Annotated in this window: 111 protein-coding genes and 1 tRNA gene (1 of these 112 only partly in view); 40 read left to right on the top strand and 72 right to left on the bottom strand. The window is 66.2% G+C overall.

The annotated features are described in order from the left end of the window. The 5 genes in view from AC4LGL_RS24745 to AC4LGL_RS24725 are tightly spaced (at most 52 nt apart) and all read right to left on the bottom strand, a layout consistent with a single transcriptional unit that may run on beyond the window. On the bottom strand, window positions 1-448 hold the 5' end (the start) of the coding sequence (locus AC4LGL_RS24745) for a thiolase family protein (protein ID WP_491841075.1). Its footprint begins 710 nt before the window's first position; only the first 448 of its 1,158 coding nucleotides appear in the window; its start codon is at window positions 446-448; its stop codon lies beyond the left edge, outside the window. 21 nt (window positions 449-469) lie between these two features. Continuing rightward, a complete protein-coding gene (locus tag AC4LGL_RS24740) occupies window positions 470-1,693 on the bottom strand; it encodes a CaiB/BaiF CoA transferase family protein (RefSeq protein ID WP_491841074.1) in 1,224 nt (407 codons plus the stop codon). Between the two features lie 31 nt (window positions 1,694-1,724). Beyond that, window positions 1,725-2,483 carry an SDR family oxidoreductase gene (locus tag AC4LGL_RS24735; protein ID WP_491841073.1) on the bottom strand — a complete coding sequence of 253 codons (759 nt, stop codon included), beginning with the start codon at window positions 2,481-2,483 and terminating at the stop codon, window positions 1,725-1,727. Window positions 2,484-2,498: 15 nt separating this feature from the next. Beyond that, complete coding sequence (locus tag AC4LGL_RS24730; protein WP_491841072.1) at window positions 2,499-3,677, bottom strand: acyl-CoA dehydrogenase family protein; 1,179 nt, start codon at window positions 3,675-3,677, stop codon at window positions 2,499-2,501. Between the two features lie 52 nt (window positions 3,678-3,729). After that, entirely contained in the window at window positions 3,730-5,025 is a 1,296-nt protein-coding gene (locus AC4LGL_RS24725; RefSeq protein WP_491841390.1) for an amidohydrolase family protein, read from the bottom strand. A gap of 236 nt (window positions 5,026-5,261) precedes the next feature. Here AC4LGL_RS24725 and AC4LGL_RS24720 point away from each other — a divergent pair, with 236 nt between their 5' ends. The 7 genes from AC4LGL_RS24720 to AC4LGL_RS24690 are packed head-to-tail and all read left to right on the top strand — an operon-like array spanning window position 5,262 to window position 11,104. Continuing rightward, window positions 5,262-5,792, top strand: coding sequence for a carboxymuconolactone decarboxylase family protein (locus AC4LGL_RS24720; RefSeq protein ID WP_491841071.1), 531 nt, complete (start codon window positions 5,262-5,264; stop codon window positions 5,790-5,792). Between the two features lie 25 nt (window positions 5,793-5,817). Next, window positions 5,818-7,194, top strand: a complete 1,377-nt coding sequence (locus tag AC4LGL_RS24715; RefSeq protein WP_491841389.1) for an aromatic ring-hydroxylating oxygenase subunit alpha — start codon at window positions 5,818-5,820, stop codon at window positions 7,192-7,194. Beyond that, window positions 7,187-7,516: a hypothetical protein gene (locus AC4LGL_RS24710; protein ID WP_077741545.1), complete on the top strand. Its 330-nt coding sequence runs from the start codon at window positions 7,187-7,189 to the stop codon at window positions 7,514-7,516. The genes AC4LGL_RS24715 and AC4LGL_RS24710 overlap by 8 nt, the downstream gene beginning before the upstream one ends. A 3-nt stretch (window positions 7,517-7,519) precedes the next feature. After that, entirely contained in the window at window positions 7,520-8,746 is a 1,227-nt protein-coding gene (locus AC4LGL_RS24705) for a metal-dependent hydrolase family protein (RefSeq protein WP_491841070.1), read from the top strand. Continuing rightward, window positions 8,730-9,176 (top strand): nuclear transport factor 2 family protein, encoded by a 447-nt coding sequence (locus AC4LGL_RS24700; RefSeq protein WP_491841069.1) that lies wholly within the window; start codon window positions 8,730-8,732, stop codon window positions 9,174-9,176. Before AC4LGL_RS24705 ends, AC4LGL_RS24700 begins: the two co-directional genes overlap by 17 nt. Then, entirely contained in the window at window positions 9,173-10,294 is a 1,122-nt protein-coding gene (locus AC4LGL_RS24695) for an acyl-CoA dehydrogenase family protein (protein WP_491841068.1), read from the top strand. The genes AC4LGL_RS24700 and AC4LGL_RS24695 overlap by 4 nt, the downstream gene beginning before the upstream one ends. A gap of 60 nt (window positions 10,295-10,354) precedes the next feature. Then, window positions 10,355-11,104 (top strand): acyl-CoA dehydrogenase family protein, encoded by a 750-nt coding sequence (locus tag AC4LGL_RS24690; RefSeq protein ID WP_491841388.1) that lies wholly within the window; start codon window positions 10,355-10,357, stop codon window positions 11,102-11,104. 20 nt (window positions 11,105-11,124) lie between these two features. Here the strand turns inward: AC4LGL_RS24690 and AC4LGL_RS24685 are convergent, their stop codons facing one another. Both AC4LGL_RS24685 and AC4LGL_RS24680 read right to left on the bottom strand, forming a co-directional pair. Then, entirely contained in the window at window positions 11,125-12,603 is a 1,479-nt protein-coding gene (locus tag AC4LGL_RS24685) for an adenylate/guanylate cyclase domain-containing protein (protein ID WP_491841067.1), read from the bottom strand. 16 nt (window positions 12,604-12,619) lie between these two features. Further along, window positions 12,620-13,402, bottom strand: a complete 783-nt coding sequence (locus AC4LGL_RS24680; protein ID WP_491841387.1) for an enoyl-CoA hydratase — start codon at window positions 13,400-13,402, stop codon at window positions 12,620-12,622. Window positions 13,403-13,608: 206 nt separating this feature from the next. Between AC4LGL_RS24680 and AC4LGL_RS24675 the strand changes: the two genes are divergently transcribed. The 3 genes from AC4LGL_RS24675 to AC4LGL_RS24665 all read left to right on the top strand — a co-directional run bounded on the left by AC4LGL_RS24675 (window position 13,609) and on the right by AC4LGL_RS24665 (window position 16,419). Beyond that, window positions 13,609-14,328 carry a TetR/AcrR family transcriptional regulator gene (locus tag AC4LGL_RS24675; RefSeq protein ID WP_082449040.1) on the top strand — a complete coding sequence of 240 codons (720 nt, stop codon included), beginning with the start codon at window positions 13,609-13,611 and terminating at the stop codon, window positions 14,326-14,328. Between the two features lie 49 nt (window positions 14,329-14,377). Next, window positions 14,378-15,427 (top strand): NAD(P)H-dependent amine dehydrogenase family protein, encoded by a 1,050-nt coding sequence (locus AC4LGL_RS24670; protein ID WP_491841066.1) that lies wholly within the window; start codon window positions 14,378-14,380, stop codon window positions 15,425-15,427. Window positions 15,428-15,573: 146 nt separating this feature from the next. Then, entirely contained in the window at window positions 15,574-16,419 is an 846-nt protein-coding gene (locus tag AC4LGL_RS24665) for a mycofactocin-coupled SDR family oxidoreductase (RefSeq protein ID WP_064938217.1), read from the top strand. A gap of 10 nt (window positions 16,420-16,429) precedes the next feature. Here AC4LGL_RS24665 and AC4LGL_RS24660 read toward each other — a convergent pair whose 3' ends face one another. Beyond that, window positions 16,430-17,236 carry an SDR family NAD(P)-dependent oxidoreductase gene (locus tag AC4LGL_RS24660; protein WP_491841065.1) on the bottom strand — a complete coding sequence of 269 codons (807 nt, stop codon included), beginning with the start codon at window positions 17,234-17,236 and terminating at the stop codon, window positions 16,430-16,432. 39 nt (window positions 17,237-17,275) lie between these two features. On the opposite strand from AC4LGL_RS24660, the gene AC4LGL_RS24655 reads away from it, so the two are divergent. Beyond that, the gene (locus AC4LGL_RS24655) at window positions 17,276-18,568 is read left to right on the top strand and encodes a hypothetical protein (protein ID WP_491841064.1); all 1,293 of its coding nucleotides are present in this window, start codon (window positions 17,276-17,278) and stop codon (window positions 18,566-18,568) included. Window positions 18,569-18,575: 7 nt separating this feature from the next. Here AC4LGL_RS24655 and AC4LGL_RS24650 read toward each other — a convergent pair whose 3' ends face one another. The 18 genes from AC4LGL_RS24650 to AC4LGL_RS24565 all read right to left on the bottom strand — a co-directional run bounded on the left by AC4LGL_RS24650 (window position 18,576) and on the right by AC4LGL_RS24565 (window position 38,500). Beyond that, window positions 18,576-21,002 carry a CaiB/BaiF CoA transferase family protein gene (locus tag AC4LGL_RS24650; RefSeq protein WP_491841063.1) on the bottom strand — a complete coding sequence of 809 codons (2,427 nt, stop codon included), beginning with the start codon at window positions 21,000-21,002 and terminating at the stop codon, window positions 18,576-18,578. A gap of 4 nt (window positions 21,003-21,006) precedes the next feature. Next, window positions 21,007-21,966, bottom strand: coding sequence for an enoyl-CoA hydratase/isomerase family protein (locus AC4LGL_RS24645; RefSeq protein ID WP_055115995.1), 960 nt, complete (start codon window positions 21,964-21,966; stop codon window positions 21,007-21,009). Next, on the bottom strand, window positions 21,959-23,092 hold the full coding sequence (locus tag AC4LGL_RS24640; protein ID WP_491841062.1) for a M24 family metallopeptidase: 1,134 nt from the start codon (window positions 23,090-23,092) through the stop codon (window positions 21,959-21,961). Before AC4LGL_RS24640 ends, AC4LGL_RS24645 begins: the two co-directional genes overlap by 8 nt. Further along, window positions 23,082-24,350: a M24 family metallopeptidase gene (locus tag AC4LGL_RS24635; protein WP_491841061.1), complete on the bottom strand. Its 1,269-nt coding sequence runs from the start codon at window positions 24,348-24,350 to the stop codon at window positions 23,082-23,084. The genes AC4LGL_RS24640 and AC4LGL_RS24635 overlap by 11 nt, the downstream gene beginning before the upstream one ends. Then, window positions 24,347-25,510, bottom strand: a complete 1,164-nt coding sequence (locus AC4LGL_RS24630) for an amidohydrolase family protein (RefSeq protein ID WP_491841060.1) — start codon at window positions 25,508-25,510, stop codon at window positions 24,347-24,349. Before AC4LGL_RS24630 ends, AC4LGL_RS24635 begins: the two co-directional genes overlap by 4 nt. Before the next feature lie 50 nt (window positions 25,511-25,560). After that, window positions 25,561-26,778, bottom strand: coding sequence for a cytochrome P450 (locus AC4LGL_RS24625; RefSeq protein ID WP_491841059.1), 1,218 nt, complete (start codon window positions 26,776-26,778; stop codon window positions 25,561-25,563). A 21-nt stretch (window positions 26,779-26,799) separates the two neighbouring features. Further along, window positions 26,800-26,994 carry a ferredoxin gene (locus tag AC4LGL_RS24620; protein ID WP_491841058.1) on the bottom strand — a complete coding sequence of 65 codons (195 nt, stop codon included), beginning with the start codon at window positions 26,992-26,994 and terminating at the stop codon, window positions 26,800-26,802. Next, on the bottom strand, window positions 26,991-27,656 hold the full coding sequence (locus AC4LGL_RS24615; protein WP_491841057.1) for a TetR/AcrR family transcriptional regulator: 666 nt from the start codon (window positions 27,654-27,656) through the stop codon (window positions 26,991-26,993). The genes AC4LGL_RS24620 and AC4LGL_RS24615 overlap by 4 nt, the downstream gene beginning before the upstream one ends. A 176-nt stretch (window positions 27,657-27,832) precedes the next feature. Further along, a complete protein-coding gene (locus tag AC4LGL_RS24610; protein WP_491841056.1) occupies window positions 27,833-28,639 on the bottom strand; it encodes an SDR family NAD(P)-dependent oxidoreductase in 807 nt (268 codons plus the stop codon). A 30-nt stretch (window positions 28,640-28,669) separates the two neighbouring features. Continuing rightward, complete coding sequence (locus AC4LGL_RS24605; protein WP_491841055.1) at window positions 28,670-29,506, bottom strand: alpha/beta fold hydrolase; 837 nt, start codon at window positions 29,504-29,506, stop codon at window positions 28,670-28,672. Then, window positions 29,503-30,084, bottom strand: a complete 582-nt coding sequence (locus tag AC4LGL_RS24600) for an NADPH-dependent FMN reductase (protein ID WP_491841054.1) — start codon at window positions 30,082-30,084, stop codon at window positions 29,503-29,505. The genes AC4LGL_RS24605 and AC4LGL_RS24600 overlap by 4 nt, the downstream gene beginning before the upstream one ends. 6 nt (window positions 30,085-30,090) lie before the next feature. Next, window positions 30,091-31,077 carry a cyclase family protein gene (locus AC4LGL_RS24595; protein WP_491841386.1) on the bottom strand — a complete coding sequence of 329 codons (987 nt, stop codon included), beginning with the start codon at window positions 31,075-31,077 and terminating at the stop codon, window positions 30,091-30,093. 14 nt (window positions 31,078-31,091) lie between these two features. After that, window positions 31,092-31,934, bottom strand: coding sequence for a coniferyl-alcohol dehydrogenase (locus AC4LGL_RS24590; RefSeq protein ID WP_491841385.1), 843 nt, complete (start codon window positions 31,932-31,934; stop codon window positions 31,092-31,094). Window positions 31,935-31,936: 2 nt separating this feature from the next. Continuing rightward, window positions 31,937-33,244, bottom strand: a complete 1,308-nt coding sequence (locus AC4LGL_RS24585; RefSeq protein WP_491841053.1) for an LLM class flavin-dependent oxidoreductase — start codon at window positions 33,242-33,244, stop codon at window positions 31,937-31,939. Continuing rightward, a complete protein-coding gene (locus AC4LGL_RS24580; RefSeq protein ID WP_491841052.1) occupies window positions 33,241-35,037 on the bottom strand; it encodes an FAD-binding protein in 1,797 nt (598 codons plus the stop codon). The genes AC4LGL_RS24585 and AC4LGL_RS24580 overlap by 4 nt, the downstream gene beginning before the upstream one ends. After that, window positions 35,034-35,957, bottom strand: coding sequence for a 3-carboxyethylcatechol 2,3-dioxygenase (locus tag AC4LGL_RS24575; protein ID WP_491841051.1), 924 nt, complete (start codon window positions 35,955-35,957; stop codon window positions 35,034-35,036). Before AC4LGL_RS24575 ends, AC4LGL_RS24580 begins: the two co-directional genes overlap by 4 nt. Continuing rightward, window positions 35,914-37,593, bottom strand: coding sequence for a bifunctional 3-(3-hydroxy-phenyl)propionate/3-hydroxycinnamic acid hydroxylase (locus tag AC4LGL_RS24570; RefSeq protein ID WP_491841050.1), 1,680 nt, complete (start codon window positions 37,591-37,593; stop codon window positions 35,914-35,916). The genes AC4LGL_RS24575 and AC4LGL_RS24570 overlap by 44 nt, the downstream gene beginning before the upstream one ends. After that, the gene (locus AC4LGL_RS24565; RefSeq protein ID WP_491841049.1) at window positions 37,586-38,500 is read right to left on the bottom strand and encodes an alpha/beta fold hydrolase; all 915 of its coding nucleotides are present in this window, start codon (window positions 38,498-38,500) and stop codon (window positions 37,586-37,588) included. Before AC4LGL_RS24565 ends, AC4LGL_RS24570 begins: the two co-directional genes overlap by 8 nt. A 130-nt stretch (window positions 38,501-38,630) precedes the next feature. Between AC4LGL_RS24565 and AC4LGL_RS24560 the strand changes: the two genes are divergently transcribed. The 3 genes from AC4LGL_RS24560 to AC4LGL_RS24550 are packed head-to-tail and all read left to right on the top strand — an operon-like array spanning window position 38,631 to window position 41,587. Then, window positions 38,631-39,356: an IclR family transcriptional regulator gene (locus tag AC4LGL_RS24560; protein WP_491841048.1), complete on the top strand. Its 726-nt coding sequence runs from the start codon at window positions 38,631-38,633 to the stop codon at window positions 39,354-39,356. 12 nt (window positions 39,357-39,368) lie between these two features. After that, entirely contained in the window at window positions 39,369-41,003 is a 1,635-nt protein-coding gene (locus tag AC4LGL_RS24555; RefSeq protein ID WP_491841047.1) for an FAD-dependent oxidoreductase, read from the top strand. A 17-nt stretch (window positions 41,004-41,020) separates the two neighbouring features. Beyond that, window positions 41,021-41,587, top strand: a complete 567-nt coding sequence (locus AC4LGL_RS24550; protein ID WP_448447908.1) for a TetR family transcriptional regulator — start codon at window positions 41,021-41,023, stop codon at window positions 41,585-41,587. On the opposite strand, the gene meaB is transcribed toward AC4LGL_RS24550, so the two are convergent. Both meaB and AC4LGL_RS24540 read right to left on the bottom strand, forming a co-directional pair. Next, window positions 41,576-42,454, bottom strand: a complete 879-nt coding sequence (gene meaB / locus AC4LGL_RS24545) for a methylmalonyl Co-A mutase-associated GTPase MeaB (RefSeq protein WP_491841046.1) — start codon at window positions 42,452-42,454, stop codon at window positions 41,576-41,578. The genes AC4LGL_RS24550 and meaB overlap by 12 nt on opposite strands. Before the next feature lie 11 nt (window positions 42,455-42,465). Further along, entirely contained in the window at window positions 42,466-43,626 is a 1,161-nt protein-coding gene (locus AC4LGL_RS24540) for a thiolase family protein (protein ID WP_491841045.1), read from the bottom strand. An 80-nt stretch (window positions 43,627-43,706) separates the two neighbouring features. On the opposite strand from AC4LGL_RS24540, the gene AC4LGL_RS24535 reads away from it, so the two are divergent. Together AC4LGL_RS24535 and AC4LGL_RS24530 are read left to right on the top strand one after the other, a co-directional pair. Continuing rightward, window positions 43,707-44,471, top strand: coding sequence for an SDR family NAD(P)-dependent oxidoreductase (locus tag AC4LGL_RS24535; RefSeq protein ID WP_491841044.1), 765 nt, complete (start codon window positions 43,707-43,709; stop codon window positions 44,469-44,471). Between the two features lie 12 nt (window positions 44,472-44,483). Beyond that, entirely contained in the window at window positions 44,484-45,224 is a 741-nt protein-coding gene (locus AC4LGL_RS24530) for an SDR family NAD(P)-dependent oxidoreductase (RefSeq protein ID WP_491841043.1), read from the top strand. Window positions 45,225-45,317: 93 nt separating this feature from the next. On the opposite strand, the gene AC4LGL_RS24525 is transcribed toward AC4LGL_RS24530, so the two are convergent. Genes AC4LGL_RS24525 through AC4LGL_RS24510 form a run of 4 tightly spaced genes read right to left on the bottom strand, consistent with a single transcriptional unit; the run spans window position 45,318 to window position 49,355 of the window. Then, window positions 45,318-46,082, bottom strand: a complete 765-nt coding sequence (locus AC4LGL_RS24525) for an enoyl-CoA hydratase/isomerase family protein (protein ID WP_491841042.1) — start codon at window positions 46,080-46,082, stop codon at window positions 45,318-45,320. 4 nt (window positions 46,083-46,086) lie between these two features. Next, on the bottom strand, window positions 46,087-47,175 hold the full coding sequence (locus AC4LGL_RS24520; protein WP_491841041.1) for an acyl-CoA dehydrogenase family protein: 1,089 nt from the start codon (window positions 47,173-47,175) through the stop codon (window positions 46,087-46,089). Continuing rightward, complete coding sequence (locus AC4LGL_RS24515; RefSeq protein WP_491841040.1) at window positions 47,162-48,007, bottom strand: acyl-CoA dehydrogenase family protein; 846 nt, start codon at window positions 48,005-48,007, stop codon at window positions 47,162-47,164. Before AC4LGL_RS24515 ends, AC4LGL_RS24520 begins: the two co-directional genes overlap by 14 nt. Further along, window positions 47,985-49,355: a class I adenylate-forming enzyme family protein gene (locus AC4LGL_RS24510; protein ID WP_491841384.1), complete on the bottom strand. Its 1,371-nt coding sequence runs from the start codon at window positions 49,353-49,355 to the stop codon at window positions 47,985-47,987. Before AC4LGL_RS24510 ends, AC4LGL_RS24515 begins: the two co-directional genes overlap by 23 nt. 145 nt (window positions 49,356-49,500) lie before the next feature. Here AC4LGL_RS24510 and AC4LGL_RS24505 point away from each other — a divergent pair, with 145 nt between their 5' ends. Beyond that, the gene (locus tag AC4LGL_RS24505) at window positions 49,501-49,812 is read left to right on the top strand and encodes a 2Fe-2S iron-sulfur cluster-binding protein (protein WP_491841039.1); all 312 of its coding nucleotides are present in this window, start codon (window positions 49,501-49,503) and stop codon (window positions 49,810-49,812) included. A gap of 70 nt (window positions 49,813-49,882) precedes the next feature. Here AC4LGL_RS24505 and AC4LGL_RS24500 read toward each other — a convergent pair whose 3' ends face one another. Genes AC4LGL_RS24500 through AC4LGL_RS24485 form a run of 4 tightly spaced genes read right to left on the bottom strand, consistent with a single transcriptional unit; the run spans window position 49,883 to window position 53,942 of the window. Further along, window positions 49,883-50,953 carry a CaiB/BaiF CoA transferase family protein gene (locus AC4LGL_RS24500; RefSeq protein ID WP_491841038.1) on the bottom strand — a complete coding sequence of 357 codons (1,071 nt, stop codon included), beginning with the start codon at window positions 50,951-50,953 and terminating at the stop codon, window positions 49,883-49,885. Window positions 50,954-50,984: 31 nt separating this feature from the next. Continuing rightward, window positions 50,985-51,941, bottom strand: a complete 957-nt coding sequence (locus tag AC4LGL_RS24495) for an LLM class F420-dependent oxidoreductase (protein ID WP_491841037.1) — start codon at window positions 51,939-51,941, stop codon at window positions 50,985-50,987. Between the two features lies 1 nt (window position 51,942). Beyond that, on the bottom strand, window positions 51,943-52,338 hold the full coding sequence (locus AC4LGL_RS24490; protein ID WP_491841036.1) for a cobalamin B12-binding domain-containing protein: 396 nt from the start codon (window positions 52,336-52,338) through the stop codon (window positions 51,943-51,945). Window positions 52,339-52,340: 2 nt separating this feature from the next. Then, a complete protein-coding gene (locus AC4LGL_RS24485; RefSeq protein ID WP_491841035.1) occupies window positions 52,341-53,942 on the bottom strand; it encodes a methylmalonyl-CoA mutase family protein in 1,602 nt (533 codons plus the stop codon). Between the two features lie 255 nt (window positions 53,943-54,197). On the opposite strand from AC4LGL_RS24485, the gene AC4LGL_RS24480 reads away from it, so the two are divergent. The 3 genes from AC4LGL_RS24480 to AC4LGL_RS24470 are packed head-to-tail and all read left to right on the top strand — an operon-like array spanning window position 54,198 to window position 56,844. After that, on the top strand, window positions 54,198-55,046 hold the full coding sequence (locus AC4LGL_RS24480) for an SDR family oxidoreductase (protein ID WP_064886248.1): 849 nt from the start codon (window positions 54,198-54,200) through the stop codon (window positions 55,044-55,046). Then, the gene (locus AC4LGL_RS24475; RefSeq protein ID WP_491841034.1) at window positions 55,043-56,545 is read left to right on the top strand and encodes a class I adenylate-forming enzyme family protein; all 1,503 of its coding nucleotides are present in this window, start codon (window positions 55,043-55,045) and stop codon (window positions 56,543-56,545) included. Before AC4LGL_RS24480 ends, AC4LGL_RS24475 begins: the two co-directional genes overlap by 4 nt. Beyond that, window positions 56,542-56,844 (top strand): hypothetical protein, encoded by a 303-nt coding sequence (locus tag AC4LGL_RS24470; protein WP_491841033.1) that lies wholly within the window; start codon window positions 56,542-56,544, stop codon window positions 56,842-56,844. The genes AC4LGL_RS24475 and AC4LGL_RS24470 overlap by 4 nt, the downstream gene beginning before the upstream one ends. Window positions 56,845-56,934: 90 nt before the next feature. Here AC4LGL_RS24470 and AC4LGL_RS24465 read toward each other — a convergent pair whose 3' ends face one another. The 8 genes from AC4LGL_RS24465 to AC4LGL_RS24430 form a co-directional block, all read right to left on the bottom strand. Then, entirely contained in the window at window positions 56,935-57,672 is a 738-nt protein-coding gene (locus AC4LGL_RS24465) for an SDR family NAD(P)-dependent oxidoreductase (protein ID WP_491841032.1), read from the bottom strand. Window positions 57,673-57,742: 70 nt separating this feature from the next. Beyond that, window positions 57,743-58,819, bottom strand: coding sequence for a phosphotransferase (locus AC4LGL_RS24460; protein ID WP_491841031.1), 1,077 nt, complete (start codon window positions 58,817-58,819; stop codon window positions 57,743-57,745). Between the two features lie 61 nt (window positions 58,820-58,880). After that, window positions 58,881-60,083, bottom strand: coding sequence for a cytochrome P450 (locus AC4LGL_RS24455; protein WP_491841030.1), 1,203 nt, complete (start codon window positions 60,081-60,083; stop codon window positions 58,881-58,883). Window positions 60,084-60,197: 114 nt separating this feature from the next. After that, window positions 60,198-61,169: a LacI family DNA-binding transcriptional regulator gene (locus AC4LGL_RS24450; protein WP_491841383.1), complete on the bottom strand. Its 972-nt coding sequence runs from the start codon at window positions 61,167-61,169 to the stop codon at window positions 60,198-60,200. 62 nt (window positions 61,170-61,231) lie between these two features. Next, window positions 61,232-62,578, bottom strand: coding sequence for an MFS transporter (locus tag AC4LGL_RS24445; protein WP_491841029.1), 1,347 nt, complete (start codon window positions 62,576-62,578; stop codon window positions 61,232-61,234). Between the two features lie 83 nt (window positions 62,579-62,661). Next, the gene (gene ahpD, locus AC4LGL_RS24440) at window positions 62,662-63,195 is read right to left on the bottom strand and encodes an alkyl hydroperoxide reductase AhpD (RefSeq protein ID WP_135359092.1); all 534 of its coding nucleotides are present in this window, start codon (window positions 63,193-63,195) and stop codon (window positions 62,662-62,664) included. A 2-nt stretch (window positions 63,196-63,197) separates the two neighbouring features. Continuing rightward, window positions 63,198-63,785 carry a peroxiredoxin gene (locus AC4LGL_RS24435; RefSeq protein ID WP_491841028.1) on the bottom strand — a complete coding sequence of 196 codons (588 nt, stop codon included), beginning with the start codon at window positions 63,783-63,785 and terminating at the stop codon, window positions 63,198-63,200. 119 nt (window positions 63,786-63,904) lie between these two features. Further along, complete coding sequence (locus AC4LGL_RS24430; protein ID WP_491841027.1) at window positions 63,905-64,555, bottom strand: nucleoside/nucleotide kinase family protein; 651 nt, start codon at window positions 64,553-64,555, stop codon at window positions 63,905-63,907. 98 nt (window positions 64,556-64,653) lie between these two features. On the opposite strand from AC4LGL_RS24430, the gene AC4LGL_RS24425 reads away from it, so the two are divergent. The 3 genes from AC4LGL_RS24425 (at window position 64,654) to AC4LGL_RS24415 (ending at window position 68,594) form a co-directional block, all read left to right on the top strand. Beyond that, a complete protein-coding gene (locus tag AC4LGL_RS24425) occupies window positions 64,654-66,087 on the top strand; it encodes a neutral zinc metallopeptidase (RefSeq protein ID WP_491841026.1) in 1,434 nt (477 codons plus the stop codon). Between the two features lie 27 nt (window positions 66,088-66,114). Further along, window positions 66,115-66,669 carry a DUF4333 domain-containing protein gene (locus AC4LGL_RS24420; RefSeq protein WP_491841025.1) on the top strand — a complete coding sequence of 185 codons (555 nt, stop codon included), beginning with the start codon at window positions 66,115-66,117 and terminating at the stop codon, window positions 66,667-66,669. Between the two features lie 92 nt (window positions 66,670-66,761). After that, the gene (locus tag AC4LGL_RS24415) at window positions 66,762-68,594 is read left to right on the top strand and encodes a fatty acyl-AMP ligase (protein WP_491841024.1); all 1,833 of its coding nucleotides are present in this window, start codon (window positions 66,762-66,764) and stop codon (window positions 68,592-68,594) included. An 81-nt stretch (window positions 68,595-68,675) separates the two neighbouring features. On the opposite strand, the gene AC4LGL_RS24410 is transcribed toward AC4LGL_RS24415, so the two are convergent. After that, window positions 68,676-69,569, bottom strand: a complete 894-nt coding sequence (locus AC4LGL_RS24410; protein WP_491841023.1) for a hypothetical protein — start codon at window positions 69,567-69,569, stop codon at window positions 68,676-68,678. Between the two features lie 149 nt (window positions 69,570-69,718). Here AC4LGL_RS24410 and AC4LGL_RS24405 point away from each other — a divergent pair, with 149 nt between their 5' ends. Beyond that, window positions 69,719-71,500 carry an ATP-binding protein gene (locus AC4LGL_RS24405; protein ID WP_491841022.1) on the top strand — a complete coding sequence of 594 codons (1,782 nt, stop codon included), beginning with the start codon at window positions 69,719-69,721 and terminating at the stop codon, window positions 71,498-71,500. Next, the gene (locus AC4LGL_RS24400; RefSeq protein WP_491841021.1) at window positions 71,497-72,387 is read left to right on the top strand and encodes a hypothetical protein; all 891 of its coding nucleotides are present in this window, start codon (window positions 71,497-71,499) and stop codon (window positions 72,385-72,387) included. The genes AC4LGL_RS24405 and AC4LGL_RS24400 overlap by 4 nt, the downstream gene beginning before the upstream one ends. A gap of 38 nt (window positions 72,388-72,425) precedes the next feature. Here the strand turns inward: AC4LGL_RS24400 and AC4LGL_RS24395 are convergent, their stop codons facing one another. The 4 genes from AC4LGL_RS24395 to AC4LGL_RS24380 all read right to left on the bottom strand — a co-directional run bounded on the left by AC4LGL_RS24395 (window position 72,426) and on the right by AC4LGL_RS24380 (window position 74,830). After that, complete coding sequence (locus AC4LGL_RS24395) at window positions 72,426-73,172, bottom strand: alpha/beta fold hydrolase (protein WP_491841020.1); 747 nt, start codon at window positions 73,170-73,172, stop codon at window positions 72,426-72,428. Between the two features lie 30 nt (window positions 73,173-73,202). Continuing rightward, window positions 73,203-73,571, bottom strand: a complete 369-nt coding sequence (locus AC4LGL_RS24390; protein ID WP_491841019.1) for a SpoIIAA family protein — start codon at window positions 73,569-73,571, stop codon at window positions 73,203-73,205. Between the two features lie 54 nt (window positions 73,572-73,625). Further along, entirely contained in the window at window positions 73,626-74,042 is a 417-nt protein-coding gene (locus AC4LGL_RS24385; RefSeq protein ID WP_491841018.1) for a hypothetical protein, read from the bottom strand. Between the two features lie 107 nt (window positions 74,043-74,149). Continuing rightward, entirely contained in the window at window positions 74,150-74,830 is a 681-nt protein-coding gene (locus tag AC4LGL_RS24380) for a TetR/AcrR family transcriptional regulator C-terminal domain-containing protein (RefSeq protein ID WP_491841017.1), read from the bottom strand. 255 nt (window positions 74,831-75,085) lie between these two features. Here AC4LGL_RS24380 and AC4LGL_RS24375 point away from each other — a divergent pair, with 255 nt between their 5' ends. From AC4LGL_RS24375 to AC4LGL_RS24365, 3 genes are read left to right on the top strand one after another with little or no spacing between them, the layout of a single operon-like run. Then, entirely contained in the window at window positions 75,086-76,291 is a 1,206-nt protein-coding gene (locus tag AC4LGL_RS24375; RefSeq protein ID WP_491841016.1) for a Fic family protein, read from the top strand. Next, entirely contained in the window at window positions 76,288-79,704 is a 3,417-nt protein-coding gene (locus AC4LGL_RS24370) for a DEAD/DEAH box helicase family protein (RefSeq protein WP_491841015.1), read from the top strand. Before AC4LGL_RS24375 ends, AC4LGL_RS24370 begins: the two co-directional genes overlap by 4 nt. Window positions 79,705-79,737: 33 nt before the next feature. Continuing rightward, complete coding sequence (locus AC4LGL_RS24365; RefSeq protein WP_491841014.1) at window positions 79,738-80,490, top strand: potassium channel family protein; 753 nt, start codon at window positions 79,738-79,740, stop codon at window positions 80,488-80,490. Window positions 80,491-80,535: 45 nt separating this feature from the next. On the opposite strand, the gene AC4LGL_RS24360 is transcribed toward AC4LGL_RS24365, so the two are convergent. Next, a tRNA-Leu gene (locus tag AC4LGL_RS24360) sits at window positions 80,536-80,619 on the bottom strand. Window positions 80,620-81,195: 576 nt separating this feature from the next. Here AC4LGL_RS24360 and AC4LGL_RS24355 point away from each other — a divergent pair. Next, window positions 81,196-81,447 (top strand): LAGLIDADG family homing endonuclease, encoded by a 252-nt coding sequence (locus tag AC4LGL_RS24355; RefSeq protein ID WP_491841013.1) that lies wholly within the window; start codon window positions 81,196-81,198, stop codon window positions 81,445-81,447. Here AC4LGL_RS24355 and AC4LGL_RS24350 read toward each other — a convergent pair. Further along, the gene (locus AC4LGL_RS24350; protein ID WP_491841012.1) at window positions 81,444-81,644 is read right to left on the bottom strand and encodes a hypothetical protein; all 201 of its coding nucleotides are present in this window, start codon (window positions 81,642-81,644) and stop codon (window positions 81,444-81,446) included. The two genes, AC4LGL_RS24355 and AC4LGL_RS24350, sit on opposite strands and share 4 nt — an antisense overlap. Continuing rightward, window positions 81,644-82,141 (bottom strand): DUF6882 domain-containing protein, encoded by a 498-nt coding sequence (locus AC4LGL_RS24345; protein WP_491841011.1) that lies wholly within the window; start codon window positions 82,139-82,141, stop codon window positions 81,644-81,646. The genes AC4LGL_RS24350 and AC4LGL_RS24345 overlap by 1 nt, the downstream gene beginning before the upstream one ends. A 79-nt stretch (window positions 82,142-82,220) precedes the next feature. Between AC4LGL_RS24345 and AC4LGL_RS24340 the strand changes: the two genes are divergently transcribed. Further along, the gene (locus AC4LGL_RS24340) at window positions 82,221-82,601 is read left to right on the top strand and encodes a hypothetical protein (protein ID WP_055116095.1); all 381 of its coding nucleotides are present in this window, start codon (window positions 82,221-82,223) and stop codon (window positions 82,599-82,601) included. Continuing rightward, window positions 82,598-82,960 carry a DUF3817 domain-containing protein gene (locus tag AC4LGL_RS24335; protein ID WP_491841010.1) on the top strand — a complete coding sequence of 121 codons (363 nt, stop codon included), beginning with the start codon at window positions 82,598-82,600 and terminating at the stop codon, window positions 82,958-82,960. Before AC4LGL_RS24340 ends, AC4LGL_RS24335 begins: the two co-directional genes overlap by 4 nt. 165 nt (window positions 82,961-83,125) lie before the next feature. Here the strand turns inward: AC4LGL_RS24335 and rdgB are convergent, their stop codons facing one another. The 11 genes from rdgB to clpS all read right to left on the bottom strand — a co-directional run bounded on the left by rdgB (window position 83,126) and on the right by clpS (window position 90,503). Next, window positions 83,126-83,731 carry an RdgB/HAM1 family non-canonical purine NTP pyrophosphatase gene (gene rdgB / locus AC4LGL_RS24330; protein WP_491841009.1) on the bottom strand — a complete coding sequence of 202 codons (606 nt, stop codon included), beginning with the start codon at window positions 83,729-83,731 and terminating at the stop codon, window positions 83,126-83,128. Then, the gene (rph, locus tag AC4LGL_RS24325) at window positions 83,732-84,511 is read right to left on the bottom strand and encodes a ribonuclease PH (protein WP_055116103.1); all 780 of its coding nucleotides are present in this window, start codon (window positions 84,509-84,511) and stop codon (window positions 83,732-83,734) included. Window positions 84,512-84,528: 17 nt separating this feature from the next. After that, complete coding sequence (locus AC4LGL_RS24320) at window positions 84,529-85,296, bottom strand: cyclic nucleotide-degrading phosphodiesterase (protein WP_055116105.1); 768 nt, start codon at window positions 85,294-85,296, stop codon at window positions 84,529-84,531. Window positions 85,297-85,360: 64 nt separating this feature from the next. Beyond that, window positions 85,361-86,185, bottom strand: coding sequence for a glutamate racemase (gene murI, locus AC4LGL_RS24315; RefSeq protein ID WP_055116107.1), 825 nt, complete (start codon window positions 86,183-86,185; stop codon window positions 85,361-85,363). Window positions 86,186-86,189: 4 nt separating this feature from the next. After that, window positions 86,190-86,864 (bottom strand): rhomboid family intramembrane serine protease, encoded by a 675-nt coding sequence (locus tag AC4LGL_RS24310; protein WP_463794406.1) that lies wholly within the window; start codon window positions 86,862-86,864, stop codon window positions 86,190-86,192. A 10-nt stretch (window positions 86,865-86,874) separates the two neighbouring features. Next, window positions 86,875-87,846 carry a cysteine synthase gene (locus AC4LGL_RS24305; RefSeq protein ID WP_491841008.1) on the bottom strand — a complete coding sequence of 324 codons (972 nt, stop codon included), beginning with the start codon at window positions 87,844-87,846 and terminating at the stop codon, window positions 86,875-86,877. A 3-nt stretch (window positions 87,847-87,849) separates the two neighbouring features. Then, window positions 87,850-88,122: a MoaD/ThiS family protein gene (locus AC4LGL_RS24300; protein WP_463794375.1), complete on the bottom strand. Its 273-nt coding sequence runs from the start codon at window positions 88,120-88,122 to the stop codon at window positions 87,850-87,852. Between the two features lie 19 nt (window positions 88,123-88,141). Beyond that, window positions 88,142-88,558 carry a M67 family metallopeptidase gene (locus tag AC4LGL_RS24295; RefSeq protein ID WP_463794376.1) on the bottom strand — a complete coding sequence of 139 codons (417 nt, stop codon included), beginning with the start codon at window positions 88,556-88,558 and terminating at the stop codon, window positions 88,142-88,144. Window positions 88,559-88,562: 4 nt separating this feature from the next. After that, the gene (locus AC4LGL_RS24290) at window positions 88,563-89,597 is read right to left on the bottom strand and encodes a P1 family peptidase (protein ID WP_463794378.1); all 1,035 of its coding nucleotides are present in this window, start codon (window positions 89,595-89,597) and stop codon (window positions 88,563-88,565) included. A 6-nt stretch (window positions 89,598-89,603) separates the two neighbouring features. Further along, entirely contained in the window at window positions 89,604-90,182 is a 579-nt protein-coding gene (gene aosR / locus AC4LGL_RS24285; RefSeq protein WP_491841007.1) for an oxidative stress transcriptional regulator AosR, read from the bottom strand. 6 nt (window positions 90,183-90,188) lie between these two features. Beyond that, window positions 90,189-90,503: an ATP-dependent Clp protease adapter ClpS gene (clpS, locus tag AC4LGL_RS24280; RefSeq protein ID WP_463794381.1), complete on the bottom strand. Its 315-nt coding sequence runs from the start codon at window positions 90,501-90,503 to the stop codon at window positions 90,189-90,191. Window positions 90,504-90,568: 65 nt separating this feature from the next. Between clpS and AC4LGL_RS24275 the strand changes: the two genes are divergently transcribed. The 3 genes from AC4LGL_RS24275 to AC4LGL_RS24265 all read left to right on the top strand — a co-directional run bounded on the left by AC4LGL_RS24275 (window position 90,569) and on the right by AC4LGL_RS24265 (window position 95,457). Further along, window positions 90,569-91,882, top strand: a complete 1,314-nt coding sequence (locus tag AC4LGL_RS24275) for a nicotinate phosphoribosyltransferase (RefSeq protein ID WP_491841006.1) — start codon at window positions 90,569-90,571, stop codon at window positions 91,880-91,882. Beyond that, complete coding sequence (locus tag AC4LGL_RS24270; protein ID WP_491841005.1) at window positions 91,879-93,921, top strand: ATP-dependent DNA helicase; 2,043 nt, start codon at window positions 91,879-91,881, stop codon at window positions 93,919-93,921. The genes AC4LGL_RS24275 and AC4LGL_RS24270 overlap by 4 nt, the downstream gene beginning before the upstream one ends. A 93-nt stretch (window positions 93,922-94,014) precedes the next feature. Beyond that, on the top strand, window positions 94,015-95,457 hold the full coding sequence (locus AC4LGL_RS24265; RefSeq protein WP_463794385.1) for a neutral zinc metallopeptidase: 1,443 nt from the start codon (window positions 94,015-94,017) through the stop codon (window positions 95,455-95,457). A 4-nt stretch (window positions 95,458-95,461) separates the two neighbouring features. Here the strand turns inward: AC4LGL_RS24265 and AC4LGL_RS24260 are convergent, their stop codons facing one another. From AC4LGL_RS24260 to AC4LGL_RS24250, 3 genes are all read right to left on the bottom strand, one after another. Further along, the gene (locus AC4LGL_RS24260; protein ID WP_491841004.1) at window positions 95,462-96,190 is read right to left on the bottom strand and encodes an MspA family porin; all 729 of its coding nucleotides are present in this window, start codon (window positions 96,188-96,190) and stop codon (window positions 95,462-95,464) included. A gap of 98 nt (window positions 96,191-96,288) precedes the next feature. Next, window positions 96,289-97,137 (bottom strand): Vgb family protein, encoded by an 849-nt coding sequence (locus AC4LGL_RS24255; protein WP_491841003.1) that lies wholly within the window; start codon window positions 97,135-97,137, stop codon window positions 96,289-96,291. Beyond that, window positions 97,134-99,725 (bottom strand): glycosyltransferase family 1 protein, encoded by a 2,592-nt coding sequence (locus AC4LGL_RS24250; RefSeq protein WP_491841002.1) that lies wholly within the window; start codon window positions 99,723-99,725, stop codon window positions 97,134-97,136. Before AC4LGL_RS24250 ends, AC4LGL_RS24255 begins: the two co-directional genes overlap by 4 nt. 200 nt (window positions 99,726-99,925) lie before the next feature. Between AC4LGL_RS24250 and AC4LGL_RS24245 the strand changes: the two genes are divergently transcribed. Both AC4LGL_RS24245 and glgB read left to right on the top strand, forming a co-directional pair. Beyond that, a complete protein-coding gene (locus tag AC4LGL_RS24245; RefSeq protein WP_491841001.1) occupies window positions 99,926-102,022 on the top strand; it encodes an alpha-1,4-glucan--maltose-1-phosphate maltosyltransferase in 2,097 nt (698 codons plus the stop codon). Between the two features lie 7 nt (window positions 102,023-102,029). Next, window positions 102,030-104,237 carry a 1,4-alpha-glucan branching protein GlgB gene (gene glgB / locus AC4LGL_RS24240; protein ID WP_491841000.1) on the top strand — a complete coding sequence of 736 codons (2,208 nt, stop codon included), beginning with the start codon at window positions 102,030-102,032 and terminating at the stop codon, window positions 104,235-104,237. 99 nt (window positions 104,238-104,336) lie between these two features. Here glgB and AC4LGL_RS24235 read toward each other — a convergent pair whose 3' ends face one another. Genes AC4LGL_RS24235 through AC4LGL_RS24225 form a run of 3 tightly spaced genes read right to left on the bottom strand, consistent with a single transcriptional unit; the run spans window position 104,337 to window position 106,879 of the window. Beyond that, entirely contained in the window at window positions 104,337-105,245 is a 909-nt protein-coding gene (locus tag AC4LGL_RS24235) for a tetratricopeptide repeat protein (protein ID WP_491840999.1), read from the bottom strand. Window positions 105,246-105,258: 13 nt separating this feature from the next. Then, window positions 105,259-105,642 (bottom strand): DUF3817 domain-containing protein, encoded by a 384-nt coding sequence (locus tag AC4LGL_RS24230; protein ID WP_491840998.1) that lies wholly within the window; start codon window positions 105,640-105,642, stop codon window positions 105,259-105,261. 55 nt (window positions 105,643-105,697) lie between these two features. Next, window positions 105,698-106,879, bottom strand: coding sequence for an acetyl-CoA C-acetyltransferase (locus tag AC4LGL_RS24225; RefSeq protein WP_055116141.1), 1,182 nt, complete (start codon window positions 106,877-106,879; stop codon window positions 105,698-105,700). Window positions 106,880-106,961: 82 nt separating this feature from the next. On the opposite strand from AC4LGL_RS24225, the gene mce reads away from it, so the two are divergent. Continuing rightward, window positions 106,962-107,438 carry a methylmalonyl-CoA epimerase gene (gene mce, locus AC4LGL_RS24220; protein WP_491840997.1) on the top strand — a complete coding sequence of 159 codons (477 nt, stop codon included), beginning with the start codon at window positions 106,962-106,964 and terminating at the stop codon, window positions 107,436-107,438. Here mce and AC4LGL_RS24215 read toward each other — a convergent pair. Both AC4LGL_RS24215 and nucS read right to left on the bottom strand, forming a co-directional pair. Beyond that, window positions 107,435-107,716: an Rv1322 family protein gene (locus AC4LGL_RS24215; RefSeq protein ID WP_055116145.1), complete on the bottom strand. Its 282-nt coding sequence runs from the start codon at window positions 107,714-107,716 to the stop codon at window positions 107,435-107,437. The two genes, mce and AC4LGL_RS24215, sit on opposite strands and share 4 nt — an antisense overlap. Then, window positions 107,716-108,402 (bottom strand): endonuclease NucS, encoded by a 687-nt coding sequence (nucS, locus tag AC4LGL_RS24210; RefSeq protein ID WP_491840996.1) that lies wholly within the window; start codon window positions 108,400-108,402, stop codon window positions 107,716-107,718. Before nucS ends, AC4LGL_RS24215 begins: the two co-directional genes overlap by 1 nt. 46 nt (window positions 108,403-108,448) lie before the next feature. On the opposite strand from nucS, the gene AC4LGL_RS24205 reads away from it, so the two are divergent. Next, the gene (locus tag AC4LGL_RS24205; RefSeq protein WP_491840995.1) at window positions 108,449-110,053 is read left to right on the top strand and encodes an adenylate/guanylate cyclase domain-containing protein; all 1,605 of its coding nucleotides are present in this window, start codon (window positions 108,449-108,451) and stop codon (window positions 110,051-110,053) included. Here AC4LGL_RS24205 and glsA read toward each other — a convergent pair. Then, a complete protein-coding gene (glsA, locus tag AC4LGL_RS24200) occupies window positions 110,050-111,333 on the bottom strand; it encodes a glutaminase A (RefSeq protein ID WP_491840994.1) in 1,284 nt (427 codons plus the stop codon). The genes AC4LGL_RS24205 and glsA overlap by 4 nt on opposite strands. A gap of 87 nt (window positions 111,334-111,420) precedes the next feature. Here glsA and AC4LGL_RS24195 point away from each other — a divergent pair, with 87 nt between their 5' ends. Beyond that, window positions 111,421-112,914 (top strand): DNA-3-methyladenine glycosylase 2 family protein, encoded by a 1,494-nt coding sequence (locus AC4LGL_RS24195; RefSeq protein ID WP_491840993.1) that lies wholly within the window; start codon window positions 111,421-111,423, stop codon window positions 112,912-112,914. Continuing rightward, complete coding sequence (locus tag AC4LGL_RS24190) at window positions 112,911-113,408, top strand: methylated-DNA--[protein]-cysteine S-methyltransferase (protein WP_491840992.1); 498 nt, start codon at window positions 112,911-112,913, stop codon at window positions 113,406-113,408. The genes AC4LGL_RS24195 and AC4LGL_RS24190 overlap by 4 nt, the downstream gene beginning before the upstream one ends. Window positions 113,409-113,589 lie beyond the last annotated feature (181 nt).

The raw sequence follows: 113,589 nt of genomic DNA, 5'->3' as shown, positions 1-113,589 counted from the left end.
CCTGGTTGAACGAAAAATCCTGGTACCGCTCGAACACTTTCGGCCCATATGGCTGACCGGTGGCCCGGGCCGCTCCCAGCGGCACCTTGCTCATCACCTCGACCCCGCCTGCGACGACGACGTCCTGCTGGCCCGACATGACGGCCTGAACCGCGAAATCCAGCGCCTGCTGGCTGGATCCGCAGGCGCGGTTGACCGTGGTGCCCGGGATGTGTTCGGGCCAGCCGGCGGCCAGCACCGAGTACCGGCCGATGTTGCTGGACTGATCGCCGACCTGGGAGACGCAGCCCCAGACCACGTCGTCGATGATGTCGGGGCTGATGCCCGCCCGCTCCACCAGCGCGTTGAGCACCAGTGCCGACAGGTCGGCGGCATGGAATCCCGACAGGCCGCCGTTGCGCTTGCCGACCGGGGTACGGACGGCCTCGACGATGACGGTTTCGCGCATTGGATTCTCCGTTCTTCTTGACTAGGACTGCGGGTAGGCGGGGCCGATCGCGCCCTGCTCGCGCAGCACGGCGATCTGCTCGGCGCTCAGGCCGGTCCCGCTCAGGATGGCATCGGTGTGCTCGCCGAGTCCCGGCACTGCGCCCATCCCCAGTTCCATCCCGCTGATGACCGGCGGCGGCAACAGCGCCGCGATCTCCCCGTTGGGGGTGCCGACCTGACGCCAACGGTCTCGCGCTTTCAGGTGCGGGTGGTCGATGACCTCGCTGGGCAGGTTGTACCGCGAATTGCCGATCCCGGCGTCATCGGCGGTCCGCTGGATGTCGTCGAGATCGTGCTGGGCACACCAGGATTCGATCGCCTTGTTGAGCTCGTCGCGATGCGCACAGCGGTCGGAGTTGGTGGCGAAGCGCGCATCGTCGGCGAGATCGGGCCGCTCGATGATCTCGCGCGCCAACCGCTGCCACTCCCGGTCGTTGGTGGTCCCCAGCACCACGGTCTGCCCGTCGCGGGTATCGAACGCCCCGTAGGGCGCCACCGCCGGCGAACTCATCCCCAGCGGAACCTGGTCGATCCCGGAGTGCTGGGTGTAGGCCAGCTGGTACCCCATGATGTCGGTCATGGTGTCGAACAGGCTGACCGCCACGGCCGGCGCGGCACCGGTGTCGCCCGAGCGGGCCCGACCGACCAGCAGCGCCATGACGGACAACGCCGAATACAGCCCGGTGGTGATATCGGCAACCGCCGCACCGGGTTTGGCCGGCATGCCCGCATAGCCGGTCGACGCGCACGAACCGGATTCGGCCTGCACCAACAGGTCGTAGGCGCGCTTGTGCGACAGCGGCCCGCCGGGGCCGTAACCGTCGATCTCCACCGGGATCACCTGAGGATGACGCAGCTTGAGGTCCTCGGGCCCCAACCCCAGGCGCGCGGTGGCACCCGGAGCGAGATTGGACACGAAGGCGTCGGCGCCGTCGAGCAACCGGTGCAGCACCTCCATGCCCTCGGGTGACTTCAGATTGAGGGTCACCGATTCCTTGCCGCGGTTGGCCCACACGAAATGGGCCGCCTGACCGAGCACGACATCGTCGTAGTCGCGGGCGAAGTCACCGCCCTTGGGGTTCTCGATCTTGATCACCCTGGCACCGAAATCAGCGAGCACCCGGGTGCACATCGGGGCGGAGACCGCCTGCTCCATCGCTATGACGGTGATACCGGCCAGCGGCAGGGAGGAACAGTCCGTCATCTGTGGTTCGCTCGTAAACTCGCTCACAAAGTCACATAACCATGCCGCCATCGACCGGCAATACCTGCCCGGTGATGTACGACGCGGCGTCGGAGGCCAGGAACACGAACGCGCCCGCGACCTCGTCGGCCTCGGCCCACCGTTTGAGCGGGATCCGGTTCATCATGTTGGCCGCGAACTTCTCATTGGTGCGGATGGTTTCCGTCATCGGCGTCGCCGCCAGCGGCGCCAGGGCGTTGACCATGATGTTCTTCGTCGCCAGCTCACGAGCCAGTGACTTGGTGAACCCGATCAGGCCGGCTTTGGCCGCCGAGTAGTTGACCTGCCCGAGCGTGCCGGTGAGGCCGGCCGCCGAGGTGACGTTGATGACACGGCCGGTCCCGTCGGTCGGCATGTGCGGCAGTGCGGCCTGCGTGACGTGGAACGTACCCATCACGTGGATGTCGAAGGTGACGCGGAAGGTCTCGTCAGTCAGCTTGGGGAACATCGCCGGCGACGTGACGCCCGCGTTGTTGACCACGATGTGCAGGTTGCCCTCGCCGAGTGCGGCGGCCTGCGCGGCGGCGGCCACTGCCGCGTCGCGGTCACTGACGTCCAGCGCGGCACTGTCGGCCTTGCCGCCCGCGGTGTTGATTCGGTCCGCGACCGCAGCCGCCGCCTGACCGCTGATGTCGGTGACGAGCACCGCGGCACCGGCCGCCGCGAGCGCCTCGGAAACCGCCGCGCCGATCCCGGCACCGGCCCCGGTCACCAGCGCCGAACGTCCGGTCAGGTCGAAATAGGTCCTCATAGATCTGGATATCTCCTAGTAGCTCTTGGGCAGGCCGAGCACGTTCGCGCTGAGGAAGTTCAGGATCATCTCCTGGCTCACCGGGGCGATCTTCATCAGTCGGGACTCCCGGAAGAACCGGGAGATGTTGTACTCCTCGGAGTAACCCATCCCGCCATGGGTCTGCAGCGCACGGTCGGCCGCACCGAACCCGGCGTCGGCACAAAGGTATTTGGCCATGTTGGCCTCGCGACCGCACGACTTACCGTTGTCGTAGAGCCAGGTGGCCTTGCGCAGGATCAGTTCGGCCGCATCCAAGCGGGCCAGTGAATCCGCCAGCGGGAACTGGATGCCCTGGTTCATGCCGATCGGGCGATCGAACACCACCCGCTCGTTGGCGTACTTGACCGCACGGTCCAGGGCCACGCGACCGATGCCGAGGGCCTCGGCGGCGATCAGCATCCGCTCCGGGTTGAGCCCGTGCAAGATGTACTTGAACCCCTTGCCCTCCTCGCCGATCAGGTGCTCGGCAGGCACCCGGAGATCGTCGATGAACAACTCGTTGGAGCTCACCGCATTCCGGCCCATCTTGTTGATGGGACGGATCTCGACGTGATCCCGGTCGAGGTCGGTCAGGAACAACGACAGCCCGTCGGTCGGCTTCCCGCCACGTTTCTCCACGTCCTCGCGGGACTCGGTGCGGGTGAGCAGCAGGATCTTCTCTGACTCAAGCGCTTTGGAGATCCACACCTTACGGCCGTTCACCACATAACTGTCGCCATCCTTCCTGGCGAACGTGGTGATACGTGAGGTGTCCAGGCCCGCACCGGGTTCGGTGACGCCGAAGCACACATGCAGATCGCCGTTGACGATGCGCGGCAGCGTCTCTTTCTTCATCTCCTCGGAGCCGAACACAACTACCGGCTGCATCCCGAAGATCGACATGTGAATCGCGCTGGCGGCGTTCATGGCTCCGCCGGACCGGGCCACCTCCTCGGCCAGGATGGTGGCCTCGGTGATACCGAGGCCGTGCCCGCCGTACTCCTCGGGGATGGTCATCCCCAGCCAGCCTCCGCCGGCGATGGCGTCGTAGAACTCCTGTGGGAACTCGTGACCCTGGTCCTTGGTCATCCAATAGTGATCGTCGAACTTGCCCGCCAGCTCCGCAACGGACTTGCGGATCAGCTGCTGGTCTTCGGTCAACTCGAAGTTCATACCGCCCGACACTGTGTGTTCTCCTATTTTTCTCAGCCGTTCGTGTTGGCGTTCAGTCGCGTGCGCCGGCAACAGCTTTCGCATTGACCTGGAAGTCGGCGAAGCTGGCGCCGGCCTTCTCCTTCTTGCTCAGTGCCTGAATCGACACGTCGTGGCCTTCGGCGGCCTTTCGCAAGGCACCGACGGTCGCCTGGTCCTTGGGCACATGGGCGAACGGGTCGAAGTGGTACAGCCGCATGGCGTTCTCGTGGGTGATCTTGTTGATCTCGTCGTCCGGGACGTCGTAGGTTTCGAACACCGCATGCAGTTCCTCGGGGGCACCGGGCCACATCGAGTCACTGTGTGGGTAGTCCATCTCCCAGCAGATGTTGTCCACACCGATCTCGTGGCGGTTCTTCACCCCGACCGGATCCGAGATGAAACAGGTCATGAAGTGCTCCCGGAACACCTCTGAGGGCAACTTGCCGCCGAAGTCCTGGTGCGTCCACGTCGAGTGCATGTCGTAGGTACGGTCCACCCGGTCCAGGAAGTACGGAATCCAGCCGGTACCGCCCTCGGACAGTGCGATCTTGAGTCCCGGATACGCCTTGATCGGCGCCGACCACAGCAGATCAGCCGCGGCCTGCACGATGTTCATCGGCTGCAGGGTGATCATGACGTCCATCGGGGCGTCCGGGGCCGTGATCGCCAGCTTGCCCGACGATCCGATGTGCACGTTCATCACGGTGTCGGTGTCGACCAGGGCCTCCCACAACGGCTTCCAGTACTCCAGGTCGTGGAAGGACGGGTAGCCCAACGTCGACGGGTTCTCGGTGAATGTCAGAGAGTGCACACCCTTCTTCGACACCCGACGAACCTCGTCGGCACACAACTGCGGATTCCAGATCGCCGGGATGGCCATCGGGATGAACCGACCCGGGTTCGACCCGCACCATTCGTCGATGTGCCAGTCGTTGTAGGCCTGCACCAACGCCAACGAGAACTCGTCGTCGTCGGTGGCGAACAGCCGGGCGGCGAAACCCGGGAACGACGGGAAGTTCATGGTGGCCAGCACACCGCCGGCGTTCATATCCTTGACCCGTTCGTCGGGGTCGTAGCAGCCCTTGCGGATCTCATCGAGCCCCTGTGGCTCCAGCCCGTACTCCTCCTTGGGCCGGCCGGCCACCGCGTTGAGCGCCACGTTCGGGATCACCGTGTCGCGGAACTGCCAGGTGTCACTGCCGTCGGGGTTGTGCACCAGACGTGGTGCCTCGTCGCGGTACTTCTCCGGGAGATGGTTCTTGAACATGTTCGGCGGTTCGATGATGTGGTCGTCGACGCTGATCAAGATCATGTCGTCTTTGTGCACTGCCTCGCTCCGTTCCATGGCCGTCACATTGGTTCTCTATGGGAGAAAACTAGCTTCTCGTCTAGAGAGAATCAATGTCTGATGCCGCTGACGAGCAGATTTAGCCAGGTCACCACGCAATCTCGCGCGTTCTTGTTGACCATCGACACAAAAGGTGGAAACCTGTTAGTCGGAAATGAGAACCTGATTCTCGTCATCGAGAGTCACCAACGGGTCACCGAGAGGAGAACCGCCCCGTGCGCTTGGCCCCCTTGCCCGCCGAGGAGTGGGACGACGACGTGCGACGAGCACTGTCGGTCATGCTTCCCGAGGAGCGGCTCAATCCCGAGGGAGCGGGCACCGCGCTGTCGACACTGGCTCGCCACCCCTCCCTAACCAAGGCGTTCCTGCGGTTCAGCAATCATCTGCTGTTCCGCTCGACACTGGATCCCCAGATGCGTGAGCTCGCCATCCTGCGGATCGCCCATCGCAAGAAGTGCGAATACGAGTGGACGCACCACGCATTCATCGGGAAGTCCGAGGGACTCACCGATGAGCGGATCGCGAGTAGTACCAGCGGCGAAGGTGCCACTCCCCTCGACCAGTTGGTGCTCGACTCCGTCGACGAACTCGACGGGCAGTCGGAGATCTCGGACGGCACCTGGGCCGCCCTGAGCGAGCATCTCGACGAGCGCCAGCGCATGGACCTGGTCTTCACAATCGGCGGCTATGGCCTGATGGCCATGGCCTACAACACCTTTGGAATTGCGCCGGAATCCGGCCACTAACTCAAGAAGAAAGTAGAGGTAGATGATGGCGTTCTTCCCGAAGCCGGATGCCGGCAGCTGGACCGAGAACTGGCCCGAGCTGGGCACCGGCCCCGTCAACTACGAGGATTCGATCGATCCCGAGCACTGGAAGCTGGAGCAGCAAGCCATCTTCCGCAAGACCTGGCTGCAGATGGGCCGCGTGGAGTTGATTCCCAAGAAGGGCAGATACATCACCCGCGAGTTGCCGTCGGTCGGTCCCGGCACCTCGATCATCATCGTCAACGACGGCGAGCAGATCCGCGCCTTCTACAACCTGTGCCGCCACCGCGGCAACAAGCTGGTGTGGAACGACTACCCGGGCGAAGAGGTCTCCGGCAGCTGCAGGCAGTTCGTCTGCAAGTACCACGCCTGGCGCTACGACCTCAAGGGCGATCTGACGTTCATCCAGCAGGAGCAGGAGTTCTTCGACGTCGACAAGGCCGACTACCCGCTCAAGCCCGTGCGCTGCGAGGTGTGGGAAGGCTTCATCTTCGTCAACTTCGACGACGACGCGGTGTCGCTTGAGGAGTACCTGGGCGAGTTCGCCGAGGGCCTCAAGGGATATCCGTTCCACGAGATGACCGAGCACTACAGCTACCGCTCGGAGATCAAGGCCAACTGGAAGCTGTTCATCGACGCGTTCGTCGAGTTCTACCACGCGCCGATCCTGCACATGAAGCAGGCGGAGAAGGAGGAGGCCGAGAAGCTGGCCAAGTTCGGCTTCGAGGCCCTGCACTACGACATCAAGGGCGATCACTCGATGATCTCGTCCTGGGGTGGCATGAGCCCGCCGAAGGACCTCAAGATGGTCAAGCCGATCGAGCGCATCCTGCACAGTGGCCTGTTCGGGCCGTGGGATCGCCCCGATATCAAGGGCGTCCTGCCCGACGAGCTGCCGCCTGCGATCAATCCCGGCCGGCATTCGACCTGGGGCCAGGACTCTTTCGAGTTCTTCCCGAACTTCACCCTCCTCTTCTGGGCGCCGGGCTGGTATCTGACCTACAACTACTGGCCAACCGGCGTGGACAGCCACATCTTCGAGGCCGACCTGTACTTCGTTCCGCCGAAGAACCTGCGCGAACGACTGTCTCAGGAGCTGGCCGCAGTGACGTTCAAGGAGTACGCGTTCCAGGACGCCAACACGCTCGAAGCCACCCAGACGCAGATCGGCACCCGTGCCGTACTCGACTTCCCGCTCTGCGACCAGGAAATCCTGCTGCGCCACCTGCACCACACCGCGCACAAGTACGTCGACCGGTACAAAGAAGCCAAGGCCGCCGGGGCGAGCGCAGCGACGGGGAATGATGACGGGAATGGCTCGACCAACGGCAAGCACGCCCCGAGTGAGAAGGCCGCAGAAAAGGATGCCGCAAATGTCTAAGTTGCCAGAGGAATTCGCCGACCTGGAGCGGTTCAGCGACTGGTGCCTGCCCACCGAAGAGGAGCGCTATCAGAAGCGTCTCAACTCGTCGATGGACGAGATGCAGGCACTGTACGACGCCGGCATGGAACGCCTCGAGGACATCATGGTCTACGTCGATGCCCGCTTCCCACTGGCGAGCATGCCGGACGACGCCAAGGCACTGGTCCACCTCGGACAGTCGATCGTCCAGGTCAGCTTCCCGGTCGAGGTGTGGAAGCAACCGCGGGTACTCGACAGCGGTGCGGCCTATATCAATCTCATCAAGGAGCCGGTGGTTTAACCGATGTTGACCCTCAAAGCCGCGGGTCTGGTCGACGTCGATGCCGGGACGATCATTCGTCCCGGCATCGTCCGTGTCGACGGTGACCGCATAGTTGGCATTGGTGGCCCGATTCCGGAGGACGACGAGATTATCGATCTCGGCGACTCGATCCTGCTGCCCGGCCTGATGGACATGGAGGTCAACCTGCTCATGGGTGGCCGGGGCGAGAACCCGGGCCTGTCCCAGGTGCAGGACGATCCCCCGACGCGCGTACTTCGCGCAGTGGGCAACGCCCGGCGCACCCTGCGCGCCGGGTTCACCACCGTGCGCAACCTCGGGCTGTTCGTCAAAACCGGTGGCTACCTGCTCGACGTCGCCCTGGGTAAGGCCATCGATGCCGGGTTGATCGACGGCCCCCGCATCATCCCGGCCGGACATGCCATCACCCCCACCGGCGGGCACCTGGACCCCACGATGTTCGCGGCGTTCATGCCGGGCGTGCTGGAGCTGACCATCGAGGAAGGCATCGCCAACGGGGTCGACGAGATCCGCAAGGCGGTGCGCTACCAGATCAAGCACGGTGCCCAGCTGATCAAGGTGTGCTGTTCCGGCGGTGTCATGTCACTCACCGGAGAGGCCGGGGCACAACACTATTCCGACGAGGAGCTGCGCGTCATCGTCGACGAGGCGCACCGCCGCGGACTGCGGGTCGCGGCCCACACCCACGGCGCCGAGGCCGTCAAGCACGCCGTCGACTGCGGCATCGACTGCATCGAGCACGGGTTCCTGATGGACGACGAAGCGATCCAGAAGCTCGTCGACAACGATCGGTTCCTGGTCACCACCCGTCGCCTGGCCCAGGCCATGGATGTCTCGAAGGCCCCGAAGGTGCTGCAGGACAAGGCAGCCGAGATGTTCCCGAAGGCCGAGACCTCCATCAAGGCGGCCTACGAGGCCGGGGTGAAGATCGCCGTCGGTACCGACGCACCGGCCATCCCGCACGGGAAGAACGCCGACGAACTCGTCACGCTGGTCGAGTGGGGCATGCCGCCGGCCGCGGTGCTGCGCGCTGCCACGGTGGTGGCCGCCGATCTGATCAACGTCACCGACCGGGGCCGGCTCGCCGAGGGACTGCTCGCCGACATCATCGCGGTGCCGGGCAATCCACTCAAGGACATATCCGTTACACAACGTGTGGATTTTGTAATGAAAGGCGGTAAGGTCTTCCGCAATGAGCACATCAACTGATTCCCCGACGCGGACCGAGGATCTCATCGAGATCCAACAGGTGCTCGCCAAGTACGCGGTGACCATCACCCAGGGCGACATCGACGGTCTCATCAGTGTTTTCACGCCCGACGGCACCTATAGCGCATTCGGCGAGACCTACACGCTGAATCGCTTCCCGGTGCTGGTGGACGCCGCGCCCAAGGGCCTGTTCATGACCGGAACAGCCCTGATCGATCTGGTCGAAGGATCGGATACGGCGTCTGGTACACAGCCGCTGTGCTTCATCGAGCACTCCAAGCACGACATGCGCATCGGCTATTACCGCGACACCTACGTGCGGACCCCTGAGGGCTGGCGGCTGAAGACCCGTGCGATGACCTTCATCCGACGCAGTGGTGATCACGACCACGGCCGGCCGCACGCGATCGGCAGGCCGGAAGCAGGATGACCGACCTATTCGAGCCAGCGGCTTTCCGCACGGCGCTGCAGGGTTGGCTCGCCGAGAACGACCTGGCGCCACCAGATGACCACTCGCTCGAGGGTCACATGCGCCAGTTCGCCCGCGTGCAGAAGGCCCTCTACGACGGCGGCTGGAGCCGTTACGGCTGGCCCGAGCACGCGGGTGGGCTGGGCGGACCGGCGATGCTGCGTGCGATCGTCGGCGAAGAGGTCGTGGGTCGCCGGCTGGCCGAACCCGGCCCGTACTCGATGCTCGAGGTGCTGGCGCCGACGATGATCGACTACGCGCCCAAAGAGCTGGCTGCCGAGATGGTGCCGAAACTGCTGTCCGGCGAAGAGCAGTGGTGCCAAGGGTTTTCCGAACCCGGCTCCGGCAGCGACCTGGCATCGCTCACCACCCGTGCAGTCCAGCGCGGCGACAAGTGGATCGTCAACGGCCAGAAGGTCTGGACCAGCTTCGCGCAGTACTCGCACCGGTGCATCCTGCTGACCCGCACCGGCGACGCGGACACGCCGAACCACCAGGCGATCACGGCGTTCTTCGTCGACACCGATGCCCCCGGCATCACGGTGCGGCCGTTGCACACCATGCACGATGTGGACGAGTTCTGTGAGGTGTACTTCGATGACGTCGAGGTCGACGCGAGCCGGATGCTCGGCAATCCGGGCGACGGGTGGCAACTGGCGATGGACCTGCTGCCGTACGAACGCTCGACCTGCTTCTGGCAGCGCATCGCCTACCTGTACTCACGGTTCGACGCGTTGGTGGAAGCGGTGAAACGGCAAGGGCAGGTGGTGGATCCGGACCTCGGTGACGTCTATCTGGCCCTGCACACACTGCGCTGCCGCTCGGCGGCAACTCAGCACCGGCTGGCCGAGGGACACAAGCTCGGGCCGGACACCTCGATCGACAAGGTGCTCCTTGCGAGTGCCGAACAGCTGCTCTATGACACCGCGCGCAACCTGATGCCCGGGGTGATCGAGCTCGAAGACTCCGAATGGCGCACCGAGTACCTGTATTCGCGGGCGTCGACCATCTACGGCGGCACGGCCGAAGTCCAACGCAACATCATTGCGCGCCGGCTGCTCGACCTCGGGAGGGAGTGAGACGTGACCGCTTTGGATACCGAATCGCTCGGCCTGCTCGAAGACACCCTGCGCAAGACCATGCTGTCGGCCGCGGGTGCCGAACTCGACGCCGCGCTGGCCGAACTCGGCTGGGCCGAGATGCTCTCCGACATGCCGGAGACTGCCCTGCCACTGGTGTTCCGGCTGCTGGGCGAAACAGGTTCGCACGCGTCGATTCTCAACGATGTGCTGCTCGAGACCATCGGCGGCCTGCCCGGCGGCACCCCGCCGATGCCATATGCCGGTGGCACCTGGGTGGTGTGGGAGCGCGGCGAAAATCCCGCCAGCGCAGGGGAAACCATGGGCGGACTGCCGCTACGGATGGTCCCCGACGGTCAGCTGCTGCGGATATCGGAGGCCCGCCGTGCGCTGGGCTGGTGGCTGGTCGGCTCGGCCCGGGCGATGCTCGCACTGGCCCGACAGCATGCCCTGGACCGGGTCCAGTTCGGCAAGCCGATCTCGTCCTTCCAGGCCGTGCGGCACCGGTTGGCCGAGACGCTGGTGGCAATCGAGGGCGCCGAGGCGACCCTGAGCCTGCCCGGTGCGGACAATGTCGACCTGAACTCGCTGCTGGCCAAGGCCGCCGCGGGTAGGGCCGCGCTGACCGCTGCCAAGCACTGCCAGCAGGTGCTGGGAGGTATCGGGTTCACCGAGGAGCACGAGCTGCACAACCACGTGAAGCGTGCCCTGGTGCTCGACGGGTTGCTTGGCAGCTCACGGGAACTCACTCGTAAGGCCGGTGCTGGGCTGCGCGCCCGCGGCACGGTGCCCCGCCTCGCCCAGCTGTAGCGTTCCTCCGCGAGCGGTGCTCAGGTGAGGGGCTCGGCGAAGACCGTGGCCGTCGAGCGGCCGCGCAGCACCGTCGAGCCGCGCACGGCCCAGTGCCTGCCCTCGTCGGCATCGGCATGGGCCAGTGCGCTTCCCGAACACAACACTGTCGACTCGCGGTCCTTGGCGTGGTCGGCCAGCCGTGCCGCTTCGTTGACGGCGTCACCGATCACGGTGTACTCGTAGCGGTTCTCGGCGCCGATGTTTCCCGCGAACACCGAGCCGCACGAAATGCCCACGCCGAACTCCACATCCGGCAGCTGGTGCAGCCGTGGCACCAGCGCCCGCGCGGTGGCCAGCGCCGAGGACGCCGGGTTGTCCAGCCGCAACGGGGCACCGAAGACGGCGAGCACGGCGTCGCCCTCGAACTTGTTGATCAGCCCGTGATGTCGTTCGACGGTATCCACCACGATCTTGAAGAACCCGTTGAGCAGTTGCGCCACTTCCTGGGGCGGGCGTGAGGCAGCGAGGGCTGTCGAGCCGACCAGATCGACGTAGAGGACGGCGGCCTCGCGGACGTCCCCGGTGACGGCCCCACCCTGCTGCAAGGCGTGGCGAGCCACGTCGACCCCGACGTACCGACCGAACAGATCGCGCAACCGGTTCCGCTCGGCGAGGCCGGCCAGCATTCGATTGAATCCGTACTGGAGCCGGCCGATCTCGGACGATTCGTACACCTTGACCGAGACACCGGACCAACCGCGTTCGACGGCCTTCATGGCGAGGACGACCTCCCCGACCGGGTCGGATACCGAACGCGCCACCAGGACCATCGACCGAAGTCCGAAGACCAGCGAGATGACGGCCACCACCAGCACTGCCGCTTCGACGGGCGCCGTCTTCTGCACGAACCAGCCGTTGGAGCGGGCCAATACGATCAGGGCGATGCCTGCCAGGGGCAGGCCGCTGAACAGGGTCCAGATGGTGATCAGCCGGGCCAGCACACCGGGCATGCGCACCATCGTCGACGAGGATGCGGTCAGCGACGCTGCCACGATCGGCCGCAACATGCGTTGCGTCACCAGGAATCCCATGCAGGCGGCCGCGACACCGCCGAACAGGATCGCCCCGCCCATCACGTAGGCGACGCCTCCCCCGGCACCGAGGTTCAGCAGCGTGTACACGAGCGCGCTCACGGCCCAGGTGGTGAACTGGATGATGGTCTGCCTCGGTGCGATACGCATGGCAGCGCGCTGCTGTTGCGGTGTCGGATCCGCCCCCGCGGCAAACCATTTGAACGTCGGATGGACATTGACCCAACCCACGACGGTATCGACGATTGCGGCCGCGACCATCAGCGCGATCAGCGCAACGAGGTTCGCCTGGGTCAGCAGTTCGCGCGCATCACCGACGGTGTTGCGGCTGAGCGCCAGGACCACCAGCGTCACCGCAGCCGCCGCGGTGGTCTGCGCGTAGATCTGCCTGGCCGCGTAACTCACGCTGAGCCGGATCGCCCCCATCTTCAGAGGCCCAGGCCTACTTGATGTTCTGCTTCATTCCATCGATATCCATCAGTACCGGCCATCCGCTGACGCTAAGCGCATTGCCGTGCCCGGTCTGGTGAATGTCGAACACCGATTGGATCGCGGCGTAGAAGCCCTGAACGTCGAGGGTCTGATTGACCGCGCGTTTGGCCTGGCGGAGCGCGAAGGCGGGCATCTGCGCGATCTGCGCGGCCAGCTCGGCCGTCTGGACGTCGAGTTCGTCACGAGGGACGACCCGGTTGACCATGCCGGTGCGCTCGGCCTCCTCCGCGGTCAATGCCCGGCCCGTGAACAGGATCTCCTTGGCCTTGCGGGCGCCGAGTTCCCAGGTGTGACCGTGGTACTCGACACCACCGATGCCCATCAGTGCGACCGGGTCGGAGAACAGCGCATCGTCGGCGGCCAGGATCAGATCGCACGGCCAGCAGAGCAGCAGGCCGCCTGAGATGCAGCGTCCCTGCACCGCCGCGATCGACGGTTTGGGCACATTGCGCCACCGCAGCGTGTACTCCAGATAGCGTCGCGACTCGTGCTCGATGAGGAATTCCAGGGTGATCTTGTCCGGCACCGGCCCGCCGCCACGCAGGTCATGGCCTGCCGAGAAGTGCTTTCCGTTGGCCCGCAGCACGATCACCTTCACCTCGCGGTCATCGGCGGCCCTGGTCCAGGCGGCATCGAGTTCGTCGAGGAGTTCGGGGTTCTGCGCGTTGGCGGCTTCCGGCCGGTTCAGTGTGATCGTGGCGATCGAATCGGCGACGTCATAGTCGATGTACACGTGGTTCCTTCTGCTCACCGCTGCCACCCGACAGCCGTCTTCGCGATGCGGCAGCTACCGGCGAACAGCGCCCCGGCGGCGCCGAATTTTGATGCGAAACCCTTCTTCTCAAAGGACTTCTATAATTCCCTTCATGAGAATACTATTCTCACAGTACGAAAGTTACAATCTCCGACACATTGGCCGCGAGGGGGTCTGGCACCACAATGGCAAGGCGTTCTCCGGTACAGTCAGTTCATGTTCTCCCCACTCGACAAGCGTCGGAGCAGCCAGTGACCACCGCTGGCGAAGAACCCGCGTGGAAGCAACGAGCTGTCGAGCGGTCGATCAAAACGGCCAAGTTGCGCGCCGCCCAACGCGTGCAACGGTTCCTCGACGCAGCCCAGGCGATCATCATCGAAAAGGGCAGCACCGACTTCACGGTCCAGGAGGTCGTGGACCGTTCCCGTCAATCGCTGCGCAGCTTCTACCTGCAGTTCGACGGTAAACACGAACTCCTGCTCGCGTTGTTCGAAGACGCGCTGAGCCGCTCGGCCGACCAGATCCGGGCCGCCACCTCGACGCAGGGCGAACCGATCGAACGCCTGAAGGTCGCCATTCAGCTGCTTTTCGAATCGTCGCGCCCCGATCCGGCCGCCAAGCGCCCACTGTTCACCGACTTCGCTCCGCGTTTGCTGGTGTCACATCCGTCAGAGGTCAAGGTCGCCCACGCTCCGCTGCTGGCCCTGCTCACCGAACTCATGGAGGAAGCGTCCGAGGCCGGCCAGCTGCGCTCGGGGATCAACCCCCGGCGAATGGCGGCGATGACGATGCAGACCGTGATGTTCGTCGCGCAATCCAGTGGAGGCCCCGACGAGGCATCGATCCATCCGATCAGTGCCGACGAGGTCTGGGACTTCGTGGCCAACGGATTCGCCGCCAGCTAGTTGAGAATTTCGTTCTCCTAAGGAAAGAATTCTCCTTACACTCAGGCGCGTGCCCGATCTCCGGACTCACCGCTGCCGCGTCGCGCAATGGGCGACCGGCACCATCGGAACCCACGCATTGCGCTCGATCATCGAGCATCCGCACCTCGAGTTGACCGCTGTTCATGTCTTCGGCGCCGACAAGGTCGGCATCGACGCGGGCGAACTGTGCGGCCTGGACCCCACCGGCATCTCCGCCACCGACAACGTCGAGGCCATCCTCGACGCGGACCCCGACTGCGTGCTGTACATGCCGGCGGCTCCCGACGCCGAGCAGTTGTGCCGACTACTCGCCGCGGGCATCAACGTAGTCAGCACGTGCGGCCAGTTCCACCATCCGCACTCGATCGACCCGGAGCTACACAAATCCGTCACGGAGGCTTGCGCACGCGGGAACGCCACGCTGTATGCCACCGGCAGCAGCCCAGGGTTCATCACCGAGGCGATCCCGCTCACGCTGACCTCGGTGCAGCGCCGGTTGAACCTGCTCGCCATCGACGAGTACGCCGATCTGTCCCAACGCAATTCACCGGAGCTGCTGTTCGGCGTCATGGGCTTCGGCGGTCCGGCCGGCCCGTTCGACGAGCGCCGCGCCGCCCACCTGCAGGCCAGTTTCGGTCCGTCGCTGCGACTGGTGGCCGACGCGATCGGGCTGCCGCTGGACTCGGTGCACTCCGAGGGCCAGTGGGCGCTCGCGGCCGAGGACACCGCCATCCGCGCCGGCCATCTCGCCGCCGGAACCGTGGCCGCGCAACGAATCACCGTGTCAGGCATCCACTCGGGGCGAGAGCTCCTGCGTTTCCGGGCCACCTGGTACTGCGGCACGGACCTCACCGAAGACTGGGACCTACGCCCCACCGGTTGGCGCCTGACCGTGGACGGCGATGCACCACTGGACATCGACGTCCGGATGCCGATTCCGCTCGATCGGATGGCGGCAATTTCCCCGGGCTACACCGCGAACCGAGCGGTCAACGCGGTGCCCTTCGTCTGCGCCGCCGAGCCGGGCATCCGTTCCACGCTGGACCTGCCGCAGATCGTGGCCACAATGGCCGACTGAGAATCACATTCTTTTAAGCAGAGAGTACAAATTGCCCGAAACGTATCTGTCGTTGACACGGTGGGCGGCCCGGTGACAGAGTTGCTGAGCAGGTGCACAGTATTTCACCGCTACGTGGCAAACAGAACACAGAACTGGGGTAATCAATGACTGGACGGGTGGAAGGCAAGGTCGCGTTCGTCACCGGCGCGGCCCGCGGCCAGGGGCGTAGTCACGCGGTACGGCTGGCGCAAGAGGGCGCCGACATCATCGCGATCGACATCTGTGGACCGATCCGGCCCGGCGTGGAGACCGCCATCCCGGCCTCTACCTCCGACGATCTGGCCGAGACCGCGAATCTCATCAAGGGGCTCAACCGCCGCGTCGTCACGGCCGAGGTCGACGTTCGCGACGCCGATGCGATCAAGGCGGCCGTGGACAGCGGCGTCGAGCAGCTGGGTCGCCTCGACATCATCGTGGCCAACGCCGGTATCGGCAACGGCGGCGATGTCCTGCACGAGACCAGTCAGCTGGACTGGGACGAGATGATCGACATCAACCTGTCGGGTGTGTGGAAGTCGGTCAAAGCTGCTGTGCCGCACCTGATCGAAGGTGGCCGCGGCGGATCGATCATCCTGACCAGCTCGGTCGGCGGGCTCAAGGCCTACCCGCACTGCGGTAACTACGTCGCCGCCAAGCACGGCGTCGTCGGGTTGATGCGCGGATTCGCCGTGGAGTTGGGTCAGCACAACATCCGTTGCAACACCGTGCATCCCACACATGTGGCGACCCCGATGCTCCACAACGACGGCACATTCAAGATGTTCCGGCCCGACCTGGAGAACCCGGGCCCCGACGACATGGCGCCGATCTGCCAGCTGTTCCACACCCTGCCCATCCCGTGGGTCGAGGCCGTGGACATCAGCAACGCCGTGCTGTTCCTGGCCTCCGACGAGGCGCGTTACATCACCGGTGTGACGCTGCCGGTCGATGCGGGAAGCTGCCTCAAGTAGGTCCGGATCCCTAGCCCGGACCGAGTGTTGCGGCACCGGTCTGCGGGTGGCGGTACCAGCCACCCGCAGCCCGCGTGCCACCGTCGACGTGAAGCGTCTGTCCGGTGACGTACCCGGATAGACCGGAGGCCAGATAGACCGCCGCCCCGGCGATTTCGTCGACATGGCCGGCCCGGCCCAGTGGGATGGCATCAGCGATTCCCTCCGGTGGCCCGTCCGGGGACAGGGCCATAAGCCCCTCGGTGAGGGTGAGGTCGGGGGCGATCGCGTTGACCCGGATGTTGTGCGGCGCCAGTTCGAACGACGCGGTCTGGGTGTAGTTGATGACGCCCGCCTTCGCCGCCGCGTACGCGGCATAACCGGGAGCCGCCCGCACTCCTTCGATCGATGTGAGATTGATGATGCTGCCCGGCAATTCATCGGCGACCAATCGGCGCGCCACGCGCTGTGTGCACAAGAGGACGTGGCGCAGATTGCTCCGGTACAGCGCGTCCCAACCGTTCTCGCTCGTTTCCAGCAGCGACGAGGCGAACACTCCGCCGGCGTTGTTGACCAGGATCCGGACCGGGCCCAGTTCGGCGGTCGTTCGGGCCAAGGCGGCATCCACCTGTTCGCCGTCGCGCACATCGGTGACGATGCCGAGTGCCCCGATGGAGTCGGCGGCCTCGGCACAGCTCTGCTCGTTGCGCTCCCAGATGGCCACCGAGGCACCGAACGCCGCCAATCCGGCAGCGATACCCCGGCCGATGCCGGCGCCCCCACCGGTGACCACAGCCACCTGTCCCGTGAGCAGAATGTCAGAAGGATTGATAGCCATGGTGATTGAGGCTAGCGGTGGGACAGGCGGTGAGGCTAGATGCAACGGTGGGTGACCGGCGACGGAACCGGCCTTGAATTTCCCGCTGATCCGGACACGTTGCGTGACGCCGGACCGGTGTTCCTGACCGCAGCCCTGCATGCCTTCGGCGCTCTCCCGCAGGACAACCGGATCAGCGCGATCACCCGCTTCGAGGATTGCACCGGAGGCAGCACCGGGCGCAAGGCCCTACTGAACGTTCGGTACGCGGATCCGGCCGACGGCCTGCCGACCGAACTGTTCGTGAAGTTCTCCCGCGACTTCGACAATCCCCGCCGCGATCGGGGAAAGACGCAGATGGAGCTCGAGGTGGCATTCGGGGCGTTGTCGGTCGCCGCCAAGCTACCCGTCACCGTGCCGGTGTGCCTGTTCGCCGACTATCACCACGCGTCCGGCACCGGCATGCTGCTGACCGAACGGATCTCGTTCGGCAGCGGCGGCGTCGAGCCACACCACGACAAGGGCCTGGACTTCCGGATGCCTGATCCACTCGGTCACTACCGAACCTTGCTGGCCTCGGTCGCACGGTTGGCCGGCGCCCACCAGGCCGGGGCGCTCCCCGATACGGTGGCCGATCAATTCCGTTACGACGCCGCCAAAGTGACGGTAGGCGCCCGGGTGCAGCACTCTCCGAAAGAGCTCACCGAGCAGGTTCACCGACTGGTCGCCTTCGCGACGCGGTATCCCGCGCTGCTCCCTGCCGTCGACTGCCGCCCGGAGTTCACCGCCCGCATGCTGGCCGACGTCGCCCGCATTGCCGCGGCCGAGGACGCGATCATGGCCTGGTTGCACGCCACCGAGGACCAGATCGCGCTGTGCCACTGGAATGCCAACGTCGACAACGCCTGGTTCTGGGCCGAACCCGATGGCATCCTGCGCTGCGGCTTGATGGACTGGGGTTGCGCCAGCGTGATGAACGTCGCGATGGCCCTGTGGGGTTCGCTGTGCAGCGCCGAGACCGGGCTGTGGGACCAGCATCTCGACGTCCTGCTCGCCCACTTCGCCTCCGAGTACATGGCCGCCGGCGGGCCGGTGCTCGACCTCGACAGGCTACGGACTCAGCTCATGCTGTACGCCGCGGTGATGGGCGTGGCCTGGTTGCTCGACACTCCGGCCCACCTTCAGGCCTACCTTGAGTCCACCGCGCCTGACCATCACATCGACCGCTTCGACCCGCGGATCGCCGACAACGAGCCGGTACGGGCCCAGTTACTGATGCTGAGTAATGTGCTGCACCTCTGGGACACCCAGGATTTCGGTGCGTTGCTCGACGAGTTCGCGCGCCGGCCCTGAGCCCGGCTCAGCGAGTTGCCTTGCGACGTCCACCCACGCCGGGTTCAGTGCCGATCACGCCGTCCTCGGCTAGTGCCGTGATCTCGTCGTCGGACAATCCGAGCTCAGCCAGCAGTTCGTGATTGTGCTCGCCGAGCAGCGGTGCGGGCTGCCGGTGCAGCGCCCGCGGTCCGTTGGCCAGCGAGACGGGCAGGGTGCTGTGGGGTGCGGCGTTGTTCACCGGATGCCCGACCTGCTCGAAGAAGCGCCGGAAGCGCACCTGCGGAAGCTCCAACTGACGGTGCGGCTGCATCACCTTGGCCACCGGAACCTCAGCAGGCCAGAGGATTTCGACGATCTCGTCGCCGCTGCGGGGCAGGCACCAGGCCGCGAGTTTCTCGTCGATCAGATCGTGGCGATCCCGGCGCCCGGCGGCGGTGTCCAATGCCGGATCCATCGCCCAGTCCGGTTGCCCGAGCGCCGCACGGAGCGCGGCCCACTGGGCATCGGTGCTGACCGCGATGGCCACCCAACTGTCGGCACGGCCGAACTCGTCGATCTCGGCGGTCTGGTAGATGTTCTGCGGCGCCGCGGCCGGCCCACGGTTGCCGTCGCGCTGAAGCAGCGCACCGTAGGCCGAGTATTCGATGACCTGCTCGGCGCCGATGTTGAGTGCGGCGTCGACCATCGCGGCCTCGACAAGCACCCCTTGCCCGGTGCGACGCCGGTGCTCGAGTGCGAGCATCAATCCCGACAACGCATGCACGCCGGCGTTGGGGTCACCGATCGAATACGGTTCGAACGGGGTGCGATCCGGGTAGCCGGTGAGCCAGCTCAATCCGGACGCATCCTCGATGATGTAGGCGAAAGCCGGGTTGTCCCGCCACGGCCCGTCGAGGCCGAAGCCGGGCATCCGGACCATGATGATGTCTTCGCGCAACTCTCGTAGCGACTCGAAGTCGAGCCCGATCTGTTCGATCACCCTCGGGGTGAAGTTCTCCACCACCACGTCGCAGGTGGCGATCAGCCGGCGCAGCAGATCCCGGCCCTGCTCGGTCTGGAAGTCCAGGGTCAGGCTCTTCTTGTTGGTGTTAAGCGCACTGAAGATCGGCGAGCGCTCCCACCACTGCTCTACAGAGGCCGGGATCCCGGCGATCAGCCGGGTGCCGTCCGGACGTGGGGTCGATTCGAGGTGGATCACCTCGGCCCCGAGCAGGCCCAGCGGATGGGTGCACGAAGGTCCGGCCCAGAACGTGGTCATGTCGAGCACGCGCAACCCGCTGAACGGCAACCGATCCCCGCAGGGAGTACCGGCCGGCGCGTCGCGCGGGACCAACTCGTCCGCCCTGACCTGCTCGGTGTGCTCGCCGAGCCGGGGAGCCGACGCCGCCTCCCTCAACGCCACCCCGGACAGCCGGTACGGCACGGCGGGCTGGGTGAACCCGTACTGCGGGTTCTGGACGAACGCCTGGCGCTGCACGAAATGGTCCATGGCGGTGACGTTCTCACCGTTGCCGACCGGGGAGTTCGGGATCCGGAAGGCCCCTGCAAGTTCACGAAGATCTTCCGCTTTTTGTTCGCGCACCCAGTCGTAGAGCTCCTCGGCATGAAGGTTGGCCTGCTCGGTGATGGTGAGCTCGGAGTTTTCGTCGATCCACTCGTCATGCCCCGACATCGCGCACAGATCCCACCACTGCTGGGCCGTGCCACACCCGAGCGCCACCAGCCCGTCGGCGGCCTCGGCGACCCCGGGAACCGTGGGCCTGCGCTCGGTACGCCATGGACGACCCAGCATCTCGAAATAGGTGACCGGGTAGTACGTCAGGCCCAGGATTTGCGCCTCCAGCGCCGACAGGTCCACCAGCTCCCCGTGGCCGTCACAGATCGCCCGCGCCCGAAACGCCAGCGTCATCGCCGCCGCGTAGGCGCCGGCCAACCACTCGCCCACCTGTCCGCCGATGGACACCGGCGCTCGGTCCTGCACGCCACGTCCGATGCCGATCGCGCCGCCGGACCACGCCTGCAGGGTGAATTCGGTGGCGGCCCTGCCGCTCCACGGACCATCCAACCCGAACGGTGTGATTGTGGTGACGATCAGATGTGGATGCCGCCGAAACAGATCCTCCGGCGCGACCTTCTGGGCCACAGCCGATTCCGGCGACCAGATCACGGCATCGGCCGCTGCCACCAAGCGGTCCAGCAACTCACGGTCACCGGAGGCTTCGTGGTCAACGACCACGCTGCGTTTTCCGCCGGCCAAGAATGCGAACAACGCACCGTCCCGGTCCGGACCGATGTCTGCCTCCGACGCCGACCAACGGCGCAACGGATCGCCTTCGGGTGATTCGACTTTGATCACGTCGGCGCCGCCGTCGGCAAGGATCTTCGTGGCGTACGCGCCGGCGATCCCGCTGGACAGGTCGATGACGGTGTAGCCGTCTAGTGGTGAGCTCATGCGTCTATTCGGGTTTCGCCCTGTTCTTCTTGGACAGCCGGAAATCGGGCGGGAACTTGCTGTCGTTGTCATTGACTGCGGCCGACAGCCCGGAATCGATCGACTCGAACATGTCGAGGTCGTCATCGCTGTCGTTGGCCACCCCGTTGCCCATCGACTCGAAGAACGCGGACAGCAGGCTGCCCATGTACTCACCCTGTTGCTGTTTGAAGATCTCGAAGAACATCTTCTGCTGAAAGACGGTGTCCACCGGCCGGTTCCGGGTACAGGCGAGCGCGTACTTCTGCACCTCGGCTTCCAGCTGATCGCGTGCCACCACCTTGTTCAGGAAGTTGCAGTCGTACATCTCCGCTGCGGTGAACGGCCGGCCGGTGAAGACCATCTCCTGGAACTTGCGCAGCCCCATCATCTGGACCCACGTCCACATGCGGGGTCCCCACCCGTGATACCGGAACGACGGATGCCCGAAGAGCGCATCGTCCGACGAGATCACGAGGTCGGCATCGGCGCACTGGTAGAAGTGCCAGCCATAGCAGTAGCCCTTGGCCTCGACGATGCTGATCTTCTTGAAATCCTGCAACGCACGGTTGCCTGCCTGGGAGTTGGCGTACCACGAGCTGATGGTGGCGCCGTTGCGGAAGGTGCCCTTGGGCGGGTACGTCACCTCCCCTACTCCGTCATCCTCCAGCCGCAGCTCCGCCAGCCGTACCGCCGGATTGTCGTTACCCTCCATGAACTCCGGCAGATCCGCCCCGCTGCCCAGGTTGTCCCCCACGCCGCGGATGATCACTACCTTGACGTCGTTGTCGGCGTTGGCCGCCCGCAGCACGTCGGCGTAACGCAGCCGGGCCATCGACGTCGGCGCGTTGAGGAATTCCGGCCGGTTGAAGGTGATGGTGGCGATCTTGGTCCTGGGGTCCTTCTCGTAGAGGATGATCTCCTCCGGTGTGGGCCGCTCAGACATGTGCCACCTCACTGTCGGTCGGGGCCTGGGTCAGCACCTCTGGGCCGTCGGCCCCCACGACAATGGCATCGCGGGTGAACACCGCACCGACGCCCTGCTCCCAGACATAGCCCGTCACGGCCAGGACCATGCCCTCCTCGAGGATGTCGGCCTCGGCGGTCGCCCGCAAGGTCGGCGACACCACCGGCGGGTCGAATCCCAACCCGAGCCCGTGCGCCACCGGCATCGCCGGCAGCGGTTCGCCGGCCTGTTCGTACGCATCGAGTAACCCGCTCGTCGGCTTTCCGGCGCGGCAGGCATCAACCAGCCTGTCCCACAGGTCATCCCGGCGCCGGTACAGCGCTCGAACCGCATCTGTCGGTTCGCCCACGTAAACCGTCCGCGCCACCTCCGCGACGTAACCGTCTGCGAGCACGCCCGCCGACAGAGCCACCAGGTCACCCTCGCTCACGCGCCCGTCACCTTCGGCACGACGCCACGGATGGTCTTTCGAGGTGACCCACGCAGCGTCCTGGGTGGCCGGGGTGCTCACCCCACCGGCGGCCTCGGCCTCCAATATCGCACCGGCGAGACGCTTCTCGGTGGTTCCCGGGACCAGCTCGGCAATGCCTTTCGCCAGTCCCTCCTCGGCGACGGCCAGCGCGCGGCGCAGTGCCACGATCTCCTCGGGGGTCTTGACCCGGCGTGCGGCGCGCATTGCCTGCTCACCGTCCACCAGCTCCGCGTTCGGGAAGGCCATCGGCAGCAGCTTGGCGAAGGTGGGTGTCAGAGCGTCTGTTCCGATGCGCCACGCCGAGTCGGCGCCCTTGATGCTCTGCAGCACGCCGACCAGAGTCATCGGGTTCCAGGCGAAGCCGTACAGGTTCTCGTGTGGGATCTCCTCGGGGATGCCCTCGTCCCACGTGCTGTTGAGGTGGATTTCACCGGTGGCACGGACGAAGGTGCAGATCGGCCCGAACGGCCGGGTACCCACCACCCACAGCTGCGGGGCGCCCGAGATGTATCGAACGTTGGCCTGCCTGCCCAGTACGAGCGCGTCGAGGCCATGCGCCTCCATCTGGGCGATGGCGCGCTCCCGGCGGCTGACGCGCAGTGCCAGGCCGTCGGCCTCGATTTCAGTTCCCACGGGACACCTCATAGGGGTCGTACGGATATGCGGTCAGCGGCATCCAGCCGCCCTCGGCCACCACCACGATCTCCTCGCCGCGGTAGCCGCCGGTGCCGTCCTCCCAGACCACCGGCTCGAACACCAGCAGCATGCCTTCCGGGAAGACGAAGTTGTCGTCCCATTCCTGGCCGAGATCCGTTCCGATCATCGGCATCTCAGCCGCGCTGGTACCGATGCCGTGCCCCAGGTAGAAGTGCGGGAGCCACGGCTTCTGCCCACCGCCGGCCGCGGTCGCCGCCCGGCCGAGGTCACCACAGGTGGCGCCGGCCCTGGTCACCGACAGCACGGCGTCGACGATGCGACTCCACTTGTCGAACTGCTTCTGTTGGGCCGCGGTGGGATCCTGACCGACGATCCAGGTGCGCCCGTGGTCGGAGCAGTAGCCGTGATAGGCGATGGACACGTCGGTCCACAGCACGTCGCCCTGCTGCAACTCGCGCTCGGTGGTGAGCAGCGGCAGGGCGAGATCGCCGGTGGTGGTCCAGGTGCCCTCCGCCTTCGACGCGGGCATGGCCTGCCAGATCGAGTCGAACATGTTGGTCGTGGCGCCCAGTTCGAAAGTACGGCGCACGAATTCGGCAGAGAGGTCGATCTGGCGCACACCGGGCGCCAGCGACTTGTGGATCTCCGCAACGGCCTGTTCGGTGATCTGACAGGCCCGGCGGATGCAGGCGATCTGGTCGATGGTCTTGACGATCTTGGCCGCACCGATCACCGGGCCGGCATCCACCGGCGCGCTGGGGAACAACGCGCTACCGGCGAGCCGCATCGCCCCGGTCAACTCGTCGGTCGCGATGGTCGCACCCGCCGGTAGCAGGCCGGACAGGATCTTTGCGAATTCCGCAACACCCTCGTCGAATTCGAGGTAGACCGGCCCGTGCAGGTGATCATCGGGCAGCCCGGTTTCCATGGCCGCGCCCTCACGGAACGGCAGGAACAGGTGCGGGTATTCATCACCGGCCAGCACGACCGCGATCGGCCGTTCCACGTGCGACAGTCCGGCGTCGGCCAGCGGCCAGGCGATGCCGGTGGCGTACATGACATTGCTGTTGCCGAGCAGCACGAGCGCGTCGACACCTTGGTCCGTCATCGCGGCATGCAGGCGCGCGCTGACCTCACGACGCATCCGGTCGAGGTCAGGCTCATCCGGGATGTCGAACGGAGTGAAGCCGGTTCGGGCGATCTGGGTGACGCCTGAAAGCGTCGAACTCGTCATAGGAGCCCCAGGAACTTCTGGATGTTGGTCGACACGATCTTGGTCGCGTTCTCCGGTCCGACCGCCTCCACGACGGTGGCCAGAGACTTCTCGGAGTACCCGAAAGTGCTTTCGTTGTGCGGGTAGTCGCTGGACCACATCACGTTGTCGACACCGATCTCGTCGATCAGCCGCAGGCCGAGCGGATCCACCATGAACGAGGCGGCCATGTGCTCGTTCCAGTAGTGCCGGACATCGTGTTGCAACTCGTGATTGAACATGTGGCGGTAGGAGGCCAGCATGTGCTCGGCATCCTGCAATGCGGTGGGAACCCAGGCGATTCCACCCTCGAACCAACCGACCTTGAGTGTGGGATGCCGATCGAGGATGCCGGAGAAGACGTATTTGGCGAACTGCTCACGGAAGGAGTCGACGTTGACCATCATGCCGACCACCACGCTGTTGTTCTCGCACGGCGTCTTGGGCGGCGTCTCGCCGATATGGTGGCTGACCGGGATGCCAGACGCCTCGATCTCGTCCCAGACCGCATCCATCGCGGTGCTGCCGTAGTCGTAGATGTTGCCCTCGTCGTCCTTGCCCGGATTCAGCGGCAGCAGGAAGGTCTTGAGGCCCAGCGACTTCAGCTCCTCCAGGGTGCTTCGCGTGCCCTTGGGATCCCACCAGTTGATCAGGCCGACGCCGTAGAAGTGCCCGCCTGACTGCTCCTGCAGAGCAGCGATGTGCTCGTTGTAGATCCGGAACACCCGCTCACGCAATGCCTTGTCCGGGTAGTGGAACAGGGCCAGCACCGCGTTCGGGAACGCCAGCTCCTTGTCGATGCCGTCCTCTTTCAGCTCCCTGATGCGGGCCGCGATGTTGTTCGACGCGGCCCCCGCGAGATCGTCGTACTGCATCAGCACGCGGCCGAAATCGCCTCCGGTCCAGGCCTTGCCCTTCATACCGACCATGTAGGCGCCGTCCTCGTACCAGATCCGCGGCGCGGCACCCTTGAGCTCCTCGGGGAAGCGCTCGAAGAAGATATCGTCGGCCACCGAGATGTGGTTGTCGGCCGAGAAGATCTCGGTACCTGGTGGCAGTCCGAGGTCACCGGTCGCATGTCCGCGCCGGTTCTTCGGTGCCCCAAAGCCTTCCGGCGGATAGAGGGTCGTCGAAGCAGTCATCTGTGGTACTCCAATCGGGCTGTGAGGGCTGAGGGATCGGCTTGCGGCGACTACCAGGTGACGGGGAGTTCGTAGACGCCGTAGGCGAGACGGTCGTGCTTGAACGGCACCTCGTCGAGCGGAACGGCCAAGCGCAGGGTCGGAATCCGGCGCAGCAGCGTGTGGAACACGATCTGCAGTTCGGCGCGTGCCAGCTGCTGACCGACGCATTGATGCCTGCCGTAGCCGAAGCCGAGTTGCTGGCCGGCGTCGCGGCTGAGGTCGAGCTTGTCGGGCTCCGGGTAGGCCTTCGCGTCCCAGTTGGCCGGCGACAGGTCGATGATGACGCCGTCACCGGCGCGGATGGTCTCGCCGCTGATCTCGATATCCTCCAGCGCGACCCGCCGCTGGCCGGTCTGGATGATGGACAGATAACGCATCAGTTCCTCGACCGCGTTGGCGATCACCTTCGGATCGTCGGCGGCACGCAGGAAGTCGGCCTGCTCAGGGTTCTCCAGCAGCGCCAGGATGCCGATGCCGATCATGTTGGCGGTGGTCTCATGTCCGGCGATCAGCAGACCGGTGCCCAGCTGCGCGGCCTCCTTGACGCTGATCTCCCCGGCGGTCACGCGCTCGGCCAGATCGGACACCGCGTCCTCGGACGGGTTGGCCTGCTTCTCCTCTACCAGATTGATCAGGTACTGGTGCAGGCTCATCGCGCCCTTCTGCATGGCATCGGCTGCCGCGTAGCGGGCCAGACCGGCGTTGGCATGCTCCTGGAAGAACTCGTGGTCTTCGTAAGGGACGCCGAGCATCTCGCTGATCACCACGGTGGGCACCGGCAACGCCAGCTTGGCAACCAGGTCGGCGGGCTGCGGGCCGGCCAGGATCTCGTCGATGCACTCGTCGGTAATCTTCTGGATGGCCGCGCGCAGCCCCTCGACGCGACGGAACGTGAACGGCTTGGACAGCATCCGGCGGAACCGGGTGTGCTCCTCGGCGTCGGAGGTGAACACCGAGCGCGGCCGCTTGTCGACAGTGGAGAGCATGTGCTCGTTCCAGTGCGGGAAACCCTCGATTCGGTCGTCCACACTGATCCGGGAGTCTGCGAAGAGAGTACGGGCCTCTTCGTGGCCGGTGATCAACCAGGGGGTGTCGCCGTTCCAGATCTTGACGCGGAAAAGACCTTTGGGGTTTCCCAGCATGGGCGGTGGCGGCGCGAACGGGCACCGTACATCGCGCTCCATCGGGTAGTCGGGGATGTCGACTTCGGTCAGCGTCTCAGACATATGGTGCTTCCGTTCCTCAAGTCAGTCTTGAATTTCGATGGCCAGGGCTGGGCAGGCCGCGGCGGCGCGGCGGGCGTTGTCGGTTTGATCCGGACCGGGGACGGGTTCGAGCAGCACGACGACACCGTCTTCGTCGCGCTGGTCGAATACCGCACTGGCGTTGAGTACGCACTGCCCCGAAGAGACACACTTGTCCTGGTCGACAATGACTTTCACAGGAGGTCGCTTTCTCGAGTAACCGGCGCCATCCACAGACCGACGATCGCGTCGATCAGCCCCGACGCCGCGCCCTGCCAGGACGCCCGCGGCACGGTGCCGCCCTGGGCCATCGCGCGTTCGCGATCAGCGGCACTGTGCATCAGGAGATTGCGCGCCATGATGTTGCGTTCGACCCGGATCTCATCGGGCAGATCAGGGAGGCAGTTCTTCATCCCATCGATGACCTGCACCAGCGACGCGGAGCTCAGGGCGTCACGAACCACGATGTTGTGGTAGGCCGGATCGGTCATCACCTGCGCGGCGAACCTGGCATACCAGGTCGGGTTGCCCAGCGCGGCAAGGTGATCGGTGAGTGGCTGCACAAGGCAGGCAACCCAGTCCCTCAGCTCGGCCGACGCACCGGTGTCGGCAACCATCTGCTCGCGCAGGCACTCGATCGGACCACGGTGCTTGTGCTCGATCGCGCGGACCAGATCCGTCTTGGTGCCGAAGTGGTAGCCGACCGCGGCGTTGTTGCCCTGCCCGGCCGCCTCGCTCACCTGGCGGTTGGATACCGCGAACACCCCGTGCTCGGCATAGAGGCGCTCAGCCGCCTTGAGGATCGCCTCCTGGGTACTGCTCGCCCGATCGGCGCGGGCGGTCCGGTTGGCTGCTGTCACCGTTACAGTCAACGCCCCTCCTGTAATTAAGTCAAGCACTTGATTTAATCTTCCGCGGCCGCCGTCCCCGAGCGCGCCGACACTACGGTTTTTGACGGAAAAACCTGGTTATCGCGGCAAAAACCGTACCCTCGGCGAGGCAACTTGGCGGGGCTGCGCGGGGTGGGCTACTTCGGCTACTTGGGCTTTCTCACGATGACCTTGCCCGCGACGGTGCCCCCATCGATCGGCAGGATGGTTCCCGTCACGTACCGGGACCGGTCGGTCGCGAAGTACAGCGCCGCCTCGGCCACGTCCTCGACCGTGCCCTCCCGCTTGAGCGGGCGGTCGTTGCGCATCTGGGCACGGATCCCGGCCTCGAACTCCTCGATACGCTCACGCTCCTCAGGGGAAGCCGACTTGGCCACGATCGCGGTCCGGATGTTGCCAGGAGCGATGGCGTTGACGCGGATCTCGTAGTGGGCCAACTCGATCGCCGCCGACTTCGTGAACTGGATGACCGCGGCCTTGGAGGCGCGATACGTCATCACCCCACCGCCGGCCTGGATCCCGCCGATCGAAGTCAGGTTGAGGATCGATCCGCCGCCGTGCTCGGACATGTACCTTGCGGCATCACGGGTACCGGCCATGACAGCACGGACGTTGACCCGCATCACGGTGTCGAAATCGGCGAGATCGTCGTCGAGGAAGCGGCGGTGCATCCGGCCCGAGACCCCGGCGTTGTTGACCATGACGTCCAGGCCGCCGAAGTCCTCCACCGCCGTCGAGACCAGACGTCCCACCTGCTCGACGTCAGCCACGTCCGTGAACAGGAACGCGGCGTTTTCACCGAGTTCCGCGGCCAGCGCCTTGCCGCGGTCCTCGTCGACATCGCCGATCAGCACCTTGGCGCCCTCAGCCGCGAATCGGCGCACCAACCCTTCACCGAGACCCGACGCACCGCCGGTGACGACCGCGACTTTTCCGGCCAACTCGTTAGTCATGCGCGATCCCGCTCCGCTTCTCGCTCGTGGTCATTCGACCTCTTTCAGAAAATCCAGCAGCACCTCGACGAGTGCGACAGGCTGTTCGATCTGCGGGCAGTGCCCGGCACCGGGAATCACCGCACTGCGGGCGCCGGCGATCTGGCCGGCGATCTCGGCGGCCCAGCCGGACGGCAGCAGCTTGTCACGATCCCCCTCGATGATCATGGTCGGCACACCGATGCGGCCGTATGCCCGCTGCGACGACGGCATCGCCGGCGGCTGGAGTCCGGGCCGTCGAAAACGGGCCGCCGCCAGGGATTCCCAGGCTCCCGGCGCGATGCTCGACTCGTACCGCCGCTGCACATACGCCTCGTCGGCCGGGTAGGACGGGTCGGCGAACAGTGCGGTGACGATGCGTCGCATCCCGTCCGGCGTGGCGTCGTAGTCGTACAACGCCGCCGAATGTTCGTTGCGCTGGATCTCCCCTCCCCCGCAGATCGCCGTGAGCGATCGCACCGGGAGACGCGGGGTCTCCGACGTGGTGTCGACGAGCAGGTTGATCGCCCCCATCGAGTTGCCGACGAAATGCGCTCCCGCAACACCGAGTTCGGCGCAGAACCGGGCGACGTGCCGAATCCGCATGCCCCGGCCGTCGTTGAAATCGATGACCTTGGCGCTCTCACCGAAGCCCAGCATGTCCGGAGCGAGCACCCGGTAATGCTCGGACAGCGCTCCGATGACACGCTCCCAACCCAATTCGGCACTGACGCCGAACTCGCCACCGTGAAGTAGGACGACAGGGTCGCCGGACCCAGCTTCCAGGTAACCGGTCGTCAGGCCGTCGACGTCGATGCTCTTGCGGGCGAACGTCCGCTGCGCCGTCACTGCGGGGCTCCGCCGGACCGACCGAAGTTCAGCAACTGGGTGGCCAACATGTCGAGTTGACCGCGTACGGTTCCGTCGGCCAACTCACCTGTCTCAGACCAGATCTTGTCCGCGGAGTTGATCGCCACCCCCAGTGGAGTGGGCCAGGCCCGCAGTGAGTGACCGATCGTACGCAACTGGCCCAGCGTGCCCACCGCAGCCTGCCAGCCGTAAGCGCAGCTGATGCAGCCCCACGGGGTGTTGTCCAGGTACACCCTCGGGTCCTCCCGCAGATCCTCGATGTAGTCCAATGCGTTCTTGACCAGACCGGAGATCGCGCCGTGGTACCCCGGTGAGCCCACCACCACCGCGTCGGCGTCACGCAGCGCGGACACGAAGTCGAGGGCCGCGGGCGTGCGCTCCAAAGAGTGTGGCGCGTACATCGGCAATTCGAGATCCGGTCCGGCGAACATCCGCGTCCGGCCCCCTTGCCGCTCCACGGCTGCCAGGCAGTACCGCACGGCCCGCTCGGTCGAGGAGTCGGCGCGCAGTGTGCCGCCCAGCCCGACCACGAACGGCACTTTCTCAGTTGACGTCATCTCACCTCACTTGATCGCAATGGGATTCACCGGCGAACCGACGGCACCGGTAACCCGCAGCGGCGGGGCGACGAGCTGGAACTCGTAAACGCCGTCGGCCGCGCAGTCCGCGGCCAGCGGACCGAGATCCCAGTACTCGCCGAGCATCAGGCCCATATCGCGCAGACACAACATGTGCATCGGCAGGAACGTGCCCTCGACACCGTTGGCCGGGTCCGGGTCTTCGACCATCAGATTGTCGGCGGCGACCGCCGCCACCTGATGGTCGTGTAGCCACGAGGCACAGTGCCAGTCGAGTCCGGATCCGGGCTCGGCGCCGTCGCCGTTCACCGAAAACCGTGTCCACCAACCCGTGTGGACCACCACGATGTCACCCGGGGTGATGCTCACGCCCTGCGCCCTGGCCACATCGTCGAGTTCGGCCGGGGTGATCGGGTTACCCGGCTCCAGGAACTGCTCGGCACCGCGGTGGCGGACCAGGTCGAGGAGCACCCCGCGCGACGTGATGCCCTTGCCGTCCACCTTGTCGATGCCGCAGTGGAAGGCACCGAAGCTGGTGACCGAATCCGCGGGGAACCCGTTGTAGAGCTTGTCCTCGTAGTAGACGTGCGACAGCGCATCCCACTGCGTGGCCGCCTGCAGCGGCATGACGATCATGTCGTCGTTGAAGCGGAACGGGTTGTCCACGAAGAACCCGCTGACCTCATGTGCCACCGTGTTGCGCAGCCACTGCGGTCCATACTGCGCCAGGGTGTGGGCGTCGCCACCGTCCACCGTCATCACATGCGTCGGGTTCTGCCGGAACTGGAACGCCCCCTGCGGCCCGGCCGACGAGAAGTCGACACCGAGCGCGAACACCTTGCCCTGCTTGGCCAGTGACGCACCCTCGGCCACCTTGTCGGCGGTGATCAGGTTCAGGGTGCCGAGTTCATCGGCGTCGCCCCAACGACCCCAGTTGCGCACATCGTCGGCGACCTTGCGGAAGTCGTGCATCGTCCCCGCCAAGCTCAGCTCCTCTGCTCGGTATCTGCAGTGTCATCTACAGCATCGACCAAAGCAGCCTCCCGCCGGGCGAGAATGCCACCGTCGGCCCAGATCACCTGCCCCGTCACATAACTGGCACCCGGGCCGCCGAGAAAGACCAACAGCGCGGCCTGCTCGGCCGGCTCGGAGTTGCGGCCCAGCGGAGTGGTGAACGAATCGAGGTACTGCTGCCCGTAGGCCGAACGCAGCTGATCGAGTATGGGAGTCTCGGTGACGCCGGGGGCCGTGCAGTTGATCCGGATCCCCCGGGCGCCGAGTTCGGCAACACGGCCCATCCCGTAGAGGATCATGGCCTCCTTGGACAACCGGTAGCCGCCGTCGGCCAGGGCCTCGGGGTGGTCGTCACACCATCGCACCCCCTCCTCGAACGTCCGCGTCCTGACCAATCCTGCCGTGGTGACACGGTTTTCGCGATACCCCGATGCTGCCAGAGAAGACACCGAGGTGATCGATCCACCGGCTGCGATGCGATGCTCCACCGCCTCGGTGAACTGCCGCGTACCCAGGAAGTTGATCCGAACCACCAGCAGTGCATTGCCGATGCCCGACGACACCCCGGCCACGTTGAACAGCGCGTCCACCGGACCGTCGACCGCACCGGCGGCACGGTCGACGGACTCCGGGTCCGCGAGGTCCAGTTCGATGAAGGTGTCGGGCAGGCGGTCGGGTGGCCGGATGTCCAGTCCCGTCACCCGGGCGCCGAGCTCACCCAGCGTGCGGGTGACCTCGGCGCCGATACCCGACCCGCAACCGGTCACCACAACGTGCTTGCCGTCGTAGCGCACGAGCTTGTCGAGTGCGGTCACGGTCACCCGGCGTTTTCTCGAGCGTCCTTCTCCGCCTGTGCCGCCTTGACCCGGCCCTCGTTGATCTCCGCCATCGCCTCGGGAATCTCGCCCGCGGTGAACTTGTCGCGGCCGGTGGGCAGCCCACCGAAGGCGTAGGTCTCGTCAAACAGCGGAGCCTCGGACGGACGGCGACGCGACTCGACCTTCTCGATCACCGGCTCCAGACGCTTGGCCTTGTCCGCCACCGCCTTTGCATCCCGCTCGATGAACTCGGGCAGGATCTCCTTGCCCATGATCTCGATGGACTCCATGGTGCCCTCGTGGCTGCGCGGGTTGAGCAGCAGGATGATCTCGTCGACGCCGCTCGCCTCGTAGGCGCGCAGGAACTCGCGGACGGTGTCGGGTGAACCGATGGCGCCGCGGCCGGGACCGTAGGCCAGCGTCGGATCCTCCTTGACCGCCTCCTGATAGCGTTCCCACACCTTGGTCCGACCGGGGGTGTGCATACCGGTCAGGTAGTAGTGCATGATCCCGAACGAGAAGAAGCCACCACCAGTGCCCAGGCGCTTGAGTGCCTCGTCGTCCGTCTTCGCCACCATCATCGACAGGTCGCCACCGATTGCCAGGATGTTGGGGTTGATCGCCGGGGTGACGGGTGCACCCTGCTCTTCGAATTCCTTGTAGTACCCGTCAACCCGCTCCTTCAAGGCCTCGGGACCGGTGTAGGCGAAGCTCAACGCGCCGATCGCCTTCTGGGCCGCCATCTGCACCGACGACGGGCGGGTGCAGGCCACCCAGACCGGCGGGTGCGGGTTCTGCAGCGGCTTCGGAATCACGTTGCGGGCGGGCATCTCGACATGCTCGCCCTTGAAGCCCGTGAAGGGGGCCTCGGTCATACAGCGGATCGAGACCTCGAGGGCCTCCTCCCACATCGTGCGCTTGTCGGCCGGGTCGATGTCGAAGCCGCCCAGCTCGGCCACCGAGGAGCCCTCACCGGTACCGAACTCGACGCGCCCATTCGACAGGTGGTCCAGGGTGGCGACGCGCTCGGCGATCCGGGCCGGGTGGTTGATCGGCGGCGGCAGGTGCATGACACCGAAACCCAACCGGATGTCCTTGGTGCGCTGGCTGGCCGCGGCCAGGAACATCTCCGGCGCGGTCGAGTGGCAGTACTCCTCCAGGAAGTGGTGCTCGGTGAGCCAGACGGTGGAGAAACCGGCCTTGTCGGCGGCCTCGACCTCGGTCAGTCCGTGCTGGAACAGCTGATGTTCGTCATCCTCCGACCACGGCCGGGGCAGTGGGAACTCGTAGAACAGCGAAATCTTCATCGGTTTCCTCCTGGGGTGTTGCTGACGTTGTCGTGGACTTGATGGTTGGCGGCTTGTGAAACTGGTTGTGCGGCAGCCTGTTCAGCTTGCAGCTCGGCGATGTGTCTGGCTGCCACGTACCCGAAGGTCATCGCGGGTCCGATGGTCGCGCCGGCACCGGCGTAGCTGCGGCCCATGACTGCGGCCGAGACGTTGCCCACGGCGTAGAGCCCGTCCACGGCGGAATCGTCGGCGCGCAGGACCCGCGCGTTCTCGTCGGTGCGCAGGCCGCCAGAGGTGCCGAGGTCGCCGAGGATGATCTGGAACGCGTAGTAAGGCGGTTTGCCGAGCGGTCGCAGATTCGGGTTGGGCAGCGTCGGGTCCCCGTAGTAGTTGTCGTACGCGCTGTCACCGCGGTTGAAGTCGTCATCGTGGCCGCCGTGCGCCAACTGGTTGAAGCGATCGGCGGTGGCCTGCAGATTCTCCGCGGGCACACCGATCTTGCCGGCCAGTTCCTCCCAGCTGTGTGCCTCGACGACGACACCGGAATCCAGCCAGGCCTCAGGAACCTTGCGCCCGGTGGGGACCGGGGCGAACGGGATCTTCGGGATGGGCAGGTGCCCGCCCACCACATACCGGTGGAACGAGTCGATGTCGGTGACCAGCCAACACGGGATGTGCCCCACCCCCGACTGCTGTCCTTCGATCATGGCGTGGGCGAAGTCCATGTAGGGAGCGGCCTCGTTGATGAAGCGCTTGCCCTCACCGTTGATCACGAACTGCGACGGCATCATCCGCTCGTTGAGCATGAACTGCAGTCGGCCGTCGGGCCAGCAGATGGCCGGGAACCACCACGCCTCGTCGAGCAGTTCGGTGGCGCCGCCGGCCTTCTTTCCGGCCCGGATACCGTCGCCGGTGGCAGCGGGATTGCCGAAACTCCAGTCCTTCTCGAGCACGGGTAGATGCTCCTTGCGCCACGCGATGTCGTGGTCGAAGCCGCCGGAGGCGAGGATCACTCCCCCGGTGGCCCGGACCCGCAGCGCCTTACCGTCCCGTTCGATGACGGCTCCGAGCACCGCACCGTCGTCGCCGGTGATCAGCGAGGTCATCGGCGCATCGAGCCACAGCGGGATGTCGTGTTGTTTGAGAGCCAGCCGCATGCGGGCGGCCAGCGACTGGCCGATGGCGGCCATCCGGTCACCGAACACCCGGGCCCGGACCATCCGCCAGATCAGCTTCAGCAACACGGCCTTACCGCGCCAGTTCTGCCGGATCTGGTAGAAGAGCCGAAGATCCTTGGGGGCGAACCAAATTCCCTTGGGCGCGAGGGCGAGCGGGGCGAGCAGCTCCTGCTCGTGTTCGCCGAGCTTGCGCAGGTCGATGGCAGGGACGTTGATGGTGCTGCCCTGGGCGGATCCGCCCGGCAGTTCCGGGTAGTAGTCGGCGTAGCCCGGCTTCCAGACGAACTCGAACCAGTCGCTGTTGCGCTCGAGGAAGTCCATCATCTCCGGCGCCGCCTCGACGTACTTGCGCAACCGGGCGTCGCTAACCGAGCCTTCGGTGATCTGCTTGAGGTAGTCGAACACGCCGTCCGGGGAGGGCACATGGCCGGCACGGCGCTGTGACGGTGCCCCGGGCACCCAGATGCCTCCCCCGGACAGTGCGGTGGAACCGCCGAAGTGAGAGGACTTTTCGACCACGAGAGTCTTGAGTCCGGCCGCGTCGGCCGCCAGCGCAGCCGTCATGCCACCGCCCCCGGACCCGACGACGAGCACGTCGACCGTTTCGTCGAACGTCTTGGTGTCTGAAGTCATGCTGCGATTCCTACCGCCGTCCTGATTGCGAATCCTGCGATCAATTCCGGTGCCGCCCGGTAGAAGTGGTTTTCCGTCCGGTACGGCCCGTTGGCTTTCAGCGCCGCGAACGCGGCCACCCAGGTGCGGATCTCGTGCGCCGAGTTGCCCCCTTCGGTGGCGATGAAGGCATTGGACCAGCCGTCCAGGTCGGTCAACCGGCCCTCGTCGAAGATCTCCAGCAGGCCGTGGTCCCAGTCGGGGTTCAACGGCCGTAACGCACTGTCGCCATGGGCGAAATCGTGCGCGGCCTGACTCACCGCGGTCTGCCGGGCCATCCGCTGTTCGGTGGTCATCGGGACCCCGTGCACGATTCGGTCCAGCGCCGCCGGTGGTGCGGTGGCCAAGGTCGGTACCGGTGGATCATGCGACAGTCCACCGGATCCCAGCACCAGCACCCGCTTGTCGAGGGTGGCCAGGTAGGCGCCGACGGCCGTGCCGAGGGCGCGTGACCGCGACAGCGGGCCGAGCGGCGTGGCCACGGAGTTGATGAAGATGGGCACGATGGGACGCGCGGTCGCTTCACCGAACAGTTCCTGCAGCGGCTGCACGGTGCCGTGATCGACGTCCATGCTGGTCGAGATCGCGATGTCGACCCCGGACTCCCACACCGCCTCTGCGCACTGCTGGGCGATGTCGCCTGCGACATCGAGCGCACCCTCGTACGTCCCGTAGTCCCCGACTCCGGAGGCCGCGGTGCCGATACAGAACGGCGGCATCAACCGGTAGAAGAACCCGTTGTAGTGGTCGGGCGAGAAGGTGACCACCAGCTCGGGGTCGTAGTCGGCAACAAACGCGCGAGCACTCCCGACCGCTGCGCTGATCTCGTCGAGGAGATCAGCCGACGGTCCCGGAAGATTCAGCAGCGGGCTGTGGGACATACAGCACAGGGCTACCGGCATCGTTCACTCCTCCTTCCCGCACATGCAGTACGTCGAACAGGGCGTCGCTCAGTTCGGGGGCACGCTGGGCGATATCGGCACCGGCGATGCACCGGTCCGGGCGCAGCACCAGCACCGATTCGGCGTGGACGTCGAACCAGGATTTGAGCGCACCCGTGCGGTCACCCACGATCACGACCGAGCCGTCGTCGCCGTCCGCATCGTGCCCGGTCCAGAACAACTGGGTCTGCGGGCGGGCCGCGATGAACCTCGCGCCCAGGGCTTTCCAGCGCGCATAGGCCTGCTCTCCGAGCAGCGCGCGCGGATTGTTGTTCCAGCACAGCACCGCGAAGTTCAGTCCGATCACATCGTCGAGCAACACGTTGGACTGCTCACGGGTGTCGACTCGGGGCTGGATGAACAAGGTGCCGGCCGGCGAGTCTGCCGTCGGCGGCTTCGGGTGATAGACCGCGCCCTGGTCGTAACGCGGCATCGGCTTGAACCGCATCTCCAGCACGTAGCGTTTGAGCGCGGGTACCACCGATGCGCCGCGAATCAGCTTGTCCCGCACCACCGCGATCTTGCGGTTGGTGGGCGAGATGACCCGCCCCACCAACGTGGACAGATCGATCATGGCCCGGGCGTGCTTGCGCCGCTCGGTGTCGTAGCTGTCCAGCAGGGCGTCACCGGCCTGGCCGTTGACCACCGCAGCGAGCTTCCAGCCCAGATTCGCCGCGTCCCGGATGCCGCTGTTGTAACCCTGGCCCTGCCACACCGGCATCAGGTGCGCGGCGTCACCGGCCAGCAGGAACCGACCCTTACGGAAGTTCCCCGCGATGCGGGAGTGATGCGTGTAGACGCGACGACGGATCACGTCGACCTTGTCCGGATGCGGGACGAACGGTGCCAGCAGGCGTGCCACGAACTCGGGATCCTCGGCCTGCTCGTCGGTTTCGTCGGCATGGATCATGAACTCGAATCGGCGGATCCCGTGGGCGATCGAGATCGACGCGTACGGCCGGTCCGGATCGGCACCGACCTCACTGTTCGGATGGCCGAGAGGATCGTTGGCCAGATCCACCACCACCCAGCGGGTCGGCGAGGTGGTGCCGTCGAACGACACCCCCGTGATGCGGCGGGTGGCGCTGCGTCCCCCGTCGCACCCGACCACGTAGCGCGCCTGCACTGCGGGCACGTCCGGCCCGAACTCGACCGTCACCCCGTCAGCCGTCTCGACCGCCGATTCCATCCGGCGACCCCAGGCCACCTGCACATGGTCGAACCGGTCCAGCCCGGCCAACAGCTGTGCGTCGACCAGCGGCTGGACGAAGCCGTTGCGCTTGGGCCAGCCGAATCGGGCATCCGGAGGCGCCATTTCGGCCAGCAGCCGGCGGTTGCCGTCGTAGAACCGCAGGATCTGATTGGGCACGGTGTGCGGGAGGACCGCCTCGACCAGCCCGATGGACTGGAAGGTACGCAGCGACTCGTCGTCGAGACCGACCCCGCGGGGGTAGTCGATGAGGGTGTCGCGCTCCTCCACCACGAGGGTCCGGACGCCCTGGATGCCAAGGACATTCGCCAGGGTCAGGCCCACCGGCCCGGCGCCGACGATGAGGACGTCGACCTCGTCAGCCACGTTCGGACCCCAACAGAAAGTCCAGGTGCAGCCGGTTGAACGTCTCGGGGTCCTCGTACTGCGGCCAGTGCCCGCAGTCGGGCATCACCTCGAACCGGGAACCCGGGATCATCGACGCGATCCGCCGGCCCTCGCTGACATCGGCGGTCGGGTCATCGCTCGTCCACAACACCAGGGTCGGCGCCGTGATCGAGCCGTATTCCTTCTCCCCCAGCAGGTTCCGCGCCCGGATCTCCGGATCCTGCAGCGCCATGATGTCGCTCATCGCGGCGACGAAACCGGGCTGGCGGTACACCGCCTGGCGACTCGCCACGATGTCGTCGTAATCCTTTGTCTTGTCGGCCATCAGCCACTTGATCCGGGCCTGCACCGTCTCCCAGGTCGGGTTCTCCGCGGCTGCCATCGACAGCGTGATGATCCGCTTCATCACCTCGGGGTCGGCCTGCGAGCCACCGGCCGTGTTGAGTACCAGACGGTCGACCCGGTCCGGATGATCGGCGGCGGCGCGGGCGGCCACCCAGCCGCCCAGCGACTCACCCGAGATGTGGGCGCGCTGCGCACCGATGGTGTCGAGGAAACCGACGAGGTGATCGACGTAGTGGGACACCTCCAGCGGGTGCCCCGGCTTGTCGGTGTAGCCGTGCCCGAGCATGTCGATCGACCACGTCGAGAAGTGCTCCGCATGGGATTCCAGATTGCGCACGTACGCCTCGGCATGTCCACCCGACCCGTGCAGCAGCACAAGCACGGGCAGTTCCGGGTCACCGGCGTGCAGGTAGCGGGTACGGATTCCGCCCACATCGAGGTATCCCTGCGAGAACGCAACGCCTTGGAGATCAGCCCAGACGCTCTCGTGCTCGGTGGCCGAAACGGAACCGGATGCCGGCCCGGCGGCAGTGCTTGTCATGTTCCCCTCTCCGGAGGTAGTGAGAATGCTATTCTCCAAATTTGTAAGCACTTTGCTCATATAGCGCACATCGGAGTGCATTATTATCAGAGCATCACTCTCGCGGTTCTATCTGTCAAGGAGGGGCGCGATGCCGGCCAAGGCAACCCCGTCGCAGGCACAATCGAAGACCGACGGCTCCCCCACCGGGGTGCCCGGTTCGCAGACGTTGGCACGCGGACTGAGCGCGCTCGCGGCCATCGCCGCCGCCCCGACCGGGCTCACCGTGCAACAGGTCGCCGACCATGTCGGAGCCCATCGCACGATCGCCTACCGGCTACTGGCCACCCTGAGCCAATTCCGCTACGTGACAAAGGGGGAAGACGGTCGCTACCGGCCCGGCGCCGGGCTGGCGGCGCTCGGATCCTCGTTCGACAACAACATGCGTCAGCTCAGCGTCCCGACCCTGCGTGCACTCGCCGACGAGCTCGGCAGCACGGTGTCACTACTGGTGGCCGAGGGCGATCAACAGGTGGCCGTCGCGGTGATCGTCCCGACGCAGGTGTTCTACCAACTGTCCTTCCACGAGGGCAGCCGTCACCCGCTCGAACTGGGCGCGGCCGGGGTGGCGTTGCTGGCGAGCATGCCGCCGCGCCCCGGTGAACGTGAACTGGTGCGGCAGACCCGCGAACAGGGCTGGGTGATCACCCACGGCGAGATCGAACCGAACACGTACGGCCTGGCCGTACCCGTGCGCCGGCGCCTGCCCTCACCGCCCACCTGCATCAACCTCATCTCGCACCGCGAAGACGTCGTGATGGGCGGCAAGGATGCGGTGGTCCGGGCCGCGAACGAATTATCGGCCATCCTGTACTGAAAGGGAAAGACATTGACCCGTACCGAAATTGACTGGGACGACGAAGTCGACGTCGTCGTGCTGGGCAGCGGCGGCGCCGGGCTCACCGCGGCGCTGACGGCGTCGGTCAACGGCGCGTCGGTCGCGATCTACGAGAAGGCACCGACCGTCGGCGGCACGACCGCGGTTTCCGGCGGCATCGTGTGGATCCCCTCCCATGACCGCAGCGCCGACGGACCGCTACCGGTCTCCGATGCGGTGGACTACCTGCAGGCCCAGTCGCTGGGCTACCTGGATACCGATCTCGTGGACACCTTCGTCCGGACCGGACCGGCGATGCTCGATTTCGTCGAGGAACACAGTGAGCTGCGCTTCGCCGTCGCCGAGGGCTTCCCCGACTACAAGCCCGAACTGCCCGGCGGGCGTCCCGGGGGTGGCCGCTCGCTGAGCGCCGCCCCGGTGGACCAGGGCAAGCTCGGCAACTGGCGCGACCGGATCACCTCGTTCCCGGCCGATTTCAGCAATGTCGGGATCGACGCCGAAACTCGCGCCCGGATTCACGCCGTCTACGACGACCCGGACGCCGACCTGTGCGTGGCCGGCACCGCACTGATCGCGGGACTGCTGCGGGGGCTGCTCGACCGGGGCATCCAACCGGTCACCGAGGCCCGCGCCGTCGAACTGATCGGTGACCACACCGGCATCGAGGGCGTGCGCATCGGCTTCAACAACACCAGCGGAGCGGGCGTTCAAGTCCGCGCCCGCAGCGGCGTCGTGCTGGCCACCGGCGGCTTCGAATGGGACACCAAGCTGGTCGAGGCCTACCTGCGCGGCCCCATGCGCGGCGCGGTGTCACCGCCGAACAACACCGGCGACGGGCTGCGGATGGCCATGGCTCACGGCGCCGACCTGGCCAACATGGGTGAGGCGTGGTGGGTTCCGATCGTGCAACTGCCCGGCGACACCATCGACGGTCACCCCCGCAGCCGCAGCGTGCGGCTGGAACGGACCCGGCCACGCAGCGTCATCGTCAACCGGGCCGGCAAGCGCTTCCTCAACGAGGCGGGCGAATACAACTCGATGGCCGGGGCATTCCAGTACCTCGACCCCAAGCTCGGCTACGCCAACGACCCGGCGTGGATTGTGTTCGACTCCGTGCACCTGCAGCGCTACGGGTTCCTCGGCGTCGAACCCGGTGCCCCGGCGCCGGAGTGGTTCTGCGAGTCGGCCACGCTCGCCGAGCTCGGCGCCAAGACCGGCATCGACGCCGAAGGCCTGGCCGCGACCCTGAGTCGCTGGAATGACAACGTCGCCGACGAGGTCGACCCGGACTTCGGCCGTGGATCCAGCGCGTATGACGGCTACTGGGGCGACAACTCGGCCGCCACCCCGGCCGGCCAGACGCTGGGGCCACTCGACACCGCGCCGTTCTACGCAGTGCCGGTCAAGATCGGCGCGATGGGCACCAAGGGCGGACCACGCACCGACCGCGACGGCCGAGTACTACACGTCAACGGCGCACCCATCCCCGGTCTGTTCGCCGCCGGCAACGCGATGGGCGGGGTGACGGGCAAGGCCTACGGAGGAGCCGGCGGCACCCTCGGCCCCGCCATGGTGTTCGGTTACCGCAGCGGCTACGCCGCAGCGACGGGCAAGTCGGTGAGCTGATCAGCTACGGTCGAGTCGTGCTGGGGACCCCGCGCAGCGCGGCGCAGACCCGCATCCTCGATGCGGCTCTCGAGCTGATCGCCGACCACGGCGTCGGCGGTACCTCACTGCAGATGATCGCCGACGCCATCGGTGTCACGAAAGCCGCCGTCTACCACCAGTTCAAGACCAAGGAAGCCATCATCATCGCGCTGACCGAACGCGAACTCGGCCAGCTCGAAGAATCGCTGGAGGCGGCCGAGGCCGAAGGTTCGCCCACCCGGGCCCGCGAAATCCTTCTCACCCGCGTGATCACGATGGCGGTCTCACGTCGGCGTGCTGCCAGCACACTGCAATTCGACCCAGTCGTGGTGCGACTGCTGGCCGAACACGAACCGTTCCAGCAGTTCATCGACCGGCTCTACGCGGCGATGCTCGGCGACCAGTCCGGCGATGGGGCACGGGTCCATGCGGCGGTGCTGTCCGGGGTGATCGGCGCCGCGGTGATGCATCCGCTGGTAGCCGATCTCGACGACGACGCCCTGCAGACCGAACTCCTCGCCACGATGCGACGGGTGATCGGGCTCGCCGACTCAGCGGGCTGAGTCGGCGATCAGTTGGGCTGCCGCCGTGTAGGGGTCAGTGGTGCCGTCGGCCACCGCCGCCGCCAGCCCGTCCAACTCTTCGTGGTTGCGCAGCAGCGTCTGGGCCAGTGACAGGATCTGGGTGCGGGCCCGGGCGGTGCGCCGCTCAGCGGTGTCGGCGCGGTGATGGGCATCGATGGCCTCGACCAGCTCGGCCAGGCCCTCCCCCTGTGCGGCAACAAGTTTGAGCACCGGCACGGTGGCTTCGGCGCGCAGATCGCGGGCGGTCTGATCGGCCCCCTCGCGATCGGCCTTGTTCACCACCACCAGATCGGCGACCTCCAGCAGGCCGGCCTTCGCGGCCTGAACGGCGTCACCCGCACCGGGATTGAGGATCACCACGGTCGGGTCGGCGATCGCGGCGATCTCGATCTCGGACTGGCCGACACCCACGGTCTCCAACACGATCAGGTCGTAGGACAGGGCGGCCAGCAGCCGGATCGCCGCCGGTACCGCCGCAGCCAGCCCGCCCAGATGCCCGCGGGTGGCCACCGAGCGGATCAGCACGTCGGGGTCGTTGATGTGTGCGGCCATCCGGATCCGATCCCCGAGCAGCGCACCGCCGCTGTACGGGGACGACGGATCGACGGCGAGCACCGCGACCCGCAGGCCACGCTCCCGGTACGCGCCGACCAGGGCGCCGACCGTCGTCGACTTCCCCGCGCCGGGCGGACCGGTGACCCCGATGACTCGCGGCGACGCGGGACCGAGTACCGCGAGAACCTCACCGCGACGGTCGCTTTCGACCAGGCTCAGCAGACGCCCGACAGCGCGCTGGGATCCACTGCGCGCTGCTGCGATCAGCTCTTCGATGTTGTGCTTCGTCATCACGGTCGACACTACGGTGAAGGCACCTCGATGACCGTCGCCGAACCCATCCCGCCGCCGGCGCACATCGCGGCGACACCGATGCCGCCGCCGCGCCGGCGCAGCTCGTGGACCACGGTGGCCAGCATGCGCGCCCCGGTGGCGGCCACCGGATGTCCGAGTGAGCACCCGCTACCGCTGACGTTGACGAGCTCCGGGTCGATGTCGAGCAGCTTGATGGTGGCCACACACATCGACGCGAAGGCCTCGTTGATCTCGAAGAGGTCCACATCCGACAGCGAAAGACCGGCCCGGCCAAGCGCTTTGGTGATGGCTTCGACCGGAGCCAGGCCGGTGGATGCCGGGTCGACGCCCACCGATGCCCAGGACTTGATGGTCGCCAGGGCGGGTAGTCCGAGTTTGTCGCTGGCGATGGTCAGGAGTGCGGCCGCGTCGTTGGCTCCGCACGCGTTGCCTGCGGTGATGGAGAAGCCGTCGATCTCGGGATGCAGTGGTTTGAGTGCGGCCAGCTTCTCCAGGGTGGTGTCACGGCGCGGGTGCTCATCGGTGTCGAACAGCCCGTGCGGAGTCTGGATCGGGACGATCTCCTCCTTGAACCGGCCCTCGTCGATCGCCGCGATGGCCTTGAGGTGTGAACCCAACGCCCACTGGTCCATCTCCTCGCGGCTCACCCCGGCCTTGACCGCGGCGTTCCAGCCGACCGTGATGGACATGTCCATGTTCGGTGCGTCCGGGCGGTCGGGGTGGGTCGGCGGGAACCAGTTCACCCATTCGGCGTCCTTGGCACTGCTGGCCGCGCGGATGAAGCGGGGCGAGGTGGAGGCCGAGTTGACGCCGCCGGCCAGAACCAACCGGTCCATGCCGGCGCGAATACTCGCGGCCGCGTTCTGCACTGCGGATTGACCGGCGGCGCAGTGCCGATTGACGGCCGCACCGGGCACCGTGGTGAGGCCGGCGGTGATGGCGGCATGACGGGCGACGACGCCGCCGCCGTAGAGACCCTCGCCGAGGATCACGTCGTCGACCGGGATGGTGCCGTAGCCGGCAAGGTCCTCGGCGGCTGCCCGTACTACGTGGTCAGCCAGCGCGTAGGCGTCGGTATCACGCAACGTGCCCTTCTTGGCCGTGCCGATGGGGGTCCGCAGCGCGGACACGATGACGGCTTCAGGCATTGATTCTGCTCCCTGGTTCACCCGGTAAGAGAATGTTATTCTCGCAGCCAGAGAGTCACAGTTGCAAGAAGGGGAACCCTATGCAAATCGCCGGTAGTTCCGCGATCGTCGTCGGCGGTGCGGGTGGCCTGGGTGAAGCGACAGTCCGCCGTCTGCAGGCCGCGGGAGCCAAGGTGGTCGTCGCGGACCTGGCCGACGACAAGGGCGCCGCCCTGGAGAAAGAGCTGGGCGTGCGCTATGTGCCCACCGACGCCACCTCCGAAGAGTCGGTGCTCGCAGCCATCGCCGAGGCCGAAGCCCTTGCCCCGCTCCGCATCTCGGTCGACACCCATGGCGGACCTGCCGCCGGCGGCCGCCTGGTCGGCAAGGACGGGTCCCCGCTCGATCTCGACGGATTCAAGAAGACCATCGAGTTCTACCTGACCGCGGTGTTCAACGTGATGCGACTGTCCGCTGCGGCGATCGCCAAGACCGAACCGTTGGAGGAGGGCGGCCGCGGCGCCATCGTCAACACCGCCTCGATCGCCGGTTACGAAGGCCAGATCGGCCAGCTGCCCTACTCGGCCGCCAAGGGCGGTGTGCTCGGCATGACGCTGGTCGCCGCGCGCGACCTGTCGCCGTTGGGCATCCGGGTCTGCACCATCGCCCCCGGCACGATCAACACCCCCGCCTACGGCAAGGCCGCCGATCAGCTCGAGCAGTACTGGGGTCCGCAGGTGCCGTTCCCCAAGCGCATGGGCCGCTCGACCGAGTACGCCCAGCTCGCCCAGAGCATCATCGAAAACGACTATCTCAACGGTGAAATCATCCGCCTCGACGGGGCATTGCGCTTCCCGCCGAAGTAATAGTCTGTCGCGATGAACCTGACCGGAAAGGTCGCCTTTGTCGCCGGTGCAAGCCGCGGTATCGGCGCTACGATCGCCCGGGCACTGGCAGCCGAAGGCGCCGCGGTCGCGGTCGCGGCCCGTTCCAAGGAGCAGGGCAAGTTGCCGGGCACCATCGGATCGGTGGCCGCAGACATCACCGGCGCGGGCGGACAGGCCCTCCCGGTCGCCTGCGACGTCACCGATGAGGAATCGGTGAACAAGGCTGTCGCCAAGACAGTTTCAGAGTTCGGTGGCATCGACATCCTGGTGGCCAACGCCGGTGTACTGTGGCTCGGCCCCATTGAGACGACGCCGCTCAAACGCTGGCAATTGTGCCTGGACGTCAACCTCACCGGGGTGTACCTGGTGACCAAGGCCGTCATTCCCGAGGTACGCAGGCGTGGTGGCGGGTCGCTCATCGCGATCACCACCACCGGCGTCGACATGATCGAGCACGGCGCCAACGCCTACTGGGTGTCCAAAGCCGCCGCCGAACGCCTTTACCTCGGCCTGGCCGCCGATCTGCGCGGCGACAACATCGCAGTCAACTGCCTGAGCCCGTCACGCGTGGTGCTGACCGAGGGTTGGCAGGCCGGCGGCAGCGGGCTGCAGATTCCGCCGGAGATGGTTGAGCCGCCCGAGGCCATGGGCCTCGCGGCCGTACGGCTGGCCGGTCAAGACGCCAGCGGTGTCTCCGGTACCGTCCAGCGCTCCGAGGCACTCACCTTCTAGTGATCACGGCCATTGGCCACCTACGGCACGCTTTTCGCTGATTCGCGTGCCGTAAGTGGCCATTCGGCGCACCCTCGCGGGGTCGGTTGGCGGTCAGTTCTTGGCGATCAGGCCGTCCACGATCCGATTGAAATCGGCCGTGCCGAACGAGACGTACTCGGCGAGGTTGGCGTAATCCAGCGACGCCATCACCTGCTGCTCCAGCTGGATGTTCATCAACCGCTTGGTGGCCTCGACGGCCTGCTTGGGTAGGTCGATCAGCTTCTTGGCGCAGGCAATCGCCTCCGAAAGCGGGTCCTGCACCACATGATTGGCCAGACCGAGCTCGACCGCGCGCTGGGCCTTGATCCGCACGCCGGTGAGCGCGAACTCCTTGGCCTGCAGCAGGCTGATCTGCGAGCCCCACACCAACGGACCCCCGTCCGCGGCCACCAGACCGATCTGCACGTGGGGATCAGCGAAGTGCGCGTTCTCGGCCATGTACACCACATCGGAGAGCGCGGCCAGGCTGCAGCCCAGCCCGACCGCCGGGCCGTTGACCGCGGCCACCACCGGGATGCGGCACCGCACCATACCGATGACGAGATCACGTCCGTGCTTGATCGTCTTCTGACGCAACGCCTCGTCGCGGCGCAACTCGTCGAGGTAGTTGAAGTCACCCCCGGCCGAAAACGCGCGTCCCGCACCGGTGATCACCGCCGCCCGCGCGTCGGCATCCTCGTTCAGCTCTTCCCAGATCTTCGCGAGTCCGACGTGCAAGTTGTCGTTGACGGCGTTGAGCGCGTCGGGGCGGTTCAGCGTGATGATGCGCAGGGCACCGTCGGCCTGCACATCGATTTCATCCGGCATTCCGTACATGTATCTAGACTCCCAGCCCGAGGATTCGTGAGGCGATGATGTTCTTCTGGATCTGCGACGTGCCACCCATGACGCTCTGGGCCCGGCTGTACAGATAGGCGCTGAGCAACTCGGGATCAGACGTGCCCGCCACCGCGAGCGCGGCATGCCCGACGGACTGCTCGACCCAGGTCATCAGCAGCTTGTCCAGCGAGCCGTCGGGGCCGTGCTTGAGCCCGTCGAGCTGTTCGGACAGGCGCCGGCGCACGTGCAGACGGAGCATCTCAGCCTGCACCCCGGCCCACGCGAGATCTTCTGGCGTCTTACCCGACACCCGAGAAGCCATCTCCCGCACCAGTTTCCCGTACCGGGCCGAGTAGCCGAGAGTAGACGGCTCCCGCTCATGGCTGACCACCGTCATGGCAAGGCGCCAACCGTCGCCCGGCTCACCGACCATATTCGAGGCCGGCACTACTGCACCGTCGAACGCGACCTGGCCGAACTCCGTCGTGACACCGTTGATCATCTGCAGCGGCCGCTGCTCGATGCTGTCCTGGTGCATCGACACGATGAAGGCCGAGATGCCTTTGTGCTTGGCCACATCCTTGTCGGTACGGGCCAACACCAGGCACCAGTCCGCCACATCGGAGTAGCTGGTCCAGATCTTGTGTCCGTTGATGATGTAGTTGTCGCCGTCGCGCGTCGCCGTGGTGGTCAGCGAGGCGAGATCCGAACCGGCGCCCGGCTCCGAAAAGCCCTGGCACCAGCGCTCGGTGCCATTGATCATGCCCGGCAGGAACCGCTGCTGCAGTTCCTTGCCGCCGTGGTGGCCCAACCCGACCACGAGGTAGCCGAGGCTGGGGCGCGGCGGGGCTCCGGCGCGGGCCAGCTCCTCGTCGACGATGACGTCGTAGACGGGCGGCAGGTCCTGGCCACCGAACTCCTTGGGCCACGAAGTGCCGAAAAACCCTGCGGCATAGAGGGCCTGATGCCACTCCCCCATCCTGGCCCAGTAATCGTCGCCGGATGCCTTGAAGGACGCGGCGTTGTCCGTCAGCCAGGTCCGCAGCCGGTCCCGGAAGGCAGCTTCCTCGGTTGAATCACGAAAGTCCAAGGTCAGTTACCTCCAGGTCCTCTAGCTTGACGGGCCACAACTCGGTGGCCACCAGAACGCGGCGCAGGTATACGTGCGCCAGGCATTCCCACGTGTTTCCGATACCGCCGTGCACCTGAATCGCGGTCTCACACACGGTCCGCGCGGCACGGGCGCAGTAGATCTTGGCGATCTTCCCGGCCCGGACGGCTTCCTCCCCCGGCAGTTCGTCGACCGCCCATGCCGCGTGGCGCAGGACGCTGATCGAACCCTCGATCAGCGCCAGCCCCTCGGCCAGCAGGTGCGCGACGGCCTGGTACGAGCCGATCGTCGAGCCGTACTGCTCACGGACTTTCGCGTAATCGACGGCCAGTGCATGCGCACCGCGCGCAGCGCCGACCAGGTCGGCGCTCGTGGCAGCGAGCGCCAGCGCCTGCCAGCGCAGGGCGTCCTCGCTCGACAGCTCACCGAGTTCGGCGGGCGACTCGACCACACCGACGGTGCTGCGGGTGAGATCCACACCGGCGGTGGCGGCGTCGTCCCCGCCAGACTCCCCTGAGCCGACCGCCACCTCACGATCGAGCCGACGGGCCAGATCGTCGGCGAGCACCGGTCCGAGGAACGGCACGTCGACAAGACCGCGCCCGAACTCTTCGGCGACGATCGCCACTTCCACACCGGAGGCGCCGTCGGAACGCAGGGTGCGCCACTCGGTGGCAGCGACCGTATTTTCCAACCGGGCGATCCGGCCCTCATCCGACAATTCTCCGACCGCATCAGGTCCGAGGTCGTCGGCCAGTTTCGCTGCGGCCTCTCGCAGCTGCTGCTGTTCAGACGTCAGTCGAACGTCCATGCCGCTCCTTCAGCACTCGTCGCAATACCTTTCCGGAAGGTAACCGCGGTATGTCGGTTACGAACTCCACGCGGCTGGGCCGCTTGTACGAGGCCAGCCGCTCACCGACGAGATCGATGAGTTCCTCGGCAGACACCGCAGAACTGGTCGCCACGGCGGCCACCACGGCCTCGCCGTCGGCCGCATCGGCAACACCGAACACCGCACAGTCGGTGACGGCCGGGTGGCCGTGCAGCACCGCCTCGATCTCGGCCGGCGCCACCTGGAAACCGCGGACCTTGACCATCTCCTTGGAGCGGTCGGTGATGCGCAGATAACCGTCGTCATCGAGGTAACCGATGTCACCGGTGCGGTACCAGCCGTCGCTGAATGCGCCCGCCGAGGCGTCCTTCGGCAGGTAACCGACCATCACCGAATCCGACCGGACCTGGATCTCGCCGTCCTGGCTGATGCGCACATCCACCCCGCGCACCGGCCGGCCCACGGTCTCGATGCGGGTGGCATCGAGTGGGTTGCAGGCAATCACGGGGAGTTCGGTGGTGCCGTAGGCGGTCAGCCACTGAATGCCGGCACGCTCGGTGACGGTGTCGGCGACGCTACGGGTGACCGGAGTGGCACACCACATCACATAGCGCAGCGAGGACAGGTCGTAGCGGCCGAGGTCAGGATGTGCGGCCAACGCCAAAGCGATTGGTGCCACGGCCATCTCGATCGTGATCCGGTCCGACTCGATGTGGCGCAGCATGGTGTCGATGTCGAAGCGGCGGTGCAGACGCATCCAGGCTCCGGTGTCGAGCACCATGGCGATGTTGAGCAGGCCGAGGATGTGCGACGGCGGCGTCATGATCTGTATGCGGTCGGCGTCGGTGAACCCCAGCGCGTCGCGCCAATGCTCGATGGCTGCGGTGAACCCGCGGTGGGTGTGCCGGACCGCCTTGGGCAGGCCGGTGGTTCCCGAACTGAAGACGAACAGGGCGTCGCCGTCCGGGTCGGGCAGGTCGAACTGCCTTCGCCCCGGGGTGATCGGCTCGTCCAGATGCAACATCGGCATCTGCGCCGCCAGCGCTTCGTGGTCACCCACCGCATGACTCGGCGTGGTCAGGGCCAGGACATGCGCCACCTCGGCGGCTTTCCAGGCCGGACTGATCAGCACTGCTACCGCACCGAGCCCCCAGATCGCCCGCAGCGCCACCACGAACTCGGGGCGGTTGGACGACATGATCGCCACCCGGTCACCCGGGCGTACGCCACGGTGCTCCAGGGCGGTGGCCATGCCGCTGGTCAATGCATCGAGCTCGGCGAGGGTGTACTCACGGTCGTCGAATGCCAGGACGGCGGGGGTGCGCACGCGAGGAGCAGTTGTGACCTCAGTCAAGATTCACAACCCCTCTCCCGAAGCCTCTGGGTAGGCACCGACCATGCCGAGAAGATACTATCAGTTAGCGAGAATGGTATTCTCTTCATATCAGAACGTACTTGCACAGGGGAGCTACATGACCGCAGGAGCGATGGCCGGCAGCGAAGCGGACGGCAAGGTCACGATCGTCTTCGACCGCGAGCAGTTGTCCGTGCCGCGCAGGGACGGCGAGACCCTGCTCGAGAGCGCGCGCCGGGCCGGTATGACGCCGCCGTTCTCGTGCGAGGCCGGCAACTGCGGCACCTGCATGGCCAAGCTCCTCGAGGGCACCGCCACCATGCGGGTCAACGATGCGCTCGACGACGACGAAGTGGCCGACGGTTACGTGTTGACCTGCCAGGCCGTGCCGGACTGCAATTCGGTGACGGTCTCCTACGACGAGGACTGAGCTCAGGCGCGAGGTGCATCCGGTCCAGGGTGCCGCCGGTTTCTACCTCTGGGCTGCTGCGAGCAAGCAGTCACGACCCAGGTGCAGAAATCGGCGAGCACTGTCCGTACTCGTCGAACACCGGCGCAGGCCGATAGTCCGGTGTATATCCGGCGACATGCACCGGGCTACCCACCAACCGGAAATCCCCGGCAGTCACCAGCATTTCGGGCGTCGCATCCAATGCCTGCGGCAGCGTCCGCACCGCGGCCGCCGGGATCCCCAACGGCTTGAGCCGTGACTCCCACCCCGCAGCCGTATCGGTCGCCAGTGCGGCGGCTACCACGCCGAGAACCTCGTCGCGCTTGCCGGCCCGCTCGGCCATGGTCTCGAAACCGTCGATCCCGGCCTCACCGGCGAACGACTTCCAGAACCCGTCGTGGGTGATGAACAACGCCAGATAGCCGTCGGCGGTCGGGAACAGCTGCGCGGGCACGTAATAGGAATGGGCACCGAACGGGTGGCGGCGTGGTTCGGCTCCGTCGTTCAAATAGGCCGAGGCGCGATAGTTCAGCTGCGAGAGCATGACGTCCCGCAGCGAGACATCCACCTGGCCGCCGTTGCCCGACACGATCATCGCCAGCAGGCCCAGCGCAGCGGTCAACCCGGTCGAGTTGTCCGCCGAGGAGTAGCCCGGCAGCGTGGGTGGGCCGTCGGGATCGCCGGTCATCGCGGCGACGCCGGTGGCGGCCTGGATGACGTAGTCGAACGCCGGGTCGTCTCCCCCGTCCAGCCCGAATCCCGTCATCGCGACACACACGATCTTGGGGTTGATGTGCCGCAGGTTCTCGTAGGTGAGCCCCAGCCTGCGGATCACCGACGGCTTCATGTTCACCAGCAACGCATGCGAATCAGCCACCAGTTCGGCAAGTTTCGCCTGACCGGCCTCGGAGGCGAGATCGAGACAGATGCTGCGCTTGCCCCGGTTGAGGCTGGCGAAATAGCTGTCGCTGACCTGACGGGAGATCTCCCCGCCGGGTGGTTCGACCTTGATCACCTCAGCGCCCAGATCGGCCAACATCATGGTGGCGTACGGGCCGGCCAGCATGACCCCGACCTCGATGATGCGGATGCCCGCGAGTGGACCCGTTTCGGAAGTCATCGCAGTGCTCCCTCGCTCTTCGCGCAAGCGCTCATCGCAGGCGCTTGGCGAGTTCCGCGATCACCTCACGGGTCCGGTACTTCGACGCGATCAGCTCGTCGCGGTTCTCCCCGATCGGCAGCAGGCGCACCGACAGATCCGTCACCCCGGCATCGGCGAACTGCTTGAACCGCTTCAGGATCGACTCCTCGTCACCCGCCGCGAGCAGATCGCCGACGTTACGAGCCTCGCCACGGTCCAGCAGTCGCTGGTAGTTGGGCGAGGTCTCGGCTTCCGCGAGAACGCGGTTGGCCCGGTCCTTGGCTTCCTCGATCTCGGAGTTGGCGCACAACGTGACCGGGATGCCCGCGACGATGCGTGGCGCGGGCTTGCCCGCTTCCGCAGCGGCCTTGTTGATCTTCGGGGCGATGTGCTCGCCGATCGCCTTCTCGTCGGCCATCCACAGCGAGGTGCCGTCGGCGTGCTCACCGGCGATCTGCAGCATCACGGGGCCCAGTGCGGACACCAGCACCGGCATCGGGGTGTCGGCACCCAGCACGGTCGGGTTGTGCACAGTGAACGAATCGTTCTCCACGTCAACGTCTCCGGGCCCGGAGATGGCTGCGTTCAGCACCTGCAGGTAGTCCCGGGTGTAGGCGGCGGGCTTGTCATACGGCAGGCCCAGCATGTCGCGCACGATCCAGTGGTGCGACGGCCCGACACCCAGGACCAGCCGGCCACCCGAGATGGCGTGCACCGACAGCGCCTGCCGCGCCAGCGCGATCGGGTGTTGCGCCTGCAGCGGCACCACCGCGGTGCCGAGTTCGATGCGCGACGTGTTCGATGCCATCAGCGCCACCATGCTGAGCAGGTCGAAGTCGTTGGGTACCTGCGGCATCCACGCGCTGTCCAGTCCGGCGGATTCTGCCCACTGGATATCGGAGACCAGCTTGGAGACCTTGCGGGCCATATCGCCGCGCTCGGCCCCGATCATCACACCAAGGCGCATGTCAGCTCGCTTTCTCGGTCAGGGCGCGGACGTCGGTCACCAGTGTCTCGAGCGACGTTCCCGTCGGGAACACCGCAGCCGCACCGGCGTCGAGGAGTTTCTGGACGTCGGACTGCGGGATGGTGCCACCGACGACGACGGCGATGTCGCCGGCATCGGCGGCCCGCAGCGCGTCGACCGTGCGCGTGGTCAGCGCGATGTGCGCACCGGACAGGATCGAAAGGCCGACCAGCGCAACGTCTTCCTGCAGCGCGATCGACACGATGTCCTCGATGCGCTGACGGATGCCGGTATAGATGACCTCGAACCCCGCATCACGCAACGTACGCGCGACGATCTTGGCGCCGCGGTCGTGACCGTCGAGCCCGGGCTTTGCGACAAGTACGCGAGTTGCCATGCTCAGAACACCACCGGCTGCTGGAACTCGCCCCACACCGACTTCAAGGTCGACACCATCTCTCCCACTGTGCAATACGCATTGGCGCAGTCGATCAACCGGTGCATCAGGTTGTCTGCCCCCGGTCCACTGCCTTCGGCGCCCCTGGCCAATGCCGCCAATGTTTCTTTGACCGCAACGTCGTCGCGCTCGGCCTTGACCTTCGCCAGCCGCTTGAGCTGCAGATCGCGGCCCTCCGCGTCGAGCTCGTAGGTGTCGATGTCGGGCGCAGGCTCGTCGGTGACGAACTTGTTGACGCCGACCACCGGGCGCGCCCCTGACTCGGTCTCCTGGTGGATCTTGAACGCCTCGTCGGCGATCAGGCCCTGCAGGTAGCCGTCCTCGATGCACCGGACCATGCCGCCGTGCTTCTCGAGGTCATCCATGATCTCGATGATCTTGGCTTCGGTGGCGTCCGTGAGCGCCTCGACGAAGTACGAACCGCCCAGCGGGTCGGCGACCTTGGTGACGCCGGTTTCGTAGGCCAGGATCTGCTGGGTACGCAGCGCCAGCGTCGCGGACTCCTCGCTGGGCAGGGCGAACGGTTCGTCCCACGCTGCCGTGAACATCGACTGCACGCCGCCCAGCACCGCCGCCAACGACTCGTAGGCGACCCGCACCAGGTTGTTCTGCGCCTGCGGCGCGTACAGCGAGGCCCCGCCCGCCACACAGCCGAATCGGAACATCGAGGCCTTGTCGGTGGTCGCGCCGTAGCGCTCCCGCACGATTGTGGCCCAACGGCGCCGGCCCGCACGGTATTTGGCGATCTCCTCGAAAAAGTCACCGTGGGTGTAGAAGAAGAACGATATCTGCGGGGCGAATTTGTCGATCGTCATTCGGCCGCGCTCCACCACGGTGTCGCAATAGGTGACACCGTCGGCCAGGGTGAACGACATCTCCTGGACGGCATTGGCCCCGGCGTCGCGGAAGTGCGCACCGGCCACCGAGATCGCGTTGAACCGCGGCACCTCTGCGGCGCAAAACTCGATGGTGTCGGCGATCAGCCGGAGAGATGGCTCGGGCGGCCAGATCCAGGTGCCGCGCGACGCGTATTCCTTGAGGATGTCGTTCTGGATGGTGCCGGTCAGCTTCTCGCGCGGCACGCCCTTCTTCTCCGCGGCGGCAACATAGAAGGCCAGCAGGATGGCCGCCGTGCCGTTGATGGTGAAGCTGGTGCTGATCTTGTCCAGCGGAATGCCGTCGAACAGGATCTCGGCGTCGGCCAGGGTGTCCACCGCGACACCGACACGGCCGACTTCCTCGCCGTACTCTTCGTCATCGGAGTCATAACCGCACTGGGTCGGTAGGTCCAGCGCCACCGACAGACCCGTCCCACCCTGATCGAGCAGGTAGCGGTAGCGGCGGTTGGATTCCTCGGCGGTACCGAAGCCCGAGTACTGGCGGAAGGTCCAGGTCTTCCCGCGATATCCGGACGCGAAGTTGCCGCGGGTGAAGGGATAGGTCCCGGGGGCAGGCGGCTCGACCGCACGGTCGCTCGGTCCGTAGACGGGCGCCAGCGGGATGCCAGACGGGGTCTCTACCGGAGAGACATCTTGCTCGCTCATCAGTGGATAACGTACTTGCTAAAAATGAGAATGCCAATACCGCGCGGCGGAAATGTGGGCCCTGTACTGGCCGGGAGTGCTCCGACCTGCGCTCCGAGGACCTCTCGCGACGCGGACGAAGAGGTCTGGTCGATGCCGTTTCTCCGGGCGGTGCACCCCACGATTACGACACTTGCTAAAAATGAGAATGCCAATACCATTTGGGTACGGTTGACACACGGCGCATAGCGGACGCTGCGCTCGACGAGGAGGACCATGTCCAGCCAGCAAGAGTCATTCACCGATCGCACGCTGGTCGTATCCGGTGGCAGCCGCGGTATCGGGCTCGCGATCGCGCTCGGTGCCGCCCGCCGTGGGGCCAACGTGGTGCTGCTTGCCAAGACCGCTGAACCCCACCCCAAGCTGCCCGGCACCGTGCACACCGCGGTTGCCGAGGTCGAGGCTGCCGGCGGCAAGGGCGTCGCCGTGGTCGGCGATGTGCGCAAGGAAGAGGACGTGGCCCGCGCCGTCGAGACCGCGGTGGAGCACTTCGGCGGCGTCGACATCGTGATCAACAACGCCAGCGCCATCTCCACCGACCCCACCGAGTCGCTGTCGGCCAAGAAGTTCGACCTGATGATGGACATCAACATCCGCGGCACCTTCTTGCTCACCAAGGCCGCACTGCCCCACCTGCGCAAGTCCACCAACGGCCAGGTGCTGACCCTGGCCCCGCCGATGAACATGAACCCCTACTGGTTGGGCGCACACCCCTCCTACACCCTTTCCAAGTACGGCATGACGCTGCTGTCGCTGGGCTGGGCGGCTGAATACGCGGACGCGGGCATCGGTTTCAGCTGCCTGTGGCCCGAGACCTACATCGCCACCGCCGCGGTGACCAACCTCGCCGACGGCGACAAGATGGCCTCACAGTCCCGCAGCCCCGAGATCATGGCGGATGCGGCCGTCGAGATCCTGTCCCGCCCGGCCGCCGAGGTGAACGGTCAGACATTCGTCGACTCGGAGGTGCTCACCGCTTCCGGTGTCACCGACCTCTCCCGCTACGGCGGCGGGGATAATCCGATCATCGACATTTTCATCGACGCACCGGGACAGGGCCTATGAGCATCTCGCTACTGCTCGAGATGGCGGTCTCGGGTGGGCCCGACCGCACCGCAGTGGTGTCCGACGATCTCCGCCTGACCACCGAGGAACTCAGCGCCCTGGCCGACGGCGGCGCCGGCGTCATCGCGGCCTCCGGAGCCGCCCACGTGGCCTATGTCGGTACCGGCGGGGCGCTGCTGCCGCTGCTGCTGTTCGCCTCGGCCCGCGCCGCGGTGCCGTTCACCCCGCTGAACTACCGGCTGAGCCGCGACGGTCTGCACGAGCTGATCGAGCGCCTGCCCGAGCCGCTGGTGGTCGCCGACGCCGAATACGCCGATGTCGTCGCCGGAGCGGGCAAGCAGGTCATCACCTCCGAGGAGTTCCTGGCCGCGGCGCGCGACGCCGAACCCACAGCCGAGTTCGCCGACCCCGACGCGGTCGCGGTCGTGCTGTTCACCTCGGGCACCACCTCCCGGCCCAAGGCCGTCGAGCTCACCCACAACAACCTCACCAGCTACATCACCGGCACCGTCGAATTCGGTTCGGCGGCAGAGGAAGACGCCGCCCTGATCTGCGTGCCGCCCTATCACATCGCCGGGGTCAGCGCGGCGATGTCGAACCTATACGCGGGCCGGAAGATGGTGTACCTGCGGCACTTCGACGCCGACAAGTGGGTCGAGCTGGTCCGCACCGAGGGCGTCACGTCGGCAACCGTGGTGCCTACCATGCTGGACCGCATCGTCACCGCGCTGGAATCCGCCGGCCTCGAACTGCCCACCCTGCGCAACCTCGCCTACGGCGGCTCCAAGGTCGCGCTGCCGCTGGTCCGCAAAGCACTGCAGCTGCTGCCGAACGTCGGCTTCGTCAACGCCTACGGATTGACCGAAACCAGCTCCACCATCGCGGTTCTGGGCCCCGACGATCACCGCGAAGCACTGGCCGCCGAGGATGCGTCCGGCGCCCGGCGACTCGGCTCGGTCGGCCAGGTGGTCCCGGGTATCGAGGTGCAGATCCGCGCCGACGACGGCACCGTGCTCGGCGCAGGCGAGACGGGCGAGCTGTTCGTGCGTGGCGAGCAGGTGTCGGGTCGCTACACCGACATCGGATCCGTGCTCGACACTGAAGGCTGGTTCCCCACCAAGGACGTCGCCATGCTCGACGAGGGCGGCTACCTCTTCATCGGCGGACGCTCCGACGACACCATCATCCGCGGCGGGGAGAACATCGCCCCGGCCGAGATCGAGGATGTGCTCGTCGAACATCCTGAGGTTCGCGACGTCGCCGTCGTCGGCCCGGAAGATCCCCAGTGGGGCCAGATCATCGTGGCCGTCGTGGTACCCGTCGAGGGGGCCTCCCCTGACCCGGATGCACTGCGCGAACATGTTCGCAAGCAGCTGCGCGGTTCGCGCACCCCCGACCGGGTGGTGTTCCGTGACGAGCTGCCCACCAACCCGACCGGCAAGGTTCTGCGCCGCCAACTCGTCGACGAACTCGCACCCGTTTCAAAGGAGTCAGCATGATCAAGAACGGCACCCGCCTGCAGAGCCAGGTGTGCGACACCCAGGTCATCGTGGTGCGCAGCGCCGACAGTCTCGACGACCTCCGCGCCGGTGGCGTCGCCATGGTCCCGCTCGATGCCGAGAAGGACTCGGGCGCAACCATCGACGGCGCGTTCTCGGACGGCAACCTGATGGGCAAGCGCTACGTCGACGAGGGCGGCGCCGAGGTACTGGTCACCAAGGCCGGCGCCGGCACGCTGTCGGTCGGCAGCACCGCGCTGAGCCTCAAGGAGGCCAAGCCGCTTCCCGCCAGCGACTAACACCGGCCAGAAAGGCTGAGTGGCCAGTTACGACACAGATTCTCCGAGTTCACGTGTCATAACTGGCCATTCGTCGTAGGGATCGCGCAGTCACGCGTGACGGCTGGTCACTCCCCCGTCCACGACGAGTTGCGTACCGGTGATGAACGACGCCTTCGGTGACATCAGGAATGCCACGGCCGCCCCGATCTCGTCGGGCTTCCCCAGCCGCCCCAGCGGCGCGGCCTGTTCGAAGCTCGCCCGGATCTCCTCGACGTCCAATGCGATCTGGAGCATCGGGGTGTGGATGAAGCCCGGGCACACGGCGTTGACGCGAATCCCCAACGGGCCCAACTGCGCAGCCATCGACCGCGTCATACCGAGCAAGCCCGCCTTGGAGGCGCAGTAGGCCGGGATGAACGGGTTGGCGGCCAGGCCCTCGATGCTGGAGATGCCGACCACGGCGGGCGACCCACCGTCAGATGCGGATTTCTCCAGATGCGGCAACAGCAACTGCACCAACAGCGCCTGCGCACGCAGATTCACGTCGAGCACCGCGTCCCAGGACTCCTCGGTGAAGGTGCCCACCGGTTCGGGGAGAACGCGGCCCGCGGCATGCACCAGACCATCGATACCGTTAAGCGCCTGCGCCGACTCCTCGACGGCTGCTGTCAACGCACCGGTATCGCAGACGTCGATCACCGTCGAGGGCATTCCCAACCCTTCGGCCACCTCGCGGACCTCGGGCGCTATGTCCCACAACGCGACCCGACGACCGTCTGCGATCAGCGCCTCCGCGCTGGCCCGGCCGATCCCCGACGCTGCACCTGTCACCACCACACCTGTCATGCCGGACACCGTAGTGGTTCCGCGGCCGTCCGGATCGAGGATTCCCGTCAGGCGGTCTGCCTGACCGATGTCACCGACCGATGAGGTCGGCCAGCGCCTGCGCGGTCTGGAGATCTTCGTAGGCCGCTGAATACCGTTGAGCCAGCGCCAGTGCGATGTCCGGACGCTGCCACAACTCTCCCGCGCTGGCGGTGGCCAGCCAGGTCATCAGACCGTGGGCGACCGAGGCCCGGTATCGCAGCCAGATCTCGTCGGGCGACGGCAGTTCCTCGGCCGGAAGCTCCAGCGCGTCCCGGTATTCCTCGAGCAACTGACGTTCGGCCACCCTTCGGTCTTCCGTCGTCAGCGCACCCTGCAGGAAGTAGCCGAGATCCAGTGAGTAGTTGCCGTGACGGGCCACCTGCCAGTCGAGGAATCCGACATCCCCATCGGGCAGCAGGTAGGTGTTTCCGATATGAGGATCACCGTGCAGCAGCGTCTGCGGGACGCCGGCTGCGGTGAGGGTCCGGATGAACGGCTTCCAGATCCCCTCCACCAGATGGTCGATGGTCAGCGCATGCACTGACGCCGGCGCATCGTCACCCAACCGCTCGAGCGCAGCGGGTAAGGGCGCCCACTGCATACCGTCCCACGGCTCGAACGGTTCCAGCCACTCCAGTCCGGGGCGGCGCACCCGCGCGCCCCAGAACGCGCCGTGCAACCGGGCCAGGCCGCGTACGCCGTGCGCAGCCTGCTCCACGGTCAGCGGCCTGGTGGCATCCCGCGGGTCTGCCGAGCGTGCCGTGAGGTCTTCCATGACCAGCATGAAGTCCTCGTCGCCCTCGTCGATCGGAGCCGCGTACACCGTCGGATGCTCCAGCGGCAGTTCGACTTTGGAGTTGAACAGCCTCGGCTCATGGAGCAGACCGCTGGTGTACTTGATCATCTCCTTGTGCCCGGGATCGACGGCCTTGGCGAACACCGTCGAAGGACCGGTCCCCGACGAGTACGTGACCGACAGGCGCGCACGGCGGTTGGTGCCGTCATCGCGCATGTCGACCGCCACGCGGTCCACCACCGCATCGGGGTGGTGATCGGCCAGCGCGGCTGTCAACCACTCGGGCGTGACCTGGGTCCAGTCCTTGGGGACGGTCAGCGAGGCCGTCACGCGGTTGCCTCGCAGGCTCGGCTCCCGCGTGTCCAGGTACGGTTCGCTCCGCAAGCGTCGTTCACGGGATCAACGCCGGCATCGAATCCCAGCCGCGGACCGTCGAAGTCGGTGACAATATGGCGTTGTCGAGGTCGACGTCCCACTCCGGGAAGCGCTTGAGCATCTCCTCCAGCGCGATCCGGCCCTCCAGGCGTGCCAGCGCCGAACCCAGGCAATAGTGGGTGCCGACACTGAACGCCAGGTGCTGACGCTGCTCGCGGTGGATGTCGAAAACCTCACCGTCAGGCGGGAACTGGCGGCTGTCGCGGACGGCCGCGCCGATCAGCATCATCATCACGCTGCCCTCGGGAACCGTCTGGCCGTGCAACTCCACGTCGCGGGTGACATACCGCGCCACGTGCGGGGCCGGTGGCTCGAACCGCAGCAACTCCTCGATCGCCTGCGGGATGAGCGCGGGATTCTCGGCCAGCTGGCGCCGCTGATCGGGATGTTCGGCGAGAACCTTTGCCGCCCAACCGATCAACCGCGTCGTGGTTTCGTTGCCCGCACCTGCCACCACGTTGATGTAGATCAGCAGTTCCTCGCGGGTGAGCTTGCGGGTCACCCCGTGCTCGTCGGTGAACTCGACATTGAGCAGGTCGGTCATGATGTCGTCGGACGGGTTGTCCTTACGCCAGTCGATGTAGGTCTCGAAGATCGAGCCGTCGACCAGACCTTCCTGTGCCGCCTTCATCGGCTTGCCGGCCTCGGTGCGCAGCTGGTCGTTGCCGTGGTCGCGGATCATCTCCTGGTCGTCCTCGGGGATCCCGAGCAGCGCGCTGATCACCCGCATCGGCATGATCGCGCCGAAATCCTTGATGAAGTCGACCTTGCCTGCTCCCACCAGCGGGTCCAGCGACTGCGCGCAGAATTCCCGGATCTTGGGCTCCAGCGCATTGATCTTGCGTGGGGTGAACATCCGGGCCAACAGCTTGCGATGCACGGTGTGGATCGGCGGATCCTCGAAAATCAGGGCGCCCGACGGGATGTCGATGTTGGCCTTGATCAGTTCGATGATTGCGCCGCGCGCCGAGCTGAAGGTTTCGTGGTCGACGAGGCCCTTGTTGACATCGGCGAAGCGGCTCAGCGCGTAGAAGTCGTACTGCTCGTTGTAGTAGAGCGGCGATTCCTCGCGGAGCCGGGCGAACGTCGGATACGGATTGGCGTTGATCTCGACGTCATAGGGATCGAAATACACGTCATTGGTGGTGCTCACACTCACGGCGGTCCGCCTCTCTGAGGGCTGCGGAGAGTTACTTACCCGCGTAAGTTACACGTCGGGACCACCCCCGGACAAGGTCCGGACGGGTTACGGTATGCCGTTCGCCTGTAATGCTCAGGTGCTGTCGCGCACGATGAGCCCGGCAGGGTCGTTGTCTTCCACGTCGGCGACCGTGGGGTATCCGAGTTCTGCCATCATGGCCGGCACCGCGGCATCGACAATGGTCTTGGCGTCGAACACGACAGAGGTCAACGGCGGGGAACTCACCGCACCCAGCGGTATCGCGTCAACTCCCATGACCGCGAGATCGTCAGGGCAGCGCAAGCCGGCTCGCCGTATCCCGTGCAGGACCACGAACGCCGTCTCATCGCTCTGCGCACACACCGCCGTCACGCCCGCTGACACCCATCTCGACACGACGGCGGCCGCATCGGACCCGTCGGTGGCGACGCTGTCGACCTCGATCTCGGGCAGGCCCTGCGCGTCGGCGGCGATGCGAAGACCCGACAACCAGTAGTCACCGAGCGGCCGCAGCACCTCCGCGCCGGAATAGGCGAAGCCCAGGCGCGTGTGGCCCCGCGACATCAGATGCTCCACCCGCATCGCCCCGACCGTCAGATGCAGCGACCCGAGTGCGCGCAACTTCTCGCTGCCCAGGTAGATCTGCGGGATCCTCGCCGCTTCGACTGCCGCCGCAGCGGCGCCGGTGAGCGGGAACACGCCGGCAACGGCCACCGGGTTCAGGTTCGCAACCGCGTCGACGATGTTCTGACCGTCGTCGGTCTCGAGCTGCATCGACAGCACGATGCCGTGTCGGCCGAGCGCGGTGGTGAGCCGACTGCCGACCTCCAGGGGCAGTTCGCCGAGGTCGGTGCGCGGCACGATGTAGAGCACCACACCGCTGCCGCCGACGGCGAGGTTGCGGGCCGCAAGGTTGGGTCGGTAACCGAGGTCGGCCGCCGCTTTGCGCACCGCGGCCTGGGTCTGTTCCGAGATGCGTTGCCCTTGAACATTGTTGAGGACATAGCTGACGGTCGCCGTCGAGACGTTGGCCAGCCTGGCCACGTCGGCTTTCGTCGGGCGCAGCCCAACATTCGACCTAGGCGGGCGTCCTTCTTTCCCACCCGTCGGACGTCCTCTTGTCGTGCTCACGGTGTCATCGTGGCACGTTGCTGCCCCGGCGGGTCGCCCACGCCACGCATTGGTTGCCCCGCACTCTCGCGCAATGTCAGGACGGTGGCCACCGAGACGACTCCCGCGGCAACCAGATACAGCGCGGGGGCCAGGTTGTTGCCGGTTGCCGCGGTGAGCCAGGTGACCACATACGGGGTGGTCCCGCCGAACAACGCGACCGCGATGTTGTAGCCGATCGAGAAGCCGCTGTAGCGGACCCGGGTCGCAAAGAGCTCCACGCCGGCCGTCACCGCCGTCGCGACATACACGGATTCGATGGCCGCAAGCAGGCAGTGCCCGACGATCGCCGCTGCCACCGATCCCGAATTCATCAGCAGGAAAAGCGGGTACGCGCCCACCACGAAGGAGGCCGAGCCGGCGATCAGCAGCGGTTTGCGCCCGATCCGGTCCGACAGCGCGGCCAACGGCAGGATCAGGATCAGTGCCACCAGACTGGCCAGGGTGATCGAGACGAACGCCTGGGTCTTGCTGAAGTGCAGCGCCTTGATGAAGTACGTCGGCAGGAAGGTGAAGACGACGTAATAGCCGACGTTGAACACGATGAACAGGCCGATGACTTGCAGGATTGCCCGTCGCGCGGTGCCCACGGCTTCGCGCAACGGCGAGGTGGCCACCCGGTCGGCCTCGTCGAGCTCGGCGAACTCAGGAGTGTCGTCGAGGCGCAGCCGGATGTAGAGACCGACCAGGCCGAGCGGCGCCGCCACCAGGAAGGGGATACGCCAGCCGTAGCTCTCCATCGCCTCGGTCGCCAGGAATGCCTGCAGCAGCGTGACGGTGACCGAGCCCAGCAGGAATCCCAGCACCCCCGACCATGCGATGAACGTGACGGTGAAGCCGCGTCGCCGCGTGCTCGCGTACTCGGCGAGATAGACTGCGCCACCGCCATACTCGCCGCCGGCGGAGAATCCCTGCAGGCACCGCAGCAGAAGCAGGAGCAGCGGCGCGGCCACACCGATGGTGTCGTAGGTGGGCAGCAGGCCGATGCCCAGCGTGGCCGCCGACATCAGCAGGATCACCACGGCGAGCACCCGCTGACGCCCCAACCGGTCACCCAGTGGACCGAACACGAAGCCGCCGAGCGGACGTATGAAGAATGCGGCGGCGAAGATGGCGAAAGTGTTGAGCAGCGAGGCGGTTTCGTTGCCGGCCGGAAAGAAGTTGCCGGCGATGTAGGTCGCCAGGAAACCGTAGATGGCGAAGTCGAACCACTCGACGGCGTTGCCGATGGATGCACCGGTGATCGCCTTGCGCACGGTGGCGTCGATGCGGGCGGTGTGGGTGTCGCTCGTTGGTGCCGTCAACAGAAAACTCGCCTCTCAGAATCGCGAGAGGCGAGTTTATCTGTCGGGTTATGCGCGTAAGCCCATTTCTGGGACCTTACGTATCAGACTCCGGCGAGCGCGTCCGCGGTGAGCAACGCCTGGGCCACCCCGGACACGATCGACGCCAGCCGGATGGCCTCGAAGATCGTCGTGCGGGAGACGTCGGCGTCGCGCAGCACGGTCTCGTGCGCGGACAGGCAGTGCGAGCAGCCGTTGATGGCAGAGACCGCCAGCGACCACAGCTCGAAGTCAGCCTTGGGCACACCGGGATTGGCGATGATGTTCATCCGCAGCCCGGCCCGCAGGTCGTCGTAGCGGCCGTCGAGCTGCCCCTTGGTGCGGTAGAAGACGTTGTTCATCCCCATGATCGACGCGGCACCGAGGGCGGCGTGGTACGCCTCCGCGCTCAGCACGTCGAGAGCGTCCTCGGAGATCTCCTTCAGCAGCTGCTGCGATTTGGTCGCGGCGGCCGTGGCGACCAACGCACCCCACAGCTGCTGCTCGTTGAGCTCCGTGGACTTCACGATGCTGCCGAAGTTGAGCTTGAGGTCCTTCGCGTACTCCGGCAGTGCTTCCTTGATGTTGTCGATGCTCATGACTAGACCGCCTCGGACAGCAGCTCGCCGGCGTTCAGCGTCGGGTCGCCCTTCTTCCAGTTGCAGGCGCACAGCTCGTCGGACTGCAGCGCGTCGAGAACGCGCAGCACCTCGTCGACGTTGCGCCCCACCGAACCGGCGGTCACCGAGACGAACTGGATCTCGTTGTTGGGGTCGACGATGAAGGTGGCCCGGTCGGCGACACCGTCGGCATTGAGTACGCCGGCCGCCGCAGTGAGCTCACGCTTGAGGTCCGAGACCATCGGGAAAGGCAGCTTCTTCAGGTCGTCGTGCTGTGCACGCCACTGGAAGTGGACGAACTCGTTGTCCACCGAAACGCCGATCACCTTGGCGTCGCGATCGTCGAAGTCTTCGTTGAGCTTTCCGAACGCGGCGATCTCGGTGGGGCACACGAAGGTGAAGTCCTTCGGCCAGAAGAAGATGATCCGCCACTTGCCCTCGTCGTCCTTGTTGGTGACGCGGGTGAAATAGTCATCGGGCTGCTTGGCGTCGACCTTGGACAGATCTCCACCAATCACGGCCGTCAGGTCGTATTCCGGGAACTGAGAACCAATCGACAAAAGTGCCATTGCAACCTATCCAATCTCGCGCTGATTTTCTGGAATGATTCCAGATTTACCACCACAATCATGGCTCTCACCGAGGGTTATAGCAACTCACCAAACCGTGATTATGCACACAAACGACATCAGTGTGAGCTGGGCCTCACGGCCGCCACCGGGACCACCAGATCGGCGCGCTCGGCGGTCCCCGCCACCAACCGGGCATTGGGTTCATCGACCTGGGCAACCCAGCGCCGCGCGGCACCGGCCGGCTTCCCGAAGGCGATGTGACGAGCCACCAGACGGGCGACGCGGACATCGTCTTCTATTACGCAGAGCCAGATTTCGTCGATCTCCGCGGTCACCGCCGACCACGCCGGATCGTCGAGCAGCAGGTAGTTGCCCTCGGTGAGCACCACCGCCGTGTCCGGGAACACGGGGATCGCACCGGCCACCGGCTGCTCGATGTCGCGTTCGAAACCGGGGGCGTAGACCACCTCGGTGCGTCCGCGGATACGACGCAACAACGCGGCGTATCCGGCAACGTCGAACGTGTCCGGCGCACCCTTGCGGTCCAACCGGTCAAGCCTGCGCAGTTCCACGTCGGCGAGATGGAATCCGTCCATCGGAACGTGCGCCACCGCGTCGTCGCCGAGCCGGGCCCGGACGGCGGCGACGAGCGCCTCGGTCAGCGTGGATTTGCCTGCCCCCGGCGCCCCGGCGATCCCGATGACGGACGTCCCCGGCTCCGCTGCACGGGCCAGTACCCGAGTCACCAGATCGTCGAATGTGTACATGGCGCCGCCATTGTCCCGCAGGTCATCGGTGGCCCGCGCCGAACGTCGTCGCGAACAGGTAGAACTGGCTGGGGTGGATCGCGTGGAAGGCGGATCAGTTGGCGAGGCTTCGCTGGTGGCTCGGTCTGGCCTGTTGTGCGGCGCTGCTGGCCGGATGCGGCGACGCCCCCGTGATCGGGGGCAGGGCGACCTCGATGCTGTTCCTACCCGACCGGGTGGGTGGACTGCCGGTGACCGACGGCCACAGCGGCACCCGACCCGATGCCCCCGGGCCGACCCGCCGGGCCGAGAACACCGATGGCGGCCAGATCGATGACCTCGCCCTGCGGGCCATCGACGACATCGAGGACTTCTGGTCGCAGAACTACAGCGGCGGTTCCCTGCCGGGAACCTTCACCCCCGTTGCCCGCCTGGTGTCCTACAACTCCGACGCCTCCCCCGGGCTCGAGATCTGCGGGGAAAGCACTGTCGGGCTGACCAACGCCTTCTACTGCCTCAAGAGCGACGTGATGGCCTGGGACCGCGGCGTCGCGATTCCGGTGGCGGCGCAGTACTTCGGCCAGATGGGCGTGGTCGGGGTGATGGCCCACGAATACGGCCACGCCGTCCAGCAACAGGCACGGCTGATCAACGAGAGCACGCCCGTGCTGGTGGCCGAGCAGCAGGCCGATTGCCTGGCCGGGGTCTACCTGCGCTGGGTCGCCGCCGGAAAATCCCCACGCTTCGAGTTGAGCACCGGCGACGGCCTCAACCATGTCCTGGCCGGGCTGATCTACATCCGCGATCCCCTGATGACCCGGGTCGACGCCACGCTCACCGGCAACGAGCACGGTTCGGCGCTGGACCGGGTCAGCGCCTTCCAGATCGGCTTCAGCGGCAATGTCGACCAGTGCGCCGCCATGGACTCCGACGAGATCACCAAGCGCCGTGGTGATCTGCCCAAATTTCTCGACTTCTTCGGCGGCCCGCAGAGCGCCAACAGCACGATCACCGCGAATCTGCTGGACCACACCATGCAGTCGCTGCGGCAGGTCTACGCACCCACGAACCCACCCACGTTGACTACCGAGCCGAGCGCCTGCCCCGACGCCGGACCGTCGCCGCCGGCGTCCTACTGCCCGGCGACCAACACCATCGTGGTCGACCTGGCGGGGCTGAAAGCCCTGGGGGAAGCCAGAAACGAGAACGACGAGCAGGAGCTCCTCCAAGGCGACAACTCGGCGATCTCCGTCCTGACATCGCGGTACGCCATGGCGGTGCAACACGAGAAGGGCCTGACGCTCGACACTCCCGTGGCCGCGATGCGCACCGGCTGCCTGACCGGCGTGGGCCAGGCCAGGATGGCCGAGCCCGGTCTGCCGATCACGCTGTCAGCCGGTGACACCGACGAGGCGATCAGCAGCCTGCTCACCAATGGGCTGGCCGCCAGCGACGTCAACGGCAGGGTGTTGCCGGCGGGGTTCACCCGCATCCTGGCCTACCGGTCCGGCCTGCAGGGCGATGACGCACAGTGCTACCAGAGGTTCCCGTGAGCCGATGAGTCCAGTCGAGGAGAACCGATGAGCGGTCCCGAGCAGCCGTGGTGGGCGCGGCCGGGCGGCGCACCCCTGCCCGGTGGCACGCCGCCACCGGGCGCTCCCCCGCCGCGGCGCGGATGGACGCCACCACCACCCCCACGACAACCGGCACCGCCTCAGCACCGCGCGTGGCCCGAACCGTCGCCGCAACACCAACCGCGGCCCGCACCGTCGCAGCCGACTCCGCGACCCGAGCCGACGCGACCCGACCGGCGTCTGCTCATCGGTGCGATCGTCGCCGTCGTGGCAGTCGCGGTGATCGGCACCGGGCTGTGGGCGTGGAGCCGCGCGGACACCAACAGCACCCGACTCGATGTCCATCAGGCCGAGTCCGGAGTGGCACAGATCCTGTCCGATCCGATCAACGGCTACGGGGCCAACCGCGTCGTCGCGGTCGCGTGCAACAACGGCCGGAATCCGGTCGTGCGGGCCGGAGCGACGTTCACTTGCGCAGTTGAGATAAATGACACGCTGCGCAGGGTGATTGTGGAGTTCACCGACGATAACGGCACTTATGCCGTGGATGGGCCGCGATAAAAAGAGACGCACGACACATTTTCCACACCTCGTGACAACCCACACCGGACCGCGCTGCCAGGCTTTATTAGAGTCACTATTAGTCTTACGGCATGGGTCGGGATCCCTTCGCAACCAGTGCCGTTGATACGTCGACGTCGAACATCGAGAACTACGTCCGCGATGACGGCACGATTGTCGTACCCGACGGCGTCACCCTGACGTCGTTCCTGGATCGCAACCGGTTCATCTACGGAGATGAGCCGTCCTACCGATTCCTCGACTACTCGACCAATCCTGACGGCCAAGCGGTCGAGCTCAGCTGGAACGCTCTGTGGGCGCAGGTGTGTGCTGTCGGCGCCCGACTGCAGCAGGTGACACAGCCCCGCGACCGCGTCGCGATCCTGGCTCCGCAGGGTGTCGAATACGTCGCGGCCTTCTTCGCGGCCGTGCACGCCGGCAACATCGCCGTCCCGCTGTTCGCGCCGGCCCTGGCCGGTCATACCGAGCGACTGGCCGCCGTGCTGGCCGACGCCAAGCCCACCGTCGTGCTCACCACGACCGCAGCGGCCGAATCGGTCCGCAACTTCATCAAGACGCTGCCCGCCGCCGAGCGGCCTCGCATGATCGCCGTCGATGCCGTGCCGGACACGCTGGCCGAGATGTATGTCAGCCCGTCGGTCGACTCCGACGACATCGCCTACCTGCAGTACACATCCGGGTCGACACGCACCCCGGCCGGTGTGGAGATCACCCACCGCAACGTGTGTACCAATGTCATCCAGATGATCCTGGCCGGCGACCTCGACACCGGGATCCGCAGTGTCAGCTGGCTGCCGCTGTACCACGACATGGGCCTGATCATGATCATGTTCCCGGCGCTGTGCGGTGGCCACATCAGCCTGATGGACCCAATGGCGTTCGTCCGCCGCCCGTACCGCTGGATCAAGCGGTTGGCCGAAGAGGCTGCCCACGGACGCACTTTCGCCGCCGCCCCGAACTTCGCCTTCGAGCTGGCTTCCGAGCGGGGCCTGCCGCCCGAGGGCGAGACGCTGGACATGACCAACGTCGTCACGCTCCTCAACGGGTCCGAGCCGGTCACGATGGCCGCCGTCGAGAAGTTCACCTCCGCGTTCGCCCCGTACGGGCTGCCCGCGACCGCGATCAAGCCGTCCTACGGCATGGCCGAGGCCACCCTGTCGGTGGCCAGCATCGCGCCGAGCGCCGCGGCCAGTGCGGTGTACCTCGACCGCGACCAGCTCAGTGCCGGACGCGCGGTCACCGTTGCAGCAACCGACGAAGGCGCCGTGGCCCACGTGTCCTGCGGACAGCCGATTCCGAACCAGTGGGCGGTGATCGCCGGCGCCGACGGCGACGAACTGCCGGACCGGACCGTCGGCGAGATCTGGCTGCACGGCAACAACGTCGGCCAGGGATACTTCGGTCGCGTCGACGAGAGCGAGCGGGTGTTCGCCAACAAACTGCAGACCCGGCTCACGACCGGTAGCCACGCCGACGAGGTACCCGACAACGGCCATTGGCTGGCCACCGGCGACCTCGGCGTCTACATCGACGGCGAGCTGTACCTCACCGGCCGGATCAAGGACATGATCCTGATCGACGGCCGCAACCACTACCCGCACGACATCGAGACGACGGTCAGCGCGTCATCGCCCGCAGTGCGCTCGGGTTATGTCGCCGCGTTCTCGGTGAACGGGGACCGCGGTGAAGAACTGGTGATCGTCGCCGAGCGGGCCGCGGGAGCCGGACGCGCCGAGCCCGGACCGATCGTCGACGCGGTGCGCGCGGCAGTGTCCCGCCATCACCAGATCCGGGTCGCCGATGTGCGCATGGTCGCCGCCGGCGTGATCCCCCGGACGACGAGCGGCAAGCTCGCCCGAAACGCTTGCCGCGTCGAGTATTTGAGTGGGAAGTTCGACAGGTAGGTTCGCGGTCGGCGCTGGCGCGCCGAACGCGACGCTACGGTCGTCTCCCGACGCGTGGCGCGACCCTGGCGTTGATCTCGACTACAGCTGAGTCATCGCCTCACCGAACGCCCCGTCACCCAGCAGACTGATGCTGCGGGCCTGGGTGTCGATCTGGGTGATGCGCTGCACCGCGCCTCCGTGCCAGAAATAGGTATCCCGGCTGATCGCCCCGCCAGGCGGATTCTCGGTCTGCCCCACCGTCACCGAAGCGAGCCAATTGACTGCATCAGCGGTGGCCTCGCCGACGGCGTGCAGGAACAGCAGACTGCGGTGGGGCACGCTGAACACCACCCCCAGCGGTGCGGCTCCCCCGAGCACCGTCTCGATCAGCCGAGGCAGGTTCAGAGCTTTCGAGGCGATGAAGAAGGAATCTCCGGCCAACGCAAACACGTTGCGGTCCAACGCTTGTACGGTCACGGGCTCGGCATCGGTGTTGCGCTGACCCACCTCGTAGAGGAAATTTAGGTCGCGGCCGACGACGTCGTTGTCACCCACCGTCTTCACCACCGTCGGCAGGTCACGACTCAGCTCGGCCACCAGACCGTCGAACGCCGGGCGGGCGTACCGCATCGAGGTCATGCCCGAGGTGTCCGGCGTCTGCAGGCGCGTGCGAACCTGCGCCAGAAATTCGGCGTCCGTAAGTTCGGCCGGCCCGGGATCCGAGCGGCCGGCGAACTGCTGATCGAAATGAAACTCGACAGCGCCCGCCCACTCGGCCGGCGGGCGCTGCGCACATTGCAGCTGAAGGTTGTACAGCCGGTAGTGATTTCCCGTCTGGTCGATGAAACAGTCGTCACCCAGTGCGTCCTGCGGGGCCGGACGCACCCGTACCCCACGACGCTCCAACGATTCCAACGCCAGCCGGCGCACGTGCCGCCGCCGGTCATCGGTGCTGAAGGTCGGCTCGCTCCCGCTCGTCGACGACTCCCCCATGCTGCCCCCCCCGTAATGATGCTGATCGACCCATCCATGTTCCCACCGTCGCGGGCACCCACTCCGCACCAGTTCGGAGCGCACCGACTTGTCGGTACCCCGTGCGAATCTGTCCGGTTCTCAAACGAGCCGACACAGGAGGGCCGGGGATGTCCGAGCTTCAACAACAGAACTTCCGAGTGAATCTCGGCGGGGTGATCGCGCTACTCAGCAAAAACTTGTATTCCAGTCCCGGCGTCTATGTGCGGGAGCTGATCCAGAACGCGGTGGATGCCATCGCGGCCCGCGACGCCTTTGACGACGCACCTGCGCCACGCGTCATCACGATCTCTCCCTACGGAGTGGCCTCGCCGCACTCACCCGCCGACGAGTTCGCACTCACCGATGCCGGAATCGGCGTCAGCCCTGCACAGGTCGACCAGTTCCTCGCTACCGTCGGCGCCAGTTCGAAGAGCGACGAACTGCAGCGGAGTCGTCGGACATACATCGGTCAGTTCGGGATCGGCTTGCTGAGCTGTTTCCTGATTGCCGACGAGATCACCGTCGTCTCGCGAAGCGCGACAGGCGCGGACCCGATCGAGTGGGTGGGCCGCAGCGACGGCACCTGCACGATCCGCACCATCACCGACGAAGCGGCGGTCGGCACCACCGTGCGGCTGCAGCCGCGCCCGGACATGATCGGGTGGGCACGGGCTGAGCAGGTGAGCCCCCTCGTGCAGAAGTATGCCGAGTTCCTTCCGGTGGCCGTCAAGGTGCTGACAAGCCAAGGCCCGAAGGAGGTTTCGCGTGAATATCCGTGGGTACGCGACTTCGGCGCTCACCGGTCGGGTGTGTTGCAGGGTGTCTCGCCCGTTTATGGCGGCGTCGGGGTGGGTAGGCAGTTCGATGCCATCGAGATTGCCGACGAGACCCTGGGACTAGAGGGCGTGGTGTACATCGGAACTCCGTCGCGCCGGACCACCTCCGTCCGCCGCAATCGCGTCTACGTCAACGACATGCTTGTCGATGACGCCGAAGGCGCGCTGCTGCCGTCATGGGCGTTCTTCGCCTGGGCGGTGGTCAACTCGACCAAGCTTGAGCCGACCGCCAGCCGCGAGGCCATCATGAACAACGCGGTACAGGCCGGGACTCGACGCGCGCTCGCACAGGCCGCGCTGAAGTGGCTGCGTTCCCTGGCCGACACCGATCCCGAGCGCTTCGCCGAATTCGTCACCGACAACGAACTCGAGCTCAGATCCGCTGCGACGCACTGCATCGACGCGGAGAATCGTGAGCTGGCCGAAGTAGTGCTGCCGATGCTGACCATGCAGACAACCGAAGGACACCTGCGTCTGGTCGACATCGTCAGCCGGAACCCGAACGTCCTTTTCGCTGCGTCGGTCAAGGAGTTTCGCACCATCGCGAGCTTCAACCCAGGCGGGCGGATCGTCGTCAACGCGGGCCACGCTCTGGACCAGGAAGTGTTGCTCATGCTGCCGCAAGTGATGTCCGGGGTCACCGTCACACGGGCCTATCCGGCGTCCGAGGTGGCGGCGCTGACGGTGCCGTCTGCCGACGCCGACGGTGCCGTGGCGACGCTGGAACAGCGCGGCAGTCACGCGCTGCTGGCATCGGGTAGTCGGGTTGTGGTGCGCCGTTTTCCATCGACGGACCTTCCTGCCGTCTTCATCGGTCACGGCCAGATCGACACAGATTCGCCGGGGCGCAGCGACCTTCCGCATCTGGTGGTGAACTGGGACAACCGGGCGGTGCAGGCGCTGATCCACACCACCGACGACCTCGTGTTCAGTCGGCTCATGCAGCTGCTGTTCGTCCAGGCTCGGATGGCCGCACAGTGCGATGGCCCCGAGGATCGAATCCTGTTGTCGGAGGCGCTCGATGACATCATCGTGCTGGCCGCCGGCGTCGACGGATCGGAGGTCGCCCGATGACCGAGCCGACGCGTCTGTCAGCGGATGAGCTCGAACAGCTCGGCGACGAGGCGCTCGCTGCGGGAGAGTTGGAAGCGGCACTGCACCACTACAGCGAGGCCCGCTCGCGGGTCTTCGACATGCTCGATCCGGCGTTGATCCAGGGTACGGATTTCGACACTGTGTCAGAGATCGCCGACGAGCTCAGCCGGATCAGCAGGAAGCACCGGGACCTGGTGAAAGCGACGCAACCGCCACCGAAGCCGCTCGATGAACAGGCGGCGGACCTTCGCGCTGCAGTGGATGCGTCCATGGAGCGAGGCCACATCGTTCACGCCGCGGAGGTGTGTATCCATCTCGGCGAAATCCTGACGGAACTAGGCGATCTCGACGGCACGGAGTCCGCCTACCGACAGGCGGTGGCGCTCGCCCGGCAAGTCGATGCCGACATGCCCGAGTTGATGCTCTGGACGTTTCGCAAGTTGATCGACTTCCTTGCACCGTCAGAGGAGTCGATAACCCTGGCCCAGGAACTGGCCGCCAACTTGATCGAGCGCGACGAGATGTACCACCCGATGCGCGCTGCCGACGCCGCGTTCCACTGGGCGGTCGCCGAGCTGAGGTTCGCAACGGTGGCACAACATCGGGTGGATCACGCCATCGACGGCATCGCTCGGCAGGCAATCGGGATGCTCGACGAAATCTGCATGCACGACTTGGGACAAGCTCTGCAACGCCACGCGGCCGACACCTTGCGGTGCGTCGGCCGCGATGTCGAGGCGGATCAGTGGCAAGCCGAGGCAGACAGGTACGAGGACTGGTCAGCTTTCATGGACCAGCAGATCCCCGGCCACGTCCACCTGTGGGACATCCGGTTCGACGCGTCTGCCCGAGCAGGCGACGAATGACACTGGCGATCGCCGACTCGCCGCGGCACGGACCGGGACTAATCGAGTGATTTCCAGAATCGTGAAAGCGCCGCCGCACCGCGGGCTGGGTCCTGCACCATCCACCAGTGATCCAGTCCGTCGAGCACCTCGGTGGAGGCCCCTGCTCGGCTGGCTGCGCGACGCCGGATTTCTTCGGACCCCACGTATGGGTCCGCCGTCGCCAGTAGCGAAAGACCGGGGCGCGCACTCGCCCGCTCCAGCCCACCGCCCGCTTCGGCCATGTCACCGGGCATTCCTGCCGAACGGTACAGCCGAAGGGTCGCCTGCCCCATATCCGGCCCCTGAGCGCGTGCCATCGACGCTGCGATGTCCTCCGGCAGCAGCGCGGCCCATACGGCGGTCCGGTCTTGAACCGTGCCGCCCAGCATGTTCTGGACGAGCCGCTCGCCCTTGCCGGGCGTCCGCCATGCCTGGGCCATGTCAGGCCACTGGTATTCGGCGTCGAACACTCCGACGATGTCACTTGCCCAGCTACGCACCAGGTCGGGTCGATGCATCATCGCGTTCACCACGTGCACACCACCCCAGTCGTGCCCGACAAGGTCAACCGGCTCGTCAATGGCTTCAAGCTCGCTCTCGAGCCAGACCCGGTAGGCCACATATGTCGCCGAGAAGCCGTCAGGTAGCGGGGCCCCGAATCCCGGCGGTGACAACCGCACGACATCCTCGCGTCCAAGCGCATCGACCAGCGGACCCCAGATCGCGTCAGTCTCCGGATTGCCGTGCACCAGAACGATCGTCATGCCCGACATCGTGACACGACTCGCTCGATCTCAGCCCGCAGCCCACTCCTTGGCCGCATCGAGCTCGCCCAGCCCGAATACCTTGAGCTCCCCCGGAATCATCCAGGCGAACGCGTGCATCGCATGGGCCACCCACTCCCTATCGGACACCACGGCAATCCGTTTGAATGCCGAGTGATGCTCGAGCAGCGCGCCGAAGCCGAGCTTCATATCCTCGACCAGTCCGCCGGGCCCGAAGCCCTCATAGTCCGGTGAGATGACCTCGACGATCCGGATCTCCCCGGTCTTCAGCAATTCGTCCATCGTCGGCCGGAAGTCACGCAAGTCATCACCGCGCACCCGGCCGGACACTCGAATACCGAACACGCCCTCGGGCATGTCGGGAAGGACATCGATCATTGTTTCTCCCTCCGTCTCGCACTCGAGTCTGCACCCGATGGGCGGTGCGTTCATTCAGGAACGGGAAGACTCCCAGAGGTTGGATATCTCCGACGGCACGTTCTCGCGTTTGACGGCGCTCCTGGTCCACCCACCGTGGCTGCCGGGAGCGATCCGGTAGACCCCTTCATCACCTGAATACACCCAGAGCTGTTCAGGTTCGGTGGGCAGCCAGGTGATCACCACCCCGGGGGTGCGGTAGGAGGAATGGTCGTGGAAGACCTCCTGGCCGGCTTTGTCGCGAATCACGGGGACCCAGGTCTTGCCCCCGTTTTCGTCGGGTCCCTCCTCGGCGGAGGCGGTGTAGGCGTCCGAGGGCGATGTCTGGTCGTGGCCGGGTGTGACGACAGCAGCGGCCGCGTTGTCGCTTTTGCCGCAGCCCACGGCGACCGCCAGCACTGCCAGGATCACTGCGATCAACCGCTTGCCCATGTATCGACTCCTTCGGTGCTGACGAGCGCGCTGTGCGCCTTCGCCGCTAGACGAGATGGAACGATACGGTCTGGATACCAGAACCGATCAGCACCCCGGCAGCTTGCTCACAGCATCGTCGTCAGCCCGGCGATGACCACATCGAGGTTGAACTCCAGTTGCGCGTCCTCGTCAGGTTCCGCCGACATCGCCGCCAGAACCTGCTGCAGTAACGCGTAGGCGTTTCCGTCACCAATGTGTATGGCCGCCAAGGCCTCTTCGTGTTGTGGATGCACACCTCCCCCGCCGCGCAGCAGAGAATCGCGGGCCGCGGACAGGGCCAGCTCGGCGATGGTGTTGGCGGCCCGGCCTGCCTGCTCGACGGCAAAGCCCGCGTCGACCAAGGTGTGGAGGACGAATTCGGCTTGGTCCAACGCCGCAAGGCCGATCGCGCCCTCCATCGGGAACGCGTCGTGCACCCCGAGTTGAGTTATCGCATTGCGCGCCCGGTACGCATACCACCGCAACACATCACGCCAGTCGCCATCGACCGGCGGTGGGACACGATCGAATTCCGCCTCGAACACCGCTGATGCCATGAGCGCCAACAGGGTTTCGCGATCGCCGATGTGGTACTTGACCGACTTCCGGTCGACGCCCAGAACGTCAGCGACCGCCTGCATGGTCAGCGGCGCCGGGGCGACGCCGAGGGCGGCAGCAACAATCTGCTCTCGGTTGATCCGCGCCGGACGCCCTCGCCGAACTCGTGCTGCGGCAGCGTCGCCGCCGTCGAGATCGTGGGCACTCACATCTGCCAGCCTAGTTACCCGTGCCGTGTGGTCGGGGTCGACAACCCTCGGCGACAACGCGTCACTTGCCGCCCAGGTTGTCAGTGGCATCGGATATACAAACCGGTTCGCCTCACGCAAGGAGCCCTCGAATGCTCGACAGTCTTCCGCTCGAGCCCGGTGACCCACCGACATCCCGAGCAAATAAGCAAGAAACAGCCCTTAAATGACATCGATCGACAGACAATGTCACACAAGTGGCAGTAGAGTGACATTGTGGACGTCACCATGTTCGTAAACGAGCGATCTGGCGCTCTCGTCGACATCGTCGGCACGGACCCGTCGTCCGGAGACTGGCGTCACAAGGCCTTTGTTCCGGCGCCACTGCTCAACGAGATGCCGACGCTCAGCACGCCCACTTTTCTCGCGGTTTCCGCAGCTCGCGCAGCTTTGGCTGCATTGGACAGCACAGCCTCACAGCTTCCGGACCCCACACTCCTGCGAATGCCGGCCCTACGGCGGGAAGCGCAGAGCACATCCGCGTTGGAAGGTACATACGCACCGCTTGCCCAAGTTCTGACGGCAGATGACGAAGAACCCACATCGGCGGAACTCGTCGAAATCTTGAACTACGTGCGGATGGCAAACTACGGCTTCCGATGGGTGGCCGAAGGTCGGCCGATCTCTACACACCTTCTGGAAGACCTACAGGGCCTGCTCATGCAGGGAACGCCCTTGGCTGACCAGTCGGGACGCATTCGCGACACACAGGTCGTTATTGGCCGGCGCGGCGACGCAGGCCCCGATCTCCCACCGATCCATGCCGCGCGCTTCATCCCGCCACCGCCGGGCGACCACCTGACAACCGGACTCCAGGATCTCGTCGATTGGATGCGCCGTGACCACACCACGACGATCGATCCTGTCGTTGCGGCCGCGATGTCGCACTACCAGCTTGAGACCCTGCATCCATTCCGAGACGGGAACGGCCGACTGGGTCGGTTGCTGATCATCCTTCACCTATACGCAGCGGGTGTCTTGACCGAACCAACCTTGACCGTTTCCCCATGGTTCGAGGCTCGGCGCAGCGAGTACTACGACCGCCTGCTCGCGGTGAGCACCGACGCAGCGTGGGACGACTTCGTCCGCTTCTTCGCCCTGGGCCTACGGGAATCTGCGAGCGCCACGCGACGTCAAATGCTCGAACTCGTCAGGGTGCAAGCCGAACTCAAAGAAGTCATCCGAGCATCAGCACTACGGGCTGACAGCGCACACGCCCTCGTCGATTTTGCCGTCGCGCATTCGTCGTTCACCGTCCGCAACGTCGAGGCCGCGCTCGCAGTTTCTTACGGTCGAGCTAATAAGCTCATCGGACAGCTGATGGATCTCGGTGTCCTCGACGTAGTGGACGCGGACGCATACAAACGCCGGTTCTTTGCACCGCGGGTCCTGAACGTACTGACCGCAGGAGGAGCGTCGTGACCAACTTCGCGTTCATCGGCGCCGCGGACTGGCCCGAGATTCACGAAGACTGCGCCCGCGCCGAAAGTTATCTCAGCACCGACCCACGCTCGGCATGCATCTACAGCCGACGTGGCATCGAGCAACTCGTCGGCCTGATCTACGACATCCTGGATCTGCCGCTGCCCTACAAGAACGACCTGTCGGCCCGGATCAACGAGCCGCCGTTCCGCTCCAAGGTGCCCCCGGCAATCGTGCAGAAGCTCAACCTGATTCGTAAGGCCGGCAACGCGGCCGCGCACGAGCCGAAAGCGATCGCGCCGAACATCGCCCTGGCCGTACTGCGCGAACTGCACCACATCATGGTGTGGGCGGTCTTTCACTACTCGGCCTATCCGAAGGCCGCGCCGCTGAAGCTGCCTTTCGATCCGAAACTGGCGGCCAAGGCTGCACCACTGACCCGCCAGGAAGCCGGCAAACTCGCCGCGAAATTCGCCGCCCAGGACGAGGCACACGCCCGGGCCCTCGCCGAGAAAGACGAATTGGCCGCCGCGCGGGATGCCGAGATCGCCCGGTTGCGCGAGGAAATCAAGAAGGCCCAGGCCGCCAACAAGCAACCCGACAACCGCGACTACTCCGAAGCCGAGACCCGCGACACCTTCATCGACCTCCTGCTCAACGAGGCAGGCTGGCCGCTCGCCGACGCCAAGGATCGCGAGTATGAGGTCACCGGCATGCCGACCGAGGGCGGACGCGGATTCGTCGACTATGTGCTCTGGGGCGCCAACGGGCTCCCGCTGGCGCTGGTGGAAGCCAAGCGCACCAGCAAGAGTCCGCACGTCGGCGAACAGCAGGCCACGCTGTACGCCGACTGCCTGGAGAAGATGACGGGCCAGCGCCCAGTCATCTTCCTCACCAACGGATATGACCATTGGATCTGGGATGACGCCGCCGGCTACCCCGCCAGACCGATCCAGGGCTTCTACACACGCGACGAGCTGGAACTGATGATCCAACGCCGTCAGACCCGACAGGCACTCGCTGACGCGCCCATCGACTCGGCCATCGTCGAGCGCCACTACCAGCACCGCGCCATCCGGGCCATCGATGAAAGCTTCACCGGCAAGCGCCGAGAAGCCCTACTGGTGATGGCCACCGGTTCAGGTAAGACCCGCACCGTCATCGCCCTGGTCAAGCAACTGATGGAGACCAACTGGGTCAAGCGCGTGCTGTTTCTGGCCGACCGCACCGCGTTGGTCACCCAGGCCGCGAACGCCTTCAAGGCCCATCTGCCCGACGCCACCACGGTGAACCTCCTCACCGAGAAAGTCGCCGACGGCCGTGTCTACGTCAGCACGTACCCGACGATGATGAACCTGATCAACGACACCAGCACGGGGACAAGGAAATTCGGCCCGGGATACTTCGATCTTGTAGTCATCGACGAGGCCCACCGCTCCGTCTACCAGAAATACCGGGCCATCTTCGACTGGTTCGACTCACTGCTGGTCGGGTTGACCGCGACCCCCAAGGACGAGGTCGACCACAACACCTATCGCCTGTTCCATCTCGAGGACGGGGTACCGACCGACGCCTACGGTCTCGACGACGCAGTCAAGGAGGGATTCCTGGTGCCGGCCGTGGGAATCTCCGGCGGCACGAAATTTCTCGATCGCGGAATCCGCTACGCCGATCTACCGGAGGCCGAGAAGGACGAGTGGGAAGCCCTTGACTGGGGCGATGATGACACCCCCGACGAGGTGACCTCCGAGGAGGTCAACAAGGTGCTGTTCAACGAGAGCACCGTCGATATGGTGCTCGCCGACCTCATGGCCAAGGGCCATCGCGTCGCGGCCGGTGACCGGCTGGGCAAGACCATCATCTTTGCCAAGAACCGCGACCATGCCGAGTTCATCGCCCGCCGCTTCGACATCCAATATCCCCACCTGGCCGGGCATTTCGCACGCGTCATCACCCACGGCATCTCGCATGCCCAATCACTGATCGACGACTTCTCCGTCGCCGACAAAGCCCCGCACATTGCGATCTCAGTCGACATGCTCGACACCGGCATCGACGTACCCGAGGTCGTCAACCTGGTGTTCTTCAAGCTGGTCCGCTCGAAAACCAAGTTCTGGCAGATGATCGGGCGCGGCACCCGGCTGTGCCCGGACCTGTTCGGTCCCGGCCAGCACAAGCAGAACTTCTACGTCTTCGACTACTGCGGCAACCTCGAATACTTCAGCCAGGACCTGCCCGGCTCGCCCGGGTCGTTGCAGAAGTCGTTGAACCAGAGGCTGTTCGAAACCCGCCTGGGGTTGATCACCGCCCTCGATCATTTGCAGCCGCCCACCGAAGCCGACCCCGTTGAAGGGCAGGGGACCGAGACCGACCGTGGTCTGCGCGTCGACGTGGCGTGGTCGCTTCACCGCATCGTGGCCGGCATGACACTGGACAACTTCCTGGTGCGTCCGCATCGACGCCTGGTGGAGCAGTACGCCCGGTGGGAACCGTGGGCAGGCACCCTGAGCACCGAGACTGCCGGCGACGTCGCCGAATCCCTGGCCGGGTTGCCGTCGACACACAAAGACGACGACGAAGACGCCAAGCGATTCGACATGCTCATCCTGCGCCGCCAACTCGCCCAACTCGAGGACGACGCCCTGGCCGCCGAGCGACTACGCGAGAAGATTCAGGACATCGCGTCAGGACTGTTGAACCAGACCGCAATTCCCTCGATCGCCGCGCAGCAGGAGCTGTTGGACGACGTCGCCGGCGACCAATGGTGGGTGGATGTCACCTTGCCGATGCTTGAGCACGCGCGACGCAAATTGCGTGGTCTGCTCCGCTTCCTCGAGAAGGCGAAGAAAGTCGTCGTCTACACCGATTTCGCCGACGAACTCGGTGAGTCCACCTTGGTCGACCTGCCCGGCATCACGCCCGGCACCAACTGGGAACGCTTCGAGCTCAAGGCGAGGGCCTACCTCAAACAGCACCAGGACCACGTTGCGCTGCAACGTCTGCGCCGCAACAAACCGCTCACCTCCGCCGACCTCGCGGCCCTGGAACAGATGCTGGTCGACAGCGGCACCGGAGGGGCCGACGACATCGCACTGGCCAAGGAGCAGGCGCACGGGCTGGGATTGTTCATTCGCGGATTGGTGGGCCTGGACCACGAGGCTGCCGTCGACGCCTTCTCCGGATACCTGGACGGTGCCAAATTCGGCGCCGACCAGATCCGGTTCATCAATCTGATCATCACCGAACTCACCGCCAACGGCGTGGTCGAACCGGCCCGGCTGTACGAGTCGCCCTACATCGACCATGCGCCGACCGGCCCCGACGACGTCTTCGCCGATGCCGACGTCGACAACATCGTGCAGATCCTCAACACCGTGAAGGGGAACGCTGTACCGGTCGACGGGGTTGCCTGAGTTTTTCGCGGCGCGGTGCCGCACACTTTTGCGATGACGATGCAACAGCGCCTCGACAGGTGGGAGGCACGCGCCGAATGGCCGCTGGCCTCGGTGGCAGCGGTATTTCTCGCTGCCTACTCGGTGGAGGTGCTGGTGCAGCCGCACGGGTTGGCCGCGCGGGCCGTCGAGCTGGCGACTCTGATCACCTGGGCCGTGTTCACCGTGGACTATGTGGCCCGGCTGTACCTGGCTGACGACCGCAAGCACTGGTTCCGGACCCATCTGGTCGACCTGGCGATCGTGGTGCTGCCCCTGCTGCGGCCGCTGCGACTGTTGCGCCTCATCGTGTTGATCGGTGTGCTTCAGAAAGCCGTCGGCCACGCGATCCGCGGCAAGGTCATCCTGTACACGATCTCGGGCGCGATCCTGCTCGTGTACGTCGCGTCGTTGGCCGTCCTCCAGACCGAACGCGACGCCCCCGACGCCCACATCACCAACTTCGGTGACGCGATCTGGTGGGCGATCACGACCATCACCACCGTCGGCTATGGCGACATGTATCCGGTGACCACGACCGGGCGAGTCATCGCCGCGCTGCTGATGATCGGCGGGATCAGCCTGGTCGGCTCGATCACCGCGACGATCGCGTCGTGGATCGTGCAGACCGTAGCCGTCGACGACGCCGCCAGCGCAGCCGTGACGGCGGCCCACATCAATGACCTGCGCGCCGAGATCGCCTTGCTACGGGACGAACTGCGTCGGGAGCCCGCCGGCGACGGATCTGGAAGCGATCACCAACCGTGAAACCTGGTACCGCATGCGGTACCAGGTATGAGAACGCCTGAAGAGTGCGGGCGGTGGGACTCGAACCCACACGTTCTTTCGAACACCGGCACCTAAAGCCGGCGCGTCAGCCAATTGCGCCACGCCCGCGGAGCCTTGATCGTACAGCCCACGTCACAGCCGGATCTGTCGGAGGTGGGCGATACGTTGGAGCGATCGGAGGTCGAGAGGCTCGATGTGCGATCAGCAAGCGAATTCAACGAAGTTCAGAAACTCATTGCAGCAGGCCTCAACGACTGCGCCATTGCACGGCGAACAGGAATTCCGCGCCCGACAGTGCGCGACTGGCGAACCCGGCCAAGCAAACGGGTCCGACTACCCGGTGCATGCTCGCCATGCGGCGTTGATCACGACTACTTGCTGCTAGCCCCGCGCGAATATGCATACCTACTCGGCCTGTATCTGGGCGACGGATGCATCTCACAACATCCACGGGCGTGGCGGCTCAGGATCACCCTTGATAGCAAATACCCGGGGATCATCGACAGCTGTTGCACGGCCATCGACACCCTCATGCCTGCACAACACGCGTCGGTCAAGCGACAACCAACTGCGTGCGTCGTGGTGTCCCAGTACTCCAAGCACTGGCCCTGCCTGTTTCCCCAGCATGGTCCAGGCCGGAAGCACAACAGACCAATCCGGCTCGAGCCCTGGCAGCAGGATCTCGTGGACCAAGCCACCGAGGAGTTCGTTCGTGGCCTGATCCATAGCGACGGCTGCCGGGTGATCGCGAACGACCGCGGCGTCAAGAGCATCCGGTACCACTTCACGAATCACTCGGAGGACATCCTCAATCTGTTCACCGCGGCGCTGGATCACCTCGGCATCCCGTGGACACGTTCCACCAAGTACGTCGTCTCGATCTACCGCAAGGCCGCCACCGCTCGCCTCGACGAGTTCATCGGCCCCAAGGTCTAGTCGGCCGGACGCGCCTGACCCGACATGTCGATCAGTCTGTCCTGTTCGTCGAAACGGAACTCGGCATGCCCGTCGGGCAATGCGATCCGCAGGCCCCCCGGAATCTCGTCGACCTGGACCCCACGCACATCACCCCATGCCCACACGCTGCGGGGCGCGACCGGCAGGGCCTGCAACGCCTCGCCCACGCTGCGCATCAGACGCGGCACGGTCGGCTCGGGCAACCGCAGCCGATCGTCCGCCAGCACGATTGCGCCGATAGTGGAGCCGTCGGCGTCGAAGGTGTAGGTGGGCAATTGCCGAGAAGGAGCGCCGCGACCCCACCCATCCACCACGCGAACTCACGCGGCTCAGCCTCACCGAGTGGCACTTCTGCGTCGCGCAACTCGGCGACTTCGTACTGCTCTCCGAAGTTACGGATCAGTGCGCTGCTCTCGACGATCGAGGGCGGGTAGGCGGAGTTCGCCCATGCCCACAGCCAGGTGCCAGGTCCCTGCGCGGCGGATCCGAGCAATTCGGCCCGGGCAACAAATGGGTCGGCTCCACTCGTCGAGGCCTTCGAGAACACCCCGGCGCCGAGATCCAGGCTCCAGTCCCCGTCGTAAGGCGAATTTTCGCCGATGAGGTCGGAGAGGTGGGCTTGCGTCTCGGCTTGGACGATCGCGGCATCGAGAAGCAGGTCATAGAGCAGCACCCGAAAAGCCTAAGCGGCCCGTACCGCCCATCCAGGCACGTATTTTCGACGCCCGAGACCCGCGCCGTACCATGGACGAATGTCCACTACACGGCGTAGGAGACCAGCGCTCATCGCACTGGTCTGTCTTGGCGCCGCCGGCTGCCTGGCGTTGGCCTGGTGGCAGTGGACGCGCTACGAATCGGCCTCGGGCACCTTCCAGAACTTGGGCTATGCCCTGCAGTGGCCGATGTTCGCCGGGTTCTGTTTCTACGCGTACTACAAGTTCGTCCGCTACGAGGACGCTCCACCGGAGCGGCCCAGCGGAGACGTCACCGAGATTCCCGCGGGCCTGCTGCCAGAGCGTCCTAAGTCCGCGGCTGCGGACGCCGGCGACCAGGAGCTCTCCGAGTACAACGCCTACCTCGCCGAGCTGGCCAAGTCCGACCAGCCCGAGAAGAAAGACAGGACCGATAGATGACGGAACCAGAAGCGGGCCCCGAGGCCACGCCGGTCGTTTCGACACCCAAAGAGACCATCCGCAAGGCCTTGCTGGGCTACCGCGTGCTGGCATGGACGACCGGTATCTGGCTGATCGCCCTCTGCTACGAGATGGTGCTCAAGTACATCGTGCAGGTGGACAACCCTCCGGGCTGGATCGGCATCGTGCACGGTTGGGTGTACTTCATCTACCTGTTGTTCACGGCCAACCTCGCGGTCAAGGTTCGCTGGCCGATCGGCAAGACTATCGGCGTGCTGCTCGCCGGCACGATCCCACTGTTGGGCATCATCGTCGAGCACTTCAATACCCTCGACCTCAAGAAGCGCTTCGAGATCTAGGGCGTACGAAAGCCCGTCCACCTCTTTGTCACGCTGGAGTGACGCCGGCGCTCCACAGCCACTCCAGCGTGACAATCGCGGGGCCGCGGTCAGTTACGCCAACGCTGGCGTGACGCTCGACCTCGAGAGGTGCGCCAGCGTGACAATCCGCGGGGCAAGTGCGCCCTACGACCCGGCCAGCTCCCGCAGCGCAGGCACCAACAACGCCAGCGCCCGGCCGCGGTGCGACGCCGCGTCCTTCTCCGCCGGAGACAACTCCGCGGCGGTGTGAACGGACCCAGAAGGCAGGAACACCGGGTCGTACCCGAACCCACCTTCGCCACGAGGTTCGTGGGTGACGGTGCCCGGCCACTCGCCGCGCACCACCGCTTCGCCAGACGCGGAGACCAGCGCACACGCCGATACGAACGCCGCGCCGCGACGCGCGTCGGGAACGTCGCCCAACTGCGCCAACAGCAACGCGGTGTTGGCGGCGTCGTCGCCGTGCACACCCGACCACCGCGCCGACAACACGCCGGGCATACCGTTCAGGGCATCCACCGAGATACCGGAATCGTCTGCCACACACGCCAATCCGGTGGCACGGAACCCATCCCGTGCCTTGGCCAGAGCGTTGTCCTCGAAGGTCGCGCCGGTTTCCGGCGCCTCGTCGAACGGGGCGACATCGGCCAGGGACACCAGGTCCAGCCCGGTGATCCCGGCCGCATCCAGTACCCGCCGTAGCTCGGCCAGCTTCTTCGCGTTACGGCTGGCCACAAGAAGCGAGGGCACTCAGCTTCCGAACGACTTCTTGGGCGCGGGCCCTTCCGGCAGCACACCCGGATACGGCAATTCCAGTGCCTCGCGCTGGACTACGAACAACTGCTCACAACCCGCCAGCGCGGCGTCGAGCATCTTGTCCAGGGTTGAGCGCGGGAACGTCGCGCCCTCGCCGGTGCCCTGGATCTCCACCAGGGTGCCGGTGTCGGTGGCGACGACGTTCATGTCCACCTCGGCGCGCGAGTCCTCGGTGTAGGGCAAATCCAGACGCACGCGACCGTCGACCACGCCCACCGACACCGCTGCGATGGCGCAGGACAGCGGACGCGGATCGGAAAGCCGTCCGGCCGCAGCGAGATACGTGACCGCATCGGACAGCGCCACGTACGCGCCGGTGATGGCAGCGGTGCGGGTGCCGCCGTCGGCCTGCAGCACGTCGCAGTCGATCGCGATGGTGTTCTCCCCCAGCGCACCGAGGTCGATGCACGCGCGCAGTGAACGTCCGACCAGGCGGCTGATCTCCTGGGTCCGACCGCCGACGCGCCCCTTGACCGATTCCCGGTCGGAACGGTCGTGGGTGGCGGCGGGCAACATGGCGTATTCGGCGGTCAGCCAGCCCTGCCCGGAACCCTTACGCCAGCGCGGCACCCCTTCGGTGACCGAGGCGGTGCACATGACACGGGTCTGGCCGAACTCCACCAGTACCGATCCGGCGGGATGCGATGTGAATCCGCGGGTGATGGTTACCGGGCGCAGTTCGTCGTCGAGACGACCGTCTTCTCGCTTGGACACCCGCCAACCCTAGCGGGTCACCGCCGGGTGACGTCGAAGGTCTCGCCGCTCAGCACGGCATGCACGGGGCCGTCGAACTCGGCCTTGGCCTCGCTGATCACATCCTCGCGCGACGTCCACGGCGGAATGTGGGTGAGCAGCAGCTCACCGACGCCGGCTTCGGCGGCAGCGCGCCCTGCCTCGGTGCCCGACAGGTGCAGGTGCGGCGGACGGGACGGATCGTGTGTCCACGAGGCCTCGCACAGGAAGACGTCGGCCCCGCGGGCCAGTTCGACGAGCGCGTCGCAGTACCCCGTGTCGCCGCTGTAGACCAGGGTTGCCCCGGACGGATCGGTGAAGCGCATGCCGAAGGATTCGGTCGGATGGCACACCAGCCGGGGTGTCACGTCGAGTGTGCCCAACTGCACCGTGGTGCCGTCCTCCCAGTTGCGCACCTCGAAGATGTCGGTGAAGTCGTCGATCTCCCCGCCCTCGGGCGAGGAGGCTGCACCGAGCCGGGCCCAGGTGTTGACCGGCCCGTACATCAGGCCGCGCTCGGTGGCCGGGATCGGGTGATAACGCCGCCACACGAACAGGCCGGGCAGATCCAGACAGTGGTCGGCGTGCAGATGGGACAGCAACACGTTGACCGAATTCGGATCGGCGTAGCGCTGCAGCGCACCCAGGACGCCCCCGCCGAAGTCGACGACCATCGGAGTCGTGTCAGGTGCGGTGACGAGATAGCCGGAGGCTGCCGAATCCGGGCCGACAACGCTGCCGGAGCATCCCAGGATGGTCAATCGCACAGTGTCTAGCTTGCCATGCTTGCTGTGCACGTTGCCAAGACATCGCCGGTTTGGGCGACGGAGATCATTTTCCGGCCCCCACGTGACGCCGGACCTGCCGCGCCCCGTCCAGCCCCGGGCCCAGGAAGCGGGCGGCCAGCGTGGTGAACGCCTCAGGATCGCCGGTGGCCTCGAACACCCGTCGGGCCGGGCCGGATTCGTGCGGCTTCAGCAAATCGAGTTCGGTGAGCACCCGGAGCAGGTCCTTGGCGGTCTCCTCGGCCGAGGAGACCAGCGTGACGTTGTCGCCCATCGCCAACTGGATCAGACCGGACAGCATCGGGTAGTGCGTGCACCCCAACACCAGGGTGTCCACCTCGGCGCGCTGCAGCGGTTCGAGATAGCCCTCGGCCAGACCCAGCACCTGGCGACCACTGGTGACCCCGCGCTCCACGAAGTCGACGAACCGCGGACAGGCAACCCCGAACACCTCGGTGTCACGCGCCGCGGCGAACGCATCCTGATAGGCGCCCGAGGCGATGGTGGCGGCCGTGCCGATCACACCGATGCGACCGTTGCGGGTGGCGGCCACCGCCCGCCGGACCGCAGGCAGGATCACTTCGACCACCGGCACCGGTGAGTAGCGCTCGCGCGCGTCGCGCAGGCAGGCCGAGGACGCGGTGTTACAGGCGATCACCAGAGCCTTGACGCCGCGGGCCACCAGGTCGTCACCGATGGCCAGGGAGTGCGCCCGGATCTCGGGAATGGTCAGCGGCCCGTAGGGACCGTTGCCCGTGTCGCCGACGTAGATGATGTCCTCGTCGGGCAGTTGGTCGATGATCGCGCGGGCCACGGTCAGACCACCGACGCCGGAGTCGAAGATGCCGACGGGTGCGAGTGGGTCGTTCATACGGTCATGCACTCAGACGCGGCCGGGCGGAGCTCTTCTTCGCTTCCCGCGCCTTACGTTCCGGTCCGGACAACAGGTATGCCGCCAATACACCGGCGGCGGCGCCACTGAGGTGACCCTGCCAGGACACGCCCGCATTACCGGGCAACACTCCGAACAGCACACCGCCGTAGACGAACAGCACGACGACGCCGATCACGATCTCCCACACATTGCGCGTGAAGAATCCGAACACGATCAGGAACGCCAGCCACCCGAAGATCAGCCCGGATGCGCCGATGTGGGTGCTCGTGCACTGCACGGTCACGTAGGGGCAGTGCAGGCCGATGTTGCCGATCAGCCATGTGCCGAAGCCGCCGAGGATCCAGATGATCGCCGTCGCTGCGATGAATCGCCCCATCCCGGCCAAAGTCATGAGAAAGCCGAGCACCAGCGCGGGCACGGTGTTGGCGATCAGGTGCGGCCAGCCGCCGTGCAGCAGCGGCGCCCACAGGATGCCCCACAGTCCGTCGGTCTGCAGGGGTTGGATGCCGTCCTGGTCGAGCCGGTGGCCCATGGCCGTGTCGACGGCCTCGATCACGTACAGCAGCGCGACGAAGCTGACGATCGTGACGCCGCCGACAATCCATGCCGGACGTTTCTTCGGTGCGCCGGCCGCGGGTAGACCCGAGGTTGTCATTCCTGCCCGCTCACGCCCATAGCTGCCCTTCCAATGCATCCTCTGCGTCATCAAGGCTACCGGCGTAGGCACCGGTCGACAGATACTTCCAACCGGCGTCGGCGACCACGAACGCGATGTCCGCGCGCTCCCCCGCCTTGACTGCCTTGGCCGCCATCCCCAGCGCAGCGTGCAGAACTGCGCCGGTCGAGATGCCGGCGAAAATGCCTTCGCGGGTCACCAGATCACGGGTGCGCTTCACCGCGTCATAGGAGCCCACCGAGAACCGTGTGGTCAGCACGTCGGGGTCGTACAGCTCGGGGATGAACCCCTCGTCGATGTTGCGCAGCGCGTACACACCCTCGCCGTAGCGCGGTTCGGCCGCCACGATCTGCACGCCCGGCACGTTCTCGCGCAGGAACCGGCCGGTGCCCATCAAGGTCCCGGTGGTGCCGAGCCCCGCGACGAAGTGGGTGATCTCGGGTAGGTCGGCCAGCAGCTCGGGGCCGGTGCCGTAGTAGTGCGCGTCGCTGTTGGCCGGGTTGCCGTACTGATACAGCATCACCCACGAAGGGTTTTCCGCCGCAAGCTCTTTCGCTGTCGCCACGGCGGTGTTGGATCCGCCCTCGGCTGCGCTGAAGATGATCCTCGCGCCGTAGAGTTCCAGGATCTGACGCCGCTCGATGGAGGTGTTCTCGGGCATCACACAGATCATGTTGTAGCCCTTGAGCATCGCGGCCATCGCCAGCGAGATGCCGGTGTTGCCGCTGGTGGGCTCCAGGATGGTCGCGCCGGGGCTCAGCAACCCGTCACGCTCGGCCTGCTCGATCATGCGCAGCGCCGGCCGGTCCTTGATCGACCCGGTCGGGTTGCGGTCTTCGAGCTTGGCCCACAACCGCACGTGCGGCCCGTCCTCACCATCGTCCCAACGCGGCGAGAGGTTCTGCAGCCCGACCAGCGGGGTGTTCCCGAGGGCCTGCAGCAGTGAGTCGTGCCGTGCCATCGGCTATCCGCCTGCCACAGCGGGCAGGATCGTCACCGAGTCGCCGTCGGACAGCGCGGTGTCCAGCCCGCCCGAGAACCGGACGTCCTCGTCGTTGACGTAGATGTTGACGAACCGGTGCAACTTGCCGTCATCGACCAACCGGCTTGAGATCCCGGAGTAGTTGGCCTCCAGGTCGCTGATCACGGCCGACAAGGTGTCGCCGGATGCGCTGACGCGCTTCTGCCCGCCGGTGTGCGGACGCAGGATGGTCGGGATCGAAACTGAAACAGGCATGTGAGAGCCCTCCTTATGACTAGGTGTACTGCTCGACGATGTCGACGGGTTCCTCGGTGACGACGCCGTCGATGATGCGATAGCTGCGCAGTTCGTGCTCGTCAGGGTCCCGCGTGGAGACCAGCACGTAGTGCGCATCGGGTTCTGCGGCAATCGAGACATCGGTTCGACTCGGATAGGCCTCGGTGCCGGTATGCGAGTGGTAGATCACGACGGGCGCCTCGTCGGCCTCATCCATCGCCTTCCACACCCGAAGTTGCTCCATGGAGTCGAAACGGTAGAAGGTCGGGGACCGCTCGGCGTTGACCATCTGGATGAAGCGCTCGGGCCGATCGGAGCCTTCCGGCCCGGCAATGACCCCACACGCCTCGTCAGGATGGTCGGCGCGGGCATGCGCCACCATGGCCTCGACGAGATCCCGGCGGATCACCAGCACTTGATCACTCCCATTCCTTCACTGCGAACGCTCCCGGCAACATGCCACGGTAGGTCGGTATTCCGGCCACCGGCTCGGCAGCCAGCAGCCCGACCAGTACGGCGCGGGCCAGTACGTCGGCCGCGGCAGCTCCGACCTTGGTCACCAGCGCCGTTTCCGGTGACATCGCTACCGGGGTCTTTTCGTCCGGCTCGACGGTCACCGCGCCCGTCGCCAGCGCAAACACCGTATCGCCATCGATCGGGGTGTGACACGGCTGGATGGTCCGGGCCAGCCCGTCGTGGGCGGCGACCGCCACCCGGCGGCACCCGGCGGGGCTCAGCGCCGCATCGGTGGCGACCACCGCGATCGTGGTGTTCAACGCGCTCAGCTCGGTGTGATGGTCGGCGTAGGCCGCGAGTTGATCGGCGGGCGGGCGGGTCAGTCCGAACTCCTCGATCAGCCCCGCCATCCACGGCAGACCGGTGGCCGGGTCAACCACGTCACCGGCGGCGTTGAGCACGACCAGGGCACCGACCGTGACGCCGCAGTCCAGCGTCACCGACGCCGTACCCACACCGCCCTTGAGCACACCGGCGCGGGCGCCGACCCCGCCGCCGACGGTGCCCAGGGCGAACTCGGTCGAGGCAGCGGCGGCGGCCGCATAACCGAATTCTGCGGTCGGCCGGTTCGCCCAGCCGCCCACCGGCAGATCGAAGATCACCGCGGCGGGCACGATCGGCACCACGCCGCCGTCCATCGCCACCCCGCGGCCCTGCTGCTCCAGCCAAGTCATCACGCCGTCGGCCGCGGCCAGCCCATATGCGCTGCCGCCGGTCAGCACCACGGCGTCGACGTGGCGCACGGTGTTGATCGGGTCCAGGAGGTCGGTCTCGCGGGTGCCCGGGGCGCCACCGCGCCCGTCGACGGCACCGACGGTGCCCGGTGGCGTCAGCACCACCGTCGACCCCGAGGCCCATCCCGAACCCAGCGATACATCCGGGTCAATGCGGTGATGGTGGCCGACCAGAATGCCGCCGACGTCGGTGATCGAGCCCATCTGGTCCTATCTCCCCATCAGGCCGAGGACGAGGTATTCCTGCAGCACGGTGAGCCACTGATAGACGTCGAGGTGCCCGGCCATCGGATGCTCGGCGGGCAGTTGGTCAGGGCCCTGCGCACCGATGTCGAGCATGGTTCCCAACGCCAGCCGGATGTCGTTGACCGCCGCGGCCCACGACTCGGCATCGTCCTGCGTCAGCTCAAGCTTGCCGCCGCCGTCCGGGATGGTGTCCAACAAACGTTGCGCCGCTTCGCGTTTGGCGTCGATGATGGTCGGCTCATGCAGTCCGCGCAGCGCACTGTTGAGGCTCTCGGCGGTACCCGAACCGGCGGGATGCTCGGTCTGCGGCCGATAGAAATCCGGGAGCAGACGCTTCATCGTGGCATCCTCGGGCGGCTGCGGATTACCGGTCTTCATGCCGGTGATCATCTCGAGTTCGTCTGTGGGCCCGGACGATCCACGCTCGTCGAGCATGCCCAGCATCGAGGTGCCCAGGCTCGACAGCAGTGCGGCCTCGTGGGGCTCCAACGCCGAGCGGAAGCGCAGACCGTCGGCGGTCTCGACCCTTTTCCACTTACGCACAGTCGATCAGCGGTCCTGTTGCATCGTGGCCCACAGCCCCGCCGCATGCAGTTTGGACACATCGGTTTCCATCGACTCACGGCTGCCTGCCGACACCACGGCCTTGCCGTCGTTGTGCACCTGCAACATCAGTTTGGTCGCGTGCGGCTCGCTGTATCCGAACAACTTCTGGAACACGTAGGTGACATAGGTCATCAGGTTGACCGGATCGTCCCAGACGATGGTCACCCATGGACTTTCGGAGGCTGTCTCTTCCCGGGGCGCAGCCTCGACGCTGCGCTCCTCGCGGGTCCCCGGACGGGCCTTCGCCGGTGTAACCATGGGCCCACAATACCGGCAGGGGAGCCGCGCTATTGAAGCAGCCGTGAACAGCTACGGTTGCTGGTGTGACCGTCGCGTTGCTCACCGACAAGTACGAGCTGACGATGCTCGCCGCCGCGCTGCGCGACGGCACGGCGCACCGCCGCACCACGTTCGAAGTCTTTGCCCGCCGCCTACCCGAAGGGCGCCGGTACGGCGTGGTCGCCGGCACCGGGCGGTTTGTGGAAGCGTTGGCAGAGTTCAACTTCTCGCCGCAGGAATTGACCGGGCTCTCCGAGTTCCTCGACCCCGCGACACTGGATTATCTGGCGAACTACCGGTTCACCGGTGACGTCGACGGCTATGCCGAGGGCGAGCTCTATTTTCCGGGTTCACCCGTGCTTTCGGTGCACGGAACCTTCGCCGAGTGTGTGGTGCTCGAGACCCTGGTGCTCTCAATCCTCAACCACGACACGGCGATCGCATCGGCGGCTGCCCGGATGACCAGCGCCGCCCACGGCCGCCCGATGATCGAGATGGGCTCACGGCGTACCCACGAGTTGGCAGCCGTGGCCGCAGCGCGGGCCGCCTACCTGGCCGGGTTCACCGGATCTTCCAATCTGGCCGCCCAGCAGCGCTACGGAGTCCCCGCGCTGGGCACCGCGGCGCACGCCTACACGCTGCTGCACACCACCGAGTCCGGCCCCGACGAGCAGGCCGCGTTCCGCGGCCAGGTGGCTGCGCTCGGCGTCGACACCACCCTGCTGGTGGACACCTACGACATCACCGCCGGTGTGGCCAACGCGATCGCCGCGGCCGGTCCGCAGCTGGGCGCCGTCCGCATCGACTCGGGTGACCTCGGGGTGCTGGCCCGTCAGGTGCGCCAGCAGCTCGACGGTCTCGGGGCCACCGGAACCCAGATCGTGGTCTCCGGTGACCTCGACGAGTTCGCGATCGCCGCCCTGCGCGCCGAGCCCGTCGACAGCTATGGCGTCGGCACCTCGGTGGTCACCGGATCGGGCGCACCGACCGCCGGGATGGTCTACAAGCTGGTCGAGGTCGACGGGATCCCGGTGGCCAAGCGCAGCAGCCGCAAGGAATCCCACGGCGGCCGCAAACAGGCGCTCCGGCTGGCCAAGGCCTCGGGCACGATCGTCGAGGAAGTGGTCCACCCGTACGGCCAGGTTCCGTCGGAGCCCTCGGGGCTCACCGCGCGCCGGCTCACGGTGCCACTGGTCACCGACGGTGTCCCCGCCGAGGGGCACCACCCGACCGCCGATCTGACCACCGCGCGCGAGCGGGTGGCCGCGGGTCTGAACAGCCTGCCGTGGGATGGCCTCAAACTTTCCCGTGGCGAGCCGGCCATTCCCACCCGGGTCGTGGCGTCGGCACTGACATGACGACCAAATCGAAGCCATCCCGTGAGGTGGCCAACGTGGTGACCAATCTCCTCAAGATCGCCGTCAAAGGGCTCGGCGGTGCCAGCCGCCCCGGTCAGGTCCAGATGGCCGAGGCCGTCGCCAACGCCTTCGAATCCGGTGAACACCTGGCCGTGCAGGCCGGCACCGGCACCGGCAAATCGCTGGCCTATCTGGTGCCCTCGATCGCCCGCGCGCTGCAGACCGAGCAACCGGTGGTCGTCTCGACTGCCACCATCGCCCTGCAACGCCAGCTGGTCGACCGGGACCTGCCCCGGTTGGTGAACTCACTGGCCGATGCGCTGCCCCGCAAACCCACGTTCGCGCTGCTGAAGGGGCGCGGAAATTACCTGTGCCTGAACAAAATTCACAACGGATCGGCCGAGGAGCCGGCGGACCGACCCCAGGACGAGTTGTTCTCCCCCATGGCTGTCAGCGCCATGGGCCGCGATGTGCAACGGCTGACGGAATGGTCCTCCGACACCGAGACCGGCGACCGCGACGAGGTGACCCCCGGCGTGCCGGACCGATCGTGGTCGCAGGTCAGTGTCTCGGCACGGGAATGCATCGGGGTGTCGCGCTGCCAGTTCGGTACCGACTGCTTCGCCGAGCGGGCGCGGGAGAAGGCCGGGGCCGCCGACGTCGTCGTCACCAACCATGCACTGCTGGCCATCGACGCGCTCTCCGATTTCTCGGTGCTGCCCGAGTACGAGCAACTGGTGGTCGACGAGGCTCACGAACTGGCCGACCGGGTGACCGGGGTGGCCACCGCCGAATTGTCGGCGACCTCGATGGCCGTGGCACACCGCAGAATGTCCCGTTTGGTGGATGACGAACTGGCAGAACGGTTCGAGGCCGCGGTGGCGACGTTGTCCTCGATGCTGCACGAGCTCGACGCCGGCCGCATCGATGTGCTCGACGAGGAACTGGGCACCTATCTGACCGCATTGCGCGATGCCGCCAATGCGGCACGCACGGCGATCGACACCGCACCCAGCGACCCGCAGGCCGCCTCGGCCCGCACCGAGGCCGTCACCGCACTGAGCGACGTCAGTGACACCGCCACCCGGATCCTCACCTCGTTCGTCCCGGCCATCCCCGACCGCGTCGATGTGGTGTGGGTGGAACAGTCGGACGGGCCGAACACCGGAAACACCGGGGCTCCCAGACCAGGACGCAGCCTGTTGCGGGTGGCACCCATGTCGGTGTCGGGCTTGTTGCGCACCAGGCTGTTCGCCAACACCACCGCGGTACTGACCTCGGCAACGCTGACCCTCGGCGGCAACTTCGACGCGATGGCGCGCAACTGGGGCCTTGGCGGTTTCTCCGACGACAATGAGTCGGCCAAACCGGGCTGGCGCGGTCTCGATGTCGGATCACCATTCGACCACGCCAAATCCGCAATCCTCTACGTGGCCAAGCATTTACCGCCTCCCGGGCGGGACGGCACCGACACCAGGACTCTCGATGAGATCGAGGGGCTGATCACCGCGGCCGGCGGCCGCACCCTTGGTCTGTTCTCGTCGATGCGCGCAGCCAAGGCCGCCGCCGAGGTCATGCGCGGACGGCTGTCCACACCGGTCCTGTGCCAGGGCGAGGACACCACTTCGGCTCTGGTGCAGAAGTTCTCAGATGATCCGGAGACCTCGCTGTTCGGCACCCTTTCGTTGTGGCAGGGGGTGGACGTGCCCGGGCCGTCGCTCTCGCTGGTGCTGATCGACCGGATTCCGTTCCCCCGCCCCGACGATCCGTTGTTGACCGCCCGGCAGCGGGCGATCAGCGCGCACGGTGGTAACGGCTTCATGGCGATCGCCGCCAACCACGCCGCGCTGCTCCTCGCCCAGGGCACCGGTCGGCTGCTGCGCCACACCGACGACCGCGGCGTCATCGCGGTGCTCGACTCCCGGTTGGCGACCGCCCGCTACGGCGGGTACCTGCGCTCGTCACTGCCGCCGTTCTGGTCCACCACCGACCCCGAACGGGTACGTCAGTCGCTGAAGCGGCTGCGCGGCGCGAGCTGATATCGCACCCTGAGCTCGCTCGGTTAACTAGTGTGTGCGGCAATTACCCGCGCGGATGGTTATGGCCGCCAGAGTGCACCGGAAGGCGGCAAAATGAGCCGACGCGCCCTGTTCGGCATCGCTTTTGCCGTATGCACGGTGTTGCCGCTGGCGGGTTGCTCGTCTCTGGTGGGCGGGACGGCGGTGTCGGTGTTCAGCGACCCCTTCTCGGTTGCCGGAATGCCCGCCACCGACGGTTCGAGCGGTTTGCGCCCCGACGCCGAGAAGCCCTCTCGCAAGGTCACCAACTCCGACGGCGGCAAGATCGACAACCTCGCCGCCAGCGCTGTCAGCGACCTCGAAGAGTACTGGTCGGATGCCTACTCCGAGGCGTTCGAAGGTGAGTTCCAACCGGTGCGGGCGCTGATCTCCTGGGACGCCGAGAGTTTCGACGGTGGGTTCTGCGGGATGGAGACCTACGGTCTGGTCAATGCCGCGTTCTGCAAACCGGATCGGACCATCGGTTGGGACCGCGGCGTGCTGATGCCCGGGCTGCGCCAACAGAACGGCGACATGGGCGCCGTCATGGTGCTCGCCCACGAGTACGGCCATGCGATCCAGCAGCAGGCCGGACTGGTCAACCGCAAGACGCCCACCCTGGTCGCCGAACAGCAGGCCGACTGTCTGGCGGGCAGCTACATGCGCTGGGTGGCCCAGGGTGACTCCCCGCGGTTCTCACTCAGTACCGCCGACGGGCTCAACAAGCTGCTCGCCGCCGTGATCGCGTTCCGGGACCCGCTGCTCACCGAGGCCGAGGCCCGGGTCGGGATCGACGAGCACGGGTCGGCGTTCGAACGGATCTCGGCCTTCCAATTCGGGTTCACCGACGGGCCCGCGGCCTGTGCCGCGATCGACGTCAAGGAGATCAACCAGCGGCGCGGCGACCTTCCGGTCCTGCTGCCCGAGGACCAGAGTGGCGACCTGGACATCACCGAACACTGGGTGCGCTCGATGGTCGACGCGCTCAACATCCTCTTCAAGCCGGCGAGCCCCCCACGGCTCGACTTCCGGCCCGAGGCGGCAGCGGACTGCGCAAACGCACGGCCCAGCCCCCCGGCCTCCTACTGCCCTGACACCAACACCATCGTCGTCGACCTGGCCGAAATGCAAGCGCTGGCAACACCGTCCGACGAGGTCGACGTCGGCGATCTGGCCGGCGGTGACAACACCGCGTTCTCGGTGCTGATTTCGCGTTACGCCCTGGCCCTTCAACATGCCCAGGGCTTGGTGCTCGACAACGCCGAGGCGGCGCTACGCACCGCCTGCCTGACGGGCGTGGCCACCGCCAAGATGATCAAGCCCGTGAACCTGCCCAACGGCGACACCATCCTGCTGACCGCGGGCGACGTCGACGAGGCGGTATCGGGCATCCTGACCAACGGGTTGGCGGCCAGCGACGTCAACGGAGAGTCGGTGCCCTCGGGGTTCGCCCGCATCGATGCGTTCCGGGTCGGCATCCTCGGTGACGAGCAGCGCTGTCTCAAGCGCTTCGCGTGACGGCTCAGACCACCTTCGTGGTGCCGTACCAGGCCAGCACCGCCTCGGATTCTTCGGTGGAACGGGTCAGCACCGCATAGGACCGGATGAACGACTGGCCCACGCAGCCGTCGATCTTCACCCTGAAGTTGCTGATCATCACCCATGGCTCGGTGCCCTTGAATTCCTTCTTGGTCACCGGGATGAGGTTGATGATGCCGGGCTTGAGACCGACCGTGATGCCGCCGCCGATGTTGGCGCCGACCCCCGGCAGGATGCCCTCGGGCCAGGGCGAGACCACATCGGTGCCCAGGACCCCGATCGAGCTGTTGAGCCCGGCGGTGCCGGTCAACGAGACGCCGTTGGACGTGCTCATGTCGATGCCGCAGCCGATCTGATAGCCGGCCTCCAGGGTGCCGCCCGGCTTGTCGCCGCCGTCGGGTCCGGTCATGGCGCCGCGGTAGGTTCCGCCGACGACGTATTCGCGCGAGGACAACGCGGTGGTCAGCGGCGGTGCCGCGACCTGCGTCTCGTCGGCGGCCGACACCGTGAGGTCCCAGCCGTCCGGGGTTTTGAGGGTGGCCGGTGGGGTCGACTCGACCAGATCGGCAACGACCGGTTCACCCGGCTTGGGCAGCACATCGGCGACCACCTCGATTTCGGGGGCGACGACGGGATCGGCCCAGGCCGGGGCAACCGACGCCGTGCAGGCCAGGGCCGCGGCCGTGAGCAGTCCCAACGAGCGAATCAACACAGGCGGCCTCTCGTTACAGTTCCCCGCAGGAACGTATCGCCACGTTCCCGGAGGGAACCTGCCTATGTACTTACCTGACCGTTGCCGGCGACGGTCACTCAGGTGGGCATTTTCAGGACGAATCCACATTCCAGCGCCACCCAACAGGCCCCGTCGGGACCGATTGCCAACCCGTGCGGTTCGCTTCCGGATGGCAGGTCGATGGTCACGACCTCACCGTCGCCGCTGATCCGGGCGATCTGGTCGGCACCCCAGAGGCTGACCCAGACGCCGTCGGTCGGGTCGGCGACCACCGCGTGCGGTTTGCCCGGCAGGTCGAGCTCCTGGATCGCGTCGTGGACCGGGATCCTGCCCACCTTGTCGGCGCGGATCTCGGTGAACCAGACCGCATCGTCGTGCGTGGCGGCGATGCCCACCGGACCGGCTGCGGCAGTGGGCAGTTCGCGAACCGTGAGATTTCCGTCGACGGTCAGCCGGCCGACCTTGCCGGTCTCGTTGAGGGTGAACCACAACGCGTCGTCGGGCCCCTTCGTGATCATCGACGGCATCCCGCCGACCACGGATTGGCTGCTGATCTCACCATCGGTGCCGATCCGGCAGATCTGGCCCGACGTCATCGTGGTGAACCACATGGCATCGTCCGGGCCTGCGGTGATGCCGAATGGTGAACTGCCCTCGGGCAATTCGAACGAACTCAGCTCCCCCGCCGTGGTGATCCGGCCGATGCGATCGTCGCCGGAGCGGGTGAACCACAGGGCCCCGTCCGGACCGGCCGCGATGATCGACGGACGCGCACACTCCGCAACCGGGTACGTGGTCACGTCGCCGGCGGCCGAGATCCGGGCGACAGCGCCGGCATGCACCAGCGTCACCCACATCGCGCCGTCGCTTCCGGCTGCCAGCGCGTACGGTCCACCGTCGAGCTGAACTTTGAGCGCCTTACTCAAGCCAGTGCCACCAGGCCCAACTCGTTGTCGGCGGTCAGCAACCGATGGTGCGGCAGCACCCGGACGGTGTACCCCACCGGCCCGGCCACCGGCAGCGGCGTGCTGGTGGAGAACACGTCGGTATCTCCGTCTGCCGACCCGGTGTGCGTCATCGGCACGGTCACCGGATTCACGATGACGTCACTGGCGTCCACCCGGCCCAGCACGGCCTGCACCGTGACCTCGTCGGGCCTCAGGCCGGCCAACTGCACCGTGGCCGTCAGCGTCAGCTGTGAACCCAACAACGGCGTATCGGGCAGGCCATAGCTGTCCACATCGGTGATCTGGATCTTCGGCCAGGCCTCCTGCGCACGGCGACGGTAGGTGGCCAGTTCCCGGGCTGCACCGAACGGCTCACCCGAGGTGGCCTCGACGGTCTCGCGCAACGACAGCGCCGCAGGCACGTAGTACTTCTCGGTGTAGTCGCGCACCATGCGCGAGGCGAGCACCTTGGGCCCCAGCACCTGCAACGTGTGGCGCACCATCTCGACCCACCGGGTCGGGACACCATGTTCGTCGCGCTCGTAGAACTTGGGTGTGACCGCATGCTCGAGCAGGTCGTACAGGGCGGCGGCCTCCAGATCGTCGCGACGCGCCTCGTCGGCCACGCCGTCGGCGGTCGGGATCTCCCATCCGTTGTCGCCGTCGTACCACTCGTCCCACCAGCCGTCCCTGATGGACAGGTTCAGCCCGCCGTTGAGCGCGCTCTTCATGCCCGACGTGCCGCACGCCTCCAACGGTCGCAACGGATTGTTCAGCCAGACATCGCAACCCCAGTACAACAACCGGGCCATCGACATGTCGTAATCGGGCAGGAACGCGATGCGATGGCGCACCTCCGGACGGTCGGCGAACCGCACGATCTGCTGGATCAGTGCCTTGCCCCCGTCGTCGGCCGGGTGCGACTTGCCCGCCACGATCAGCTGCACCGGCCGTTTCTCGTCGAGCAGCAGTTTCTCCAGCCGCTCCGGGTCGCGCAGCATCAGCGTCAACCGCTTGTAGGTCGGCACCCGCCGCGCGAATCCGACGGTCAGCACCGACGGATCGAAAGCGGTTGCGATCCAGCCGAGTTCAGCGTCCGATGCACCGCGTTCCAGCCAGGAACGGCGCAGCCGGTCGCGCACGTCGGCGATCAACGTCTCGCGCAGTTGCGATCGGATCCACCACATATGGCCGGGGTCGACTTCCTGCAGGCGTTCCCACACCGCCGGTTCGGCGGCCTCAGAGCCGATCAGCTCACGTCCCAGTGCCAACCACTGCGGCGCCGCCCAGGTCGGGGCGTGTACACCGTTGGTGATCGAGCCGATCGGGACCTCGGCCCGGTCGAACCCCGGCCACAGGTCGTTGAACATGGCGCGGCTGACCCGACCGTGTAGCAGCGACACCCCGTTGGCCCGCTGCGCCAGCCGCAGACCCATGTGCGCCATGTTGAACTTCGACGGATCGTCCTCGGCACCGAACGCGACAACCCGCTCCAGCGGCACTCCGGGCAGCAGCCGCGAATCGGCAGGACCAGCGGGCGGACTGCCGAAGTAGCGTCGGATCATCTCGACCGGGAACCGGTCGATCCCGGCCGGCACCGGGGTGTGGGTGGTGAACACCGTCGAGGAACGCACCACCGTCAGTGCGGTGTCGAAATCCAGTCCCGCCGCGACCAACTCGCGGATACGCTCCACGCCGAGGAAACCGGCGTGGCCCTCGTTCATGTGGAAAACCTCAGGGGCAGGCAGGTTTTCGATCTCGGTGAACGCCCGGATCGCGCGAATGCCGCCGATACCGGCCAGGATCTCCTGCTTGATCCGGTGTTCCTGATCGCCGCCGTAGAGCCGGTCGGTGACGCCGCGCAGTTCGTGCTCGTTCTCCGGAACATCGGAATCGAGCAGGAGCAGCGGAATCCGGCCCACCTGCGCGATCCAGACCCGGGCCCGCAGGTCGCGGGCCTCCGGCAACGCCAACTCCACCAGCACCGGCGCGCCGGACGCGTCGGTGAGCAGGCGCAACGGCAGGCCCTGCGGGTCCAGCGACGGATAGGTCTCGTGCTGCCAACCGTCGGCGGTCAACGACTGCCGAAAGTAACCCGATCGGTAGTAGAGGCCGACCGCAATCAACGGCAGCCCCAGATCCGACGCGGATTTCAGATGATCACCGGCCAGGATGCCCAGGCCGCCCGAATAGTTGGGCAGCACCTCGGCGACACCGAACTCCATCGAGAAGTACGCGATACCTTTCGGCATCGCGACCCCGTCCTCGATCTGCTGCTGGTACCACAGCGGGCGGCTCAGATAGTTGTCCAGGTCGGCGGCCAGCTCGTCGAGCCGGCCCAGGAAGGATTCGTCGGCCGCCAGTTCGTCGAGCCGTTGCGGACTGACCGCCCCCAGCAACGCGACCGGGTCCCCGTTGGTCTGCTGCCACAGCTCGGAATCGAGCACGGCAAACAGATCCTGGGTGGGTTTGTGCCACGACCAGCGCAGGTTGATCGACAGCCGTTCCAGCGCCGCCAACCGCTCGGGAAGGTGCGCGCGGACGGTGAACCTTCTGAGGGCTTTCACGCGATCCAACCTTACTGACAATTCCGGTTCGTGCAGCGATGAGCGATATCCGTTCAGCCGGTGTTAGCCCTACGAGCGGCGGTCTGGTCGCGCTTAACGCCCGTCGGATTGGGCAGCCCATTACGGTGGGTATCAGACACGCGACAAGGTGTGTGAACGAGAGACAGCCGCTTGATCGAGACGACGTGAGGAGTGGATGGGTGGCCGGTCGTATCGGAATCGACGATGTCGCGCCTGTGATCTTCGGCGGGCAGTTCCCGGCAAAAGCCGTCGTGGGCGAGGTGGTGCCAGTGCGCGCCACCGTCTGGCGCGAGGGACATGACGCCGTCGCGGCCACGTTGGTGGTGCGGTATCTCGGTACGGACTACCCGCAGCTGGCTACCGGACCCGGCACCGCGGCCGCACCGGTGCCCATCGACACCGTATTGCCCACCAACTCAGGGGTGCGTCCTTCACAACGCATCAAGCCCCAGGCCCTGCCGATGTCCACCGGACACACCCCCGATGTCTTTCACGGCCAGTTCACGCCCGACACCGTCGGCCTGTGGACCTACCGGGTCGACGGCTGGGGCGATCCGCTGTCCACCTGGCGGCACGCGGTCGAGGTCAAGCTCGGCGCAGGTCAGAGCGAAGCCGAGTTGTCCAACGACCTTCTGGTCGGGGCACGTCTGCTCGAGCGCGCCGCCGCAGGGGTGCCCCGTAAACTGCGCGATCCGCTGATCGAGGCCGCCGCGGCACTGCGCATCCCCGGTGACCCGTTCCGCCGTGCGGGGGCGGCACTGTCCGAAGAGGTCACCGAACTGCTCGAGCAGTACCCGTTGCGCGAGTTGGTCACCCGCGGTGAGCAATACGGCGTCTGGGTGGACCGGCCGCTGGCCAGGTTCTCCTCGTGGTACGAGATGTTCCCGCGGTCCACCGGCGGCTGGGACAAGACCGGACATCCCGTGCACGGGACATTCACCACCGCCGCCGAGCAGCTTCCCCGGATCGCCCGCATGGGTTTCAACATCGTGTATCTGCCGCCCATCCACCCGATCGGCAAGGTGCATCGCAAAGGACGCAACAACGCGGTCACCGCCGCACCGGACGATGTCGGGTCACCGTGGGCCATCGGCAGCGACGAGGGCGGTCACGATGCGGTGCATCCCGCGCTCGGCACGATCGACGACTTCGACGACTTCGTGGCCGCCGCCCGCAGGCAAGGTGTCGAGGTGGCGCTCGATCTCGCACTCCAGTGCGCGCCGGATCACCCATGGGCCGCAGCGCATCCGGAGTGGTTCACGGTGTTGCCCGACGGCACCATCGCGTATGCGGAGAATCCGCCCAAGAAGTATCAGGACATCTATCCGCTCAACTTCGACAACGACCCCGCCGGCCTGTACCACGAGGTGCTGCGGGTGGTGCGGTTCTGGATCTCGCACGGTGTCAAGGTCTTCCGCGTCGACAACCCGCACACCAAACCGCCGAACTTCTGGGTCTGGCTGATCGCCGAGGTCAAGAACGAAGATCCGGACGTGCTGTTCCTGTCCGAGGCCTTCACCCGACCCGCCCGGCTCTACGGCCTGGCCAAGCGCGGTTTCACCCAGTCCTACACGTATTTCACCTGGCGTACCAACAAGTGGGAGCTGACCGAGTTCGGCAACGAGATCACCGCGAACGCCGACAGCGCACGGCCCAGCCTGTGGGTCAACACGCCCGACATCCTGCACGAGTCGCTGCAGCACGGCGGTCCCGGCATGTTCGCGATCCGCGCGGTGCTGGCCGCCACCATGAGCCCGTCATGGGGCATGTATTCGGGTTTCGAACTGTTCGAGCACCGAGCCGTCCGGGAGGGCAGCGAGGAATACCTGGATTCGGAGAAATACGAGCTGCGTCCCCGTGACTTCGCGGCGGCGATGGCCGAGGGCCGTTCGCTCGAACCGTTCGTGACCCGCCTCAACGAGATCCGGCGCCTGCACCCGGCCCTGCGCCAGCTTCGCACCCTGACCTTCCACCACGTGGACAACGACGCACTACTCGCCTACAGCAAGTTCGACCCGATCACCGGAGACACCGTGCTCGTGGTGGTCACGCTCAACGCGTTCGGCCCGGAAGAAGCCATGTTGTGGTTGAACATGGAGGCACTGGGTATGGAATCGCATGACCGGTTCTGGGTACGCGACGAGATCACCGGCGAGGAATACCAATGGGGACAGTCGAATTACGTTCGCCTCGATCCCGCCAAGGCGGTGGCACACGTGCTGAACATGCCGCTCGTACCCTATGAGCAACGACTGGGCTTGCTACGCAGGGAATGAGAACAAGATGACGAGAAGCAACCACCTCACCGACAGACATCTGCGGCCCGACCCATCGGACATCCAGCGGCTGCTGATCGGGCAACACCACGACCCGCATTCGGTGCTGGGGGCCCACGAGTACAACGGCCGGACCGTGATCCGGGCCTACCGTCCGCACGCCGTCAAGGTCGTGGCGGTGATCGGCGGCGACCGATTCCCCATGCAGCACATCGACTCCGGGCTTTTCGCGGTGGCTGTTCCGTTCACGAACCTCGCCGACTACCGCCTGGAGATCGCTTATCCGGGTGCCGACGAAACCATCTTCACCCACACCACCGCCGATGCCTACCGGTTCCTGCCCACCCTCGGCGAACTGGACCTCCATCTGTTCGCCGAAGGGCGCCACGAACGCCTCTGGGAGATCCTGGGCGCGCACCCGCGCAGTTTCACCACCCCCGACGGCGTCGTCGAGGGCGTGTCGTTCGCAGTGTGGGCACCGAACGCCAAGGGCGTCAGCGTGATCGGTGACTTCAATCACTGGGACGGCAACGAGGCCCAGATGCGGGTGCTGGGCTCGTCGGGGGTCTGGGAGTTGTTCTGGCCGGGGTTCCCGATCGACGGCCTGTACAAGTTCCGCGTGCACGGCGCCGGCGGGGTCACCACCGACCGCGCAGATCCGATGGCGTTCGCCACCGAGGTGCCGCCGCAAACGGCGTCCCGGGTCACCACCAGCTCCTACACCTGGAGCGACGGCAAGTGGATGACCCAGCGCGCCGCGCAGAATCCGGTGTTCGAACCGATGAGCACCTACGAGGTGCACCTGATGTCGTGGCGTCCCGGGCTCAGCTACCGACAGTTGGCCACGGAACTCACCGAATATGTTGTGGAACAGGGTTTCACCCACGTCGAACTGCTGCCGGTGGCGGAGCATCCGTTCGGCGGATCGTGGGGCTACCAGGTCACGTCCTATTACGCCCCGACCTCCCGGTTGGGAACTCCTGACGATTTTCGGTTCCTGGTGGATTCACTGCACCGGGCCGGGATCGGCGTGATCGTCGACTGGGTCCCGGCCCATTTCCCCAAAGACGCCTGGGCCCTTGGCCGTTTCGACGGCACGCCGCTGTACGAGCATTCCGACCCGCGCCGCGGGGAACAGCTCGACTGGGGCACTTACGTCTTCGACTTCGGTCGCCCCGAGGTACGCAATTTCCTCGTCGCCAATGCGCTGTACTGGCTGCAGGAGTACCACGTCGACGGCCTGCGCGTGGATGCCGTCGCCTCGATGCTCTACCTCGACTACTCCCGCCCCGAGGGTGGTTGGACCCCCAACATCTACGGCGGGCGGGAGAACCTGGAGGCGGTGCAGTTCCTGCAGGAGATGAACGCCACCGTGCACAAGGCGAACCCCGGAATCGTCACCATCGCCGAGGAGTCGACATCCTGGCCCGGGGTCACCCGTCCGACCAACCTCGGCGGCCTCGGGTTCTCGATGAAATGGAACATGGGCTGGATGAACGACACGCTCGACTACGTCAGCCATGACCCGGTGCATCGCAGCTACCACCATCACGAGATGACGTTCTCGATGCTGTACGCGTTCAGTGAGAACTATGTGCTGCCGATCAGCCACGACGAGGTAGTGCACGGAAAGGGCACGCTGTGGACCCGGATGCCCGGCGACGACCACGCCAAGGCCGCCGGGCTGCGTAGCCTGCTGGCCTACCAGTGGGCCCATCCCGGTAAGCAACTCTTGTTCATGGGCCAGGAATTCGGACAGCGCGCCGAGTGGTCGGAGGAACGCGGGCTGGACTGGTTCCAGCTCGACGAGCAGGGCTTCTCCGGCGGGGTGCAACGCTTGGTGCGCGATCTCAACGGGATCTACGCGCGCCACCCGGCGTTGTGGAGCCGTGACACCAGCCCCGAGGGGTACTCGTGGATCGATGCCAACGACTCCGCCAACAACGTGCTGAGCTTCCTGAGGTTCGGAGCCGACGGATCCGTGCTGGCCTGCGTGGTGAACTTCGCCGGCAGCGAGCACAGCGAATACCGACTCGGTCTACCTCATGCCGGTGACTGGCAGGAGGTGCTCAACACCGACGCGACGATCTACAACGGGTCCGGCATCGGGAACATGGGCGCGGTGCAGGCCACCGACGAGCCGTGGCACGGCCGCCCCGCCTCGGCGGTGATGGTTCTGCCGCCCCTGGCGATGCTGTGGTTCGAGCCCGTCTAGAAGTCGCCTAGAGGTCCCTTTTCCTTGCGCGAGAGACGCGTAGGTACCCGGAAATCGACGTTCCGGGGGTACTTACTCGTCTGCTCGGCAGAAGTCGGGTCAGTACAGCGCGTTGGCCAGATTGCGGCGGCCCGCGACGACCTCGGGATCGGCGGGGTCGAACAGGTCGAACAGCTCGATGAGCCGGGTCCGCACCTTGGTCCGGTCGTCGCCGGCGGTGCGCTTGATCAGTGCGATGAGCCGATCGAAGGCCGCCGACACCTCTTGAGCCAGGAGTTCGGCATCAGCCGCGGCGAAGGCGGCGTCGATGTCGTCGGGAGCGGCGTCGGCAACAGCAACGGCATCAGGGCGCTGCGCGCTGGCCCGCTGCAGGAACGCGATCTGTCGCACCGCGCCCTTGGCCTCGGCATGATTGGGCTGCGCATCGAGAATCGCCTGATAGGCGGCGGCCGCTGCGGGGAAGTCCCCTTCGTCCAGGTGGGCACGGGCCGCGGCCAGTTCGGGGTCGACCTGCTCGGCCTCGTCGTCACCGTCGCCGGACCCGGTCAGCTTGCCCGCGGTCGCGTCGAGCAGCGAATCGACCCAGCGACGGAGTTCGTCTGCCGGCTGAGAGCCCTGGAAGCTGGCGATCGGCTGTCCGCCGGCTAGCGCAACGACGGTGGGCACGCCCTGGATGCCGAACATCTGCGCCACCCTCGGGGTGGTGTCGACGTTGACCAGCGCCAGGGACCATTTGCCGTTGTCGGCGTCAGCCAGACCGGCCAGGGTGTCCCCCAGTGCGGCACTGGAATCGCTGCGCGGAGACCACAGCAGCACCACTACCGGCACCTGACCGGAGCGGACCAGCACCTCGGCTTCGAAGTTGGCTTCGTTGACCTCGGTGACATTCGGGCCGCCGGGCGCACTGGGACTGCCAGCGCCGGTGGCCGCCGCGGGCCGCTGCTTGAGTGCCGAGAGGTCAACAGCGCCGGCCAGAGCCGGCCCCACCGAAGGTCGTGGACGAGTCACGCCATCAAGTCTGTCACGTCGTTTCCGGGACAGCCCCGCCCGGTTGTGCCACCAGCGCGGGAGCCTCGCCCGATTCGATGCGGGCGGTCCGATCCGCCCACATGACAAAGATCACACTGCCCAATGGCACGATGCTGGCCAGCAACGCCAGAATCCAGGTGCCTACGCCCCACTTGCAGGCGATACCAACCAGCAGGGCGGCCACCACGAAGGCGACGAAAACGCCCCCGTGGATCGGTCCGAACACCTTGACACCGATCTCGGTGCGCGGACTGCCCAGGTACTTGAAATACATGCCGACCAGCAGGCCGGCCCAGCTCACCGCCTCAGCGAGGGCGATGAGCCGGAACCAGCCGGAAACCGTGCGCAGGTCGAAGGAGCGTGTCATGGCCGCCATTGTGCCTGAACGGACGGCCAGCTACTACGCAGCGTCGTTTTGATCCGTCGGTTAACTACGGGCGACGCAGGATCAGGGCATCGCCCTGGCCACCGGCACCGCAGAGCGCGGCCACCGCGTAGCCGGACCCCTTACGCGCCAGCTCCAGCGCGGCGTGCAGGGTGATGCGCGCACCGGACATCCCGATCGGGTGGCCGATGGCGATCGCGCCGCCGTTGACGTTCACCTTGGCCGGATCGACACCGAGTTCCTTGGTCGAGGCCAGCGACACCGCAGCGAACGCCTCGTTGATCTCGAGGACGTCCAGCTGATCGACGCTGATGCCCTCGCGCTCGACGGCCTTCTTGATCGCGTTGGCGGGCTGGCTCTGCAGCGTGGAGTCCGGACCGGCCACCACACCGTGGGCACCGATCTCACACAGCCAGTCCAGGCCCAGCTCCTGCGCCTTGGCCTTGCTCATCACCACGACCGCGGCCGCACCGTCGGAGATCTGCGACGACGAGCCGGCAGTGATGGTGCCGTCCTTGCGGAAGGCCGGACGCAGGCCGCCCAGCGATTCGGCGGTGGTGTTGGCCCGGATGCCCTCGTCCTCTGCGAACTCGATCGGGTCACCCTTGCGCTGCGGGATAGACACCGGCACCACCTCGTCGGCGTACACCCCGTCCTTCCATGCCGCGGCGGCCTTCTGGTGCGACTGAGCAGCAAACTCGTCCTGCTCGGCGCGGGTGAACTTGTCGACGTCGTTGCGCTGCTCGGTGAGCGCGCCCATCGGCTGGTCGGTGAACACGTCGTGCAGACCGTCGTAGGCGAGGTGGTCGACCAGCGTCGCATCGCCGTACTTGTAGCCCTCGCGGCTCTTGGGCAGCAGGTGCGGGGCCTGGCTCATCGACTCCTGCCCACCTGCGACGACGACCTCGAACTCACCGGCGCGGATCAGCTGGTCGGCCAGCGCGATCGCGTCGATGCCCGAAAGGCACATCTTGTTGATGGACAGGGCGGGCACATCCCAGCCGATGCCGGCGGCCACAGCTGACTGACGAGCGGGCATCTGACCGGCGCCGGCGGTCAGCACCTGGCCCATGATCACGTAGTCCACCAGCGAAGCGTCGACCTTCGCCTTCTCCAGGGCGCCGCGGATCGCGATCGCGCCCAGGTCACTGCCGGAAAAATCCTTCAGCGAGCCCATCAACTTGCCAACCGGAGTACGCGCTCCAGCAACAATCACCGACGTGGTCATTCTTTCCTCCAAAGCCATGGTCCAAGAGCTGTGTGGGCGATCACACATACGCAAACGTTCAGGTAAAGGTTACCGTTGCGTTATGACCGCCGAACAGGTTGATGCCCGTCCTGCACTCGCTTCCGCGCTGGTGACGGCGATCGATCACGTCGGTATCGCCGTTCCCGATCTCGATGTCGCGGCCAAGTGGTACCACGACCATCTCGGCATGATCGTCCTCCACGAGGAGATCAACGAAGATCAGGGCGTGCGGGAGGCCATGCTCTCGGTGCGCGGCGCCCCCAAGGGCAGCGCCCAGATCCAGCTGCTGGCCCCGCTGAACGAGAAGTCGACGATCGCCAAGTTCATCGATCGCAGCGGCCCGGGCCTGCAGCAGCTGGCCTACCGGACCAGCGACATCGACGCCCTGAGTGAGCGCCTGCGCAGCCAGGGAGTTCGGCTGCTCTACGAAGCTCCCCGCAAGGGCACGGCGAACTCGCGCATCAACTTCATCCACCCCAAGGATGCCGGCGGCGTGCTGATCGAGCTGGTCGAACCGGCTGCGGATTCAGAGCACTAGGACCATTTTCTCGTCGGGCCGCGATTGGCCCGATTCGCCCAGCAGGCGGTGTGCCAGTGTCTGCGGTCATCGACATCGCCGACATCAACCGGCAACACCACCACATGCGCGGTGGCCACCCGAATCTCGTGGTCGCATCCGGGGCATCGATAGACCTTCACCGCACGTGAGGCGGTAACCACCCGCACCTCGTACTCGTAACCGTCAGGCCCCGTCTCGACGCGACGTGACGGCGGCAGTGGCGCGAACCGCCGATCCTCACGACGCCGACGGCGCATCAGAACAGCCGGTATTCGTCGCTGTCCATACCCCGCATCTGGTCATAATCCAAAGTCACGCAGCGGATTCCACGGTCCGTGGCCAGCGTTCGGGCCTGCGGTTTGATCTGCTGGGCAGCGAACACACCCGCCACCGGGGCCAGCACGGTATCGCGGTTGAGCAGGTCGAGATAGCGGGTCAGCTGCTCCACCCCGTCGATCTCGCCGCGGCGTTTGATCTCCACCGCCACCGAACGGCCCAGCTCGTCACGGCACATCAGATCCACCGGACCGATCGCGGTCGGGTACTCACGGCGCACCAGGGTGTAGCCGGCCCCCAGCAGCTCGACGTGTTCGGCCAACAGCACCTGCAGGTGCGCTTCCACACCGTCCTTCACCAGACCGGGATCGACACCGAGTTCGTGGCTGGAGTCGTGCTCGACGTCTTCGACCGTGATGCGCAGCTGCTCACCGGCCTTGTTCTCGACCACCCACAGAACAGACGATGCCCCACCTGGACCTTCTACGGACTCCTCGGTGTGCCAGCACGGCGGGCTCATCCAGTTCAGCGGCTTGTAGGCGCGATCATCGGCATGGACACTGACCGAACCGTCCGACTTGAACAGCAACAGCCTGCGGGCTGATGGAAGGTGGGCGGTCAGCCGCCCGACGTAGTCGACGGTGCACTGGGCAATCACGAGGCGCACCCGATCCACCTTAAGGGCATGTCGAACGAACTAGGCTGACGCCACAATGAACTCCGACAAATCGCTGGCACGACGGCTGGGCCGCGTCCTTGAGGGTGTCACCCGCCAGAACAGCCGGATCCCGGACACCCCGGAATACGGATCGTGGGTGTTGGGCCGGGTATCGGAGAGTCAGCGCCGACGCCGAGTACGCATCCAGGCCATCCTCACGACATTCGTGATCCTGGTGAACCTGCTCGGTATCGGCATCTCGATGATCATCGTCACCCTGTTGTTCCCATCGCCGGATGTGTTCGACCGGCCGGTCCGTTGGATCACCTTCATCGTTGCCCCCATTTACATGGCGACTGCGTTGATCGTCGGGGTGTTCTGGGCGACGACCCGGGTGATCGACAACGTGCGCTGGGCCATCGAGGAACGCCCGCCCACCGTTGCGGATCAGCGGAACACCTTCCTCGCCCCGTTCCGGCTCACCCGGGTGCTGCTGATCCTGTGGGGCGTGGGCACCGCGTTGTTGACGACGCTCTACGGTCTGGTCGACACCAATTACATCCCGAAGTTCCTGCTGGGCATCAGTTTTCCCGGCATCGTGGTGTCGGTCAGCTGCCATCTCTTCACCGAGTTCGCACTGCGACCGGTCGCCGCGCAGGCACTGGAAGCGGGCCCGCCGCCTATCCGCCTGGCGCAGGGCATCATGGGTCGCACCATGGTCGTGTGGGCGCTCAGCTCGGGCGTTCCCATCCTCGGCATCATGCTGGCCGCGGTGTTCGCCGTGACGCTCAACAACCTCACCCCGGTCCAGTTCGCCTACGCCGTCATCGGTCTCGGCTTGTTTGCGTTGATCTTCGGCTTCCTGCTGATGTGGATCCTGTCCTATCTGACCGCAACCCCGATCCGGGTGGTGCGTGCCGCCCTCAATCGCGTCGAGCAGGGCGATCTGGACACCAACCTCGTGGTGTTCGACGGCACCGAACTCGGCCAGCTGCAACGGGGATTCAACTCGATGGTGCACGGCTTGCGCGAGCGCGAGCGGGTCCGCGATCTGTTCGGCCGGCATGTCGGCCGGGAAGTCGCCGCACTGGCCGAACAGGAGAAGCCCGTCCTGGGCGGCGAGGAGCGCCATGCCGCAGTGATTTTCGTCGACGTCATCGGCTCGACCCAGTTGGTCGCCACCAGGCCCGCGGTCGAGGTCGTCGATCTGCTCAACAGATTCTTCGCCGTCATCGTCGATGAGGTCGACAATCACCGCGGCCTGGTCAACAAGTTCGAGGGTGACGCCATCCTCGCGGTGTTCGGTGCGCCGGTCTCGCTGCCCAACGCCGAGGACGAAGCGTTGGGGGCCGCACGGGCCATCGCGCAGCGGTTGCGCGCCGAGGTTCCCGAGCTGAAAGCAGGCATCGGGGTCGCGGCGGGCCAGGTGGTGGCGGGCAACGTGGGCGCCAAGGAACGCTTCGAATACACCGTGATCGGCGAGCCGGTCAACGAGGCGTCACGGTTGTGTGATTTCTCCAAGCAGGTGCCAGGGCACCTGGTGGCCTCATCGGACACCATCGCCAATGCATCTGAAACCGAAAGGGCTCGTTGGTCACTGGGCGAGTCGGTGCCCCTGCGAGGTCTCGGTGAGCCGACCCGGGTAGCCGTGCCGGCCTAGCCTGCGCACCACCGCAACGCCGCGTCCACGGCCTCGTCGAGGGTGCGGAACACGATGGCGTCGTAGTCATCGCGACGGTCGGCAGGCACCACACGACCGTCGGGGTCGACGAGATAGGCCTCCTTGCCCGCAGCGGTCAGGTTGGCCCGCATTCCGGTCAGCATGCCGCGCGCGGCATCGTTGATGTCGTCGACGCGGGTGACGTCCAGCACGGCCACGTCGTACCGATCGCGGTCGTGGTCGGCGGTCCGTAGCACCTGCTCGGCCCCAGCGAACAGGAGGTCCCCCTGGACCTCGTAGACCCGGATGCCCGGGCCCGCGTCGAAGACCGCCCGCAACGTCGACGACGACTCACGGGTGACGCTGAGGAAGTGCAATCCCAGCTGCGAAGACAGGTTTCGGCACACCTGTACGCCGCGCACACTGTTACCGCGTGCATCGAGGCGCGGCGAGTAGACGCCGATGCCGAGTTGGCCGGGCAGCACCGCCACGATGCCACCGCCGACGCCGCTCTTGGCGGGCATGCCCACAGCACTGACCCAATCGCCTGTCGCGTCGTACATCCCGCAGGTCACCATCACACTGAGGGTGCGGCGCACCACGTATGCGTCGATCACCCGTCTCCCGGTCAACGGATTGAGCCCGCCCCGCGCCAACGTGGCGGCCATGCGTGCCAGATCGGTACTGGTCACCTTGACCGAACACTGCCGGAAGTACACATCCAGCACGTCATCCGGATCACCGTCCAGCACACCGAAACTGGCCAACATGTAGGCGATAGCCCGGTTCCGGTTGCCGGTAGCCTTCTCCGAGGCATACACATCCATGTCGATCTCGAGCCGTCGGCCCGCACATGCCGAGTAGAACTCATGGATGCAGTCGAACTGCTCGTCGGGACCTGCTCCGGGGATCAGCGAAACTGCCGCAATCGCACCGGCGTTGATCATCGGGTTTTTCGGGGTCTTGGTCACGTCGTCGACGCTGATCTCGTTGAACGCTTCGCCGGAGGGTTCCACCCCGATCCGGGCGTCGACCGCATCCTGGCCGATCCGGTCCAGCGCGAGGGCATACGTGAACGGCTTCGAAATCGACTGGATCGTGAATTCGACTGCAGCGTCACCGGATTCGTAGACAAATCCATCCGAGGACGACAAGCTGAGCCCGAAGCCCTCAGGGTCGACGTTGGCGAGTTCGGGGATGTAGTTTGCCAGCGCGCCATCGCGCACATCGGTCTGCTCGGCACGAATCCGGTCCAGGTACTGCTGCACCAGCTCGGCCACAGGTCGAAGTCTAGCCGCGAGCCAAGCCCCACGACCATGTCGTTTTTCCGCTAGTGCAGCGCCGGATGCCGTGCCATCGTGGAACGCATGCACGAAGATTTCGACCGCTGCTACCGGGCAGTCCAATCCAAGGACGCACGGTTCGACGGCTGGTTCGTCACCGCCGTGCTCACTACAGGTATCTACTGCCGCCCCAGCTGCCCGGTGCGTCCACCATTCGCCCGGAACATGCGGTTCTATCCGACCGCGGCGGCCGCCCAGGCGGCCGGGTTCCGGGCCTGCAAGCGGTGCCGTCCCGACGCCTCCCCCGGCTCCCCGGAATGGAACGTGCGCGGCGACATCGTGGCGCGGTGCATGCGGCTCATCGCCGACGGCATCGTGGACCGCGAAGGGGTGACGGGGCTGGCGGCCCGCGTCGGGTACACCAGCCGGCAGCTGCAACGCATCCTGCAGGCCGAACTGGGTGCCAATCCCCTGGCCCTGGCTCGGGCCCAGCGCGCCCAGACGGCTCGGGTCCTGATCGAAACCACCGAGATCCCGTTCGCCGACGTCGCGTTCGCCGCCGGCTTCGCCAGCATCCGCCAGTTCAACGACACCGTCCGCGCGGTGTGCGATCTCACGCCCACCCAGCTTCGCCAACGGGCCCGGAGCAAATTCACCACCGCGGCCTCCGCCGCTCCCGGTGTTGTGTCACTACGGCTGCCGGTGCGGACCCCGTTCTCCTACGAAGGGTTGTTCGGTCATCTGGCGGCCAGTGCGGTGCCAGGGTTGGAGGAGGTCCGAGACGGGCAGTTCCGCCGCACCCTGCGACTGCCGCACGGTCATGGCGTGGTCGGCCTGGCACCTCAACCAGACCATGTCCGATGCCAGTTGGTGCTCGACGACTTCCGTGACCTGTCCGCTGCCATCGCGCGGTGCCGCCGACTGTTGGACCTGGATGCCGACCCCGAGGCGGTCGTGGAAGCGCTGCAGGCAGATCCGGGTCTTGCGGCGGTAGTGGCCAAGGCGCCGGGACAGCGCATTCCCCGCACAGTGGACGAAACCGAACTCGCGCTTCGGGTGGTTATTGGCCAACAGGTCTCGATCAAAGCCGCACGTACACATGTGGGTCGCCTGGTCGCCGGCTACGGAACACCGATCTCCGACGATGCGGGCGGTTTGACCCACGTCTTTCCCGACGTCACCGATCTCGTCAGTCTCGATCCGGCGCATCTCGCGATGCCGGCCTCACGCAGACGGACGGTGACGGCCATGGTTCAGGCCATCGCCGCCGACGAACTCGTCCTGGACCCCGGTTGCGATTGGGACCGCGCCCGCGGGCAGTTGCTCGCCCTCCCCGGAGTGGGGCCGTGGACGACAGAGGTGATCGCGATGCGCGGCCTCGGTGACCCAGATGCCTTCCCTGCCACTGATCTCGGGGTCCGCGCCGCTGCCGAGCACTTGGGCATGCCGGTGAACGGCCTTGTAGAGCACAGCACCCGATGGCGCCCATGGCGCGCCTATGCGACACAACACCTGTGGACCACCCTGGACCACGCGGTGAACGAATGGCCCCCGCACTATCCAGAGGAGAAGGCATGACGACACTGCACTACCGCACGATGGACAGCCCGGTCGGTCTTCTCACCCTGGCCGGCCGCGATGGCCGGCTCATGCACCTCCGGATGGTCGATCAGACGTATGAACCGAGCCGCGAAGGATGGGAGCACGACGACTCTGCATTTCCCGACGCCGTCGACCAACTGACCGCCTACTTCGCCGGCGACCTCACCGAATTCGACCTGGAACTGGACATGGTGGGCACCCAGTTCCAGCGCCGGGTGTGGGACGCCCTGCGGACCATCCCGTACGGCGAAACCTGCTCATACGGTGAGATCGCGCGGCAGATCGGATCACCGAGCGGATCACGCGCGGTCGGACTGGCCAACGGACACAATCCGATCGGAATCATCGTGCCGTGTCATCGGGTGATCGGTGCCAATGGCAGCCTCACCGGATACGGCGGCGGCCTGGACCGCAAGCGGGCGTTGTTGGAATTGGAGAAGAGCCGCACAATGCCGGCACTTTTCAATTGACCGACGACTGAGGCGCGTTTTCAATTACCGAATTGAAAACGCGCCTCTAATAAAAAAGTGCAGACACACAAAAATGCCCGAGCCCTCCAATCGAAATTGGAGGGCTCGGGACTTAATTTGTGTTCGGCGGTGTCCTACTTTTCCACCCGGGAGGGTAGTATCATCGGCGCTGGCAGGCTTA

Source organism: Mycolicibacterium arcueilense (assembly GCF_058536225.1).
Note: the sequence above shows the minus strand (reverse complement) of the source record. Positions and strands in the feature narration are given on the sequence as shown.

Excerpts from the sequence above, each read along its gene's own strand:
- AC4LGL_RS24740 (WP_491841074.1), bottom strand. The coding sequence starts at position 1,693 with ATGACGGACTGTTCCTCCCTGCCGCTGGCCGGTATCACCGTCATAGCG.
- AC4LGL_RS24735 (WP_491841073.1), bottom strand. The coding sequence starts at position 2,483 with ATGAGGACCTATTTCGACCTGACCGGACGTTCGGCGCTGGTGACCGGG.
- AC4LGL_RS24730 (WP_491841072.1), bottom strand. The coding sequence starts at position 3,677 with ATGAACTTCGAGTTGACCGAAGACCAGCAGCTGATCCGCAAGTCCGTT.
- AC4LGL_RS24715 (WP_491841389.1), top strand. The coding sequence starts at position 5,818 with ATGGCGTTCTTCCCGAAGCCGGATGCCGGCAGCTGGACCGAGAACTGG.
- AC4LGL_RS24710 (WP_077741545.1), top strand. The coding sequence starts at position 7,187 with ATGTCTAAGTTGCCAGAGGAATTCGCCGACCTGGAGCGGTTCAGCGAC.
- AC4LGL_RS24705 (WP_491841070.1), top strand. The coding sequence starts at position 7,520 with ATGTTGACCCTCAAAGCCGCGGGTCTGGTCGACGTCGATGCCGGGACG.
- AC4LGL_RS24700 (WP_491841069.1), top strand. The coding sequence starts at position 8,730 with ATGAGCACATCAACTGATTCCCCGACGCGGACCGAGGATCTCATCGAG.
- AC4LGL_RS24695 (WP_491841068.1), top strand. The coding sequence starts at position 9,173 with ATGACCGACCTATTCGAGCCAGCGGCTTTCCGCACGGCGCTGCAGGGT.
- AC4LGL_RS24690 (WP_491841388.1), top strand. The coding sequence starts at position 10,355 with ATGCTGTCGGCCGCGGGTGCCGAACTCGACGCCGCGCTGGCCGAACTC.
- AC4LGL_RS24685 (WP_491841067.1), bottom strand. The coding sequence starts at position 12,603 with ATGGGGGCGATCCGGCTCAGCGTGAGTTACGCGGCCAGGCAGATCTAC.
- AC4LGL_RS24675 (WP_082449040.1), top strand. The coding sequence starts at position 13,609 with ATGGCAAGGCGTTCTCCGGTACAGTCAGTTCATGTTCTCCCCACTCGA.
- AC4LGL_RS24665 (WP_064938217.1), top strand. The coding sequence starts at position 15,574 with ATGACTGGACGGGTGGAAGGCAAGGTCGCGTTCGTCACCGGCGCGGCC.
- AC4LGL_RS24660 (WP_491841065.1), bottom strand. The coding sequence starts at position 17,236 with ATGGCTATCAATCCTTCTGACATTCTGCTCACGGGACAGGTGGCTGTG.
- AC4LGL_RS24655 (WP_491841064.1), top strand. The coding sequence starts at position 17,276 with ATGCAACGGTGGGTGACCGGCGACGGAACCGGCCTTGAATTTCCCGCT.
- AC4LGL_RS24650 (WP_491841063.1), bottom strand. The coding sequence starts at position 21,002 with ATGAGCTCACCACTAGACGGCTACACCGTCATCGACCTGTCCAGCGGG.
- AC4LGL_RS24645 (WP_055115995.1), bottom strand. The coding sequence starts at position 21,966 with ATGTCTGAGCGGCCCACACCGGAGGAGATCATCCTCTACGAGAAGGAC.
- AC4LGL_RS24635 (WP_491841061.1), bottom strand. The coding sequence starts at position 24,350 with ATGACGAGTTCGACGCTTTCAGGCGTCACCCAGATCGCCCGAACCGGC.
- AC4LGL_RS24630 (WP_491841060.1), bottom strand. The coding sequence starts at position 25,510 with ATGACTGCTTCGACGACCCTCTATCCGCCGGAAGGCTTTGGGGCACCG.
- AC4LGL_RS24625 (WP_491841059.1), bottom strand. The coding sequence starts at position 26,778 with ATGTCTGAGACGCTGACCGAAGTCGACATCCCCGACTACCCGATGGAG.
- AC4LGL_RS24610 (WP_491841056.1), bottom strand. The coding sequence starts at position 28,639 with ATGACTAACGAGTTGGCCGGAAAAGTCGCGGTCGTCACCGGCGGTGCG.
- AC4LGL_RS24600 (WP_491841054.1), bottom strand. The coding sequence starts at position 30,084 with ATGACGTCAACTGAGAAAGTGCCGTTCGTGGTCGGGCTGGGCGGCACA.
- AC4LGL_RS24595 (WP_491841386.1), bottom strand. The coding sequence starts at position 31,077 with ATGCACGACTTCCGCAAGGTCGCCGACGATGTGCGCAACTGGGGTCGT.
- AC4LGL_RS24585 (WP_491841053.1), bottom strand. The coding sequence starts at position 33,244 with ATGAAGATTTCGCTGTTCTACGAGTTCCCACTGCCCCGGCCGTGGTCG.
- AC4LGL_RS24580 (WP_491841052.1), bottom strand. The coding sequence starts at position 35,037 with ATGACTTCAGACACCAAGACGTTCGACGAAACGGTCGACGTGCTCGTC.
- AC4LGL_RS24575 (WP_491841051.1), bottom strand. The coding sequence starts at position 35,957 with ATGTCCCACAGCCCGCTGCTGAATCTTCCGGGACCGTCGGCTGATCTC.
- AC4LGL_RS24565 (WP_491841049.1), bottom strand. The coding sequence starts at position 38,500 with ATGACAAGCACTGCCGCCGGGCCGGCATCCGGTTCCGTTTCGGCCACC.
- AC4LGL_RS24560 (WP_491841048.1), top strand. The coding sequence starts at position 38,631 with ATGCCGGCCAAGGCAACCCCGTCGCAGGCACAATCGAAGACCGACGGC.
- meaB (WP_491841046.1), bottom strand. The coding sequence starts at position 42,454 with ATGACGAAGCACAACATCGAAGAGCTGATCGCAGCAGCGCGCAGTGGA.
- AC4LGL_RS24540 (WP_491841045.1), bottom strand. The coding sequence starts at position 43,626 with ATGCCTGAAGCCGTCATCGTGTCCGCGCTGCGGACCCCCATCGGCACG.
- AC4LGL_RS24535 (WP_491841044.1), top strand. The coding sequence starts at position 43,707 with ATGCAAATCGCCGGTAGTTCCGCGATCGTCGTCGGCGGTGCGGGTGGC.
- AC4LGL_RS24530 (WP_491841043.1), top strand. The coding sequence starts at position 44,484 with ATGAACCTGACCGGAAAGGTCGCCTTTGTCGCCGGTGCAAGCCGCGGT.
- AC4LGL_RS24525 (WP_491841042.1), bottom strand. The coding sequence starts at position 46,082 with ATGTACGGAATGCCGGATGAAATCGATGTGCAGGCCGACGGTGCCCTG.
- AC4LGL_RS24515 (WP_491841040.1), bottom strand. The coding sequence starts at position 48,007 with ATGGACGTTCGACTGACGTCTGAACAGCAGCAGCTGCGAGAGGCCGCA.
- AC4LGL_RS24505 (WP_491841039.1), top strand. The coding sequence starts at position 49,501 with ATGACCGCAGGAGCGATGGCCGGCAGCGAAGCGGACGGCAAGGTCACG.
- AC4LGL_RS24500 (WP_491841038.1), bottom strand. The coding sequence starts at position 50,953 with ATGACTTCCGAAACGGGTCCACTCGCGGGCATCCGCATCATCGAGGTC.
- AC4LGL_RS24495 (WP_491841037.1), bottom strand. The coding sequence starts at position 51,941 with ATGCGCCTTGGTGTGATGATCGGGGCCGAGCGCGGCGATATGGCCCGC.
- AC4LGL_RS24490 (WP_491841036.1), bottom strand. The coding sequence starts at position 52,338 with ATGGCAACTCGCGTACTTGTCGCAAAGCCCGGGCTCGACGGTCACGAC.
- AC4LGL_RS24485 (WP_491841035.1), bottom strand. The coding sequence starts at position 53,942 with ATGAGCGAGCAAGATGTCTCTCCGGTAGAGACCCCGTCTGGCATCCCG.
- AC4LGL_RS24480 (WP_064886248.1), top strand. The coding sequence starts at position 54,198 with ATGTCCAGCCAGCAAGAGTCATTCACCGATCGCACGCTGGTCGTATCC.
- AC4LGL_RS24475 (WP_491841034.1), top strand. The coding sequence starts at position 55,043 with ATGAGCATCTCGCTACTGCTCGAGATGGCGGTCTCGGGTGGGCCCGAC.
- AC4LGL_RS24470 (WP_491841033.1), top strand. The coding sequence starts at position 56,542 with ATGATCAAGAACGGCACCCGCCTGCAGAGCCAGGTGTGCGACACCCAG.
- AC4LGL_RS24465 (WP_491841032.1), bottom strand. The coding sequence starts at position 57,672 with ATGACAGGTGTGGTGGTGACAGGTGCAGCGTCGGGGATCGGCCGGGCC.
- ahpD (WP_135359092.1), bottom strand. The coding sequence starts at position 63,195 with ATGAGCATCGACAACATCAAGGAAGCACTGCCGGAGTACGCGAAGGAC.
- AC4LGL_RS24435 (WP_491841028.1), bottom strand. The coding sequence starts at position 63,785 with ATGGCACTTTTGTCGATTGGTTCTCAGTTCCCGGAATACGACCTGACG.
- AC4LGL_RS24430 (WP_491841027.1), bottom strand. The coding sequence starts at position 64,555 with ATGTACACATTCGACGATCTGGTGACTCGGGTACTGGCCCGTGCAGCG.
- AC4LGL_RS24420 (WP_491841025.1), top strand. The coding sequence starts at position 66,115 with ATGAGCGGTCCCGAGCAGCCGTGGTGGGCGCGGCCGGGCGGCGCACCC.
- AC4LGL_RS24415 (WP_491841024.1), top strand. The coding sequence starts at position 66,762 with ATGGGTCGGGATCCCTTCGCAACCAGTGCCGTTGATACGTCGACGTCG.
- AC4LGL_RS24410 (WP_491841023.1), bottom strand. The coding sequence starts at position 69,569 with ATGGGGGAGTCGTCGACGAGCGGGAGCGAGCCGACCTTCAGCACCGAT.
- AC4LGL_RS24405 (WP_491841022.1), top strand. The coding sequence starts at position 69,719 with ATGTCCGAGCTTCAACAACAGAACTTCCGAGTGAATCTCGGCGGGGTG.
- AC4LGL_RS24400 (WP_491841021.1), top strand. The coding sequence starts at position 71,497 with ATGACCGAGCCGACGCGTCTGTCAGCGGATGAGCTCGAACAGCTCGGC.
- AC4LGL_RS24395 (WP_491841020.1), bottom strand. The coding sequence starts at position 73,172 with ATGACGATCGTTCTGGTGCACGGCAATCCGGAGACTGACGCGATCTGG.
- AC4LGL_RS24390 (WP_491841019.1), bottom strand. The coding sequence starts at position 73,571 with ATGATCGATGTCCTTCCCGACATGCCCGAGGGCGTGTTCGGTATTCGA.
- AC4LGL_RS24385 (WP_491841018.1), bottom strand. The coding sequence starts at position 74,042 with ATGGGCAAGCGGTTGATCGCAGTGATCCTGGCAGTGCTGGCGGTCGCC.
- AC4LGL_RS24365 (WP_491841014.1), top strand. The coding sequence starts at position 79,738 with ATGACGATGCAACAGCGCCTCGACAGGTGGGAGGCACGCGCCGAATGG.
- AC4LGL_RS24350 (WP_491841012.1), bottom strand. The coding sequence starts at position 81,644 with ATGCGCAGCGTGGGCGAGGCGTTGCAGGCCCTGCCGGTCGCGCCCCGC.
- AC4LGL_RS24340 (WP_055116095.1), top strand. The coding sequence starts at position 82,221 with ATGTCCACTACACGGCGTAGGAGACCAGCGCTCATCGCACTGGTCTGT.
- AC4LGL_RS24335 (WP_491841010.1), top strand. The coding sequence starts at position 82,598 with ATGACGGAACCAGAAGCGGGCCCCGAGGCCACGCCGGTCGTTTCGACA.
- murI (WP_055116107.1), bottom strand. The coding sequence starts at position 86,185 with ATGAACGACCCACTCGCACCCGTCGGCATCTTCGACTCCGGCGTCGGT.
- AC4LGL_RS24310 (WP_463794406.1), bottom strand. The coding sequence starts at position 86,864 with ATGACAACCTCGGGTCTACCCGCGGCCGGCGCACCGAAGAAACGTCCG.
- AC4LGL_RS24305 (WP_491841008.1), bottom strand. The coding sequence starts at position 87,846 with ATGGCACGGCACGACTCACTGCTGCAGGCCCTCGGGAACACCCCGCTG.
- AC4LGL_RS24300 (WP_463794375.1), bottom strand. The coding sequence starts at position 88,122 with ATGCCTGTTTCAGTTTCGATCCCGACCATCCTGCGTCCGCACACCGGC.
- AC4LGL_RS24290 (WP_463794378.1), bottom strand. The coding sequence starts at position 89,597 with ATGGGCTCGATCACCGACGTCGGCGGCATTCTGGTCGGCCACCATCAC.
- clpS (WP_463794381.1), bottom strand. The coding sequence starts at position 90,503 with ATGGTTACACCGGCGAAGGCCCGTCCGGGGACCCGCGAGGAGCGCAGC.
- AC4LGL_RS24270 (WP_491841005.1), top strand. The coding sequence starts at position 91,879 with ATGACGACCAAATCGAAGCCATCCCGTGAGGTGGCCAACGTGGTGACC.
- AC4LGL_RS24265 (WP_463794385.1), top strand. The coding sequence starts at position 94,015 with ATGAGCCGACGCGCCCTGTTCGGCATCGCTTTTGCCGTATGCACGGTG.
- glgB (WP_491841000.1), top strand. The coding sequence starts at position 102,030 with ATGACGAGAAGCAACCACCTCACCGACAGACATCTGCGGCCCGACCCA.
- AC4LGL_RS24230 (WP_491840998.1), bottom strand. The coding sequence starts at position 105,642 with ATGGCGGCCATGACACGCTCCTTCGACCTGCGCACGGTTTCCGGCTGG.
- AC4LGL_RS24225 (WP_055116141.1), bottom strand. The coding sequence starts at position 106,879 with ATGACCACGTCGGTGATTGTTGCTGGAGCGCGTACTCCGGTTGGCAAG.
- mce (WP_491840997.1), top strand. The coding sequence starts at position 106,962 with ATGACCGCCGAACAGGTTGATGCCCGTCCTGCACTCGCTTCCGCGCTG.
- AC4LGL_RS24215 (WP_055116145.1), bottom strand. The coding sequence starts at position 107,716 with ATGCGCCGTCGGCGTCGTGAGGATCGGCGGTTCGCGCCACTGCCGCCG.
- AC4LGL_RS24205 (WP_491840995.1), top strand. The coding sequence starts at position 108,449 with ATGAACTCCGACAAATCGCTGGCACGACGGCTGGGCCGCGTCCTTGAG.
- AC4LGL_RS24195 (WP_491840993.1), top strand. The coding sequence starts at position 111,421 with ATGCACGAAGATTTCGACCGCTGCTACCGGGCAGTCCAATCCAAGGAC.
- AC4LGL_RS24190 (WP_491840992.1), top strand. The coding sequence starts at position 112,911 with ATGACGACACTGCACTACCGCACGATGGACAGCCCGGTCGGTCTTCTC.